The sequence below is a fragment of the Bifidobacterium sp. LH_389 genome, from assembly GCF_056357235.1.
In genome coordinates, this window is sequence record NZ_JBKEVR010000006.1 from 57,672 (window position 1) to 146,722 (window position 89,051).

Annotated in this window: 62 protein-coding genes and 3 tRNA genes (1 of these 65 only partly in view); 49 read left to right on the plus strand and 16 right to left on the minus strand. The window is 66.6% G+C overall.

The window, feature by feature from the left end:
• From AC1AZA_RS07625 to AC1AZA_RS07640, 4 genes are all read right to left on the minus strand, one after another.
• Window positions 1-964 carry the 5' portion of a DUF58 domain-containing protein gene (locus AC1AZA_RS07625; protein WP_476514067.1) on the minus strand. It extends 305 nt beyond the left edge of the window, so 964 of the gene's 1,269 nt are visible here — the first part of the coding sequence; the start codon lies at window positions 962-964; the stop codon falls past the left edge of the window.
• A 104-nt stretch (window positions 965-1,068) separates the two neighbouring features.
• Complete coding sequence (locus AC1AZA_RS07630; protein ID WP_476514068.1) at window positions 1,069-2,568, minus strand: AAA family ATPase; 1,500 nt, start codon at window positions 2,566-2,568, stop codon at window positions 1,069-1,071.
• Window positions 2,561-8,533 carry an Ig-like domain-containing protein gene (locus AC1AZA_RS07635; protein WP_476514069.1) on the minus strand — a complete coding sequence of 1,991 codons (5,973 nt, stop codon included), beginning with the start codon at window positions 8,531-8,533 and terminating at the stop codon, window positions 2,561-2,563. The genes AC1AZA_RS07630 and AC1AZA_RS07635 overlap by 8 nt, the downstream gene beginning before the upstream one ends.
• 198 nt (window positions 8,534-8,731) lie before the next feature.
• Entirely contained in the window at window positions 8,732-9,880 is a 1,149-nt protein-coding gene (locus AC1AZA_RS07640; protein WP_476514070.1) for a serine/threonine-protein kinase, read from the minus strand.
• A gap of 170 nt (window positions 9,881-10,050) precedes the next feature.
• Here AC1AZA_RS07640 and AC1AZA_RS07645 point away from each other — a divergent pair, with 170 nt between their 5' ends.
• The 4 genes from AC1AZA_RS07645 (at window position 10,051) to AC1AZA_RS07660 (ending at window position 20,545) form a co-directional block, all read left to right on the plus strand.
• Window positions 10,051-14,355, plus strand: a complete 4,305-nt coding sequence (locus AC1AZA_RS07645) for a PD-(D/E)XK nuclease family protein (protein WP_476514071.1) — start codon at window positions 10,051-10,053, stop codon at window positions 14,353-14,355.
• Window positions 14,352-18,386, plus strand: a complete 4,035-nt coding sequence (locus tag AC1AZA_RS07650; RefSeq protein ID WP_476514072.1) for a UvrD-helicase domain-containing protein — start codon at window positions 14,352-14,354, stop codon at window positions 18,384-18,386. Before AC1AZA_RS07645 ends, AC1AZA_RS07650 begins: the two co-directional genes overlap by 4 nt.
• Before the next feature lie 108 nt (window positions 18,387-18,494).
• Entirely contained in the window at window positions 18,495-19,193 is a 699-nt protein-coding gene (locus AC1AZA_RS07655) for a GNAT family N-acetyltransferase (RefSeq protein ID WP_476514073.1), read from the plus strand.
• Window positions 19,190-20,545, plus strand: a complete 1,356-nt coding sequence (locus AC1AZA_RS07660) for an MFS transporter (RefSeq protein ID WP_476514074.1) — start codon at window positions 19,190-19,192, stop codon at window positions 20,543-20,545. Before AC1AZA_RS07655 ends, AC1AZA_RS07660 begins: the two co-directional genes overlap by 4 nt.
• A gap of 101 nt (window positions 20,546-20,646) precedes the next feature.
• Here the strand turns inward: AC1AZA_RS07660 and AC1AZA_RS07665 are convergent, their stop codons facing one another.
• Complete coding sequence (locus AC1AZA_RS07665) at window positions 20,647-22,965, minus strand: glycoside hydrolase family 2 protein (RefSeq protein ID WP_476514075.1); 2,319 nt, start codon at window positions 22,963-22,965, stop codon at window positions 20,647-20,649.
• Between the two features lie 351 nt (window positions 22,966-23,316).
• Between AC1AZA_RS07665 and AC1AZA_RS07670 the strand changes: the two genes are divergently transcribed.
• The 7 genes from AC1AZA_RS07670 to AC1AZA_RS07700 all read left to right on the plus strand — a co-directional run bounded on the left by AC1AZA_RS07670 (window position 23,317) and on the right by AC1AZA_RS07700 (window position 30,121).
• Entirely contained in the window at window positions 23,317-24,417 is a 1,101-nt protein-coding gene (locus AC1AZA_RS07670; protein WP_476514076.1) for a LacI family DNA-binding transcriptional regulator, read from the plus strand.
• Between the two features lie 8 nt (window positions 24,418-24,425).
• Entirely contained in the window at window positions 24,426-25,124 is a 699-nt protein-coding gene (locus tag AC1AZA_RS07675; protein WP_476514077.1) for a GNAT family N-acetyltransferase, read from the plus strand.
• A 494-nt stretch (window positions 25,125-25,618) separates the two neighbouring features.
• Window positions 25,619-26,587: a hypothetical protein gene (locus AC1AZA_RS07680; RefSeq protein WP_476514078.1), complete on the plus strand. Its 969-nt coding sequence runs from the start codon at window positions 25,619-25,621 to the stop codon at window positions 26,585-26,587.
• Between the two features lie 174 nt (window positions 26,588-26,761).
• Window positions 26,762-27,055: a co-chaperone GroES gene (groES, locus tag AC1AZA_RS07685; RefSeq protein ID WP_476514079.1), complete on the plus strand. Its 294-nt coding sequence runs from the start codon at window positions 26,762-26,764 to the stop codon at window positions 27,053-27,055.
• Window positions 27,056-27,323: 268 nt separating this feature from the next.
• A complete protein-coding gene (budC, locus tag AC1AZA_RS07690) occupies window positions 27,324-28,121 on the plus strand; it encodes a meso-2,3-butanediol dehydrogenase (protein ID WP_476514080.1) in 798 nt (265 codons plus the stop codon).
• Between the two features lie 282 nt (window positions 28,122-28,403).
• Complete coding sequence (locus tag AC1AZA_RS07695; RefSeq protein WP_476514081.1) at window positions 28,404-29,375, plus strand: amidohydrolase family protein; 972 nt, start codon at window positions 28,404-28,406, stop codon at window positions 29,373-29,375.
• Window positions 29,376-29,413: 38 nt separating this feature from the next.
• On the plus strand, window positions 29,414-30,121 hold the full coding sequence (locus AC1AZA_RS07700) for a hypothetical protein (RefSeq protein WP_476514082.1): 708 nt from the start codon (window positions 29,414-29,416) through the stop codon (window positions 30,119-30,121).
• 316 nt (window positions 30,122-30,437) lie between these two features.
• Here the strand turns inward: AC1AZA_RS07700 and AC1AZA_RS07705 are convergent, their stop codons facing one another.
• A complete protein-coding gene (locus AC1AZA_RS07705; RefSeq protein WP_476514083.1) occupies window positions 30,438-31,328 on the minus strand; it encodes an AraC family transcriptional regulator in 891 nt (296 codons plus the stop codon).
• A 170-nt stretch (window positions 31,329-31,498) separates the two neighbouring features.
• On the opposite strand from AC1AZA_RS07705, the gene bglB reads away from it, so the two are divergent.
• The 8 genes from bglB to AC1AZA_RS07745 all read left to right on the plus strand — a co-directional run bounded on the left by bglB (window position 31,499) and on the right by AC1AZA_RS07745 (window position 43,258).
• Window positions 31,499-32,608 (plus strand): beta-galactosidase BglB, encoded by a 1,110-nt coding sequence (gene bglB / locus AC1AZA_RS07710; protein ID WP_476514084.1) that lies wholly within the window; start codon window positions 31,499-31,501, stop codon window positions 32,606-32,608.
• Between the two features lie 114 nt (window positions 32,609-32,722).
• A complete protein-coding gene (locus AC1AZA_RS07715; protein WP_476514085.1) occupies window positions 32,723-33,529 on the plus strand; it encodes a gluconate 5-dehydrogenase in 807 nt (268 codons plus the stop codon).
• 237 nt (window positions 33,530-33,766) lie between these two features.
• Entirely contained in the window at window positions 33,767-34,402 is a 636-nt protein-coding gene (locus AC1AZA_RS07720; protein ID WP_476514086.1) for an RpiB/LacA/LacB family sugar-phosphate isomerase, read from the plus strand.
• A 205-nt stretch (window positions 34,403-34,607) separates the two neighbouring features.
• A complete protein-coding gene (locus AC1AZA_RS07725) occupies window positions 34,608-34,808 on the plus strand; it encodes a hypothetical protein (protein ID WP_476514087.1) in 201 nt (66 codons plus the stop codon).
• Window positions 34,805-35,188, plus strand: a complete 384-nt coding sequence (locus tag AC1AZA_RS07730; protein WP_476514088.1) for a type II toxin-antitoxin system HicB family antitoxin — start codon at window positions 34,805-34,807, stop codon at window positions 35,186-35,188. The genes AC1AZA_RS07725 and AC1AZA_RS07730 overlap by 4 nt, the downstream gene beginning before the upstream one ends.
• Before the next feature lie 233 nt (window positions 35,189-35,421).
• Window positions 35,422-37,674 (plus strand): leucine-rich repeat domain-containing protein, encoded by a 2,253-nt coding sequence (locus AC1AZA_RS07735; protein WP_476514089.1) that lies wholly within the window; start codon window positions 35,422-35,424, stop codon window positions 37,672-37,674.
• A gap of 170 nt (window positions 37,675-37,844) precedes the next feature.
• The gene (locus tag AC1AZA_RS07740; protein ID WP_476514090.1) at window positions 37,845-38,858 is read left to right on the plus strand and encodes an AAA family ATPase; all 1,014 of its coding nucleotides are present in this window, start codon (window positions 37,845-37,847) and stop codon (window positions 38,856-38,858) included.
• Window positions 38,859-38,860: 2 nt separating this feature from the next.
• Entirely contained in the window at window positions 38,861-43,258 is a 4,398-nt protein-coding gene (locus AC1AZA_RS07745) for a transglutaminaseTgpA domain-containing protein (protein ID WP_476514091.1), read from the plus strand.
• A 98-nt stretch (window positions 43,259-43,356) separates the two neighbouring features.
• Here AC1AZA_RS07745 and AC1AZA_RS07750 read toward each other — a convergent pair whose 3' ends face one another.
• Window positions 43,357-44,595, minus strand: coding sequence for a trans-sulfuration enzyme family protein (locus tag AC1AZA_RS07750; RefSeq protein ID WP_476514092.1), 1,239 nt, complete (start codon window positions 44,593-44,595; stop codon window positions 43,357-43,359).
• A gap of 279 nt (window positions 44,596-44,874) precedes the next feature.
• Window positions 44,875-46,032, minus strand: coding sequence for a glycoside hydrolase family 88/105 protein (locus tag AC1AZA_RS07755; protein ID WP_476514093.1), 1,158 nt, complete (start codon window positions 46,030-46,032; stop codon window positions 44,875-44,877).
• 724 nt (window positions 46,033-46,756) lie between these two features.
• Between AC1AZA_RS07755 and AC1AZA_RS07760 the strand changes: the two genes are divergently transcribed.
• From AC1AZA_RS07760 to AC1AZA_RS07855, 20 genes are all read left to right on the plus strand, one after another.
• Window positions 46,757-48,499: a rhamnogalacturonan acetylesterase gene (locus AC1AZA_RS07760; protein ID WP_476514094.1), complete on the plus strand. Its 1,743-nt coding sequence runs from the start codon at window positions 46,757-46,759 to the stop codon at window positions 48,497-48,499.
• Between the two features lie 84 nt (window positions 48,500-48,583).
• Window positions 48,584-49,927: a glycoside hydrolase family 28 protein gene (locus AC1AZA_RS07765; RefSeq protein WP_476514095.1), complete on the plus strand. Its 1,344-nt coding sequence runs from the start codon at window positions 48,584-48,586 to the stop codon at window positions 49,925-49,927.
• A 206-nt stretch (window positions 49,928-50,133) separates the two neighbouring features.
• Window positions 50,134-50,391 (plus strand): hypothetical protein, encoded by a 258-nt coding sequence (locus AC1AZA_RS07770; protein ID WP_476514096.1) that lies wholly within the window; start codon window positions 50,134-50,136, stop codon window positions 50,389-50,391.
• A gap of 111 nt (window positions 50,392-50,502) precedes the next feature.
• Window positions 50,503-50,584: transfer RNA gene (locus tag AC1AZA_RS07775), tRNA-Tyr, on the plus strand.
• 1 nt (window position 50,585) lies between these two features.
• Window positions 50,586-50,657: transfer RNA gene (locus tag AC1AZA_RS07780), tRNA-Thr, on the plus strand.
• A gap of 5 nt (window positions 50,658-50,662) precedes the next feature.
• Window positions 50,663-50,736, plus strand: a tRNA-Met gene (locus AC1AZA_RS07785).
• A 48-nt stretch (window positions 50,737-50,784) separates the two neighbouring features.
• Window positions 50,785-50,955 carry a 50S ribosomal protein L33 gene (gene rpmG, locus AC1AZA_RS07790; protein ID WP_003814458.1) on the plus strand — a complete coding sequence of 57 codons (171 nt, stop codon included), beginning with the start codon at window positions 50,785-50,787 and terminating at the stop codon, window positions 50,953-50,955.
• Between the two features lie 444 nt (window positions 50,956-51,399).
• Complete coding sequence (locus tag AC1AZA_RS07795; RefSeq protein ID WP_476514097.1) at window positions 51,400-52,620, plus strand: FAD-binding protein; 1,221 nt, start codon at window positions 51,400-51,402, stop codon at window positions 52,618-52,620.
• Between the two features lie 97 nt (window positions 52,621-52,717).
• The gene (locus AC1AZA_RS07800; RefSeq protein ID WP_476514098.1) at window positions 52,718-54,166 is read left to right on the plus strand and encodes a tagaturonate reductase; all 1,449 of its coding nucleotides are present in this window, start codon (window positions 52,718-52,720) and stop codon (window positions 54,164-54,166) included.
• A gap of 358 nt (window positions 54,167-54,524) precedes the next feature.
• Window positions 54,525-55,040, plus strand: coding sequence for an ABC transporter substrate-binding protein (locus AC1AZA_RS07805; protein ID WP_476514099.1), 516 nt, complete (start codon window positions 54,525-54,527; stop codon window positions 55,038-55,040).
• The gene (locus AC1AZA_RS07810) at window positions 54,944-55,837 is read left to right on the plus strand and encodes an ABC transporter substrate-binding protein (RefSeq protein WP_476514100.1); all 894 of its coding nucleotides are present in this window, start codon (window positions 54,944-54,946) and stop codon (window positions 55,835-55,837) included. Before AC1AZA_RS07805 ends, AC1AZA_RS07810 begins: the two co-directional genes overlap by 97 nt.
• A gap of 129 nt (window positions 55,838-55,966) precedes the next feature.
• Window positions 55,967-58,792, plus strand: coding sequence for an alpha-L-rhamnosidase-related protein (locus tag AC1AZA_RS07815; RefSeq protein WP_476514101.1), 2,826 nt, complete (start codon window positions 55,967-55,969; stop codon window positions 58,790-58,792).
• A gap of 667 nt (window positions 58,793-59,459) precedes the next feature.
• Window positions 59,460-60,314 (plus strand): ABC transporter substrate-binding protein, encoded by an 855-nt coding sequence (locus AC1AZA_RS07820; RefSeq protein WP_476514102.1) that lies wholly within the window; start codon window positions 59,460-59,462, stop codon window positions 60,312-60,314.
• 83 nt (window positions 60,315-60,397) lie between these two features.
• Window positions 60,398-60,751, plus strand: a complete 354-nt coding sequence (locus tag AC1AZA_RS07825; RefSeq protein ID WP_476514103.1) for a hypothetical protein — start codon at window positions 60,398-60,400, stop codon at window positions 60,749-60,751.
• A gap of 193 nt (window positions 60,752-60,944) precedes the next feature.
• Entirely contained in the window at window positions 60,945-62,240 is a 1,296-nt protein-coding gene (locus AC1AZA_RS07830) for a glycoside hydrolase family 28 protein (RefSeq protein WP_476514104.1), read from the plus strand.
• A 175-nt stretch (window positions 62,241-62,415) separates the two neighbouring features.
• The gene (locus AC1AZA_RS07835) at window positions 62,416-63,429 is read left to right on the plus strand and encodes a LacI family DNA-binding transcriptional regulator (protein ID WP_476514105.1); all 1,014 of its coding nucleotides are present in this window, start codon (window positions 62,416-62,418) and stop codon (window positions 63,427-63,429) included.
• Window positions 63,430-63,587: 158 nt separating this feature from the next.
• Complete coding sequence (locus tag AC1AZA_RS07840; RefSeq protein ID WP_476514106.1) at window positions 63,588-63,851, plus strand: hypothetical protein; 264 nt, start codon at window positions 63,588-63,590, stop codon at window positions 63,849-63,851.
• A gap of 31 nt (window positions 63,852-63,882) precedes the next feature.
• Window positions 63,883-64,131 (plus strand): hypothetical protein, encoded by a 249-nt coding sequence (locus AC1AZA_RS07845; RefSeq protein WP_476514107.1) that lies wholly within the window; start codon window positions 63,883-63,885, stop codon window positions 64,129-64,131.
• A gap of 629 nt (window positions 64,132-64,760) precedes the next feature.
• Window positions 64,761-65,330 (plus strand): LemA family protein, encoded by a 570-nt coding sequence (locus AC1AZA_RS07850; protein ID WP_476514108.1) that lies wholly within the window; start codon window positions 64,761-64,763, stop codon window positions 65,328-65,330.
• Between the two features lie 72 nt (window positions 65,331-65,402).
• Complete coding sequence (locus AC1AZA_RS07855; protein WP_476514109.1) at window positions 65,403-67,637, plus strand: DUF2207 family protein; 2,235 nt, start codon at window positions 65,403-65,405, stop codon at window positions 67,635-67,637.
• A 91-nt stretch (window positions 67,638-67,728) separates the two neighbouring features.
• On the opposite strand, the gene nrdF is transcribed toward AC1AZA_RS07855, so the two are convergent.
• The 4 genes from nrdF to AC1AZA_RS07875 all read right to left on the minus strand — a co-directional run bounded on the left by nrdF (window position 67,729) and on the right by AC1AZA_RS07875 (window position 71,872).
• The gene (gene nrdF / locus AC1AZA_RS07860; protein ID WP_476514110.1) at window positions 67,729-68,721 is read right to left on the minus strand and encodes a class 1b ribonucleoside-diphosphate reductase subunit beta; all 993 of its coding nucleotides are present in this window, start codon (window positions 68,719-68,721) and stop codon (window positions 67,729-67,731) included.
• A 148-nt stretch (window positions 68,722-68,869) separates the two neighbouring features.
• On the minus strand, window positions 68,870-71,065 hold the full coding sequence (nrdE, locus tag AC1AZA_RS07865) for a class 1b ribonucleoside-diphosphate reductase subunit alpha (RefSeq protein WP_476514111.1): 2,196 nt from the start codon (window positions 71,063-71,065) through the stop codon (window positions 68,870-68,872).
• Between the two features lie 79 nt (window positions 71,066-71,144).
• Window positions 71,145-71,630 carry a class Ib ribonucleoside-diphosphate reductase assembly flavoprotein NrdI gene (gene nrdI / locus AC1AZA_RS07870; protein WP_476514112.1) on the minus strand — a complete coding sequence of 162 codons (486 nt, stop codon included), beginning with the start codon at window positions 71,628-71,630 and terminating at the stop codon, window positions 71,145-71,147.
• On the minus strand, window positions 71,627-71,872 hold the full coding sequence (locus AC1AZA_RS07875; RefSeq protein WP_476514113.1) for a glutaredoxin domain-containing protein: 246 nt from the start codon (window positions 71,870-71,872) through the stop codon (window positions 71,627-71,629). Before AC1AZA_RS07875 ends, nrdI begins: the two co-directional genes overlap by 4 nt.
• A 237-nt stretch (window positions 71,873-72,109) precedes the next feature.
• Here AC1AZA_RS07875 and AC1AZA_RS07880 point away from each other — a divergent pair, with 237 nt between their 5' ends.
• The gene (locus tag AC1AZA_RS07880; protein WP_476514128.1) at window positions 72,110-72,976 is read left to right on the plus strand and encodes an aldo/keto reductase; all 867 of its coding nucleotides are present in this window, start codon (window positions 72,110-72,112) and stop codon (window positions 72,974-72,976) included.
• Between the two features lie 18 nt (window positions 72,977-72,994).
• On the opposite strand, the gene AC1AZA_RS07885 is transcribed toward AC1AZA_RS07880, so the two are convergent.
• Window positions 72,995-74,476, minus strand: coding sequence for an aminotransferase-like domain-containing protein (locus AC1AZA_RS07885; protein WP_476514114.1), 1,482 nt, complete (start codon window positions 74,474-74,476; stop codon window positions 72,995-72,997).
• Between the two features lie 247 nt (window positions 74,477-74,723).
• Between AC1AZA_RS07885 and AC1AZA_RS07890 the strand changes: the two genes are divergently transcribed.
• Window positions 74,724-75,359, plus strand: coding sequence for a LysE/ArgO family amino acid transporter (locus AC1AZA_RS07890; RefSeq protein WP_476514115.1), 636 nt, complete (start codon window positions 74,724-74,726; stop codon window positions 75,357-75,359).
• Window positions 75,360-75,491: 132 nt separating this feature from the next.
• Here the strand turns inward: AC1AZA_RS07890 and AC1AZA_RS07895 are convergent, their stop codons facing one another.
• From AC1AZA_RS07895 to AC1AZA_RS07905, 3 genes are read right to left on the minus strand one after another with little or no spacing between them, the layout of a single operon-like run.
• Window positions 75,492-76,310: a hypothetical protein gene (locus AC1AZA_RS07895; RefSeq protein WP_476514116.1), complete on the minus strand. Its 819-nt coding sequence runs from the start codon at window positions 76,308-76,310 to the stop codon at window positions 75,492-75,494.
• Between the two features lie 14 nt (window positions 76,311-76,324).
• Window positions 76,325-77,083: an ABC transporter gene (locus AC1AZA_RS07900; protein WP_476514117.1), complete on the minus strand. Its 759-nt coding sequence runs from the start codon at window positions 77,081-77,083 to the stop codon at window positions 76,325-76,327.
• A complete protein-coding gene (locus tag AC1AZA_RS07905) occupies window positions 77,080-77,976 on the minus strand; it encodes an ABC transporter ATP-binding protein (RefSeq protein WP_476514118.1) in 897 nt (298 codons plus the stop codon). The genes AC1AZA_RS07900 and AC1AZA_RS07905 overlap by 4 nt, the downstream gene beginning before the upstream one ends.
• 371 nt (window positions 77,977-78,347) lie before the next feature.
• Here AC1AZA_RS07905 and AC1AZA_RS07910 point away from each other — a divergent pair, with 371 nt between their 5' ends.
• The 8 genes from AC1AZA_RS07910 (at window position 78,348) to AC1AZA_RS07945 (ending at window position 88,249) form a co-directional block, all read left to right on the plus strand.
• The gene (locus AC1AZA_RS07910; RefSeq protein ID WP_476514119.1) at window positions 78,348-79,907 is read left to right on the plus strand and encodes a peptidase U32 family protein; all 1,560 of its coding nucleotides are present in this window, start codon (window positions 78,348-78,350) and stop codon (window positions 79,905-79,907) included.
• A 28-nt stretch (window positions 79,908-79,935) separates the two neighbouring features.
• On the plus strand, window positions 79,936-80,904 hold the full coding sequence (locus AC1AZA_RS07915; RefSeq protein WP_476514120.1) for a purine nucleoside phosphorylase YfiH/LACC1 family protein: 969 nt from the start codon (window positions 79,936-79,938) through the stop codon (window positions 80,902-80,904).
• Between the two features lie 26 nt (window positions 80,905-80,930).
• Window positions 80,931-81,749: an IspD/TarI family cytidylyltransferase gene (locus tag AC1AZA_RS07920; RefSeq protein WP_476514121.1), complete on the plus strand. Its 819-nt coding sequence runs from the start codon at window positions 80,931-80,933 to the stop codon at window positions 81,747-81,749.
• Between the two features lie 10 nt (window positions 81,750-81,759).
• Window positions 81,760-82,440: a pyroglutamyl-peptidase I gene (locus AC1AZA_RS07925; protein WP_476514122.1), complete on the plus strand. Its 681-nt coding sequence runs from the start codon at window positions 81,760-81,762 to the stop codon at window positions 82,438-82,440.
• 158 nt (window positions 82,441-82,598) lie between these two features.
• Complete coding sequence (locus AC1AZA_RS07930; RefSeq protein WP_476514123.1) at window positions 82,599-84,065, plus strand: coiled-coil domain-containing protein; 1,467 nt, start codon at window positions 82,599-82,601, stop codon at window positions 84,063-84,065.
• A gap of 176 nt (window positions 84,066-84,241) precedes the next feature.
• On the plus strand, window positions 84,242-85,576 hold the full coding sequence (locus AC1AZA_RS07935; protein WP_476514124.1) for a C1 family peptidase: 1,335 nt from the start codon (window positions 84,242-84,244) through the stop codon (window positions 85,574-85,576).
• A gap of 276 nt (window positions 85,577-85,852) precedes the next feature.
• A complete protein-coding gene (locus AC1AZA_RS07940; RefSeq protein ID WP_476514125.1) occupies window positions 85,853-86,986 on the plus strand; it encodes a 3-deoxy-7-phosphoheptulonate synthase in 1,134 nt (377 codons plus the stop codon).
• A 48-nt stretch (window positions 86,987-87,034) separates the two neighbouring features.
• Window positions 87,035-88,249 (plus strand): 3-deoxy-7-phosphoheptulonate synthase, encoded by a 1,215-nt coding sequence (locus AC1AZA_RS07945; protein WP_476514126.1) that lies wholly within the window; start codon window positions 87,035-87,037, stop codon window positions 88,247-88,249.
• The last annotated feature ends 802 nt before the right edge of the window (window positions 88,250-89,051 follow it).

Below are 89,051 nucleotides of genomic sequence, written 5' to 3' on the forward strand. Positions count from 1 at the left end.
GCGTCCAGCCCCATGCCAGAAGCGGCGACCGCCCAGCCATCCACGTCGCGGCGTCGGCATCCGCCTGCGCGGGCAATGCCTTCCACGGCGGCAGCACGCTGCACAGATCCAGCAGCCGTGCGACGCTGTCCGGCTTGGCGCTCCATGGTCCGCAGCGTAGCGTGACCGTACCGGCGTGACCGAGCGCATATATGCCGATCGAGGCGAACGTCGCCACGGCATGCTCGAACTCGCCGGCATCGGCGTAATGCGCCGGGTCGGCATCCAGCAGCAGGCACGGGGCATCCTGCCGCGTCACCTCATGCTCGCGCACCATCGGCACGCCCGCCTTCGCGCTGGACGCCCAATGGATGCGCCTCGGATCATCACCGGGAACATACTCGCGCAGTCCGCGGAACGCCCATCCCTCGTCCGTACGGCCACCGGACGGCAAACCGTCCATGTCGAACGGGCCGTTCGCCCGCCGCTGCGGCAACGGTACGGCTCGCGGATGCACCATGACCGTCTCCGCCGGAGCGAGCGAACGTTCATCCCGTGCCAGTTCCAACGGATCGCCGCGGTACACGGTCAGCGGTCCGATGACGGCCACCCCGCGCGCCACGGCTGCGAACGGCAGCGTGACCGTCGCGTCCTGATCTGCATCCAATGCCGGCACCGCGAAGGGCAGGGCATCCGCGCCTACGAGCAGACTGCCTCGCAGGCCAGTCACACGCCTGCGGCCCGGATTGGTGAACCGCATGACGATGCGCGAGGAAGCGCCGGCCTGCAGACGGGATGCCTCGACGGACAGGTTCGCCTCGCATCCCATACGGCCGAAGGTCATCGCCATGGCGAGTGCGAGCATCATGCCGGACACCGCGGCGATCGCCAGACACTCGTGCCAGCCGAACAATGCGAATCCGAGTGTGCCGAAGCCCGTCATGGCGGCGCAGAGCCGGCCCGGGCCGGTAAGGCGACGAGCCATTGCCGCGGCGGAACGCCGTATGCGTGCCGTGTACGCCGTGCATGCCGTGCGCGTCAGGTCTGCCCATCGGCTCCGGGATGGGCCGGTGTCTGCTGCGGCGCCTGTCATGACGTCTCCCCATCCGGTGCGGGAACTTCGCCGAGAATGGCTGCAATGACTTCGCCCGCATGCCGTCCTTCAAAGGTTGCCGCGGCGCTGAGCGTAATGCGATGGGCGAGCGCTGGACCTGCCAACGCGGTTACGTCGCTGGGCGTGACGTACGCTCGCCCCTCGCTCGCCGCCAGTGCGCGTGCCGCGCGCAGCAACGCCAGTGCGCCGCGGATGGACGAGCCCGCTGCAATGGTCTGCCGGTGCCGTGTCGCCTCCGTCAGGCGCACCATGTACTCCAGAATGCGGTCATCGCAGTGCACCCGTGCCGCTATGCCGCGCATGGCCTCCAACTGCGCGGCGTCCAGCACGGGGCCGGGTGCGGAGGCGTGGCGCTGGTTCGGTCCTGTGGCCGTCTCGGGGACTGCGGTCATGCGTCGCAGAATGTCCACGCCGGTGGCGCGGTCGGGGTGTCCGATCGACGTGGCGATCAGGAACCGGTCCAGCTGGGCTTCCGGCAGCCGGTAGGTCCCCAGCTGATCGCTGGGGTTCTGCGTGGCGATCACCATGAACGGTGACGGCACCGCATGGGCCGTGCCGTCCACGGTGACGTGCCCCTCCTCCATCACCTCCAGCAGCGCCGACTGCGTTTTGGGCGACGCCCGGTTGATCTCATCCGCGAGCACGATCGATGCGAACACCGGGCCTTCACGGAACGAGAAGGTGCCGGTATCCCGGTCGAGCACGCTCATGCCGGTCACGTCGCCCGGCAGCAGGTCAGGCGTGAACTGGATGCGCCGGAAGGAAACATCGATCGCACGTGCCAACGTTCGCGCCAGCAGCGTCTTGCCGGTGCCCGGAACGTCTTCGAGCAGCAGATGGCCTCCTGCGATCAGGGCGATGACGCACTCGCGGACCGGATGTTCCTTGCCGACGATCACTGCGGCTACGGCGTCCGTCAACCGGCTGAATGCCTGACGGAACGCGTGCAGTTCCGCGTCCGTGGGCGGGCAGACGGCCCGTGCGGCGGTCGGTGAGACCGTGGAAGGGCTGCCGGAGCCGGTTGGGTGTGCGGCGGTTGGTTCCGCGGCGGTTGATGGCATGACGGCGATCGGTATGGCGCCGATCGGTATCGCACGACGCGTGATCCGTGTGGCATCGTCCACTACGGTGGCATCGTTCGGATCGCCGGACGCGCCGATTCCGGTGACGACGGACGCGTCGACGCTGGCACCACGGATCGCGGCGGCGTCCGGTGGTGCCGCAGGCGAGGCACGCCGGGCATGGCGCATGCGTGCACGGGGACAGGCGGGGGCGACGCCGATCCGCGTGGCGTCTTCTTCTTCGATCCCGGCGGGCCCTGCCTCTGGCCCTGTTACTTGTTCTGTCACGATGCCGGTTCCGCCGCCGGTCACGGTTCCGATGGCGGCGATTCTGGTGCGGTCGTCGTCCTCGCAGGACATGGCCTGCAATCGCGTCAGCGCGGAGGGGCGCATGGCATGGCGGCTGTCATTCATCGTTGGCTCCTTGCCTGTCGTGGTTGGCGTTGCGCGGCATACCGCCGGCGTATGGCGTCAGAACGCGGGTCGGATCGTCCTCCCGCCCTGGGGGATCTTCGAACGGCTTGCCGTCTGGCTGCGTACCGGAATCCGGCGGGCGAATTCCGGTGACGGGCTGCGGTTTGCCGCTACTCGCGGACAGCGCAGGATCCTCGCCGATCACGCTCAGTGTCCACGTGCATGCCGGCGCGGGGCCAGGCCCGGCGGCATCCGTGCAGGGGCCGCCGCCATCCTGTCCGTCATCGGGTCTGCCGCCTCCGTTGTCCCCATCGCTCCCGTTCAGCCGGACCGTACGTTGGCCGGGCTTCCATGACACGGGTCTGCCGTCCACGGTGAGCACCGTCTGCGCGCGTTGCCCGTACAAATTGACTGTGCCGTGCGAGACGTGGATGAGGTTGCGGTCGTTCGCATCCCACCGCAACGCCATGGATCGGTCAATGGACGCCGGCACCTTGCGCACGTATGCGCTGGCTCCGGTTGCGCCGGGACCCGTCGTCCCGTTGAGTGTCTGAGCCACGGTGACGTTGCCGCACCGCTGCCACGGTGCCAGCGGCAGCGAAACCGAATCGGCGGACTGCCCGACGACGATCGGCTTGCGGCCTGCCGCCGTCACGCGGAACCCGTCGTGCAGGCCGTCCGGCTGCCAGCGGACCGTGCACCGGTCGCCCTCGCCGTGCACCGTCACCGTACGCGGGGCGGTCAGGGCGTAGGAAGGGGTCAGCGTGGCCGAACCCGTGGCCTGTGCGGCACCCGGCTTCGCCGCAGTGAGCGTGGCCGTGACGGTCAACGGTTTGCCCAGTTCGCGCTTGTCCAACGTGAACCGTCCCGTCGGCCGCGCACAGTCCAAGGTGCGCACGGCATCGGGCCGTTCCGCGGCGCCACCCAGCATGATGGCCGAACACCCGGCGTTACGCAGTTCCGCAACGCTCACCGTCACGACGACGGATGTCGCATCGTTGCCCTGCCGCAGCTCCACCGCCGGCGGCGACGGATCCGCCCACGGCAGCGCAGGTTCGCTGGGCCGGCTCGTCTCGCCCCGCCCGGCACGGTTGCGTGCCATGACGGTAGCGGTGAACGACGTACCGTCGGCGATCGTCGCGTCCGGCACCGTGACGCGCACCGGCGGGGACGCCGCTTCGACCGACACCGCAAAGCCGTTGCCTGAGTGTACGTTCACTTCGTATCCCTCCGGCCGCGTACCCTCATAGTCCGGCATGGTCCAATCCACGCTGACCTCGCGGTACCCGGCCGTGACGGTTACGCCGGTCGGAGCCTCCGGCACCCGGTCCGGCCTGCCGTCCACCGCATTCGACGGAGGCGACCAGCCGACCTCGTTGCGCGCCTTGACAATGAACCGGTAGCTGCGTCCGTTCTCCAGTCCAGTGACGCGGCACACGGTCCGCAGGGCGCATGGAAAGGTGTCCCCGTCATACTCGACCTCGTATTGCGTGATCGGACTGCCGTTCTCCGCCCCGGGCGTCCACCGCAGTTCCACCGCACCGTCCTGACCGTCCTGTGCGATCGGGGCGAGCATCGGCGCATCCGGCACGGCGGAAACCTGCACCGTGATCGTTCCCGTAACACGACGTTCGGCGGCATGTGTGCCGTCCTCGGCGGTGACGGTGACCATCCCCGTGCCGGCCTGCTTGCCTGCTGTCACGTGCAACAGACCGTCGCCGCCGAGTTCGGCCCGCAGCCCTTCCGGCCCCTGCGCGCGCACGTCCACAAGCCGTAACGGTGCGTCCGGGAACGGATTGAACGCCTCCGCCAGCGGATCGACGGCAGTGGTCCGTTCGGCGGCCAGGCTGACCGTGCGATCGGACAATCGCGCCAACGGGCGTGTGGAGGAGACCACGCGGACGGCGAATCCGGCATGCACCACCCCCGACGGATACGCGATGTCGATCGGAATCGATGTCACCGTTCCTGCCTTGGCATCCATGGCCGCCGCCACCGACAGCCTGCCGGAGGCCGTCACCGTGGCACTGATCGGCCCCGATGCGCCGGACGGCGCGGATGACGTGTACGTGTACCGCGTCTCGTCCTCCCATGCGCCCTGCGGGGCATGGGTCAGCGCGGTCAGGTCGACGACGGTGGGTCGATCTCCTGCTTCGATATCCATGGTGGCCGAGGAAAACGTGGGCGCCGGCACGTTGCGTCCCACTACGGTGACGGGCAGCGTGATCACGGCGGTGCGACGCGCCTGCCCTGCGGGACCGTCCGCCGCGGTGAACGTGATCGATGCCGGGCCGGCATAGTCGGCCGCCGCCGTGAACCGCAGGGTGTGCTCGTCCGCGATCTGCGCGCCGCCGGCCTTTGTGGCCGTCACGGGCTGCGAGGCGTCTACGGTTGCGGTTTTTCCCGCACCTACGCGCACATGGTCCGCGATGGGGATGCTGATCGTCTCTCGTGCGTTCACCGTCAATTCTGGTGCCTTGGGACGGGGCACGGGCGGGAATGCGCCGTATGCCGGAACATGGACGAATGCCACCGTCGTCAGACCATACGCGGTGTTGGTGGCCGTGTAGGCAATGGCCCGCGCCCGTTCGGTCAGCGCGATGCGCAGCACGGTTCCCCCGACCGGCCGGGCGTATGCCGCAGCCGATTCATGCACGCCGACCGCCAGCTCATCCACGCTGCCCGAGGGGTTGGCGATCCATGGGGACACGTCCACATCAATGCTGCGCCGGTCGATGGTGGCGGCGGGCGGCACCCGGTAGTCGTAGGCGCGGGGTGGCTCGACCGTGGCGCTCGGATCGACGTGCACGGTCAGTGTGGCTGTACTCGCCAAACCCGCCGCATTGCGCACCGTGTAGGCGAGGTGCGCGTTGCCGGACTCGCGCGGCGCGGTCAGGCACAGGGACAGTCCGCAAACGCGGCCGTCCACGCCCTGCCCCTGCACCGTGGCATCGAGGGTCAGCGGTTCGTCGTCGCCGGCGATGTCGTTGATCGTGACGGCAATGCTGGCGGTGGCGCCCGGCCGCAGCGTGATCTCGTCGTCACGGGCGTGCACGCCGGCGTCGCCGCCCGCGCCGATCACCCCGACCCGGATGGTGGCCTGCGCCCGCTGGCCCGTCCAATCCTCCACGGCGTAGCTGAACGTGTCCGTGCCCGCGGCATCCGGATAGGCCTCGTAGATCAGGGCGTCGGCTTGCGTCTCCACAATGCGGCCGAGTTTGGGCGCGGCGTTGCCGAGCCCCAGCAGTGTCACGTCGTCACCGTCTGCATCGATGCCGGACAGTTCGATGGGAATGCGCGTGCTCCGGCCGGCCGTGGCCTGCGCCTCGACGTTCTGCGGCCGTGCCGGGGCCTTGTGCGCGGCGTCGGCGGCATGAACGTCGAACGTGATCGTGCCGGACGCCGTACGGCCGTGCTCGTCGGCAACGGTGTACGTCGCCTCGTGGGTTCCGGGCTCGGACGGCGCCTGATAGCGCACCACGTCCTCGGCCACGAACGCCAGGCCCTGGAACCCGTCCGCCGTGCGCAGGTCTCCAACGAGCCGAATCCCGTCATCCGTCCCGGAGACGTGGTCCTCTACTGCCGCCTCCACGATGCCGTTCGTCCTCACGCTCACGCGGAAGTCTCCGGCCTGCGGAGCCTGTCCCGTTGCGCCTGCGCCGGGCGGCAGCACCACAATCGTCCCCTGCGCGCTCGCCCGGGCATTCGCGGCGGTGTAGGCCACCGTAAGCGGAACCTCGGGCGTACTGCGGGCGGTCACGATCACGCGACGGCCGACTGTGGCCACGTCAAGCCCCTCGCCGCCGGTCCCTTCGGCGTGTGCCTGCACCAATGCCAGCACGCCGCCGCCCGGATCGCGATCGTTCGTCAGCGGTTCCACCACGGCGCCGCGTCGCTCGTCGAGCACGGCAACGTCGTTGACGGCGACCGGTGGATCGTCGTTCTGCGCCGGAGCCGTGACTTCCACACGCACCGTGCCCCGCGTTTCGTCGTCGCCGTGGGCGACGGCGTACGGCACGTCGTAGGTGCCCGGTGCCGGGACGCGAACCGTGAGCGTCAGCGTTTCACCACCCATCGTCACCGTCATGCCGTCCGGGGCGGTCGCGTCGCGCAGCGTCAGCGGCCTTGCGGATACGGCATGGACATATGGGGCAAGCGCCACGGTCGTCTCCCTGTCAGCGGGGATCGCGACCAGTGCCGGGTCGACGACAGGTGGCAGCGAATCGGACGGATGTACGGTGAAATGCAGTATGCCGCTGCCGGTGCGTTTCCCGTCCGACACCGTCACCTGTACGCTCAGACGTCCGGCTGCAGCGGCTCCCGTGCGCACGGTCAACTGTCCGTCGGGCCGTGACGACACGACCGCTTTCGCCCCGTCGGCCATCCGTGCGGCGACCAACGCCATGGCATCGCCCTCGGCGTCAACGAACCCGTCCAATGCGTTCACCGTCCGGGCTGCGCCGCGTTCCACCTCGTACTCCGCGGGCGGATCCACCTGCTGCGGGGGTGTATCGCCGTCGTCGCGCAGATGTAGCGTCACCGTGGCGGATGCCGTCTGCCCGTGCCCGTCGTCGATCACGTACGAGAACCGCGCCTCGCCCGCGGAGGCCTGCGAGGCATCCAATTGCAGGAGCCGCCCGTCCAACGCCGGCGTGACGGTCAGATCGTCGCGATCCGGCGGCCCTACGGACGCCACGCGCAGCACGGCGCAATCGGTCTGCTCGTCGTTGCGCAGCACATCCAGCAGCAGACGGGAGCCGGGCCGTGCGCCGAAGGCATCGTCCACCGCGCGGATCCGCCCGGATTGCGCGGAACAGGAGTCGTCGAACGCGTGCCGGTACCGTGCCGTTCGCCCGTCGCCGCGCGTGCTGCCGTCATCGTCCTCCTGCTCGGTTGGCATCGACTGCCAGGCGACGGTCAGCGCATCCTCGGAGGATTGCGGCCGCCATGCCTTGCCCGCCATAACGTCGTTGAGCAGCACCAGCCGATGATTGACGCGAAAGACCAGCCGATCCGCGGCCTCCACGTTGCGCAGCGATCCCACGTCCGCATCATCGCCGGGGGCGGACAGCGCCAGATAGTTCCGGGATGGCTGCGCCCATGCCAGATGCACCGTGCCCTGCACCGATACCGGCGTTGCCGGCCATCCCGCGCCTCCGGTTGCAACGAACCGTACGGACGAGCGTGCGAAATCCACCACGTACGCGCCGCCCGGTCCGCCGACGGCCGCCCAACCCCGCTGCTCGCCGTCCACGGGAGGCATCTGCAACACGCAGGTTCCTCCGCTGCAGTCCGGGCCGTTGCCGATCGTCGCCCGTCCGCCGGACCACAGCACGTCTTCGCCGGCAACGATCACGGGCGTGCCCGCCACCACCGAGAATCCGTCCGCGACGCGGCGCGATCCGCCGGTGAGCGACCCCAGCTCCTTCGTCGATGCGTCCGATTCATCCGTCCCGTCCCCGGTGTGTGGCTCGTATGCCAGCACCATGCCGTCAGCAGGACGGTAGCCGTACACCGTGCCGGAATGGTCCACGGCGATGCGGCCCCCGCGGCCCAGTGCCATGCGCACGGGCGCTGAACGGGCATCCATCCCGGCAAGATCCTCGGCCTCCGTCGCCCGCACCTCGCCGGAAGCCTCATCCAGCACGGCTGCAGTCCCGCCGCCGAGTGCCAGTGCGCCGTCGCGGGGTGCCGGCACCGTTGCCGCGTCGTCCACCGTGGCGGCGTGAATCGACCGGATTTCATCTCCGGCTTCGATGAGCGTGACGCCGCCCTGCTGCAGCACATCGAATCGTGCCGCATCCACGGCCACGGATGCGTCGGCCTGCCCGGCACGCACATTGAACCGCGCCGCCCTGCGGTCCGCCAGAGACGTGACCCAGACGGTGCCGTCGTCCAGCTGCACCTGCTGGCGGGTGACCGCGGTGACGATCGCCGACGTCACAAGCACTGCGGCAAGCAGCATCAGGGCCACGATCGGCGCCCATCGGCACGGTCGGCGGCGCGGAGCCGTGCCACGACGGGATGACGGACGGGACAGGGAAAAACGGCATGAGGGAACCATGACAATCAACCTCGATGTTCTGTTGTATCCCTCGCCAGCCAACCTATCGGCAGGCCTGTACGGCGGTCCGGCGTGCCGCAACGGGGAAACCGACGCCTGCTACTCGTCGGCACGTTCGTTCGGCGTGTCCCCGTTCACAATCTCCCCGTTCGGCATACCGGCCCCCTGTGAGGGGACTTCCAACGGCAGCGAAGGTGCGGACGGGCGGACGCTCGGCCCCGGCACCTGCACCGTGCGTTCCGTCGGCACCGAGTCGGCGCCGCGCCACACGGTCAGCGCAACGGCACCCATTGCGAGTGCGGTCAGCGCCACGGCGCAGGCGACACCTCGGGCCCACCCTCGCGGATGCGTGCCGGCATGCGCGCGTCCGGCATCGCGTCCGGCGTCGATCCCGGACGGTTGCGGGGGGAAGGGCGGCTCGCCTTCGGCCGTGAGCGGCGTGACGGTGCCGAACGCCTGCCATTGCGCCGATTGCAGGCTGCGTGCGAACTCGAGCGCGGAATACGGCCGGGCAGACGGTTCCTCGCTCAGCGCCCGGTCCAGCGCCCGGCGCAGGGCGTCCGGCACGTCGGACGGCATTGCGGTTGCGTCAGACGTGCCGATCGCGCTCGCCGTGCGCGGTGCATGCCCGGACATCATGGCCCGGATCATCGCCGCCAACGCGTACAGATCCGCCGCCTCGCTGCCGCCCGAGCGGCCGTCCAGCACTTCCGGGGCCGCCCATCGCTCTGAGAACCCGGTGACCGTCGTGGCATCGTACACACTGGCGGCGATGCCGAAATCGGCGAGCATGGGCGTGCCGTCGGCGGCGAACAGGATGTTGGACGGCTTGATGTCCCGGTGCGTGACCCCTGCCCGATGCGCGGCGACCAGCGCTCCGGCGAGCCGTACGCCTAGGTCCGCCGCCTCCCGCGGCGTGAGCGCGCGCACTGCCATGAGATCCTTGCCGGTGCCCCGCGGCGCATATTCGAGCGCCACATACGGCCGACCGTCCGCGGTTTCGCCCGAGCCGAGCACCGGGAGGATGTTCGGATGCGCGGACAGCCGGGCAAGGAACGCCGCCTCGTTCCGGAATCGTTGCGCCTGCCGCGGATCCGCCCGTCGCAACCCCACCTTGACGGCGACGGGAAGCCCGGAATCGCACCGTCTGCAGAGCCATACCTCCGCGGTCGCGCCGCATCCCAGACGGCGGATCGTCTCGTGGCCGTCGATCGCAGGCGTCATCTCGTTTCGCAACTCCACAGCCATGTCCCCTCCCTGTTGACGGACGTTGACGGATACGTGCGGCCCACTGTGCCGTCGCGCATTGGACATCGAAGGGGAACGCATGCAAACGGGCGGTGCGTCGGTCACGCCGCCCATGCCTGCGGCAGACCGTTCCCCTTCGTGATCCGGGGGATCGGCCTAGGCTTGTGACCATGACGAACGCGGATGGTAACGCAGAACGGGCCGGGACGCTGCTGGCGGTGGGAGCGCCGAACGCCGGCAAGACGCAGTATGCGCTGCGGACGCTGCTCGAAGGCATCCGGCGCTACGGGGCGGAGCGGGCGCTCATGGCCGTCTCCGGGCGCAAGGCGGCGGACGCGCTGGCCGACCGCGTGATCCGCGAGATCGGCGCCTCGAGCGAAGTGCGTCCGGTCACCACGCTGCCCGCCATCGCCTTCCGCCTGATCGCCGCGGTGCGGCGCCGCGCCGGACAGTCCGCCCCCAGACTGCTCAACGGCGCCGAACAGGACGCCCTGCTACGGCGCGTCACGGCCGTGCACGTGCGGCATGCGGCGGCGGGGGAGATGGGCGACTGCGCCACATGCGCCCTACTGGCCGCATACTTCGCCTCCGAACGCTGGAACGATCTGGTGCTGCGCCCGGATGCGGACGCAGGCGCATCCTCCACGGACCGGCTGTTCGAACGCGGCATCGGCGACGCATTCATCGACCAGCTGCGCGACATGTTGGCCCGCATGAACGAACTCGGCGCCTCAGGCTTCCAGGAGGAGCGGATCATCGCCGCGCTCGCGGCCGATGTTCCTCCGGCCGATCCGGTATCCGGCTTCTCCCCCTCGACGGCGCCGACGTCCGTGCTGCGCCGCGACCGGCTGGCCGTGCAGTGGCGGCTCGCGTTCGCCCTGCGCCGCGAATACGTGCGGGCCATCGGCGCCGACTATCCGGGCGAGTACCGTCTGGACTCCTCGCGCCTGCTCGTGGAGGGCACCGACGCCGTGCGGCTGGCCCATCCGGACGATCTGCCGCGGCTCGTGGCGGTGGATGACGTGCAGGACCTGACGCTTGCCGGATTAGCCTTTCTGGAGGCGTTGCGAGACGCCGGCTGTGCACTGACGCTCACCGGCAATCCGGACGAATCGGTGCAGTCGTTCCGCGGCTCGTACCCCGAATACGTGCTGGCGCGCATCCGCGGCTGGCAGGGGCTTCGGGAGATCAGGCTGGATGGCGGGCGCCCGGCGACCGGCACTGCGGCGGACGGCGGCAAGGCGGACGGACGGACGGGGGAACCGCAATCCGTCGCCCCACGCTACCTCGATCTGGTGGCCGCCCGCGCGAGCCTGTCGATTCTGTCCGAGGAGAACGATCCGCTGCCTCTGGTCCGGCGCCCCGGCAAGCTGCCGGCATGGTCGGGCGCGCTGCCGATCGCCCCGCAACAATCCCCGTCCCCGGACGACGGCAGCCTGACCGCAGGGCTGTATCGCAGCCCCCGCGAGGAGGCCGACGACGTGATCTGGCGGATCCGCCGCGAGCATCTGGAATCCGGACGTGCATGGAACGACATGGCCGTCATCGCGCACGACAACGCCACCGTGCGGGCCATCGGCGAACGGCTGCGGCGTGAGGGCGTGCCGGTCACGTATTCCTCGGTCACGCGTCCGCTCAAGGACGAGCCGTTCGTGGCGGGGCTGTTCGCGATCGTGGAACTTGCGCGGTTCGGCAGGGAAGGGCTGGCGGAGACCGGCATGAGTCTGCGCGCCGCGGCCGGGTATGTGCGTTCGCGCGTGGCGGCGGTCATGAACAGTCCGCTCGTCGCCGTCGGCGCATCCGACCGCAGCGAGGGGTATCCGGCGCGGTTGTCCGTGGCGGAGTCTGCGATGGATAGCCTGCAGTCGCTGGCCGGCGTGATTGCGGGCGGCGCGTCGGTGTCGGAGAGTTTGGCGGAAGCGGCGGATGCCAAGGATGCTGCGGATGCCGGTGGCGATCTGGCGCGATTGGTGGCTCGGTGGCAGGTCCTGCGCGACGCTCTTCTGGCCGAGCGCCGTCGCATCCGTGCCGAACGGGCCGAGGCAACGGCCATCGAGCACGGCGGCGGTGCGGATGCGGACGAACCGCTGGAATTCGGCCGCGATGCACTGTACCTCATGCTCGCCTGCGGCAGCGGGAACGGGAAAGACGCCGGCGAGGGCGATGGCCACGCGGCCGCCGTACTGCAGGCTATCGGCGCGGTGTGCGGCGGCGGTCCGGGAGGACCGAACGGCCACGCGGAGGCTTTCGGGCGCGTGTGGCGCATCGTGGACGCCACCGCGCGCGGCATGGACCGCCTGACGGACGGCAGGGGACACGGAGAGGCGCAGTACGTGCTGTCCGCGGCATGGCAGGCGTGCGGCGTGGACCGGCGCTGGCAGCGGCTCGCTCTGGCGAACGACGAGGCCGGCCGCGCGGCCAATGATCGGCTCGACGTGGCCATGCGTCTGTTCCAGTTCGCCGCGGACGCCACGGCCGAGCGCGATGTTGCCGGGTTCATGGCACAGGTGCGCGCCATGCAGGTGGAGGCCGATTCCCTGGCGCGCGTGGCACCGGTCGAGCAGGCGGTCACGCTCACCACGCCGGCGGGCGCGGCCGGACGCCACTGGGATCTGGTGTGGATTCCCGCCGTGCAGCAGGACGTGTGGCCGAACCTCGCCTCGCGCAACACCATGTTCGGCGGGGAGGATCTGGCGGACATCATGCTGCGCGGCCGACTCGTGGACGCGGGCACGATCCCCGGCGCCGGCGTACGCAGTCCCCGGCTCGCCGCAGTGCTGTATGCGGAGACGCGCAGCCTGCTCGTGGCGCTCACCCGTGCGCGCAGCGCGGTCTATGTGAGTGCGGTGCGCAACGACGAGCTCGCCCCTTCGGACTTCCTGTACGAACTCATGCCGGAACGCTACCCGCGTGGCGACGACCCGTACTATACGCCGGTCGGCGGCGGCAGCGCCTACGCCGGTCTGGAGAATGATCCGCGCGGGCTGGTGGCCGTGGCACGCATGACGCTCGCCCGGGCGGCCATGGACGGGACGCTGGACGGCGGGCGCGCACGGGATGCGGCCCGGGCGCTGGCATGGCTGGCCTCGCACGGAGTGATGGCCGCGGACCCCGACCGCTGGGCGTTCGTGCCGCGTGGCGATCAATCGCGGCAGGAGCATGCGCCTGACGCATCCGAGATGCCGGAAACGGCAGGGACTTGCGCAAAGGCGGCATCCGAACCGGACGGGACTGTCGGGGCGGCTCGCGCAACTCCCCCGCGTCTCATATCCCTGTCCCCCTCCGCGGTGGACGGCCTGTGGGCGTGCCCCGTGTGCTGGCTGCTGGAGAACCGGTTCGCCGGACCCCGGCGCGGGGGAGCGGCGGCGGGCTTCGGTACGGTCATGCACGCCGTGGCCGAACAGGCCAGCCGGGAGGGTCTGGACTTGCCGGACCGCGGGCTCGCCGCGGAGGCCATCGCCGCGCGCATGGAGGAGATCTACGCGGGGCTGCGGCCGGACACGGATGCGATCGACGACGTGCGCGAACGGTACGTCGCCTCCCGCCGAGACGCCGAAGCGACGGGCATGATCGCCAACATCGCCGCATACTTCGCCGATTCCAACGGCACCGACTATCCGCCCAAAAACGCGGGCAACATCGCCGTGGGCCGTCTCTCCCACGCCGACTGCGAGCTCGAATTCGCCGCACGGTTCGGCTTCGACGACATCCTCGCCGCCTACAATGCCATCGACGGCATGACTCCCATCGACCGGCCCACGCTCACGGCGATCATGGGATCGCTGGTCGACGGCTGGCCCGAGGCGATCGGAGGAGCGGGCGCGGATCCATCCGCCGCCGACCTCACCGTCCGCCTGTCCGGACGCATCGACCGCGCCGAAACCCGCATCCTGCCCGACGGCACCGAACGGCTGCGCCTCATCGACTACAAGACCGGCGGCAAGCCCGGCACGCCGCAGCTCTTCAGCGACCTGCAACTCGTGTGCTACCAGCTCGGCGTCACCTTCCCGGAAGGCGGTCCCCGCGGCCTTGACGCACTGCGCCGCGCGCCCGTCATCGCGCAGTCCGAGCTGTTCCATGTGGCGGACGGCCCCTACCCGGCCGCCAGCTACGGGGCGGAAAGCGCCTACCAGCCGCCGCTGTTCGCGCGCGGCTCGCTCAATGCCGAACCGTTCGCGCCGCGCTACTGGTTCAAGAGCCCGCAGCGGCTGTTCGATGCGTCCGACGTGCTGGCAGGCGCACCCCCGCAGGGCGTTGCCCCGGACGATTGGGAGCGGTTCGTCGGTCTGCGCGGCACCCAGGCCGTCTGGGCGCTGACCATGATCGCCCGCGTGTTCTGCGCCGCGGCCGCCAGCGTTTCCGCGCGCATCACGGCACACCCGCAGCCGGACCATGTGAAGCATTGCCGATGCCTGGGCGTATGCCCGGCATGCTCGGGGCAGATCGACACCGTATTCGAAACGAGGCAGGCATGAGCAGCACCACCGCAACCAAGGCAACGGCGTTCGTTCCCTCGCCCGAACAGGCCGCCGTGCTCGACGCCCCCACCGACGCGGACGTGCTCGTGGTGGCCGGCGCCGGCTCCGGCAAGACATTCACCATGACGCAGCGCATCATCCGGCTCATCGAACGCGGGGTGGCCCCCGAACGCATTCTCGGCCTCACGTTCACGCGCAAGGCCGCCTCCGAACTGCTATCCCGCGTCTCGGCCGCCGTGTCCGGGTCGGTGCTCAAGCCGGAGGTGAGCACGTACGACGCGTTCTTCCAATCGATCGTGCGCCAATACGGGCTGCTCGTGGGCTTCGACCGCAACACGCAGCTGCTGAGCGAGGCCGGCGCGTTCCAGCTCGCCAGCGAAGTGATAGGCGAACGGTTCGATCTGGTGCGCGCCGCCCGCGCCGAAGGACTGGACATGGGCGCGTTCCCCTCGCTCGTGGGCGACGTGCTCGCCCTGAGCGATGCGATCGGCGGGGCGATGATCGGCAACGGATGCACCACCGTGGAACAGGCCATCGGACGCGTGCGCGACTGGGACCGGGCGTTCCTGGACCGGCTCGACCGGGCGATCGGCGGCGAACCCGTGCCCGAGGAACGGCCCAAGCTCCCCACCCGCCCCCGAGGCAAGAAGGACCTCGACCGCAGGCTCGCCCAATGGCGGGAGGACTGCCTCGCCGCGTTGCACCTCACCTGCGTGTACACCGCCGACCAGCTGCGGTGCACCGTGCGCAGGCGCGAAGTGCTCCTGAGCCTCGCCGAAGCCTACCGCGAGGCCAAACGCCGGCGCAACATGGCCGAATTCAGCGACTTCACCATCGCCGCGTTCCAGCTCGTCACGCGTTTCCCGTCCATAGGCGAGGAATGCCGCCGCCGCTACACGCACGTGCTGCTCGACGAATACCAGGACACCTCCACCACGCAGGCCATGCTGCTCGCCGCGCTCTTCCACCGCGGCACGGCCATGGGGGAGCGGTCCGCGGTGAGCGCCGTGGGCGACCCGTTCCAGTCGATCTACGCGTGGCGCGGCGCCAGCCCCGGCGCGTTCCGCATGTTCCAGCGCGACTTCGGCATGGACGCTGCCGCATCGGCCCCCTCGCAGCCGTATGCGCTGAGCGTCACGCGGCGCAATGCGCGCATTGTGCTCGACGCCGCCAACGCCCTCACCCTGCCCCTGCGCCGCGTGCCCCGCCGCCCCGGCAGCTCGCTCATGCGCGAAGTGGACGTGCCGCCACTGTCCGCCTTGGAAGGCAAGCCGAACGGCACGCTCGGCCTGCTCGGCTACCAGACGCTCGGCCAGGAGATTGACGGCGTCACGCGGTTCGTCAAGGCCGCGGCATCCACCTGGCGCGCCGCCGCCGAACGCGAGGCTGCCGCCAAGGGCGCCACGGCAAGCCCCGCGCCCCGCGTGGCCGTGCTGTTCCGTTCCAAAACCGGCATGCCCGCCTTCCGTGACGCCTTGGAGGCAGCCGGTCTGCGCGTGCTCACCGTCGGCCATTCGGCGCTGCTGGAACGCCCCGACGTGCGCGATCTGCTGGCGATGCTGCACGTGGCCGGGGACCACACCGATGCGGCCTCGCTCATGCGCCTGCTCGCCACGCCGCGCTACGCCCTGTCCGCGGGAGACCTGACCGCGCTCGCCGATCTGGCCGAGCAGCTCAACGTGGAATACCGGTACCGTGCGCTGGTCCAGGCCGGGCTGGCCGATCCGGACGCGCCCCGGCGCACGTGGGCCTCCACGGTACGGGAGCGCAGGAACGAGGTGGCGAACGCGGTGTTTCTGCCCGACCTGCTGCTGCGCGACGATCTGGCGGATCTCCTTGCCCGTAGCGCAAGCGTGTCGGCGTCCGGCTCCGACGCCGTGCTGCGCGCCTCGGAGGCGTTGCGCCGGGTGCGCCGGGCCGTTGGCAGGCCGCTGACGGACGTGGTGCGCACCGCGGCCGAGGCGCTGGGTCTGGATGTGGACACCGTGCTCGCGCAGGCCGTCATGCGCCCCGGATCCACGGTCCTGCCCGCTCAGGCCCACGCCCCATTCGAGCAGGTCATCGCCCTCGTGGACACCTACGCGCAGGAGATCGTAGGCGACGGCGTGCCCTCGCTGCCCGGCTTCATGGCGTGGGTGGATTCGCTGCGTGCCGTGCCCGAGGAATCGCAGGGCATGCCGGACGAGCCTGCGGACGTGGTGCTCATGACCATCCACCAGTCCAAAGGCCTCGAATGGGATGCCGTGGCCGTGGTGGGCATGGGGCGCGGCTCGTTCCCCAGCAGTCAGGGCGATCACCTGCGCATCGACCCGGACCCCGACCACCCCGGGCACGCGGGATCCGGCGACGATCCGGCCGACAGCGGGTACGAACCGCCCGAATATCGCGAATCCGCGCGCACCTGGCTCATGAACCCGGCCGCCGTACCCGTGCCCATGCGCGTGGACGCCGGCATTCTGCCCCGATTCCCCCATGATGCCGCCTCGGGGCCCGATGCCGATCCGCTCGCCGCGCTGGACGCTCTGGACGACGCGGAGACCGTTGATGACGAGGCGTTCGGCTCCATGCGTGCTGTGGCCGGCCTGGGCGGTGACGGGGAGGATGCTGCCGACCGGGATGCGTGGTACCTCACGCAAAGCGAGGAGTATGGGCGCCGGTTGCATGCGGACGAACGCCGGCTCGCCTACGTGGCCCTGACACGTGCGCGCACGGATGCGCTGCTCACGTTCTCCGCCTCCGGGTCCCTGAGCCGCGATCCCGATGCGGGCGGTCCGTCCAAACCGCTTGACGCGGACGCCAAGGCCTCCAACTTCTGGCTGGAAACCCGCGACGCGCTGGCCGGACGCAGCGACCGGGTGAATGCGGGGGCGTCGCTGGGTGGCGATGCGGAAGCCGGTGCCGATGCGGATGCCGGAGCGGACGGTGACGCGGCCGGCGTCGAACGCCCCGACCTGCCGGCGGGCTTCTTCGTCGGCGATGCCGCGCGCGCCTACGAGGAGTGCGTGGTGGGCGCCGCCTGGCGGGAACCCGTGGGCGGACCGTCGGGCGTGGCGGCATTGCCATGGCCCGGTTCGCTCAGCGAACGGATGGGCGGCATCCTGCGTTCCGGCGCCGACCTCGTGCGCGCGACCATGGCGCAGGAATCGTCGTTCCGCCCGTCCGAAAGCGATGGCGGGACAGACGAGGCCGGCGCGGACGCTCAGGGCGGCGCAGACGACTCGCTGTTCGAACTCGCCCGCACCCTGTGCGACGACCGAGACCTCATGGGCGACCTTCTGGCGGCCGGCGCCCCCGCCGCCGAACTCGACGCGGCGGTGAAGGCCAAGGCGACCCGTATCACGGCGTCCGGCCGCCGCAGCGTCACCGCCATGCAGGCGCTGGGCGGGCATCTGAGCGAACGCGAGGCGCGGGACTACTGGCGCGGCATCGTCCGACCCATTCCGCGCGTCGCCTCGCCCAATGCGGCGGCCGGCACGGTGTTCCACGCGTGGGCGGAACGGTTCCTGAACGCCCGGCTGAACCCGGACCGTCCGGACGTTCCCGCGCCGGCACCGCAGGATGCGCAGCTCGGCGTGTGGCAGCGGCGGCTGATGGATTCGCCGTGGGCGCGGCGCATGCCGGTGTGGGCAGAACGGCAGATCGTGGTGAGTGTGCCCGAACTCGACGGCGCGATCATCAACGGCAAGCTGGACGCCGTGTTCGCCGGCGGGCTGAACGAGGTCGCGTTACACGGTGACCGCCACGGCGACGGCGCCCCGGCCCCCGCGCGCTACACGGTGATCGACTGGAAGACCGGCCGCCGCCCGCGCACCGCCGAGGACACCGCCCGCAAGCTCGCCCAGCTCGACCTATACCGGCTGCTGCTCGCCCGCATGGAGGGTCTGCCGGTCGAAGCGATCGATGCCGCGCTGTACTACGTGAGCGAGGCCGACCCCGCCCGCCGGCTCATTGCCGCAGAGCCCAAGTCGCTCGGGGAAATCCTCGACCGTTTGCGCGTGTCCGTGCCGGAAGACTCCGACACGGACTGACACGGATCCGGTGACGTCGGAGCCCGCAGGTGCCATGGTCTACGCCCGTCTGCTACCATCGTGTGGTCCTCCCACAGGGCCGCACGATTAGTCAAAGGAGCGAACATCATGTGCGCCGCAGTCGCCGCATCGTCGGCTGGCATCTCGCAGGTACGGTACCGTCCCGTCGTCTGGAACGACATCGACAGGATCGTCGACGCCTTCGACGACACCTGGGGCAGTTGGGGGGTGACCGGCGGCAAACCGGAATCGAAGTTGCTGTCGCGGCATTTCGTGCTGCATTATCTGGAACCCGCCACCTGCGGGGACGTGGCCGAAACCGAGGACGGCCGCTTCCTGGGCGTCACCCTGTCCAGAACGATCGGCGCGCCGGTCCTCTTCCCCGAAGCCCCCGCCGAGCTGGCGCGCGTCAACGCCGAGCTCAACGCCACGGCCGCAGGCGCGCGCGGGCTGGCGGATACGCTCAACTGGCACCGCATCGAAACCGACATGGAGCAGGCGATCGGCATCAACGAATCCACGCAGGCGGAGCTCGAACTGTTCCTCGTCTCCCAGGATGCGCGCGGCTGCGGCGTTGGAGGCACCCTGTGGCGCCGGCTCATGGCGCACTTCGCCGAGCAGGGCGTATCCCGCTACTACCTGCACACCGATTCAAGCTGCGACGTGGGCTTCTACCGCCACAAGGGGCTTGACTGCCTGGCCGAGCGCTACGCCAAGGACCATCCGGAAGACAACCGCCTCGGCGAGGAACCGATGGACGACATCTTCATCTATGCGGGCCGCGTCCCCGCGGAGGCCGCCCGATGAGCGGCGCCGCGACCTCCGCGCACGTCTCCCCGTACGCGCGCCTGTTCCGCCTGCCCGGCGCGAAGGCGTTCTGCGTCTCCGCCGCCGTGGCGCGCCTGCCCATCTCCATGATGGGTCTGGGCATCGTGCTCGCGCTCAACCACCTGTACGACAACTGGACCGTGGCCGGCACGATGAGCGCGTCCTACATCTTCTGCGCCGCCATCGTCACACCGGTCTACGCCCGCCTGTTCGACCGGTTCGGCCAGCGGCGCGTGGGCACGGTAGCACTCGGCGTCCAGACCGTGGTGATGCTCGGCTTCGCGTGCGGGGCGGCCATGCGCATCCCCATTCCCGCACTGTTCGCGCTGGCCATAGCCGCGGGCCTGTCCCAATTTGCGTTCGGCGCGCTGGTGCGCACCCGCTGGGCCTATGCGCTGCGCGGCAACAAGGACGAGGATTCTCTGCTCAACACCGCCTACGCGCTGGAATCCGCGATCGACGAGATCGTGTTTATCGTCGGGCCCATCCTCGCCGCGTTCCTTGCTACGTCGGTCCACCCGGTCGCGCAGCTGTTCGTGCCCGCCATCGCCGCGGCCACGGGCGGCACGGTGTTCTTCTCGCTGACGGGCACGCAGCCGCCGGTCATGACCCCGGTCGAGGTGGCCGCCGCGCCTTCCGGTTCCGGCGCGCAGAACGGCTTGGGCAACGGCTCGGGCGGAGGGCGCACGACCGGCGTCCGCGGTCCGCGCATCAACGCGCTGCTGACCCGCAACCGCCGCGCCGCCGGCACGCGCGTCAGAAGCGCGCTGCTCTACCCGGGCGTGTGGATCGTGGTGGTGGTGTTCGTGGTGTTCAACATGAGCTTCACCGCGTTCGACGTCTCCGTCACCGCCAGCATGAAGGCCATGGGCGTGGAGCAGTTCGTGGGCCTGCAGCTCGCCATGTTCGCGGTCGGCTCCTGCGTGGGCGCCATCGTGTTCGGCTCGGTCAGATTCCCCGGCTCGCACTGGAAGCTCATGGTGCTGTTCCTGGCCATCCTCACGGGCGGATTCGTGCTCTTCCGCCTCGCCATGAACCATCTGGTCCTACTGGGCGCTCTGGAGGTCCTCGCCGGACTGGTGGTCTCGCCCATGTTCGCCACCGGCAACCTCATCGTCAAGGAATCCGTGCCGGCCCGCTCGCTCACGGAAGGTCTGGCGTGGGTGACCACCGGCGGTTCGGTGGGCGCCTCGCTCGGCTCCTCGGTGGCCGGCGTGGTACTGGATGCGGGAGGGCCGGCCATGGGACTCATGCTGCCGGCCCTGTTCACGGGCTGCGCGGTGCCGCTCGCGTTCCTCGGCTGGCTCATGGCCCGCCGTCGCGCCGCCTGACCCCGCACTCATTTCAACAAATTTGCGATGTTGCGCATCTGAGAGGTCTCGGCGGGCCTGTCAGATGCGCAACATCGCAAATTTGTGAGAATGCGGTTCGGTTACTTCGCGATCTTCTGCAGCTCGGCGTTGGCGTACGCCATGCGCCTCTTGATCTCCTCCGGGGCGATCGGCTTGCCGGACATGCCGCTCATCTTGTCGAACAGCTCCGCCACGGTGGACGTGCCCATCATGGCGAACATGCTGGCCTTGAGTCGCATGCCCGTCATGCCGGACGCCACGTTCGCCAGCACCCGCGAGGCCTCACGGTTGGCGAGCAGGTCGTTGATTACGTCGTTCACGGAGAACTTCGACGGGTCGACCGGCGCGTCCTCGTCCACGACGTCCATGTTCGCGTCGTCGAACCAGTTGGCCACGCCCGCGCCGCCGTCCGGGTCCACGAACGTGTACGGGGCGTACGGCTCGGCCACCTTCTCGAAGACGGCCGAATCGACGAGCTGCGTGCCGTCCGCGCCCACCGCGCGCGCTTCGACCGTCGTCGCGCCCTCGTGCAGCGGCACGTCGCGGAACTCGAAGACGCGGTGCGCGGTGAGGGACCCGAACGGCTCGCCGTCCACGAGCAGCTCCACCGAGTCGGCGTTGGAGTACACCTTGACGGCGATGGTGTCCGTGGCGCGCCTGGCGAAGCGCTTGGAGGCGATGTGGATCATCGGCTCGGCGGACCAGTAGGCCTGATAGACGTAGAACGAGTCCTTGCGGATGCGCCGGTCGATGGTGACCAGTCCCTTGTTGTTGCGGCCCTTGACGCCGCCCTCGTCGCGCGCGTCGCAGCCGAAGTCGAACATGTTCCACACGTGGGTGGCCCACAGCCACGGGCGCTCCTCGATGATCCTCGCCATGTGCTCGTGGTAGAGCGCCTGGTATTCCTCCGTGTAGTCGCCGCACTTCGGATCGTCGCTGTGGTAGCTGATGATGCCCTCGCACCCGTACTCGGAGATGCCGGTCGCGCGGTCCGGGTGCATGGCGTGGAACTCGTCGAGCCATGCCTCGTTGTCCTCCAGAACGCCGCCGTACCAGCCGAAGTAGTGGTTGTAGCTGAGGATGTCGGTGATCTGGTTGTGCACGGAGTCCTTGGGCGTGTTGGACACCTGCGCCATGGTGGTCACGCGGGTCGGGTCGAGCCTGTGGACGAGCTCGTTGAGGTCCCTGAGGTTGGCCACCAGCTGCTCGCTGTCGCCGCCGATCATGATCTCGTTGGAGATGCCCCATGTCACGATCGAGGCGTGGTTGAAGCTCTGCACGATGAGCTCGGTCATCTGCTGGCGGCAGTCCTCGTGCGCGGCCGGATCCTCGTTCATGCGGGAGATGAACGGGATCTCCGCCCACACCACAAGGCCCAGCATGTCGCACAGATCGTAGAATTCCTGCGCCTGCTGGTAGTGGGCCAGACGCACGGTGTTTGCGCCCAGATCGCGGATCAGCGTCGCGTCCTCGATGTGGTCCTCGAGGCTCAGCGCATTGCCCTTGCCGAGACGGTCCTGATGCCGGGAGACGCCGCGCAGCGGGGTGAGGATGCCGTTGAGGAAGAAGCCCTCCTGCGGGTCCATGCGGAATTCGCGCACGCCATGGTGCACCTCTACCTCGTCGAGCACCTCGTTGTGGCGCATGAGCGTGGCCGTGACCGTGTACAGGTACGGGTCGTCCACACCCTGCCACAGGTGCGCGTCCGGCAGGTCGATCGTCACGCGCACCTTGCCGCCGTCCGCCGGGGCCGAGGCGCCCGCCACCTCGATGCCGTCCTCGTCGCTCACCTGGAAGTTCACGAAGTCGCCCTCCTCGGCGCCGGTCACCCAGGCGCGCGCGTCGATCGTGGCGTGCCCGTCGCCGTCGGGGCCGAGGTGCGGCTTGGAGGAGACGGTCACGCCCGGGCCGGCGAAATAGTCGAGGTCGAAGTGCGTGGCCGGCACGGTCACGAGCTCCACCGGGCGGTACAGGCCGCCGTAGAACGTGAAGTCGGCCATCTGCGGGTACACGTCGGAACGCTCCTCGTTGCTCACCTTCACGGCGAGCACGTTCTCGCCGGGGATGAGCGTGGACGTGATGTCCGCGCGGAACGTGGAGTAGCCGCCCTTGTGCTCGGCCACCTTCACGCCGTTCACGTACGCCTCGGCCACGTTGGCGGCGCCGTGGAACTGTATGTAGGTGAGCGTGCCGGCCGGCTGCTCGCCCGCGTCGAACTTGCGCACGTACCAGCATGCGCCGCGATAGTAGTCGGAGCCGCCGTCCTGTCCGTCGAACTTGTTCCAGGTGTGGGGAACGGTCACGGCGGTCCAGTCGGCGCCGGGGGCGTAGGCGGGTACGCCGTTCTGGGCGGCCTTGGTGAACAGCCAGCCGTCGGTCAATGGGGTGATGGTGCGCATGGAATCGTCCTTTCTGGTTCTGTCTCGATCCGTGCCGATCGCAAGCTGGGTGCGGGAACTTCGCTGTCCGCGCGCCTGTGCCTTCCACGGTACGTGGGACAGGGACGGGCCGTGGTTTGTTTCAGACGTTTTCCATGCGGGGCGGACGGCGATCGCGTCCCGGTCCGTCTCGCGTGGCCCGGTGTCCCCGTGCTCCGCCGCGCATGGTGTGTCACCGCCAGCAGCCGTCTGCCGCCCGTCCGCCGCCTGTCCGGCGTTCCGTGCCCCGTCTGCGCGGAATTCGTCCGTGATTCGCCTGCACGTCACCGTCACGTGTCCCGCCGTCCCGATCGTCCGGCTACAGTAAGGGGCATGACGAAAGTGACGATTCGCGACGTGGCGAATGCAGCCGGCGTGTCCCCGGCCACCGTGTCCCGTGCCCTGAGCCAGCCGGGGCGCGTGACTCTGGAGACCGCGGAACGCATCCGCCGCATCGCGGATGAGCTCGGCTACCGTTCTCGCGGCGTGACGGTCGATCCTCTGGACGTCGGTCTGGTGGGGGAGATGGCCGTGCTGGTGCCGGACCTGCGCTACCCGATCTTCGCCGACTACCTGCACGGCATGCAGAAGGTGTGCGACGGGCGTGGCTACGCGCTGGCGGTCAGCGTTGTCGGCCGGGAGGGCCAGCTGGAGCGCGAGCTCATCGCCCGGTGCCTCAGGCGTGCGGACGGCTTGGTGCTCATCGCCTCGCGCGTGTCGGGCACGGTGATCCGCAAGGCCGCCCAGACCAAGCCGGTCGTGGTGGTCAACCGGCTGGTGCGCGGCGTGCAGTCCGTGATCGTGGACGACCGGTCCAGCGTGGAGAAGGCCGTCATGGAACTCAAGCGGCTCGGTCATACGGCCATCACCTACGTGGACGGGCCCGTCGCCTCGTGGCAGAACGGCCTGCGCTGGCAGGGCCTGCTCACCGTCTGCCAGCGGGAGGGCATGCGGCTGCGGCGCATTGAATGCCCGTACACGGAGGCCGGCATGGACGATTCGGTGCTCGAGACGTTCCTGCAGCGCCCCACCGGGGCCATCGTGGCGTACAACGACGGCATTGCCGTGGCGTTCATGCAGCTGCTCGAGGCGCGCGGACTGTCCGTGCCGGGCGACGTTTCGGTCATCGGCTTCGACGACCTTCTGGCCGGCCGCATGGCCACGCCGCGGCTCGCCACGATCGGCGTGGATCGGGACATGGTGGGCGCTCTGGCCGCCGGCAGCCTCATGGACCGCATCCTGCACGTGGCCGGTCCCGGAACCGCGCCCGACGTGCTGCATTCGCGTTTCATTCCCGCCGCCAGCGTCGGACCTGCGGGACCGGGACTGACCGCTCTTTCCGGTTCGGCCGTTCCTTCCGGTGCGGCTGGGGTTGCTGGTCCGTCCTCGTCCAGTCCCGCAGTCTCGCCCGGTCCTGCCGAAAAGTCCGCCTGACCGTGCGGATGCCCGCATCCTGTTGGCCCGCGTGGCACAATGGGGGCGTGTCAGTATTCCAGTCGATCCGCGATATGTTCACCGTGCGCGAGGGGACGCATGCCAATGCCCTGAACGTGCCCGAGCGCATAGAGGCGCCCGCCGGCTTTGCGCGGATCAGCCTGCGCCCGGTACGTGAGGACGATCAGGAGGATTGGAACGACGTGCGTTGGAGCAACCGCGATTGGCTCATGCCGTGGGAGTCCGGCAACCCGCTGGGCGGCAGGCCTCTGTCGTTCAACGAATGGGTGCGGCGCATGCGCGACGACGAGGCCGCCGGCACGGGCGTGGTGTTCCTCATCGAATACCAGATGCAGATCGTGGGGCAGGTGTCGCTCGGCGCCATCAGCTACGGGGCCATGCGCACCGGCATGGTGGGCTACTGGGTGTCGCACCGGTACGCGGGCCGCGGCTTTGCTCCGCTCGCGGTGGCCATGCTTGCCGACTGGGCGTTCCGGGACCCGGACGGTCCCCGGCTGCACCGCATCGAGATCGCCATTCTGCCGGAGAACCACCGCTCCAAGCGCGTGGTCGCCAAGCTCGGGCTCACGGACGAAGGTCTGAGGCGTTCCTATATGTATGTGAACGGCGCGTGGCGGGACCATGAAAGCTACAGTCTCCTCGCCGACGACTGTCCCGGCAGCGTCACCGACCGGCTGCGTGCCTGACGGTCCGCGCCGCCCGCCCCGTTCCCGTGTCTTGAATCGCCGCCATCTGCGGGAAAACGGTGGCGATTTGGGACTCAGCCGGCTCCTTCCGCGTCCCGGATCGCCACCGAATCCGAAAATGGATGCGATTCGGGACAGAATGGAACTGTTTCGTGTCTCGGATCGCCTCCGTTTCCCGCTCATCGGCACGGGACCCGTCCGCAGGCGGGACGGCGTGCACAGGCGTGCGGCGACACGCTCACGAAATCGTCACCACAACATCCGCAAAGCCGTCTATGGTTAAGCCTATGGGTTACGAGTCGTTGAGCAGCATTGTGCTGGTCGCGATAGCCGTATTGCTGGTGTTCGTGTGGGCGCCTCGCAAGGCCCGCAAAGGCATGAAGGATGCCTCCGAGCACCGTGCGGACCGTTTTTCGGCCTCGATGCATCTCGTCGATGCGTCCAGCGGCACGCGGTTCAACGATACGACGCCCCCCATCATGAAAGGTTTGACGATGCAGGCAGAACAACAGCGCAAGGCGTCCCGGTACACTCCGCAGCGTATTGCCCGCGTGCGGTTGCTGCGTCGTGCCGCCATCCGGCGCCGCCGCATGCTGGTGGCCGGGTTGGCCGTCACGGCGCTCGTTCTGCTGGTGTTGGCGTTCACGCTGAAGTTCAGCCCGTTGCTCGCCCTTATTCCCGTCGCGCTCGATGCGATCGTGCTCGCGCTGGGCGTTCGCGCCTCGCGGCAGGCCCGGGCGTGGGAGGCCGAGGTGGCCGCCGTGCTCAGGGAAGGTGCCGGTACCGCGCAGGTGCTGCCGCAGACCGTCGGTCGGGCCGCCCGTCCCGTCGAATCGTCCGATCCCGCCACGGATACGCTCACGGCGGAGCAGATTCGCGAGGCCGTGGATCGCGGCCGTGCCGAACAGCTGGCCGCGAAGGCCGCTCGGGCTGCAGCCGCCGCGTCAGGGCGTTCCGACGCCGTGGCTCAGGATCCTGTCGAGGCTTCTTCCGCCGACATGGCATCCGGTCGCGTCGGTGAGCCGGTCGCGGATGCCGCCGTAGAGACCGAGACCGCCGCAGAGTCCGAGTCCGAGTCCGAGTCCGCTGCCGCGGATGCCGCCGACTCCACGTCCGCCGCCGAGTCCGAGGCCGTTGCCGCCCGTGCCGTCGACGAGCCGAGCGACGCCACCAACGAGCTGGAGCGCGTCAACCCGTCCCATGCGCTCGATGCCTTCGAGATGGCCTCCTCGCAGGACCTCATCTCCTTCTCACTGGGAGCTTCGCGCGCCGGAACGCCGGTCGCCTCCGCCGAACCGGAAAGCATGGAGATCAAGTCCACTCGTCAGGTCGCCAAGGCCGTGCCGTCCACCAATCCGGAATTCCACGACGCCGAGGTCAGGGGCGAGGTGGAGGCGCCGGCCGAATCCTCCGATTCCTTGGGCGTGGACGTGGACGCCGTCATCGCGCGTCGCGGCCGCTGAAACCGACGGTTCCTCCCATTTCTCCCACAGCGTTAGCACTCGAGTTGGCAGAGTGCTAAATTCGCGCTACAGTATGGGGTAGCGCGTGAGGGTTCCGGTCAAGTGATCGTCAGCCTCTTACCTAGGGCCTTGGCGCGGGAACTATTGGTTTTCTGTTGCATGAGGAGGCATACAGTGTCCATCGCACTTACGCCGTTGGAAGACAAGATCATCATCAAGCAGGCCGCTGCCGAGACGCAGACCGCTTCCGGCCTGTACATTCCGGACAACGCCAAGGAGAAGCCGCAGCAGGGTGAAGTGCTGGCCGTCGGCCCCGGTCGTCGTGACGATAAGGGTGAGCGCATCCCGATGGATGTCAAGGTCGGCGACAAGGTCCTGTACTCCAAGTACGGCGGCACCGAGGTCCACTACCAGGGCGAGGACTACCTGATCGTCTCCGCTCGCGACGTGCTGGCCATCCTCGGCTGATTGCCATCGTTCGACCGATCGTAAAGGGATCCCGGGCTCACGGTTTGCGTGGGCCCGGGATCCCTTGCGTTCCGGGCCTTGCCGGTGCGGTGCCGGGGCGCGTGGTCCATGTGGCCCCGCGTTGCCCTGCGCAGCGGTCCCACATGATGGGATTTGGTTTCAAATCCGCATATACTTAGGTCGCAGGGTGCGTGCACGTCCGCAGCGATGCGCGGAACGGCCCGTGCCGACCAATGGACAAAGCAGTCGAGAGGCAGGACACATCAAGATGACCGCGAACAAGTACAACTTCGAAGGCAAAGTCGTCATCGTCACCGGCGGCGGCACCGGCATCGGCCGCGCCATCACCCAGGGCTTCCTGGACAACGGCGCCATCGTCGTGGCCGTCGGCATGCGCCGCGAACCCCTCGAGGAAACCGTCAAGGGCTACCCCAACGGCCACGTCCACCAGACCGACGTCTCCAGCCACGAGCAGGTCGCCGAGCTCGTCAAGTCCGTCGCCGACCGCTTCGGCCACATCGACGTCGTCGTCTCCAACGCCGGCATCTTCGAAGGCGGCGAAATCGAAAAGGTCTCCGACGAGGTCTGGCACAAGCTCTTCTCCGTCAACCTCGACGGCCTCTTCTACCTCACCAAGGAAGCCCTTCCCTACCTCAAGGCATCCAAGGGCAACATCGTCGTCGACACCTCCGTCTCCGGCCTCTACGGTGACTGGGGCCAGACCGCCTACAACTCCACCAAGCACGCCATGAATGGCTTCGTCCGCTGCGTCGCCCTCGACTACGGCCAGTACGGTGTCCGCGTCAACGCCTTCGCCCCCGCCTTCATCGAAACCGACATCAACAAGGAAGTCTGGACCGATCCCGACCGTCTCAAGCCCTACATCGACCGCGTCGCCCTCGGGCGCACCGGCAAGCCCGAAGACTGCGCCGACCTCGCCCTCTTCCTCGCCTCCGACGGCGCCAAGTACCTCACCGGCCTCGTCGTCCCCGTCGACGGCGGCACCACCGCGGCCACGGGGCAGGGACGGAATAACTACGAAAACGACACGCGTTCCGTCCTGTGACCATCGCGATGGAGCGTCTTCGTCGTTGCGGAAGGCTCGACGTACCTTCGTACGCCTTCGCCTTCCGCGCCTAGAAGCCGCACGCATCGCGATGGCCACAGGAGCCGTTGGCGGAGCGCCTTCCGCCTTACGGCGGGCTCGACGCTGAGCCGTGAAGCAGGCGGTCCCGTGGACTGCCCGTAGGCGAAGTGAGCGGCCGCCAAGGGCGCGAAGGCCGTGCGGCGGCGCAGCATGTACGCCTTCGTCCGGCGAAACGATCGACATTGCAAAGGAGCAACAACCATGACCCTCGGTGAGGATTACCAGGAGCCGGTCAAGGGCCGGCTGTACACCATCATTCCGCAGGACAGCGAACGCGCCGCCGCGCCGCGACCCTTCATCGACACGCACGTCCACCTCATGGAAACGAGCCTGTACTCGTGGTTCAACCCATCCAAGCCGGCCACGTTCGAGGGCCCGTGGGACCCGCTGTTCACCGCCGGCGACTATCTGGCCGGCGACCTCACCGCCGAGCTCGAAGGTTCCAACGCCAGCATCGTCGGCGCCGTGCACGTGCAGGCCAACGCGGACGACCCAGTTGCCGAAGTCGCCTTCGAACAGCGTCTGAGCGAGGAAAGCGGCCTGCCCATCATGATCGTGGCCGGCGGCGACCTGTCCTCCCCGGACATCGAAGCGACGCTGGAGCGAGAGGCCGACTACGCCAACGTGCGCGGATTCCGCCAGAACCTCAACATCCACTCCCAGCCCCTGTACCATTACGTGGACCGGTCGTACATGGACGATCCCGCATGGCTGGCCGGCCTCGCGCTCCTGCCCAAATACGGCATGAGTTTCGACATGCAGCTCTACCCCACGCAGTTCGCCCGCGCGATCGAGGTGATCGACGCCCACCCGGATACGCTGTTCATCATCAACCACGCAGGCATGCTCGCCGACCGCAATCTCGCCGGCTGGCGGCTGTGGAAAAATGGTCTGGCCGAACTCGGCAAGCGGGACAATGTGGCCATCAAGATCTCCGGCCTGCCGTCCATGGACCACTACTGGACCATCGAAAGCTTCAAACCCACCGTGTTCACTGTGCTCGACGCGTTCGGCACGGACCGCACCATGTTCGCCTCCAACTTCCCGGTGGACAAGCTGCACTGCTCGCTCATCGACCTCGTGCATGCCTACGTGCGCTGCGTGGAGGACCTGAGCGCCGAGGAGCAGGACGCCCTGTTCGTGAACAACGCGAAACGCCTCTACCGGTTCTGACCGGCCCGTCCGCAATCGTCAAGAAGGAAGAACAACCCATGCCCACCGTCGAACGCGCCTCCTACCGGGCCTTCCTGTACCCCGACATCGCGGAGGACCGGAATGACACGGACGCCGTTGTCTCCCGTGCCGTCGACGCCCTCCGGAAGGACGCCGAGCAGCTGCATGCCGCCGGCCGCGTGCTCACCGTGTGCCTGACGCGCTACGGCCGTCAGCTGTACCTGTACGTGGAGCATATCATGCCGGAGCATCCCAGACGTGAGGCCATGGCACCGATCGCCGGCTTTCCGGCCGTGCGGGGCTGGTTCGACGGGCTGCTCGTCCCGTGCCCGCAGTTCGGCGGCGACGTGACATGGGCGTACATGCACCCCGTATTCTGGTTCGACGAGCCGAAGGACGTGGACTCGTTCCGCCGCTCCCTGCCCCCGGACGCCCGCTGCGGGCGCATCGCGCACTTCTGGCCGGACACGGTGATCGACTACGTGGTGCACCATCAGCTCATCGCGCGCGAGGGGCTGGCCGTGGGTGACCGTTACCAGTTCATCTCGGTGCTCGACGATGTGGCGTTCAGCTACTTCGAAACCCCGCGCGACCGCGAACGGGTCAACATCCGCCGTGAGCCGGGCGAGTCGAAGGAAATCCAACGCTGGCTTGACGTGGACCCGTTCAGCCACTTCGACCATTTCGACCCGGGCACTTTGGAGCGCGACTTCCTCGTCATCGACACGCTCGTCTCCGTCGGCTGACGCGGCGGATCGGCCGGCTGACGCGGCGGATCCGCCGGTTGACAGGGCTGTCGACGGGCCGCCCGACGGCTACGTAGTGTACTGAAAACTCGTACTTCCGATTGGTGCGGTGGTTTTTGCCCACCATGCTCGGTATCGATGGCGTCATTTCGGCCATATTCCAACAGGGTTATCGGGCCGGTCGCCGAATTTCCACCGCACAAATCGGAAATACCGTGCGGGGTGCTCCCGCAGTCTGGCATTTCAGGGGCTATGCTGTGTAGTTTTCGCAAGAGAGGCCATCTTTTGCGGTAAAACTACCGAATGTTGCACTCCGCTACATCGCGTGGGCGAACCGCACCACGTCCGGTTCGTCCACGGCCTTGAGGAAATCCTTGGGCGTCATGCGGAATTCCTGCTTGAAGCACCGCAGGAAGTGCGTGTACGACTTGAACCCGCACATGTGGTACACGCGTTTGGCATTGCCGTATTCGCGCAGCAGTTCCTTGGAGCGGATGAGCCGCTTGGTGAGCGTGTACTCGTGCAGGTTCACGCGCATGTGCTTCTTGAATTCGCGGCTCAGGTAGTACTTGTTGATGTAGAAGCGCGCGGCCAGCGCGTCGAGCGAGAGATCCTCGTCCAAGTGGTCGCCGATGTAGCCCATCACGTCGCCGATGAGCTTGGGTACGGTGGAGCTTTCCGGCGTGATGTCGCTGTCCGCCGCCATGACGGCCTTGTTGAGCATGATCATGAGCTCGATGAACCGCTGCTCGTACATGAGGTCGTCGCCGTAACCCTTGCCGGGGCTGTTGTCGAGCACGGCGATCCGTTCGGCCAGCTCGTCCGGGTCGAGGCGGATCACTCGGCTGACGGGCTTGCCGAAATGCCTGAAGCAGGCGGCCAGGTCGGTGGCGGGGGAGGAGTGCTCCCTGAGGTATTTGCCGGTCACGTACACGTAGGCGCGCTCGTAGTAGTCGGATGACTGGCGCACGATGTTGTGCAGGTCGTTGGCGTTGACGAGCGTGACGGTGCCGGGCGTGGTCTCGTATTCGTCGCCGTCAAGGTAGAATACGCCGGTGCCCTTGAGTACGCAGTTGATCTCGTAGAAGTCGTGGTAGTGCAGCGGCATGTCCGCGGCCACGTCCTGGTTGACGTGGAAGACCTCGAAGCGGTCGGTGATCATGGAGTTGACGGCCACCGCGGGGCGGGACGGCGTAGCTGACGGCATGTGATCCTCCTGCGTTACGCATCGTTGCATCGCCACTAGATTACAACAATGGATAATCATATGGCAAAAGCTGCGTATTCTGGATCGTGTGGCAGTGGATGTTCCTCCCTACAATGAGACCCGATGGCGGCGATGACGCCGCACGCAACGCTTCGCAAAGGAGGAATGCCATGGCTGCAAGCACGCCGCCGCTCGGACGCGACGAGGTCCGCACGCTCATCGACCGCATGATCGACAATCTCGTCACCATCGAGGTGACCGATGGCAAGGGCCTGTGGGTCAATCCGGACGGGACCGTCGTGGACGACAAGAGCTGGAAGGAATGGAACTGGCCGCAGGGCGTGGGCCTGTACGGCATCTGGCGCAACTACCAGATCACGGGCAATCCCAAGGCACTCAAGACCGTCACCGATTGGTTCGATCAGGCGCTCGCCAAGGGCACGCCCGCCAAGAACGTCAACTCCGTGGCGCCCATCCTCACGCTCGCCTGCCTGTATGAGCAGACCCGGGAGCCCAGCTACCTGCCGTACCTGAAGCAGTGGGGCGAGTGGATCTACCGCGACCAGACCCGCACCGAGGGCGCCGGCATCCAGCATGTCACGGCATCCGGAGAGAACCACAACCAGTTGTGGGCGGACACGCTGGTCATGACCGTGCTCGCGCTCGCCAAGCTCGGCAAGGTGCTGGACCGCCCCGAATACCTCGAGGAGGCCAAGTACCAGTTCCTCATCCACGTCAAGTTCCTCATGGACCCCGCCAACGGCCTGTGGTTCCACGGCTGGACGTTCGACGAACGCAACAACTTCTCCGCCGCCCACTGGGGCCGTGGCAACTGCTGGGCCACCATCGCCATCCCGGAGTTCCTGTCCCTGCTGGACCTGGACGAGCATGACGCCGTTCGCCGATGGCTGACGGAGGCGCTGCGCGAACAGGTGGAGACGCTCGCGAAGCTGCAGGATCCGGCCACGGGCATGTGGCACACCCTGCTCGACGACCCGGATTCGTACCTCGAGTCCTCCGCCACCGCGGGCTTTGCGTACGGCATCCTCAAGGCCGTGCACGAGCGCTACCTCGATGCCTCCTACGCCGATGTGGCGTACCGTGCCGTCAAGGGCCTCGCCGCGCGAGTCAACGAGGCCGGCGAGGTGGGGCAGGTTTCGGTCGGCACGGGCATCGGCGCGGATCTCGACTACTACCGCACCATCGAGATCACCCCCATGCCGTACGGACAATCGCTCACGGTTCTCGCTTTTACGCAAATGCTGGTATCGTATTGCTAGGAGCTTGTGAAACCGGTTTCACGCCTCGGACAACGGTGTGCAACAGGATTGACTAAGCGGATAATTGAAGATTGAATGGAATCGTCATCGACGACACAAGAAAGGAAGTCCATCATGGCCTTCGATATGAACAAGTTCTCGCTTGAGGGCAAGGTTGCGCTGGTCACCGGCGCCTCCTACGGCATCGGTTTCGCCATCGCCACCGCCTTCGCGGCCGCCGGCGCCAAGATCGCCTTCAACGACCGCAGCCAGGAAGCCGTCGACCGCGGCCTCGCCTCCTACAAGGAGGCCGGCATCGAGGCCCACGGCTACGTCGCGGACGTCACCGACGAAGACGCCGTCGCCCAGCTCGTCAAGGACATCGAGCGCGACCTCGGCACCATCGACATCCTCGTCAACAACGCCGGCATCATCAAGCGCATCCCCATGCTCGAGATGTCCGCCAAGGACTTCCGCCAGGTCATCGACGTCGACCTCAACGGCCCCTTCATCGTCTCCAAGGCCGTCCTTCCCGGCATGATCAAGAAGGGCCACGGCAAGATCATCAACATCTGCTCCATGATGTCCGAACTCGGCCGTGAGACCGTCTCCGCCTACGCCGCCGCCAAGGGTGGCCTCAAGATGCTGACCCGCAACATCTGCTCCGAGTACGGCGAAGCCAACATCCAGTGCAACGCCATCGGACCCGGCTACATCGCCACCCCGCAGACCGCCCCGCTGCGCGAGCGTCAGCCCGACGGCTCCCGCCACCCCTTCGACGCCTTCATCGTCGCCAAGACCCCCGCCGCCCGCTGGGGCACCCCCGAGGATCTTCAGGGCCCCGCCGTCTTCCTCGCCTCCGACGCCTCCGACTTCGTCAACGGCCTCGTCCTGTACGTGGACGGCGGCATTCTGGCCTACATCGGCAAGCAGCCCCAGTGATCTGACCGCACGATGACAGAGCGTCCGCGGCGTTGCTCCTCGGGCGGCGCTGAGCCGTAAAGCGGACAGTCCGATGGACTGTCCGTAGGCGAAGTGAGCGGCCGCCAAGGACGCGAAGGCTGTGCGCCGGCACAGCGCGTACGCCTTCGCCCGGTGCGCCTTGCGGACGCACGCGTCATCGTGCGTTCAACGGACCGAAGAATTACGCAACAACTTACGAAAGGATCGACGACACCCATGCGTATCGCACTGATCAATGAAAACTCCCAGGCCGCCAAGAACGGCCTCATCTACGGCGCCCTGAAGAAGGTCGCTGACGAGAAGGGCTTCGACGTCGACAACTACGGCATGTACGCCGCCGACGACGAAGCGCAGCTCACCTACGTGCAGAACGGCATCCTCGCCGCTGCGCTGCTCAACACCAAGGCCGCCGACTTCGTTGTCACCGGCTGCGGCACCGGCGAAGGCGCCATGCTCGCCCTGAACTCCTTCCCGGGCGTCATCTGCGGTCACGTCGAGGACCCGCTCGACGCGTACACCTTCGCGCAGATCAACGACGGCAACGCCATGGCCATCCCGTTCGCCCTCAAGAACGGCTGGGGCCAGGAGCTGCAGCTCAAGTACATCTTCGAGCAGATGTGGCTCGAGGAGCCGGGTTCCGGCTACCCGAAGGAGCGCGTCGTGCCCGAGCAGCGCAACAAGAAGATCCTCGACGGCGTTCGTGAAGCCGCTTACAAGCCGCTCGTCGAGATCTACAAGGCCCTCGACCCGGAGCTCGTGAAGGGCGCCTTCGCCGGCGAGCACTTCAAGGAGCTGTTCACCGCCCACGCCCAGGACGGCGAGATCAAGGACTACGTCCTCTCGCTCATCTGACGGCCGCGGGGACCCTCCCGCCGTGAGGGTCCTTCCTCCCCATCGTTCCTGATTATTTCCTTCATGCGAACGGGCCGACCGGTTCATGCCGGTCGGCCCGTTCGTTGGTTGTGGGATCGAGTCTGGCTGCGTGGTCTGTGCGCACGCATCCAAGACAAAAAATAAGTCCATATCTACTGACTTGATCAGTAAATAGGTGTAGACTATGCTTGTGAAAAGGAAAGATCTGGAACAGCGTATCCATCGGCTTGCTCGAAGCAACGGGTTGGAGGATGTTTGGGAGGAAGGCGGCAATCACAGTAAGGTTACCGTCGGCAAGGCGCACACCACCGTTCCTCGGCACGGGGAGATCAATGAGCTTACCGCCAAGGGCATTTTGCGCTACATTGAAAGGAGCATGAAATGAGCCACAGTCAGCCTATCGACGTTACGGCCGTCTGCACGCGCTGCGACGGCTGGTGGGCCGTGGAGGTCCCTGAAATCCCCGGTCTGTTCACTCAGGCGCGTCGCCTTGATCAGGTTGCAGGGCAGGTGCGGGACGCTGCCGGCATGCTTGATGTGCGGGTCGGTGAGGTTAGACTCGACCCGCAGCTCGACGAGGCCACGCAGCGCATGGTGGACGATTTATTTGCCAAACGTCATGCCGCACGCCTTGCGCAGGACGAAGCCTCGCAGTTGGCGCGCAGCACCGTGGCTGCATTGCGCAACGAGGGGTTGACCGTACGTGACGTCGCAATGGTTACCGGCGTCAGTCCGCAGCGTGTCAGCGCATTGCAGCAGGCATAGCAGGAGTTCTTGCATGGATGGACTCATTGACGGGCCGATCGGTTCATGTCGGTCGGCCCGTTCGCATGTTCTCAGTATTTGCAGGGAGCGGCTCCGGGCGTGCGAAATTTGACGGGGGGGGGGTAACGGCTCCTAGTGTTGGAGGGGACGGATTCAACAAGTGAGTTGTCTGGGGGATCCGCACGGAATCATTCACAATGAAGAGAACACTGAGAAAGAGAGGGATGCCGCTTATGAAGCAGACGTCACTCAGTAAACGCGTGTCGGCCATCGTGGCCGCGGCGGCCACCATACTCACCGTCGGCGTTGGCGTACAGGCCGCGAACGCCGACGATACCGCGGAGCTCAAGCCCGTGGCGATCAACGCCGCCAACTTCCCTGACGAAAACCTGCGCAAGGCCGTGGCTGAGCACGATTACAACCACAACAACGTGCTGGACGTATCCGAGGTCGAATATTACCTCGGCATTGTGGTTTACGACGTTCAGGTCACAAGCACCAAGGGCTTGGAGCTGTTGCCGACGTTGCAGTCTCTCGATCTGCTCAACACCGGATTGACCAGCCTCGATGTCAGCAAAAACCCGGAGCTCACTCATCTTAACGTATCCAACTACGCGAGTTCCTCGGGCCCCCGCAATGCCTTCACCGGCATTGATCTGTCGAAGAACCCCAAGTTGACGTCCTTCATCGCTTGGAACAACAAGTTCGCTGCAGTGGATGTCAGCAAGAATCCGGAATTGGATCAGCTTGAGCTGCCCGACAATGCCCTGACGAGCGTCGATGTGTCCAAGAACGCCAAGCTCGAACATTTGGATGTCAGCGGCAACAAGCTCACCGCTCTGGATGTGTCGAAGAACGCCCAGCTCAAGCAACTGGATGCATCCGCGAATAAGCTCGCCTCTCTGGATGTGACCAAGAATCCGGAGCTGACTGAGCTTGACGCGTATACCAATGCTCTGACCGGCATCGATGTGTCCAAGAACGCCAAGCTTGAGAGCCTGAATGTGCCTAGCAATAAGATTGCCTCTCTGGATGTGTCGAAGAACGCCAAGCTTGAGTATCTGAGTGTGGCATCCAATGCTCTGACCGGCATTGCACTGCCGAGCAATGACAAGCTCACCACTGTGAATGTATCCCAGAATAAGCTCACTTCTTTGGATGTATCCAACAATTCGAAGCTCAAACTCCTGATTCTGGACAGCAACCCGCTTGTTGCGCTGAACCTGCCCAAGGCACTGCAGGGTTCGGACTCGTCTGTGTACACCAACGGCAATCTCACGCTGAAGCTGCCGTACACGGGTTCCAGCGTGGATCTTGCCAAGGTGGCGTCCATCTTTGACGGCGCCAAGGTGCAGGGGCTTTCCGGCGCCAAGCTCAACGGCACCACGCTGACCGGTCTGACCGACGGCTCCGTGGTCTACTACCAGTACGATCTGGGCGGCGACAAGAAGCTGCCCGTGCAGATCACCTTCAGCACCGCCACCAAGACGCCGACCGCCGGCGACTACGTGCCGACCAAGTGGATCTACTTCACCGAGAACCCGACCCTGAGCCTGGACAAGGACGGCAAGCCGGTGGCCGGCAACATCAAGGTCGAGCTGTACACCGACGGTGAGGGCGCCAAGGCCCTGACCGCCGCCGACTACGAAGTGACGATCACTGCCGATAAGTACGGCTACACGCTGACGGTGATCTACAAGGCCGACAAGTCCCTGACCGCCACCCGCTACTTCGAAAAGAAGGACGTCAAGCCGGGCGACAACGGCCAGCAGCCCGAGCAGCCGAACCAGCCCGGCAACAATGGGAACAACAACACCCAGCAGCCCGGCAACAACGGTGGTAACAACACCCAGCAGCCGGGCGGCAACGGCAACAACAACACCGAGCAGCCGGGAGCCAATGGCAACAACGGTTCCACCAACGGCAACGGGGTTCTGCCGTTCGACGGGCTTACGGGCGCGAACCGCGGTCGCGTGACCGTGACGAACGCCACCGCCACCGCCGGTTCGTCCTACCGCGTCTACCTGCCGGCTGACTCCGCGTGCGCGACTGCCGTCGCTGCGGGCAACGAGTGCCGTGTGTCCGCATACCTGTACTCGGATCCGGTGCGTCTGGCTGCCTCCGACGGTGCGGATACGGCCGCGGTCGTCAAGAACGGCGACCAGTACTATGCGGAGTTCCGCATTCCGACCGACGTGGTGCTGGGCGATCACCGCATTGCCGTGTACGGCGCGGACAACGCGCTGATCGGCTGGACTCCGGTGACCGTGGCTTCCGCGCAGACCGAACCGTCCGACAACAACGGCAAGGATACCGCCAAGACGGATGATGCCAAGAACGCGGCCGCGAAGGTCGAGGCTCCGAAGGCCAAGAAGGCGCTGGCCTCCACCGGTGCCAGCGTGACCGTCTTCGTGCTGATCGCGCTTGCGCTCATCGCTCTCGGCGCCGGTCTGGTCGCCGCCCGCAAGCGTTCGGCCCGCCGCTGAACCGATAGGCGATAGTCCACTCGAAACAGGCTCTTCCCCGTCGCAGGGAGGGGCCTGTTCGCGTATGGGCGTGCCAACAATGAAGGATTGCGCCCACAACGAGACATCCAGCGGATTCCCAGCCCCGTCCGATACGATCGAAACACCATGACCGCAGGGGGAGGACGACGATGCCCGAGCACAGCCAATACAGCCAACAGGACCAGCGATCCGCGCCCGTCGCCGTATCGCGCGCCGAGGCGTCGGCCACCGTCAACGCCGTCATGGACGCACTGTCCGGCGTGCTCTCCTGCGGGCGCGCACCCATCGAACTGGCCGTCACCACGCTGGTTGCCGGCGGGCACCTGCTGCTCGAGGACGTTCCCGGCGTGGGCAAGACCACGCTCGCTCGCGCGCTCGGCACTGTCATTCAGGGTTCCGTACGCCGTGTCCAGTTCACCCCGGACATGCTGCCCAGCGACCTGACGGGCGTGAGCATCTACGACCAGTCCACGCAGCGCTTCAACTTCCATCCCGGTCCGCTGTTCGCCAACATCGTCGTGGCGGACGAGATCAACCGCGCCAACCCCAAAACCCAGTCCGCCATGCTCGAGGCCATGGCCGAACGGCAGATCAGCGTGGACGGCGTCACCTACCGGCTGCCCGACCCGTACTTCGTGGTCGCCACGCAGAACCCCATCGAGCTCGAAGGTACGTTCCCCCTGCCCGAAGCCCAGCTGGACCGTTTCATGACCTGCGCTTCGCTCGGTTACCCGAGCGTTGCGGCGGAGGTCGCCACCCTGACGAGCGCCTACTCGAAGCGCCCTCTCGACCAGCTCACCCCCGTGTGCGGCGTGGGCGACGTGGCCGCCGTGCAGGTCGCCGCCGATCGTGTGCACCTGAGCGAGTCGGTCGCCGGCTACATCGTCGCCGTTACGGACGCCACCCGACACCGTGACGACGTGCGCTTCGGCGCCTCACCGCGTTCCAGTCTGCTTCTGGCCGCCATGGCCAAGGCCCATGCGCTCGTGGCCGACCGCGACTTCGTCCTCGCCGACGACGTGCGCGCACTGGCCGTACCGGTGCTCGCCCACCGTCTGGTGCTGCCCGACGCGGCCTTCGGCACCGGCGCAGGAGCCGCGAGCCGGACGATCATCGAGGACATTCTGGCGCACACGCCTGCACCGCACGCGGAACGGCGCTGACCGTGAACGCGCAGGCCAGCACCCGCCGCCACGACCGGCATGCGCCGCGTCCGCACCGCAGGGGCATTATCCGTCCCACGGTGCTCGGCGGCGTCATGCTTGCGCTCGGCGGCATATGCTGCTTCCTTGCCCTCCTGCTTGACGACCGCATTCTCGCCGCGGCTACGCTTGCCCTCTGGCTTGCGCCACTCGCCTCGCTGGCCATGGCCGTACTGCAACGCCGCATGCTCACCGTGCCCCTGGCCCGCGAAGCCATGGCCTCCGGCCGCGCTCCCGGCAACGGATGGCGTCGCTTCCTGCTGCCCGGCAACGTCACGGTGACGCCACAGTGGGAACGGCTCGACCAGCACGGCACCGTGATCCTTCAAGGCGCCGGGCCCATCCCGCAGGAACGCGGTCTCTACCGGCATCTGGCGCTCGCCGCCTCATGGGCCGACCCGTTCGGCCTCATCTTCCAGCGCCGCATGCTGCCGGACGACGGCGAAACCCTCATGCTGCCCGCGCAGGGCGACGAGCGCGATCGGGCCGGCCTCGCCTCCGACTCGCGCATGCAGGACCAGTCCGCCGGCGACATGGCCAGCAGCGTGCGTCAGTATGCCCCCGGAGACTCGCCGCGCCTCATCTCATGGCGGCACACCGCACACCGCGGCGAACTCATGACCCGCGAATCCGACCGGGACGTGCAGGTCATGACGCTCCTCGTGGTGGACACCGGCTCCGGCCTTGCGGACGAGCCGGAAACCGATCTCGACGCCGCAGCCGCCTTCGCATTGGCCCAATTGCGGGACGTGCGCGGGGGAGGGGCCGCCGTGGCCGTGTCCGACGGGCGCACGGTGCACGCGGGCAAGGCTGCCGCCGTTCGCTTCCTCGCCGCCATGCGGCCGGAACGGCTGCCGGCCGGACAATCCCGGACGCAGATCGTGAAGCCGGATGACGCTTCGAAGCCGGACGACGCTGCGAAGCCGGGCGATTCCGTGAAGACGGACTCTGCGCAGGCAACGGCAACGCAGCCGTCCTCCGTCCCGTCGGAGCGCAGGGCGGCACTGGTGGCGGCGTTCGTGGCCGCCCAGCATCAGCCGATGCGCATCCTGCTCGTCACCGCCGACCGCCGTTCGCCGCTTGCCGCCGCCTTCGCCGCCTCCCCGCTCGACGGCAAGGTGACCGTTCACGCCGTCGGCGTGGCGGCACCGGACTCCCGCGGCGCGGCCTCGGACGCTCAGGCGCCCATGCCGTGCGTCTCCGCTTCCGCCTCCACCTCCGAGACCGGAGCGCAGACGGGCTCGGCGGGCTCGGCGGGCGCTGCCCCGTCCGCCGTGGACGACCGTCGCCGCCGCGCCCGTCAGGGCCTGCTGGGACGTGCCGTGGCCGCCGCATCGCTCATCGTGCTGCATGCCGTCACGCTCGGCTCCCTCGGCGGGCTTGTCGAGCTCAAGGGACTGTGGGTGCCGTTCGCCGGCGTCGGCCTGCTGGCCGTCACGCTTGAGGCCGTCGTGCTGCCCCCGCGCACCGCATGGCGTTCCGCCCGCCGCGTGGTGGTTTCCGCCGCGATCATTGCTGTGGCCGCGTTGGCGCTCATCGTCCTGCGCATTCAGGGCATCACCGGCCAGTGGGTGTTCGCGCGCAGTGTGGTGGAGAACGCCGAATCCGGGCCGGTTGCCGTCTGGAACTTCCGCCTGCTGCCGGGCATGCTGTCCGAAGGCGCGTGGAACCTGTACATCCAGCTGCCGCCGCTCACCGTCTCCGCGGCATCGGACCTGTTCCTCGTCGCCGTGGCGGCCGCGGTCCTCGTACTGCTGCGCTGCCTGTTGGCGGTGCCGTACGCCTCGGCGGCGGTCCCGCTCATTGCCGTCACGGTCATGGCCGTCGGATTCGCGTTCGTGGGACAGGTGCCGTCCTACCTCATGATCGGCGTGACCGTCTTCGCCTCCGTCCTGCTGCTGTGGGCCGTGCACCCCATGCGCGCCCCTGCGCCCGTTCCCGTCGTCGCTTCCGCACTCGTCACGGCACTGACGCTCGCGCTCACCCCGTCCGCCACGAGCTTCGCCATCGGCGTGCCGCTCGCCGTGGGCACGCCCGGCGGCCTGTTCTCCACCAGCACCGTCAACCCGCTGGTGGACCTCAAGCGCGGGCTTGCGCAAGGCTCCAACAACGTGGTGCTCCATTACAGCACGTATGACGGCAGTCCGTACTACTTCCGCCTCGCCACGTTGGATGATTTCAACGGCGATACCTGGCGCTACGACCCCCAGCTTGCCTCCGAGGGCGGCCTGTACGGCGGCCGGCCGAACTTCGGGGCGAGCCCCCAGTCCGATCCGCTCGGCGTGCGCGGGTGGTCCGACGGCGAAGCGGACTACATCAGGAGCCTCTCGCCGCTCATGCGCACGCTGGTGGCGGTCAACAACGGCACCTACGCCGGCACGTTCTCCGCGTCGGACATCGCTCTGGCCAACCGGTTCGTGGCGCAAAGCGACGTGACCATAGACTCGCTCGCCTCCCGGTTCCTGCCGGTGATCGGCGATGCGCGGAACATCTCCGGCCTGTCCGACGAGGAACAGCGGTCGTGGTATCAGGCGGACGACGGCACCGTGTTCAGTCCCGAGGCGCTCACCGGTCAGGGACTCACCTACGCGGTGAGCGGCACATACCTGACGCCCATCGGTTCCAAGGCGCAGTTCGCGCAGATCGAATCCGTGGACCGGCTGCGCAAGGCATACCTTGACCGGCTGAACGGCGTATCCACGTCGTCGAACCGGCCGTCCGTCTCCTCGCCCGAGGAACGTGCAGCCCTCCGCCGTTCCCTGGCCGCGAACCACTACGGCCGGGTGGACGGCGACTACCTCATCGTCAACGTGCACGTCAAATCCATCGCCGGCGCGGTGGCCGGGCTGCTCGTGGATGCGGACGGCACCGCGGTGGACGATGATCCCCATTCCATCGCCTCGCTGCGCAGCGGCAATCTGGCCATGCAGCTCGGCGAGGAATTCCGCAGCAAACTCGCCGTCAACCCCGGGGAGTCCTTCGCGGTGATTCCCGGCGGCGTCCCCGACGAGAGCGGGGAAAAGGCGGAATTGTCGCTCATCGTGAGGCTCGACGGACGCACCGCGCGCGAAGGCTCCTCACGGTGGGAGGACTTTCAGGCCATGGCGTCCGGATACGCCTCCGCAGTCAACGCCTCGGGCCTTGCGATCTCCACCGTCACCGTCGGCTCCGAGCGGCGCCAGAATCAGGACCGCGGTCCCACCATCACCGCGCAGCAGCTCAACGACGACGGCTCCGGTCTGGCGCGCCGGGCCCGGTACGGCGGTCTGCCCGCCGAACTGCCCGAACACGTTCAGGCGGTGGTCGACGAGGCCAAGGCCGCCGGCGTTCCCTCCGACGGGGCCAACGAGACCAATCAGGTGGCGGCCATGCGCTGGCTCGTGGACTACCTGACCGGGCCGGAATTCACCTACTCGCTCAATCAGCCGGACGGCAATGGGCGAAGCAACCTCGACGTGATCGACGACTTCCTCGTCTCACGCTCGGGCTACTGCACCCACTATGCCTCCGCGCTCGCCGTGCTCGGCCGCGCCATGGGACTGTCCACCAGAATCGTGCTTGGCTACAATGCGTCCGGTGCCGCGAGCGAGGATGGCTCCCGCACCACGTACGAGGTACAGGCCAGACAACTGCATTCCTGGACCGAAGTGTACATCGACAACATCGGTTGGGTGCCGTTCGACGTGACTCCGGCAGCCGGTGGCGGTAACGCTCCGGCCTCCTCTCAGGACGACGCCACGGACACGACCATGCCCAGCGCCTCCGCCTCCTCCTCAAGCGTCTCCGCCTCCGCATCGGTCTCCGCCAACGAATCCACGTCGGACGAGGAAACCGACCCCACCACCAGCGACGACCCTTCCTCCTCCGTCTCCGATGCCACGGATGCGACGGTCTCCGCCGCCGGACCGCAACTGCCCGGCTGGGCGGTGCGCGTGCTGTGGACGTTCTTCGGGCTCGTTGCCTCCGCGGCGCTGTTGCTCGCCCCGGGCGGCATCCGCGAACGCCGCCGTCGGCGTCGGCTGCGGCTCATCGATCAGGCCATCGCCGTGGGAGACGACGGCACCCTGAACCGCAACGCATGGCGCGCCGCATGGGGCGAACTGCTCGACTGTGCGCGGGACACGGGACTGCGCTGGCCTGCGACGGTTACCGACGGCGAGATTGCCGACATGCTGTGTGAGCGGTTCCCCGAGGAGACCACCGGCATCCGGACCATTGCCGAGCAAGTTGCCACGGTCGCTTATGGCAGCCCCGATGCGGCCGTCGAACCGCCGGACGCCGCCGTGACGGGCACGTTGAACGCCATGCGGGCGCATGCGTCACGGTTCCGGAGGCTGGCCCCGCGCTCGCTGGTGCGCTGACGCGCCGAGTCGCGCCTATGCGGAAGATCGCTGTGCTGGGGCCGTTGGGCAGACTGTCGGGCCCGGACAGGCCGCTGGAGCCGGGCAGACCATTGGGGCTAGAATCCCGCCTGTGCGAGCGCGTGGTCGATGTCTCGGATCAGATCGTCAGTGTCCTCGAGCCCCACGGCCAGACGGAAGAACCCGCGGTGGAACTCGGGCGGGTACAGGTACTGGCGTTCGTCGTCCTCGCCGAGGAACACGATCAGGCTTTCGTCGTGGCCTAGCGAAACGGCCGAAGTGATCACGTTGAGCTTGGAGACGAACCGGTTGTGCCCGTCGTGGTCGGTGTCGAGGCCGAAGGCGAGCACGCCGCCGAATCCGGCGTCCGGGCGGGCCAGCTGCGAGGCGGCCACCGCGTGCCCGGGATGGGACTCCAGACCCGGGTAGCTCACGAACCGTACGGCCGGCAGCGATTCGAGGTGTCTGGCGATCGCCAGTGCGGATGCGTTGTGCTGGCGCATGCGCAACGGCAGCGTGACCGACCCGCGGTTGATGAGCCACGCGTTGAACGGAGCGATGATGCCGCCGTAGTTCACCTGTGCGGTGAAGCGGATCCGGTCCGTGCGCGCCTTGGTGGTGGCGATCGCGCCGCCCAGCGCGTCGCCGTGGCCGTTGATGTACTTGGTGAGCGATTCGATCACGATGTCCGCGCCGAGGTCCAGCGGGCGCACGTTGAACGGTGAGTTGAACGTGTTGTCCACGGAGACGAGCGTTTCGGTGCCGGTCCGCCGCCCGTGCTCATGGACCAGCTCGGCGATGGCGGCGATGTCCGACACCTTGAGCGTCGGGTTCGCGGGCGTCTCGATGTGCACCAGCTTGGTGTTCGACTTCAGCGCCGCCGCCACATTGGCGGGATCGGATGTGTCCACGATGCTGGTCTCGATGCCGTACTTCTCCGGCAGGATCTGATTGAGCAGGCGGTATGCGGCGATGTACGTGGTATCCGAGAAGATCGCGTGGTCGCCGCGGTTGAGGAACGTGGTGAACGTGGCCGCCAGCGCCGCCACGCCCGAGGCGAGCACCACCGCGTCCTCGGCGCCTTCGAGGTTGGCGAGTTTCGCCTCGAGGTAGCGCTGGTTCGGGTGGCCGTTGCGCGTGTACAGGTTCACGTCCGAGCTTGACCAGTTGATGTCGCTCGGGTCGTAGGGCAGGGCGTAGGCGTTGGCGAGGGTGATCGGGCGGCGGATCGCGCCGGTCTCGGCGTCCACCCCGTTGCCGAGGTGGATCGCCTTGGTGGCGAAGCCCAGGGGCTTGCCGTCGAATGATTGTCCGGAATGTACAAGATCTGAAGTCATGGTTTTACTCAAGCATGAGGCCCGCCGCCGCGCAATCCGGGTGGAATGCGGGAGATCGGCGGAATTTCGGGACTTGAGAGCCATGCATAAGACATTGGTATAGGCGGCTTGGTTCATGGTTCGGTTCACAAGATGGATTGCGAAAAATTTCGTGAACCGGAGAACGCACAGAATCGAACACGGAATCCTTGAAATTTTGCCGATCCTGATGTTCTCTTCCGTGCGATTTCCGGTTCACAAGTCACTCTCCAAAAAATCTCGTGAACCGAAAATCGCCTCTCAGAGTCTGTCCCGGACCTTCTGGGCCTCGGCGGCCATGAGGAGGAACGCGCCCACGCCGTGCAGGTCGTTCGCGCTGGTGGGGCGGGCGCAGTAGAAGCCGTAGTCGCCCACTCCGGTGCCGATGCACACGCCGTCCACGATGAGGTCCTCCGTCCCGTCCAAGCGCGTCTCGCGCCCGAGATGCTCGATCACGGCGTCATAGCCGCGCCGCGCGGCCCCGAGGACGGATTCGTCCAGAATGCCCGTGCGCACGGCCTTGCACAGGGCCGCCGTGAACAGGCACGTGCACGACGTCTCCGGCCAGTTGCCCTCGGCGCCGGGCTTGTCGACCACCTGCCACCAGCGGCCGTCCGGACCCTGATATCTGAGCACGGCCGCGAGCAGGTCGCGCACCATGGCCTCCAGAAGCGGGCGCTGCGGGTGGTCGGCGGGGATGAAGTCGAGGTCGTCGAGCACCGCGACCGGCACCCAGCCGATCGAGCGTCCCCAGTGTTCGGGCGCGAGCCCGGTGTCCGGGTCCGCCCATGCGGCGGATTTCGTCCAGTCCCAGGCGTGGCGGTACAGGCCGTTGGCGGTCTCGGTGTGCTCGCGCATGAGCAGCGCCTGCCGGGCCACGAGGTCGAAGTACTCGGGGTGGCCGAACTCGGCGGCGTACTGCGCGATGACCGGCCCGCCCATGTACAGGCCGTCCAGCCACATCTCATGCGCGCAGGAATTGACCTTGTGCCAGAAGCCGCCGTCGGGGTTGCATGGGTAGTCGCGGATGGTGTGGGCTATCCAGTCGATGGCCTTGCGGTAGCGCTCGTCGCGGGTGCGCTTGTACAGGGGGTAGAGCAGGATGCCGGGTTGCAGGTCGTCGAGCTGAGCCGGGTCCGCGCTGGGGATGGAGCCGTCCGGCGCGACGACGGCGTTGATCCAGTTGCGCATGTAATCGAAGTACCTCTCGTCGCCCGTCGCGAGGTAGGTTTGGTACACGCCGGACAGGAAGACGCCCTGATGGTAGTGGAAGTGGTTGCGGGGAGGCAGGTCGGCGGCGGCGTATTTGCGCATCATCGTCTCCACGGAGGCGATGGCATAGTCGACCGGCTGCCTGACGGCGGGCGGTGTGGCGGTGGATTGCGCCGTGGCGGATTGGTGGGCTGGCTGCATGGCCATGTGATACTCCTTCGCGTCGGATTCCGCTCTGCGATGAGCGGCTGATATGCCAAAAATGATAGGCGGGAGGGTTCGCCGGTTCACGCGATGAATCGGCCGGCAAGTTGTGAACCGGAAACAGTGCTTGGCGAGAGGGCGTCAGCAGGAGAGGATGGCGGAATTCCGCCGTTTTTGGTTGTCTGTTGGTGAGCTGGCCCGGTTCACGAGTTGAAGTCGATTTCATCGTGTGAACCGGAACTTCGAGAAGCCGTGTCGCGGAGGGGCAAGATTAGATAGTTTTTTGTCTAAAGATAACTATTGTGCAATGGCGATTTCTTGGTGGACTTGGGAGAGGGGTTTGCGAGGGGCCGGATGAGGGGCTGACCGTATGGCGGTCATTCGTGCCGACCGGAGTGTAAACCATGTGGCACCTGCGCCATGGCCGGTGACCGCGCCGTGGCCTGCGATGCCGGCGAAATGTTCGAGGGCAGTCTGCCCGCATCCGTTTGTCTATTGTCTACGTCTATTGCCCGTCCGTGCCGCGCCAAGCCCGTCGCAGCCCGGGCTTGGCGCGGCACGGAGCCTGGCGGCTGTTTCTCAGCGTCCCCCGAGCCGGCGCAAGAATCCATAGCATTCTACCAAGAATGCATCATTCTTGAATGGGTTGCTGGAGGCGTTGCGGGCATGGCTATGGGTAGATTGGCGGAAGCATCATTTCAACGGCGAACATCCGGGAGTGCATCCGATGACGGTCTATGCAATCAGCAGTGAGTACAGTCCGCAACGGGGTTTCGGGCTCATTACGGAGCAGACAAGGAGGAGCGGGGTGCTGCCGCCCGGCGCGGAGCTCAACGCCGGCTTCGAGCCGCACCCCTGGTACCGTTCCGGCGCCGCCTTCCGCAACGGACAAACCTCCGGATTCATCCCGTCATGTGTGCGCATCGACGTACCCGCCCACGGCAATTACCGCGTCGCACTCACCATCGCTCAGGACGGGCCGGACACTCGCTACGGCAACGTATCCGACGCGGGATTGGACGACCGTGACGTGCTGGTCTTCGCCGGCGACCGGCAGCTGGTCTTCAAGGGACGCATGCCGGAGAACGGCCGGTCGCTTGAAGTCCGTGCGACGGTCAACGTCTCCGACTTCGTGCCCCGCGGCTTCGAGGATCGGGGTCCGCAACCGGTCACGTTCGTGACACTTGCCGTGGTGGGGGCGCATGCCCGTCTGGTGCAGGTGATCGTGGAACCGGTGCAGACCCCCACGGTCTGGCTTGCCGGAGACTCGACCGTTACCGACGAAGGCGCCCAATACCCCTATGCCCCGTCGGACCCCTATTGCGGATGGGGTGCCGTGCTCGGCGCATGGCTGAACGACGGCGTGACCGTCTCCAACCACGCCCGTTCCGGCCTGACGAGCCTCACCTTCCGCTCGCAGCACCATTACGACCCGGTGCGCGCCGACTGGAAGCCCGGCGATTTCCTGCTCATCCAGTTCGGCCACAACGATCAGAAGCTGCCCGAACTCGGTGCCTGCGGCGGCTACAGGCGCGAACTTGACCGGTACGTCACCGAGGCGCGCGCGGCAGGCGTCCGCCCGATCCTGGTCACGTCCCTGGCGCGCAACACATGGAATCCCGACGGCTCCTACCATGATCTGCTGCGCGATTGGGCCGAAGCGGTGATCGAACTCGGCCGTGACCGCCATGTGCCGGTGCTCGACCTGCATGCCCTGAGCATGGGGCTCGTGCGCGAACTCGGCGACGAGGGCGCACGGCCGATGTACCACGCCGGCGACCGCACCCATCTGCATGACGTGGGTGCCTACCGCATGGCCGGTCTCGTTGCAGGCGAAATGCGGCGCGTATTGTCCGGCTGGCTGCCTGCGGCGGAGCAGGAAGGGGACAACGGGGTCAATGGGGGTAACGGGGGCACAGACGTCCGAGTCTGCGAAGTCGACTCGTACCGTGCCTTGGCCGCTTGCGTGACCGACGGCTTCGGTGACTGGCCGCTGCCGCCGCGCGCGTACGATGTGGACCGACCGCAGCTCGTGGTGGACCAGTACCTGAACCCCCTCTACCTCAAGTACACGGCGGAACCGTACATCACCGGCGACATCTCGCCCTTCCGCAAGGTCATGCTCCTGCTGCCGGTCGAGCAGCCGGAAGAGGATGCGACGGCCGCACGGGATTTCGCCCGGTCCGCGGCGCTCCGACGGTCTGCGCTCCGCCGGCCGCTGGACGTACTGCTCTACATCGGCCCTGCAATCGACCCGGAACCGGTCGCCGCCGCCCATCCCGAACTGTCTGCCGCGCTCGCCGCCGGCCATGCCGTGTCGCTGATTGCCTACCGCGCCGAGGAAATCGCGCAGAACCCCGTATCCCCGGTCATTCCGCCGGCAGCCGTCGCCTACCTCAGGGCCAGCGCCGACCGTTATGGCATCAGTCCCGAGCCGGTGTCCGTGGCGCTCGGCGGCGAGCTGGGGTGAGATCCGGTCTCCGGACTCCCCGTTGTCCCGTTTCCCCGTTACCGGGCTTCGTCCCATCCCTCCACCACCCCGAAAGGAAACCCCATGGATTACCCCATCACCGACTTCGGCGCCGTGGCCGACGGCGTCACCAACAACCGCGAGGCCATCCAGACCGCCGTGGACCGGGCCCACGAGGCGGGCGGCGGCCGCGTCGTAGTGCCCGCGGGCCGGTTCCTCTCCGGCGCGATCGTGCTCAAAAGCCATGTCACGCTGCATCTCGACGCCGGCGCGTGGCTCATCAGCAGCCTGAAACCCGAGGACGGCATCGACTTCGCCGCCGAATTCGACGACGACACGGAGAACGCCGGCTGGGAGGGCGGCTGCTTCCTGTTCGCCCGCCACGCCGAGGACATCGCCATCGAGGGCCGCGGCACCATCTACGGCCAGGGCGACAAGGTGTTCTACGACGACGATTCCGACAACGGCTTCCGCGAATGCCCCCTCGCCGTGAGGGGCGATCGGTGGGGCCGCCCGCGCACCACGTACTTCGAGGACGTCACGGACCTGACCGTCACCGGCATCACCTTCCGCGACGCCGCGTTCTGGACCCTGCACATGGCCGGATGCAACCGGGTGATCGTGGACGGCGTCCGCATCCTCAACGATCAGCGCGCCCCCAACAACGACGGCATCGACCCTGACACCTGCAAGGACGTGGTGATCTCCAACTGCATCGTGGTGACCGGCGACGACGCGATCGTGGTCAAGAACACCCCTCCCATGGCCAAGCGCTACGGGGCGTGCGAGAACGTGGTGATCTCCAATTGCGTGCTCGCCTCGCGCGATTCCGCGCTCAAGGTGGGCACGGAGACCGGCAGCGCGATCCGCAACGTCATCCTGTCCGACTGCGTGTTCCGCGACTGTTCGCGCGGCGTGGGCATCTGGGTGCGCGACGGCGCCACCGTGGAGGACATCCACGTTCACCACGTCTCCGGCGCGACACGCCAGTACGCCGATTCGTACCGGGACGGTCGCCGCGGCGGCTGGTGGGGCAAGGGGGAGCCGATCTTCCTGTCCGCCACGTCCCGCGCCACGCCGAGCGTGGAGCATCCGGGCACGATCCGCAACGTGACGTTCGACCACATCGCCATGACGAGCGAGTCTTGCGTGTTCATCGCGGGGGAGGCGGACGCGCCGATCGAGAACGTGAGGATTTCCGATCTGGACCTCACCCTGCGCGCGCAGGGCACCCAGCCGGCCCGATGGTTCGACGAGCAGCCCAGTGCGCGCGGCGTCTACGAGCACGAGATCCCCACCGTGTACGTGCGCAGCGCCTCGGACGTGGAGGTGAGCGGGCGCGTGCGGCGCGAGGGGGAGTACGCCGATCGGCCGATCGCGCTGACCGAGCGTGCGCAGCGCGTACGCATCGATCTGGTCGACCGCTGACCTGCCGCCGACTGCCGGGACGCGGTGGATGCCGGTCTCATGTTCCTTGCGTTCCCATACTGCCGTTGCGGTCGTCGGTCCGGTTGCCATCTCGGCGGGACCCGTGCGGGCCGTGCCGAGACATGACGCGCCGCGCGCGGGTCCGTGTCTGCCTATGCTCTGTGTCTGCCTATGCGATGGCCCGCATGCCGGCTTACACTTGAGGCATGGCATCACCGTCGCATCCGTCGCGCGCGTCGTTCACCGACGCCGAGCGTCTTCAACTCGAGGCGCTCGATGCGGTGGAGCGCGTCACGCCTTCGGGAATGATCCGGTATGCGCCGGCCTTCCGCAGACTGGCGCTCGAGGAATACGGGCGCGGCAAAAGCCCCATGCGCATCTTCGCGGATGCTGGCTTCCCTGTCGAAATCCTTGGAAACAAGCGGATTGAGAGGGCTCTGGCGCGCTGGCGAAGCAAGGCGTGAGCGGGGCTTGGCGGCGGTTCGGCGCTTCGGCGTGTCGCGGATTTGCGTAATTCGCTGGTGTGTGCCAAGATAGTCAAGTTGCCGCTCAAGGCCTAGGTCAAGTGCGGCAATGGCGGATTTCCCAAGCGGTCAAAGGGAGCTGACTGTAAATCAGCCGCTTCGTGCTTCAGTGGTTCGAATCCACTATCCGCCACGCCCCGATAGCTCAGTGGTAGAGCACTTCCTTGGTAAGGAAGAGGTCGTGAGTCCAATTCTCACTCGGGGCTCTCATGGCGGGGTAGCTCAGCTGGCTAGAGCGTGCGACTCATAATCGCAAGGTCAAGAGTTCGAGTCTCTTCCTCGCTACAAAGGCCGACGGCAGTCGGTGAACAACGAACACAGAGGTGACTAGATATGGCAAGCAAGAGCGCCGACATTCGTCCGGGCATCACGCTGGCATGCACTGAGTGCAAGGAGCGTAACTACATCACGACGAAGAACCGTCGTAACACCCCGGATCGTCTTGAGCTCAAGAAGTTCTGCCCGCGTTGCGGCAAGCAGACCGTGCACCGCGAGACCCGCTGAGCCAAGCCATACCGCAGTCTTCTGCAATGCTTCAAGAGGAGCCCGACCCGTTGAAGGTCGGGCTCCTTGCGTATTTCCACCGGGCGCGCTGATCGTTTCCGATCGTTCCTCCGCCGTTCTCGAGCGGAACCGGTTTTCTTCCATTCGGTCCAACCTGTGCGCTCAATTTCGCAGCTTGGACCGATCGCGCGAAAAAACGGTCGTTTTCGGGGCCGAAAATCGCATGATCGGTCCAAGCTGCAATAACACGGGCACAGGTTGGACCGATCATGCGAAACTTGGCCCCGCTCGCTCTGGTCATTCCGGCCGTTCCGGTCGTTCCGCGCGAAACTCGGCTCGCTCCGGTTCCGCGTGCTCTCGTCCCGTTCCCGCTCGTTCCGCTCGCTGAGGCTCCGTGTGCTCCGGGCGTGGCGCAACATCGCGCGCGACGGATAGGGTGGAGGCATGACTTCCTTCGCAGACATCACCACCATCGGCGTGGGCGGCCGCATCGCCCGATTCATCGAGCCCACCTCGCGCGTGGGCGTGATCGAGGCCGTCGAGGACGCCGACGAGCGCGGACTGCCGCTGTTCGTGATCGGCGGCGGCTCCAACACGCTCGCCTCGGACGCCGATTTCATGGGTTTCGTCGTGCGCGACGCCCGTCGGCTCATCACCGTGCCGGACGAGGCAGCGCCGGTCGAAGGCGGCGAACGGACCGTGCACGTCAATGCGGAGGCCGGCGCCAACTGGGACGATCTGGTTGAATTCTGCGTGCGCATCGGTCTCGAAGGCGTGGAGGGACTCTCCGGCATTCCCGGCACGGTGGGCGCCAGCGTGGTGCAGAACATCGGCGCGTACGGCCAGGAGGTGGGCGACGCCGTCGAATCGGTCGAGGTATGGGACCGCAAGGAGAAGAAGACCCGCGACCTCACTCACGACGAGCTCGGCTTCGGCTACCGTTCCTCCGCGCTCAAGGCCAGCATGTACCGGGCTCCCGGCGTTCCGGCCGACGTGTTCTTCCCGACTCCGCGCTACGTGGTCCTCTCGGTCACGTTCGCCCTGAAGCACAGCGCCACCGGCGCGGTGGGCCACGGGCAGCTCGCCAAGGCGTTGGGCGTCGACGTGGGGGAGTGCATGGCAACCCAAGCGATCCGCGAAGCGGTGCTCCGCGTGCGCGCTTCCAAGGGCATGCTCGAAGATCCGAACCGCTACCTTTCCCCGGACATGGCCGGCACCAAGCGCGAGGAGAACGTGGCGGCGGACCTGGCCGTGCTGCGCGAGGCGAACGACGGCAGCGACGCCAAGGACTTCGACCGCCACAGCTGCGGCAGCTTCTTCATGAACCCGATCCTGCCCGTCGGCCACCCCGCGCTCGACCGTCTGCCCGCCGACGCCCCCCGCTTCGACGCCGTTCTGCCCGACGGCACGCCCGGTGTCAAGACCTCCGCCGCATGGCTCATCGACCACGCCGGCTTCCCCAAGGGATTCGCCACCGACGGTCGCACCGCAGCCGACGCATCCGCCTCCCTGTCCACCCGGCACACGCTGGCCCTGACCAACCGCGGCAATGCCACCGCCGAGGACGTGGCGGCGCTGGCCCGCACGGTCCGGGACGGCGTGGAGGAGCGCTTCGGCATCCGACTTGTTCCCGAACCCGTGGTCATCGGGCTCGATCTGGTCTGAGCCAGTCCGGCGGATCTGCAACGCATGGCAACCGGTTGCCCTGCGCACGGCCCGTCGGCCTAGGCTGGTGATCACCGGACGAAAGGATCACACAGTCATGGAAAAGCTCAATGTCAACGTCGCCATCGAGCGCGGACTCACCACCGCCGAAGCCGCCAAGCGCCCGATCAAGCTCATCCAGTTCGGGGAGGGCAACTTCCTGCGCGCATTCGTGGACTGGATTGTCCAGCAGCTCAACGACAACGGCCTGTTCAACGGCAACGTCGCCATCGTCCAGCCGCTGCCGCAGGGCCGCGTGGCCGAACTGGACAGGCAGAACGACCTGTACACCGTCATCCTCGAAGGCTTGAAGGACGGCAAGGAGGTCCAGTCTCGCCAGCTCATCGACTCCGTGGGGCTGACCGTCGACCCGTACGCCGACTTCGATGCGTACCTCGCGCTCGCGGACGATCCGAACGTGCAGATCATCGTATCCAACACCACCGAGGCCGGCATCGCCCTGTCCGACGAGGATGTCGCGGACGCCCGTCCCGCCAAGAGCTACCCGGGCAAGCTCGTCCAGCTGCTCAAGCGCCGCTTCGACCGCGGGTTGCCGGGCTTCCTCATTGTGCCGTGCGAGCTCATTGCGGACAACGGCGTGGCCCTCAGGCACTGCCTCGAACAGACCGCCGAGAAGTTCGGCTACGGCGAGGAGTTCATCGTATGGCTGAACGAGGAGAACACGTTCGTCTCCACGCTCGTGGACCGCATCGTGCCCGGATTCCCGCGTGACAACGCCGAATCCCTGTGGGACGAGCTCGGCTACCGCGACGACAACATGGTCAAGGCCGAACCGTTCCTGCTGTGGGCCGTGGCCGGATCAAAGGAGGCGCAGGCCAAGGTCAACGAGTTGCTTCCGGCCCGTCGGCTCGGCATCGATCTGGTTACCGCGGATGCCGTGCAGCCCTACCGCGAGCGCAAGGTCTATTTGCTCAACGGTCCGCACACCACCATGGCGCAGGTCGCGCGCCTCGCCGGATTCACGACCGTGGGCGAAGTGATGGCCGATCCGACCATGCGCTCCTTCATCGTCAAGGAGATGCACGAGGACATCATCCCCGTGCTCACCCTGCCGCGCGAGGAACTCGAGGCGTTCGCTGATGCGGTGTGCGAACGCTACTCCAACCCGTTCGTCCGGCATGCGCTCGACGCGATCGGCCTCAACTCGGTCTCCAAGTTCGCCGCGCGCCTGCTGCCGCTGGTGGGTGCGAACGTCAAGGCCGGCCGCGGGCTGCCCAAGCGCATCGTGCTCGCGCTGGCCGCGCTGCTCGCCACCTATGGCGGGCTGGCTTCCGAGCCGGTCAACATCAACGATTCGGACGACGTGGTCTCCCGCATCGCCTCCGCAGCCGAGAATCGCGCCACCTTCGTGGCCGATGTGCTCGGCGATGCCTCCCTATGGGGTGCCGACCTCAACGGCATCGAGGGACTGACCGAGGCGGTCGAGGCCGACGTGGCCGCGATCGAGCAGGGCGGTATCAAGCCGCTCATCGAGGCGCTGGCGTAGCACGCCAGACCGGCCGTATGGGTCCGCGGGACTGGCTGACCGACTGGCCGGGCGGCTGACTGATCGACAAGCTTTCGCGGGGATTATTCTCTTGGATTGGCGGAATTCCGCTGCCGGGCGAGGGAAACCCCGCGAAAGTTTGCCGTCTGAAGGGCTCTTGCTTCGACGTCGGTCCGGTCCCGTCTGCTCCTGATCCGGGCTGGCTTTAGCATGTGCAACTGCGTCCCACATGTTGCACTCCATGCAAATAATGGCAACACAAATTCTTCGGAGTCTGCGGGCGGCGGACAATGATGACACGTATCAATGGTGATACGTGGCGTGTACGCCCCCGTACACAGCGTGAAGGGAAAGAACAATGAAGCATCCCCGTATCAGGAAGTCCTTGACCACCGTCACCGCCGCCGTGCTCGCCGGTGCCACGGCGCTGTCCCTTGCCGCATGCGGAGGCGGATCCGGTTCCGGCGGCGCCTCGTCGGACGGAGATGTCACCATCGGCATCTCCTTCTGGGGTCCGGACTCCCGCGTCCGCCTGACCCAGCAGGTGATCGACGGCTTTGAGAAGGAGAATCCGCACATCCACGTCGAAGAGCAGTATTCCGACTGGAGCGGCTACTGGGATAAGCTTGCCACGCAGATCGCCGGCGGCGAGGCCCCGGACGTATTGTCCATCGACGAAATGTATCTGGCGTCCTACGCATCGCAGGGCACGCTGGCCAATCTGTCGACTATGCCGACACGATCGACACCTCGCAGTTCGACCAGTCCCTCGTGGACATGGGCAAGATCGATGGCACCTGGTACGGCATCGCCAACTCCCTGCAGGCCTATGCGGTCACCGTCAACAAGGACCTGCTCGACCAGTATGGCCTGACCCTGCCGGACACCTCCACGTGGACGTGGGATGAGTTCAAGACCTTCGCCAAGCAGGTGTACGAGAAGTCCGACGGCAAGGTGATCGGTGCGTTCCCCATGCGCAATGCCTATGGCCTGCAACTGTGGGCCCGCCAGCACGGCGAGAACCTGTTCGACGGGAACAAGGTCGCCATCTCGCCCGGCCTGCTTGCGGAATTCCTCAACACGCCCGCCCAGTGGGCCAAGGAAGGTCTGTATGACTTCAACACGTGGAGCGAGGACGTGGCGGTCACGTCCGATATGAGCAAGTTCAACACCAAGCAGCAGGCCATGAACATCAGCACCTTGCTTGGCATGAACGTGCTGTCGGAGAAACTCGGCACGCAGAACCTGTCGCTCGAACTCATTCCGAACGACTCCTCCAAGAAAGTCGGCTACTACAAGCCCGGCAACTACTGGACCATCAACGCCAAGTCCAAGCACCCCAAGGAAGCCGCCATGCTCATCAATTACATGCTCAACAGCAAGGACGGCGCGAAGATCATGGGCCTCGAACGCGGCATTCCCTCCCCGAACGACGTGCGCCAATACATGGCAGAGAACACCGAAAGCCTTGACAAGCTCAACTACGAGTTCATCGATACATATAAGGAGACCGTGGGCGGCGAGGCACCGGAGGTGACTCCCAACGGCGCGAGCTCGATCGATAACCTGATCGTGCGCTACATGCAGGACATCGGCTTCAACAAGACCACCCCGGACAAGGCGGCCACCGACTTCATCGCCGAACTGCAGAAGAGCATTGACGAGGCCTGATCGGGCTTATTCCGGCCTGATCCGACAAACTATCGCGGGGTTTCTTTCAGATTTGGCGGAATTCCGCCATCGTGCAAGAAAACCCCGCGAAAGTTGGCATGCGGCACCACCATCAAGGAGACTGAACCCATGACCAAAGAACTGAACTCCGACTGGCCCACCCCGGATCCGCATGCCGTTTGCGCACTCGGCGTACCCTACGCGCTGACGGCCGACGACGTGGAAACCCCGTGGAATGCCTCCCCGAACCCCCGATTCGCGTGGATGATGGAGGCGCGCCGGCCCGGAGCCGTGCAATCCGCCTATGAGATTGCCGTCGTGGACGGAGTGACCGGCGTGCGGGTCTGGTGTTCCGGGCGTGTGAGTTCCTCCGAACAGTCGAACGTGCGCTATGCCGGTCCCACTCTGGAGCATGGCAGACCGTATGCGTGGCAGGTGCGCGTGTGGGATGGCGACGGCATGGCGAGTGCGTTCAGCGATCCGGCGTGGTTCGCCGTCGGTCTGGATGACGGCGAATGGGATGCCTCGTGGATTCAGTCGGCGCAGGCTGTGGAGACGGTTGCACGCTGGATTCCGGCCAGCGAGGACGATCGCGGGCCACATGGTTACGAGCCCGGCCGCACGGACGTCGGCAACGTGTACTGGTACGCCCGCCGTACCGTGAGCCTGAGCGCGGACGGGGGCGACGGGCTCGACGGGGCGCCGATCGCCCGCGCACTGGTGTATGTCTGCTGCGCGCAGGACTACGAGCTGTGCGTCAACGGCACGCGCATGGGCCGCGGGCAGAACTTCGAGTACCCGTCCGAATCGCGCTATCAGGCGTGGGACGTGACCGATGCGCTGGTCGGTGGTGACGATGGCGATGCCGGCGACGCCGAAACCCTGACGATCGCCCTGCTGTGCCGCTGGTACGGCGGCGGGCAGGGGCGATGCCCGGACACCAGGCCGGCGTTGCTGGCGCATGCCATTGTCTGGTACGCGGACGGCACTCGGCGCGACGTTTCCACCGACCGCGCATGGACCGTGGCGCCCGGACCATACGGCGGCGACGTGCTGCGCAACGGTGAAGGCGATTTCGTGGAGACATGGAATGCGAACGCTTCGATCGACGGATGGTTCGAGCCCTCCTACGACGACGTGCTGGACGCGCAGGCCATCGAACTCGGACGCCACCCTTGCCCCGAGTTCCCCCACGTCATTGCGGAACTCGGCCACGTGACCGACCATGCCGCCGAGCCGCCGCAGACGAGCCGGCTTGCGGACGGCACGCTCGTGGCGGACTTCGGGAGAATCATTACCGGGCGATTCTCCGTGGACTTTCCGGCCGGCTATGCCGACTGCGGCGCGGCGCGGCCGATCACGCTGTGGGTCGGCTACGAACTGGACGACACGGGCAATGTCAAGACCGGTGCATCCGATCCTGCGAATCAGGGCTCGGATCTGCGGTTCATCGTGACGCCCCCGCGTGACGGTTCGGCGTTCACCTACGATGCGTGGGATACGCTATGCTTCCGCTACATCATGATCCCGCCCGCCGGCGGCGACGCGGGACCGGGACGCCTCGCCGCCGAGCCGGTCGGCGTGCGTGCGCACATCGTGCACGCGGAGGTGCCGAACGGCGGCGAAGCGCAACTGACCACATCGAACCCCATGCTGGACAGGGTCTTCGCGCTCATGAAGCGTTCCGCCCTGCACTGCGTGACCAATCAGTTCCTCGACACCCCCACGCGCGAGCGCGGACAGTTTCTGGCCGACGCATTCAACATCAGTCGCGCCACCGTGACCGGTTGGCGGGAACGGGCCTCCACCGCCAAGGCGATCCGCCAGTTCCTCGATTCGCAGACCCGCTGGTGGTCGAGTCGGCCGCAGGATTCCGGCAAATACAACAGTGTGTACCCGAACGTGGATCTCGGCCGCGACATCCCCGATTTCAGCCTCATGGTACCGCACTGGGTGCGCCAGTACTACCTGCAGACCGGGGATCTGGAGCTGGTACGTGAGGCCATGCCCTATTTGCAGCGGACCGCAGATTATCCGCTGCGTTCCGTGCCGGCGGACGGTCCGCTGGCCGGATTGGTCGTGGACATCGACGGTGGCGGCAGCTCGCCCGAAGCCCCGTACTTCCATGGCATCGTCGACTGGCCGCGGCCGGGACGGTTCGACTATGACATGGATTGCGCGGCGCGTACGGTCATCAACGCGCTGGCCTACCGCGTACTGACCGACGTGGCATGGCTGGCCGAACGGACGGGTGACACTGCATCCGCCGAACTGCGGCGCCATCAGGCTGAATCATTGCGGCGCGCGATGAACGCGAAGCTCGTCACGGCGGACGGCCTGTATGCGGACGGACTCAAAGCCGACGGCACGCTCAGCGGTCATGCGAGCCAGCATGCATCTTCCTTCGCTTTGGCATTCGGCATAGCATCGGACGACGATGCCTCTCGTACGGCATTGCTTGCCCGTCACATCGCTTCGCTCGGCATGCGGCAGGGGCCGATGACCGCGGACGTGCTCGTCAAGGCGCTGTGCGATGCAGGCCGGCGGGACGCGGCCATTCGCCTTCTGGCCAACGCGGACGACTGGGGCTGGGCCGAACTGCTGCAGAACCACAACGCCACGTTCTGCTGGGAGCAATGGCAGTACCCGGCGGAAGGCGGCGACCAGAGCGAATCGCACGGGTGGGGTGCGGCTTCACTGCAGTACGTGATCGAACGGATTCTGGGCGTGGCCGTCACCGAACCGGGGGCGCGCATGCTGCGCATCGACCCGGCATGCGACGTGCTGGATCGCATCGACGGCACGGTGGTCACCCAGCGCGGTCCGGTGCGGGTGCGCTGGGAACGCACGGCGGGGGTACTGCACGTTGACTTGCCGGCGAATGTCACGGCCGTCGTGGCGCTGCCGGATGGCGATGTCACCGTCGGTGGCGGCTCGTACGACTTCCCGGTCTGACGGAGACCCCGCTTCCCGTTCGGTATGCTGTTGCCCCGGTCGGCCATCCAGTGGCCGGCCGGGGCTTGTTGTGGTTCGCCCGCATGCGGTTCCCTGACGGAGGGAGGCCTCGGAAGGCGGCAGCAGAGTCAGACGGCTGCGCGTTTCGGCACTATCTGCAGAGTGTGCAGCAGATTTGCGCTGCTGCGGAGGTCTATCTGCGTTCTGTGCAGCACCCGTTTTCTCTGTCACGGCCTCGGATCCCATATGTTGCGCCATTTTTCGCCGAAATCAGAGGGTTTTCCCTCTTCCGTGTGCTGCACACTATGCAGATAGGTGTCTGCACGGCGTCCGAAGTGCTGCACACTCTGCAGATGCCGTGCGGGCATCCCCTGCCGGCATGGCCATGCGCGGGTCCGGAGCGATTGCATCCGCACGAGATGATGCGCGAGATCATGCGCGCAACCATGCAACAACCATGCAACAACGCATTTCTGTGGAATTATCTATGAAAACGTTGGCAACATATCACATAATGTGATGTGCATCACATCATAATGATGTCCATCCACTTCATCTATGGTCCCCGCATCGGCGCGGGAACGTCGGACGGAACGGCATGGTGGCCGGCCGTCGCAGGATAGATGCCCAAGGAAAGGATCGGAACATGGGCGGAAGGTTATCGAGAATGACGGCGGCAGGCTGCTGCATCATCGCGTCGCTGGCCATGGCATTGGGCGGCTGCGGTACTGCGGGAGGCAGCGGCACAGCCAATGCAGAGCTGAGCGACGGGGACGTCACCCTGCGCGTCAGTTGGTGGGGCGGCGACACGCGCCTCCAGAAGACTGAGGACGTCATCGCCCGGTTCGAGAAGGAATACCCGAACATTCACGTGGAACCCGAGTATGCGGATATGCATGGCTATCTGGACAAGCTCTCCACCCAGCTGGCCGGTGGCGAGGCGCCCGACGTTGTCCAGATGGACGTGCCGCGTCTCTCCTCGTTTGCTGCTCAGGGCGTGCTGGCTGATCTGTCCGGTCTCAAACAGCTCGACCTGAGCGACATCGACGCCTCCACCGTGAGCACCGGTCAGTACGAGGGCGTGCAGTACGGCGCGCCGATCTCCACCGCTGCCATCGCCGTCGTCGTCAACATGGACATGCTGGAGCAGTACGGCGTCGCCTTGCCGGATACCTCCGCATGGACGTGGGACGAGTTCACCGCATTCCAACAGGAGCTGGTCGACAAGTCCGGCGGCAAGGTCTACGGCGCCACGCTCATCAAGAACGCATTCTGCTCAACTACTGGGCCCGTCAGCACGGCGAGGAACTGTACACGGACGGCAAGGTATCCATCGGTCCGGACACGCTGGCCGGTTATCTGGACCAGACCGCCGAATTCGTCAAGCTCGGCATTGTGGGCAACGCCGACCGTTGGTCCGAGTCGGCGGCCGCCAGCCTCGGCCAGACCGACTTCGCCACCGCCAAGTCCGCGGTCGCGTTCATTTCCTCCAATCAGATCACCGCGTACTCCGCGTCGCTGAACACCGAGAACCTCAAACTCGTCCCTGTCCCCTCGGACGCGAACAACGGCTGGGGTTACGAACCCACGTCAATGTACTGGTCCGTGACATCCAAGTCCGAGCATCCCGCCGAGGCCGCCCTGTTCATCAACTACTTCATCAACAATCAGGACGCCGGCAACGTGCTCGGCACCGAGCGCGGTGTGCCTGCCAACAAGACCATCCGCGAGGCCGTTGCCAAGACGGCAGCCGCTCCGGACAAGGCGGCGCTCGCCTTCGTGGATGCCTTCGACCCGCTGTGCGGCGACGCGCCGAAGCTCTCGCCTCCCGGCAGCAGCGACACGAGCGAGGTGCTCGGCCGCTACCAGCAGAAGGTCGTCTTCGGTGATCTGTCCTCCGCGGACGCAGCCAAGGCCATGATCGAGGAAGTGCAGGCTAATCTGGATGCGGCGAAGTAGCCGTACGTCAATCCCGCCGGCTGGCCAGTCGGCAACCGATGGCATGCCATGGGTCGTCGGATGCCGGATCTGATAGAACGTGACCGGGCCCTGTGCCATCCTTTCCGGGCCCGGTCGCCGCTTGCAAACCATCCATCCATGGCGAATCAGAAAACAAGAGCGGGCTCAACGAAGCCTGACGTGAGGGGGCACGATGTCCGGAACGTATTGCAATCCCAAGGAATTCGGTGCCGTGGGCGACGGCAGCACCTCGGACACGGCGGCGCTGCAGGCTGCCATCGACGTGGCGGCAAAGGCGCACTGCGGTGTCGAGGTACCCGCCGGCGACTACGTGACCGGCTCACTGTTCCTGCATGACGGCATGGAGTTCCGCCTTGCCGAGGGGGCCACGCTGCTTGGCAGTCTGAACGACGCCGACTATCCGATCATCGATACGCGCGTGGCCGGCGTGGAGATGCGCTGGCCCGCCGGTGTGCTCAATGCCATCGGCTGCCGAAACGTGACCATTGCAGGCCCCGGCGTCATCGACGGGCGCGGAGAGCAATGGTGGCAACGGTATTGGGACATGCGTGAACGCTATGTGGCGCAGGACCTGCGTTGGGCCGTGGACTACGACTGTAGGCGTCCGCGCAACCTGCTGGTCTACGACTGCCGGGACGTGACGATTGACGGTATCGGCAGTTGCCGTTCCGGATTCTGGAACATCCACGTGTGCTACACCGAGAACGCGGTGGTGCGCAACGTGACGGTGACGGGCAATCCGCCCCACGTCAGTCCCAGCACGGACGGCATCGACATCGATTCCTGCCGGGACGTGCTGGTGGAGGGATGCCGCGTCGACTGCAACGACGACAACATCTGCATCAAGTCCGGGCGTGACGCGGACGGGTTGCGCGTGAACCGCCCATGCGAGAACGTGGAGATCCGTGACTGCGTCATCCTGCGCGGTGAGGGCGTGACGATCGGGTCGGAGACGTCCGGCGGCATGCGCAACATCCGCATCCACGACATCGACTTCGACGGCACCAACGCCGGATTCCGCATCAAGTCCGCCACCACGCGCGGCGGGGTGATAGAGAACGTCACGGCGGAGAATCTGCGCATGCGCAACGTCGTCAATCCCATCCAGTGGAATCTCAACTGGAATCCTGCCTACAGCTATTGCACGGTTCCGCGAGACTGGGACGGGGACATTCCCGACCACTGGCTTGTGCTGGCCGAATCCGTGCCGCAGGGCAAGGGCATGCCTACCGTGCGTGATCTGCACGTGCGCCATCTCGAAGCCGTATGGGACGGCGGCTCGTCCGGGTATGACGCCGGCAACCGTCAGGTGCTTGACCCGTGCGCATTCGTTATTTCCGGGCTCGACCATGCACCGATCCGTGACGTGGAACTGACCGACATCGCCGTGCAGTCGCCGCGGTTCGGCACGATCGAAGGTGTGGAAGGCCTCGTGGCGCGTGGCCTCAACGTCGAAATCATCGGATGACGATCGGTCGACTGGCCGTGCGGCTGACTGATCGACAAACTTTCGCGGGGATTATTCTCTCGGATTGGCGGAATCTTGCCGCCGGGCGAGGGAAATCCCGCGAAAGTTTGCCGGCGATCTTTCCCTGCCGCGCGCCTGATCGGCTCCGGCGTCAATCGTTCGTACAATGAGCACTATGACCGAGGAACAGCAACGGGCCGCCGCGGAAGCCGGCGGCAAGGTGACGATCCGTGACGTGGCGAAGCTGGCGGGGGTCTCGCCGTCCACCGTTTCGCGTGCGTTCGCGAAGCCGGACCGGGTGAGCGCTGCCACCACCAAGCGCATCTTCGAGGCGGCGGACCGGCTGGGCTACCATGCCTCGCCGGTGGAAACCGTGCCGAGCCGGGGCCAGCGCGGGCTCATCGCGATCATTGTGCCGGACATCGCCAACGAGTTCTTCTCCGACATCATCCGCGGCGTGGAGCGCGAGTGCTCGGCGCACGGCATGAGCCTCATCGTCTCCGAATCACGCGAGAATGCCTCGCTGGAGCGTTCCGCGTTCGACAAGGTCGTCTCCTACGCGGACGGCGTGATTCTCACCTCGTCGCGCATGCCGGACGCGATGATCCGCAAATGCGCACAATCCCGTCCTGTGGTGGTGATCAACCGGGCCGTCCGCGGCGTGCACAGCGTGCTCATCGACAACGCGCCCGGCGTGCAGCAGGCCATCGACTACCTGCACGCGCAGGGCGTGAACGGTGTGACCTACCTTGACGGGCCCGCCACCTCCTGGTCCGTGGGTGTGCGGTGGAACACCATTGCCGCCGCCTGCAAATCCCACGGCATGGAGGTGCGCAGGCTCTGGCCCGGCTCGCCCACGTTCGAGGGTGGATTCTCGTTCGCGGACAAGTACGCGCAGCATCCCACCGAAGCGGTGATCGCGCACAACGATCTCATGGCGATCGGTTTCATGGCCGCCATGCGCCGGCGCGGCAAGGAAGCGCCGCGCGATTTCCAGATCATCGGCTTCGACGACGACATCGTAGCCCGGGTGAGCGAGCCGACACTCACGTCCATCCGCGTCTCGCTGCCCATCCTTGCCTCGCGTGCAGCCCGGCTGCTGTTCGCCCGCATTGCCGGCGAACGCGCGGACGCCGAGGTGTTCAACATTCCATCCGCCTTGGTGCTCCGCGGCAGCACCGCCCGCTGACACTCATCCCCACTGCGTGCGCGGAGCCGTGCATAACCGCGCGACCGGCGACCCCTCCCATGCGCCCGTTGTGGACAACTGCCGCGGAGAGGGTGCGCGATACACTGAAACGGTGCACAACCGGGCGTTTGCGCCCGAAGACGGGGGATGAGACGGACATGAAGCATGCCAAGCTGTGGAAAAGCGCCAGTTCGTGGATGATGGTCGTCGCGACGCTGACGGGTGCGGTGCTGCTGTTCGGCTCGCCGTGGCTGTGGTGGTGGTTCTCCAAGGGGGAGATGATGGGCATTTACCTCGGGTATGCGGTGTACTGCGCGGCGACGTATTACGTGTATGCCGGCGCGAAGGTGGCCAAGGGCGATGCGCGGCTCGCCGGCCACCGGTACGGCAGCAGCCATGGCATCTGGGATTACAAGCGGTAAGACGCGGGGAACGCGGGAAAGGGAGCGGCAGATGCGCGATCATGCTTGGTGGCGGAAACTCAGCAACCGGCTACTGGTGACGGCCGGTGTGTGGGGCGTGCTTATGCTCTCGGTCGGTATATTCCTGCTGCGGTTCGCTTCGCTGCGCATGGCGGTCAGCGTGCTGTTCGCCGTCTACCTTGTGTTCCTCGTGGTGACCTATGGCGTATACCTCCATGCCCGCAAGCTCGCGCGCAAGGCCGCCCGCCGCGCCGCCGAAAGCCTGCCGCCGCTCGACTGAGGGACGGTCGCATTTCGCTTGTACGCGGAGGTCTCCCGTCCGGGCGCATGACGAGTGACTGCATGAGCCAATCCCGAGATGATGCGCAACGGCGCATGGCGTCGTGTGGAGATTCGGCGGCCTCCCGGCCCATACGGGACGTTCCTTCCGGCTGAGCGGGCATGGCGCAGGATGCGTCGAATACTTCGGGATGCGCAGAATGGCATGAAATCGATTTCAAAAGCCTGACATGGCGGAAACTACGCCAATGGCCGCGTTCGAGGGCCGTTCGGAGAGGCCTTGCCTCCGGTATTTTCCGATTTGTGTGGTCGAAATCTGCGGCATGGCCGGATGGTCGCGTTGGAAAAACGCTGAAATGAAGGCACTGCTATCCGGGGGATGCGCGAAAAACCACCACACGAATCGGAAGTACGCGCCCTGCGGCCGCTACGTAGTCGTTCGTGAGGGCATGGAGGCGGTCATGGTTGCGGCCCCGGCGCAGAACGCGCCGAAGCCGCCGTTCGGAGCCGCAATCCAGCGCAAATCCGGAGCAACCGGTGTGATCCGTGAGACAATGGCACCATACGCAGTCCGCCATGCAGCACGGTCGGGGCCGAGTGGCGGCACTTCCCCAAGCGAAGGAGCGAAATATGGGATGGATCGTGGCGCTGGTCGTCATCGTGGTGCTGGTTCTGGCGGTGGTGCTGTGGGGCGTGTCCGCATACAACGGACTGGTGGCGTTGCGCAATCGCGTGAAGAACGGGTGGGCGCAGATCGACGTGCAGTTGAAGCAGCGCGCCGACCTGATCCCCAACCTCGTGGAGACGGTCAAGGGGTATGCCGGGCATGAGTCGCAGGTGCTCACGCAGGTGACGGCCGCCCGCACCGGCGTGATGCAGGCCGTGCAAAGCGGGGACGTGAGCAAACGCATGCAATCGGAAAACGAGCTGTCCCGCGCGCTGCTCAACCTGCAGGCCACCGCGGAGGCATACCCGCAGCTCATGGCCAACCAGAACTTCATGGATCTGCAGGGCCAGCTCAAGGATCTCGAGTCGAAGATCGCCTACGCGCGTCAGTTCTACAATGACGTGGTGCTCAAGTACAACACGAGCATCGAGACCGTGCCCACGAACATCGTGGCGGGCATGGGGCACTTCGAGCAGGCGCAGTACTTCCGCGCGGACGAGGCGGCCCGCGAGGCGCCGCAGGTGAGGTTCTGACGGCGGAACAATACAGTCGGTCAGCTACGTAGCCGCCCGGTCGGCCAACGTTCGAATGGGGGATAAGCCGTTATGGACAGGAAGCATGCCGTCAAAAGTGCCCTGCTCGCGCTCGCCGGCACGGTGGTGATCCTTGCGATCGCACTGATCTCGGCATGGGGCGTGCGGGGCGAGAGCGCGAACGCGGATCTCACCTACCGTTCGCTCGACTACGAGGTGACGGTCGGGGCGGACGGTCGGCTCGCCATCACCCAGCACATCGACATGCGCCTCGACAAGCGCACCGACTCCAACGACGACGTGCGCCCTTGGAAGCAGCTCTACCAACAGTACCGGCTCACCGCCGCCAACCTGACGGCCATTGGAGACGTGAGCGTGCGCAACGCCACCACCGGCGAAACGTACACGCAAACACAGCCGGCCAGTCCAAGCGAGGTGAGCGACCGCGCATGGAACAGCGACTACGCGAACCACTGGTACATTGCGGACGTGACCGGATCGGACGCGGACCCGCAGCCTTACGATCCCGCCGATCCCGTACCGGCCTCCGGGCGGACCGTGGAGATCGGATGGAACATTCCCGCCACCGAGAAGGCAAGCAGCCTCAAGTTTGACGTGACCATGACCTTCGTCGGCGCCGTCACCCGCTACGACGACATTGCCGGTTTCCAATGGGAGCCGATGGGCCTGTCCAATCAGATTCCCGTCGGCAAGGTCACCGGTACCGTTCGCTTTCCCGAAGGCGTGAACGCCGCCAACTCCTGGGGCTGGCTGCACTATTCCGGCACGTCCGAAACCGCTCGCGGCACGAATGGCGAACTCACGTTCGCCGCGTATGACGTGCGCCCGGGCAACCATGTGGACGTGGTGGCCGCGTTCGACGCCGATTTCGCGCAGGCCGACTCGCCGTGGATGCGCACCGGCTCGGGAAGTCGTCTCGCGGCGCTGCAGGCGGACGAGACCCGGCAGGAAACGCAGTGGCGGCAAACCCAGCGCGTCCGTGCATGGATCGACCTCGTACTGTGGACGGGCTTGGCGCTGGTCGGCATTGTGCTGTGTGCGGGCGCCCTGGTCTCCTCCGTGCGCAGCCGGCAGCGCGCGCAGTGCCGCAGCGATATCGAATACTGGCGTGAACCGCCGGACATGAGTCCTGCCTGCGCGGCCAAGATGGCCGACGTGATGGAATTCGGTGAAGGCTCGCTCGCCGACCGGCAGATGAGCGCTACGGTCCTGTCTCTTGCCTCCAAGCGGGCGATCGCCATCTACCCGGGCACCTCGGACCTGTATCGCGGCATCGACATGAGCCAGGCCGACCCGGTGGGCCTGTCCGGCATGATCGGCGGGGATTCCGGCCGTGCGTATGCCTCCCGGACGAGCAGCACGATCGTCATACTGCCCGCCGCGTTCCAACCCGATGCCGCGGACGGCCTGCACCTGAGCCCGAGCGAGGCGGCGGCGCTCACCCTGTTGATTGAGATCTCCGAACGCGTCGGCTCCCCGGTGTTCGACATGAACCAGATGAAGCTCGCCTGCAAGGGCTGGAAGACCGGCTATCGCACGCTGGAGGCGTTCCGGTCCGCATGCCGCAACGAATACGCCATGCTCGGCGCCACGCGGTCGGGCGGAACCTTGGCCGCGGCGCTCGGCGTGGCGGGAAGCGTCGTCGCGTTCCTGTCCGCGCTGGCCTTCGTGGGCGTGAGCGGCAACCTCGCCCTGTTCGCGGTGGTGAGCGTGCCCCTGATGTTCCTTTCGCAGTTCGCCTACCGGTACCGCGGTACGGTCAGCTACACCGAGGCCGGCCAACGGTATGCGGGGCAGGTGCGCGGACTGTTCCGGTACCTGACCGATTTCAGTGATTTCTCCGATCGCGGTGCCGCCGACCTCGCCCTGTGGGACCGTTACCTCGTGTACGCCACGGCGTTCGGCATCGCGGATCGGGCCCTCGCCGAACTCGCCAAGGCCTACCCGCAGGTGACGGACCCGGATTGGCTGGACGCCAACGCCTCCGATTCGCTGGTGTACTGGAGCTACCGGCCGTACCACTGGTACGGAAGCATGGATGGCCGGAGCGGATCCTACGGCACGGCCGGCACTGGTCCCATGACCGGTCCGTTCGAGGGACCGTCCGCATTCGCCGGGGACTTCGGGTCGATCGGCACCCAGCTGAGCGCCGGATTCGCGGACGTGAGCTCCACGATCGAGGCCGCTGCGCCGTCCTCGTCCTCCGGATCGGGCGGATCGTTCTCCGGCGGCGGATTCGGAGGCTCGTCGGGCGGTTCGGGCGGCGGCTCCTTCGGCGGGCGGTGATGGACGGCGAAGGAAGACGAAGGCCGGCGGCGGACGCGAAGCGCTGCCCGTCACCGGCCTTCACCGACGGTCCGCCACCGTTCGAGAGGTCTCAGAAGTCCCAGTCCTCGTCGTCGGTTTCCTCGGCCTTGCCCATCACGTAGGACGAGCCGGAGCCGGAGAAGAAGTCGTGGTTCTCGTCCGCGTTGGGGGACAGGGCCGCCAGGATCGCCGGGTTCACGTCGCACGCCTCTGCGGGGAACAGCGCCGGGTAGCCCAGGTTCATGAGCGCCTTGTTGCCGTTGTACCGCAGGAACTTCTCCACGTCGTCGGTCAGGCCCACGCGCTCGTACAGCGACTCGGTGTAGTCCACCTCGTTGTCGTACAGCTCGTTGAGCAGGTCGTACGTGTATTCGCGCATCTCCTCGCGCTCCGCCTCGCCCAGACGCTCCAGACCCTTCTGGTACTTGTAGCCGATGTAGTAGCCGTGCACGGCCTCGTCGCGGATGATCAGGCGGATCACGTCCGCCGTGTTGGTGAGCTTGGCGTGCGCGGAGAAGTACATGGGCAGGTAGAAGCCGGAGTAGAACAGGAACGATTCGAGCAGCGTGGACGCCACCTTGCGCTTGTACGGGTTGTCGCCCTCGTAGTAGTCGAGCACGATCTGCGCCTTCTTCTGCAGGAACTCGTTGTTCTCGCTCCAGTCGAACGCCGCGTCGATCTCCTTGGTGGAGCACAGCGTGGAGAAGATGGAGGAGTAGCTCTTGGCATGCACGGACTCCATGAACGCGATGTTCGTGTACACGGCCTCTTCGTGCGGGGTGAGCGCGTCCGGAATGAGGGAGACCGCGCCCACCGTGCCCTGGATGGTGTCCAGCAGGGTGAGGCCGGTGAACACGTGCATGGTGAGCACGTGCTCGTCCTCGCTCATCTTCTGCCAGCTGGGAATGTCGTTGGAGACGGGCACCTTCTCGGGCAGCCAGAAGTTGCCGGTGAGGCGGTCCCACACCTCGAGGTCCTTCTCGTCCTCGAGGCGGTTCCAGTTGATCGCCGAGACGCGGTCGATGAGTTTGAGCGGTTTGCGGGGGATGGAAATCGGGGCCACGGGAATGTTCCTTTCTTCAGTGAGTCGTACGGGGAAACCGACCCGGTGAATGTTCGGCGGCGCGTGCGGCCGCAAGGCGCACCGAGATAAGGCGTACGAAGGTACGTCGACCGAGGAGCAACGCAGCGGACGCTCCGCCGCCGAACATTCACAGCATGCAGCTTACGCAGCCGGCCACCTCGGTGCCGGCCAGCGCCTGCTGGCGGATGCGGATGTAGTACAGCGTCTTGATGCCCTTGCGCCACGCGTAGATCTGCGCCTTGTTGAGGTCGCGCGTGGTGACGGTGTCCGGGAAGAACAGCGTCAGGGACAGTCCCTGATCCACGTGCTGCGTGGCCTCGGCGTACGTGTCCACGATGGCCTTCCAGCCGATCTCGTAGGCGTCGCGGTAGTACTCGAGGTTTTCGTTGGTCATGTACGCGGCCGGGTAGTAGACGCGCCCGATCTTGCCTTCCTTGCGGATTTCGATCTTCGAGGCGATCGGGTGGATGGAGCTCGTGGAATGGTTGATGTACGAGATCGATCCGGTGGGCGGCACGGCCTGCAGGTTCTGGTTGTAGATGCCGTCGCGGATGATCTCGGCCTGCAGCGCCTTCCAGTCGTCCACGGTGGGGATGGCCACGCCGAAGCGGGCGAACAGGTCGCGCACGCGGGCGGTGCGGGGTTCGAGCGAACGGCGGCCGTCGGTGTACCTGTCGAAGTAGTTGCCTTCGCCGGCCGGCCTGGCGTAGGCGGACGTGGGGAAGCTGGCGAACGCGCGGGCCTTCTCCACGGCCAGCGCGTGCGAGGCGCGGTAGGCGTGGTAGGCGACGGTCATGAAGTACATGTCGGTGAAGTCGAGCGCCTCGTCGGAGCCGTACTGGATGCCTTCGCGGGCCAGGAAGCCGTGCAGGTTCATCTGGCCCAGACCGATCGCATGGCCTTCGTCGTTGCCGCGGCGGATGGACGGCACCGCGTCGATGTGCGTGTGCTCGGCCACGGCGGTCAGCGCGCGGATGGCGGTCTCGACGGTGGAGGCGAGCCCGGCGTCCATGGCCTTGGCGATGTTGAGCGAGCCGAGGTTGCAGGACACGTCGCGGCCCACGTGGCTGTAGGTGAGATCCTCGTTGTAGGTGCTCGCCTCCTGCACCTGCAGGATCTCGGAGCACAGGTTGGACATGGTCACGCGGCCCTCGATGGGGTTGGCGCGGTTGACCGTGTCCTCGAACACGATGTACGGGTAGCCGGATTCGAACTGGATCTGCGCGAGCGTGGTGAAGAATTCGCGCGCGTCGATGTACGTCTTCTTGATGCGCTCGTCCGCCACCATCTCGTCGTAATGCTCGGTCACGGAGATGTCCGCGAACGGCTTGCCGTACACGCGTTCCACGTCGTACGGGCTGAACAGGGCCATGGGGGCCTTGTTCTTGGCCAGTTCGAAGGTCACGTCCGGGATCACCACGCCGAGGGCCAGCGACTTGATGCGGATCTTCTCGTCCGCGTTCTCGCGCTTGGTGTCGAGGAACCGCAGGATGTCCGGGTGATGCGCGTTGAGGTACACCGCGCCGGCCCCCTGGCGCGCGCCCAGCTGGTTGGCGTAGGAGAACGAGTCCTCGAGCAGCTTCATCACCGGGATCACGCCGCTCGACTGGTTTTCGATGTGCTTGATCGGCGCGCCGAGCTCCCTGAGGTTGCTCAGCAGCAGGGCCACGCCGCCGCCGCGCTTGGACAGCTGCAGCGCCGCGTTGATGCCGCGGGAGATGGACTCCATGTTGTCCTCGATGCGCACCAGGAAGCAGCTGACCGGCTCGCCGCGCTGCGCCTTGCCGAGGTTGAGGAACGTGGGCGTGGCCGGCTGGAACTCGCCGGACAGCATGGCGTCTAGGAAGCGCACGGCTTCGTCCTCGTCGCCGGAGGCGAGCTCCAGCGCCACGGCGGCGCAGCGCTGGGGGAAGTCCTCGAGGTAGCGCTTGCCGTCGAACGTCTTGAGCGCGTAGGACGTGTAGAACTTGAAGGCGCCAAGGAACGTGCCGAACTCGAAGCCGCTTGCCTCCGCATGCGCGTAGAAGCGGTCCAGGAACTCGGCAGTGTACTGCGCGAACACGGCGGGGTCGTAATACTTGCCGTCGATGAGGTGCCTGAGGCGGTCGGCCGTGGAGTCGAAGCGCACGGTGTTGGCGGCCACGTGGCCGGTCACGTATTCGCGCTCGGCGGCCTTGTCCTTGTCGAACTGGATGCGGCCGTCCGCGTCGTACAGGTTGAGCATGGCGTTGAGCGCGTGGTAGTCGTGCGCCGGGTCGTACTGTTCGGCCGCGGTGTCGGCGGTGTTGTCGAGCGGCAGTGCGGTCGCGTCGAAGTCGGACATGCGATGGTTCCCTTTCCCTAGGAGGTTCTCGATGAGGAGGTTCTCGATGGTCGGAAGCGTTCGATGGTTGGATTGCGGTCTACCGGGCGCGTGCATCGTCCCGGAAGAAGCGGACCACGCCCTCGCGCACCTTGCGCGTGTCCTCCGGGGTGCCCATGAGCTCGAAGCGGTAGAGGTACGGCACATGGCACTTGGCGGCGATGATGTCCCCGGCCGCGCCGAACGCCTCGCCGAAGTTCGTGTTGCCGGAGGCGATCACCCCGCGGATCCAGGCGCGATTGTCCGGATCGTTGAGGAACCGCTTGACCTGCACCGGCACGGCCTTCTTCACCACGCCGCCGCCGTAGGTGGGCACCATGAGAATGAACGGCCGGCGCACCTCGAGCGGCGGGTCCGTGGGTCTGAGCGGAATGCGGCGCACGTCTATGCCTTCGTCCTCCAGACGGCAGCTCGCCACGAACCGCGCGGTGTTTTCCGAAACGGAGGAGAAGTAGACCAACGTGCCGAGCGGTTCCGCCGTCTCGGGCGTTTCGGGCGCGCCCGCCGCCGTGGATGCCTCGCTCACGCGGCGACGGGCGCCGTCTGCTTGGCCAGCGCGCGGATGAGGTCGGGGCGGTAGCCGGTCCAGGAGGCGTCCGGCGTGATCACCACAGGTGCCTGACGGAAGCCGGCCGCCTGCAGCTGGGCGAGGGTCTCCGGGTTGCTCTCGAGATCCACGGTCTCGAACTCGAGCCCGAGCTTGGTGAGCTGGCGCTTGGTGGCATCGCACTGCGGGCAGTGATGCTTGGTGAACACGGTGATGGTCATAACGCTCCCTTCGCTGAAGTCTGGATATAGATTACATGCGTGTGATTTGCCGTCAAGAACACTAACTGTCGTGTCGCATGGCTTTGGGTGGCACTAGATGTAGTGATTCCTTGAACTCATGCGGTTTGCGGGGCGTGGCAGGGCCAAAATGTGGCGCTGGTCACACTGCGGGTCGTCGGCGCGTCGGTCTCCCGCGGAACAATGGAGGGGTATTCGCATGTGAAGGAGATCCGAACCATGACCCTCTACCGCAACATCGGACCGTTCGCCACCACCGCCGTGGGGCTGGGCGAGATGGGACTGACCATCGAAGGCTACCCGAGTCACGCGCAGGCGCTCGAAACCATCCATGTCGGGCTCGACGCCGGCTGCCGCATGATCGACACCGCCTGGGCCTACTATGCGCCCGGCGAGGAGGAGCAGACCGGGGAGAAGCTCGTGCGCGAGGCGCTCGACGGCTGGCGCGGCCCGAAGGACGAGGTGCTCGTGGCCACCAAGATCGGTCTGCGCCGCGACTTCGACGCGGACGGCAAGCCCATCTGGCCGCGCGACGGCAAGCCCGAACACCTCATCGCCTACGGCAAGCAGTCCGCGCAGGCGCTCGGCGTGGACGCCATCGACCTGCTGTACATGCACCGCCACGACCCCGAGGTGCCCTACGGCGAGTCCATCGAGGCGATCCGCGAACTGCTCGACCAAGGCGTGGCGCGCTATGCCGGCGTGTCCAACGTGACCGTCGAGCAGCTCGACGTGGCGCGCGGCATCCTCGGCGATCGGCTGATCGCCGTGCAGAACCAGTTCTCCCCGGTCCACCTCGACACGCGCGACGTGCTGGACTACTGCGCGCGTCTCGGTCTCGCGTTCGTGTGCTGGAGCCCGCTCGGCGGCTTCCGCCATCCGTACGACGACCGTCTGTTCGACCCGTTCCGCGAGGTGGCCGCAGCCCACGGCGTGAGCTACCAGCAGGTCACGCTCGCATGGGAGCTCGCGCAGGGCGACCACATGTTCGTGATCCCCGGGTGCCACCGCCCCGCCACGTTCCTCGATTCGTTCAGGGCCGGCGATCTTGCGCTCACCGGCGAGGAGCTCGCCCGGCTCGGCTGAACCGCCAGGCGTGCACGCTCATCCCAGCGCGCGCACCACGCCCGCCAGACGCTCGGCGGCGGCCTCGAACTCCCCGGGCGTGGTGTACGCGTAGCTCAGGCGCAGCGAGTTGTCCGCCTCGAAATCGTAGATGTCCCCCGGGTTGAGCAGCACGCCGGCCTCGGCGGCCTTGACGAACAGGCGACCCATCGGCATGGGCCTGTCGAACGTGAGCCACACGTAGAAGCCGCCGCCGGGCACGTTCCAGTGCGCACTCTGGCCGAACAGCCGCCCGAGCGTGTCCAACGCGGCGTCCCGGCGGCGCCGCAGCTCGCCGCGCAGTCCGTCGAGGAAGTGGTCGTACATCCCGCTGGTCAGGAACCGTGCGAACACCCACTGCGAAAGCCGACTCGCCCCGTAGTCCATCTGCATCTTTACGTCCGACAGCCGGTGCACGATCGGCTTCGGCGCCACGATCCATCCGATGCGCAGTCCCGGCGCCAGCGCCTTGGACGCACTGCCCAGATAGATGACCATGCCGGTCTCGTCCATCGACTTCAGCGGCGCGGGGGAGGCTGCGGCGTCGAAGACGAGATCCTGGTAGGCGCCGTCCTCGATGATCGGCAGCCGCTGCTCCACGCAGCAGGCGAGCAGCTCCCCGCGCCGGGCCGCATCCATGGTGACGCCGGTGGGATTGTGGTTCGTCGGGATCGTGTACAGCACGGATTCGCCGCCGCGCCGGTGCCCCGCTCGCCCCGCGATCGCCTTGCGCAGGGCGTCCACGTCAATGCCGTTCCCGTCCATGCGTATGCCCTCGAGGCGCATGCCGGCCGACTGGAACACCTGCAGCGACTTGATGTAGCTCGGCGCCTCGCAGAACACGGTCGAACCGGCGCTCAGCAGGCTCACCGAAATGATCTGCAGCGCCTGCAGCGCGCCCGACGTCACGAGCACTTGCCCGGGGTCCGTCTCGACGCCCAGTGTGCGCATGTGGGCTGCGATCGCCTCGCGCAGCTCCGGAATGCCTTCGGGCTCGGGGTAGCCCATCGACTCGATCTCCTCCGCGGCTTGCGTGAGCACCGTACGCCACATGTCGCGCGGGAACAGCCGCGGGTCCAGCTCGCCCGTGCCCAGACGTGCCTTCGACGGGTCGAACTCCAGACGGTTGATGGCTTGGATCGTCTCGTTGTTCGCCTTGAAGAATCCGGACGACACGTAGTCCGCCCAGTCGGGCGAGCCGGGCAGCATCAGCGACCATGTGTTGCTCACGATGCGCGTGCCGGCGCCGTGCAGTCCCTCGACGATGCCGTAGTCGGCCAGCTCGGTGATCGCCGCGATAATTGTGGAGCGGTTCACGCCGAATGCCTCGGCCAGCGCCCGCTGTGACGGCAGACGGGAGCCGATGGGCCAGACGCCGCCGGAAACCTGCCGGCACATGTACTGCACGATCTGTTCGGGGATGGGCGTTGCCGAGCCGCGGTCCGGCTTCCAATCGATGGTGATCGGCGTGGGGCGTGCCATAGGCGTGCTTTCCTTCCCTGATTGACTCCCTGTGTGCGAGATGCCGGTTTGGTTGACCGGTACCGCGCGTTTTTGGCTGGTTGCTGATTGTCAGTGTACTCCTAGACTGGTGAGGCAAGTACGGAAAGAATGCAGTTATAGCAACGAATGAAGCTAAGTGTGGCCATTGGTTTGGCTTGTTTTGGTTGGTCTGTGCAAGCCAACCAAAGTCGTCTTGGCTGATTGGGAAGCGTATGGAGGAAACGTCATGGGATTCTATCTGCAAGGGCTCACGGTCGGGCTGGCGTATATCGCGCCGATCGGCATGCAGAATCTGTTCGTCATCAATTCGGCCATGACCAAGACGCGTCGACGCGCGCTGACGACCGCGTTCTTTGTCATCGTGTTCGACGTGGCGCTGTCGCTGTCCTGCTTCTTCGGCATCGGAACGCTCATGCAGCGCTATGAGTGGCTGCAGCTGGCCGTGCTCGCGCTCGGCGGTCTGGTGGTGATCCGCATCGGCGCCGGTCTGCTGCGCGCCAAGCCGGAAGGAGCTGGCAGCGGCGTCGCTCGCGCGGGGCATGGCACGAGCAATGCGGACGATCTGGGCAAGACCATCTCAACGGCCTGCGTGGTCACTTGGTGCAATCCGCAGGCGATCATCGACGGCACACTGATGCTCGGCGCATTCAGCGCCACCCTCACCGCCGCCCAGTCCACGCCGTTCATCGTGGGCGTGGAGACCGCGTCCGTCTGCTGGTTCATCGGCCTGACGCTCATCATCTCCGCCTTCCGCGACCGGTTCAGCGCCAAAGCGCTGAACGTGCTGAACAAGGTGTGCGGCGTGGTGATCATCGCCTACGGCGTCAAGCTGCTGGTCGAATTCGCCATGGCGGTGCTGTAGCGGCCGGCGTTTGAAGCGGCATTGCGGAACGTTTGGTTCGCCGCCGAGTCTTTGGCCTCCGTGATGCGCGGTCTGCGGTAGGGGGCGCGGCCCCGCCAGCGGCCAGACGCTCGGGCGTAGGGTCCGGGCCGGCTACAGCGCGGTCACGTTGCCATGGCGTCGGGCCATCACCCGACATGATCGCCACAGCAGCGCGGCCGCGACGGCCCACGCCGCGCCGACGGTCAACCCCGCGGCCATAGCGGTGCCGGCGTCCCATCTCGCTCCCGCGGCCAGTGCGCGGGCCGCATCGGTCATCCAGGAGACCGGCAGCACGCGGGTTGCGGCGGCGATCGGCCCGGGGAACACTCCGACCGGGGCCACCGCGCCGCCCAGCAACGGCAGTGCATACCCCACCAGATTGGCCGGCAGCAACTCGTCGGTGCACATCAGGCTCACCGCCGCGGTCGCCAGTCCCAAACCCAGCGACGCGATCAGCGACGCTGGCAGCAGAAGCGCCATGAACGGCCAGGTCCCGACTCCGGGCGTCGTGCCGCCCGCCATGAGCGACGCCGTCAGCGCGCAGCAGGCGCTGGCGGACGACACCACGAGCTGCGCGGTGATCCTGCCGGCCCATAGGGGAATCTGCGAGCCCGCCCCGACCGCCAGATACGGCAGCACGCCCTCGAACCGGTCCTGCGCGAGCAAGGATGCCATGGCGACGCTCGCCTGCACGCAACAGGTGCCGGTCGCGGCCGCAAGAGCCGAAGCCAACGTGTCGGTCGCGCCCGCATCGCCCATTGCGGAACCCGATGCGGCGAACATGAGGTAGAGCAGCGCCGTGAACGCCGGGGAGACCGTCATCTGCACGGCGACCGCCCCGGGGGAGCCGCAGTCGGGCATCGTGCGCAATGCCACACGGAAGGCGGTGCGGAAGGCAGACGGAGCCCGGCCGGTCGTACGATTCGCCATATCGATCGATCCCCTCACGCCAAATCCAAGGTGCCGTCGACGGTGGCCCGTCCGAGCGCATGCCGCAAACCTACGCCCGCGCAACCCAGCAGTGCCGTGCACAACAGTAAACACCACAGTGTAGCGGCCGTCGCCGGACCATCCAATCGGTGGCAGCCGGCCACCCATACCGCGGCCGTCAGCGGATGGATGAACGCGGCCGCACGCGCTGCTGCGGGAAACCGGTCCACGGGCAGCACGATGCCGCTCATCAGCCATACGGGCGTGAGCACCAGCGGCTCGAACGCGATCGCCCGGCGTGACAGCACGAACAGGGCGGACAACGCAGCGGCCGAGGCCACACAGGACAGGGCGGCCAGCGTCAGTCCGACGATCCGCGTCGCATCCGGGACGATGGGCCGTCCGGCGAACAGCGAAGCCGTCGTCCACGCGACCGGCACGCCCGCCACACCGATCAGCGCCGAAGCCGCCACTGGCGGCAAGAACACCGTCCATGCGGGTTTGACGCTCATCGCCTGATACTGCAACACCCCTTGGAACCGCTGGTACCCGATGATGCCTACGGCCGTGGTGGTTGTGGCCCACAGCCCGCTCACCGAGGCGTCGAACCACAGACCCGGGGTAATCTGCCATCTCGCGGCGATCAGTCGAAACATCGAGAATGTGAACGGCGTGAGCAGCGCGGTTTGCAGGAAGAACGGTGTGGCCCACAACGCGCGCATGTGGAACCAGATGCCGGCGAGAAGATCGAGCGCGTCGTCTCGGGCGGTCATCGCGCGGCCTCCCCGTCGTCGTGGACCCGGTCGCGTTCCTGGCCGCGTTCCCGGTCCAGCAGCGCGAGATAGACGTCCTCCAGTGACCCTGGTGTCGGGGTCCGCCCGTCCGGGGTCTCCCTGTCGCATACCGCCTGCCCGGCCGTCATCGTGCGGGTCAGCTCCTCCTTCGTCCCGGACGCCACGATCCGGCCGTCCACGATCATGTCGATCCGATCGGCCAGCGCCTCGGCCTCGGCCATGGCGTGCGTGGTGAGCAGGATCGCTGCGCCCTCGTCCCTGAGCGACTCCACCAGCGCGCGCACGTCCCGCGCATGCTCCGGATCCAGCCCGTTCGTCGGTTCGTCGAGCAGCAGCAGGGGCGCGTGGTTCAGCATGGCGCGGGCAATGTGCAGACGCTGCGTCATGCCGCGCGAAAACGTCTCCACACGCTCGTCCGCCCGGTCGGCAAGACCCACGCTCCCCAGCGTCTCGGCGATCCGCGTCTCGCGTAGCCGACGCGGTACGCCGGCCACGGAAGCGAAGTAGCGCAGGTTGTCGATCGCGCTGACCCGCGAATAGAATCCCCGATCGCCTCCCAGCAGCAGCGACAGATGGCGCCGCGCCTCGCGGGGTCTGGCCACCGCGTCCACGCCTCGGATGCGGATCGTGCCCGCGTCCGGCCTGAGCAGCGTGGCGATCATCTTCATCGTGGTGGTCTTGCCTGCACCGTTCGGGCCAAGCAGGCCGACGATCTGCCCTGGGGCGATGTCCAGCGTCACGTCGCGCACGGCCCATCGCCGGCCGTCACCGTGTCCGCGCGGGCAGAAGGAACGGGCGACGTGTTCAAGCCGCAGTACGGGGTCGCCGTCAATATGGCCGGTATGAATATGAATGAATTCGGTGGAATGCACCGCAGATGCCTTTCATGTCAAGGCGGCGGGCTGCGCATGCCATGCGCGGACGCTCCACGCCGCCGATTGAAAGGACCGTGAACCGCAGTCGGGCACGCTTACGCCGACCCGGTGCGCGTTTCGCGCATACCGGCGACTGCGAGTGACTGTGCCGTGAAATTCTTGGAAATCCGCCCGAACGGCGGTTACCGATCCTCGCCTTCCTGAGTTGAGATGCTGTTGACTGCGGTCATTGTTACGCCTCCGATAGAGCGGTTGTGATGCGGCCAGCATAGCACGCGTCCCGGTGCCCGGGCCCCTCATGCCCGTCAGACCCTGCGCAGCCCCGCTGTACCCCTGCTACTACACTAGTTGGGATGATGAGGGAGCATATGACGATCACAACCAGACGAAGGCCCGAGGTGCTTGCGCCCGCCGGCAACCTCAGGGGACTCAAGACCGCCGTGGACTACGGCGCCGATGCCGTGTACTGCGGCGGCAAGGCGTTCGGCATGCGCTCCGCCCCGCGCAACCTGAGCCTCGAGGACTTCGAGGAGGGCTCCCGCTACGCCCATGCGCGCGGCGCCCGCGTATACGTGACGCTCAACGTACTGCCGCGCAACAACGAGGTGGAGGCGATCCGCGAGTACATCGGCCAGCTGAAGGACACGGGCGTGGATGCGCTCATCGTCACGGACATCGGCGTGATGATGACCGCCCATGCCGTGGCTCCGGAACTGGAACTGCACGTCTCCACGCAGGCCGGCGTGACCAACTACGGCGCCGCTAACGCCCTGTACGAGCTCGGCGCCCGTCGCGTGGTGCTGGCCCGGGAGATGGACCTTCAGGCCGTGCGCGACATCCGCGCCCGCATCCCGGAGGACATGGACGTCGAATGCTTCGTCCACGGCGCCATGTGCATGGCGTTCTCCGGCCGCTGCCTGTTCTCCAACTACCTGACCGGCCGCGACGGCAATCACGGCGAATGCGCGCAGCCATGCCGCTGGAAGTACTCGATCGTGGAGGAGAAACGCCCCGGCGAATACTTCCCGATCGAACAGACCGAGGAGGGCGCCTACCTGTTCAACTCGCAGGACATGTGCATGATGCCCCACATCGACGATCTCATCGATTCGGGCGCCACGAGCCTCAAGATCGAGGGGCGTTCCAAGAGTGCCTACTACATCGCCGCCATGACCAACGCCTACAAGACCGCGGTGAACGAGTACATGGTGCAGCGCGGATTCGAGGACCGCGACGGCAGTGTGCTCAAGCCGTTCCACGACCGGGTGATCCGCCCGTCCGACCCGGATTTCGAGGCGTTTGCGAAGGTTGCCGAACGCGATCCCGATGCCGACGCCGTCATGGCCCACGCGGACGGGGCGTTCGCCGGCGTGCCGGGCGAGACTCCGGGCGCCGCGGCCGCGGAGCCGGACGACCTGAGCTACCACGCCCGCTCCACCCGCCGCAAGTCCAACACGGCTGCGGAAATCCTGCCCGAAGGCTGGCATCACGCCCCCGTGCGCCCGGCCCCGCCCGTGACGCTGCCCGACTGGCTGCTCGACGAGCCGGACAAGGTGGCCCACCGCGACTATTCGACCGGCTTCTACTACCCGGAGCGCAAGGTCACGCAGAATACCAACCGTTCCGCCTATTTCCGAGCCTGGCTCGTGGTGGGCGAGGTGCTCGGTTGGAGCGCGGAGGACGGCGGCCGCGTCACCATCATGAGCCGTAACAAGATCGAACCCGGCCAGCACGTGGAGTTCCTGCTGCCCGGCCGAGCCCCGCTCGCCTATGAGATTCCGGCGGACGGTCTGCGAGACGCGGACGGCAACTGGGTGCCGGCCATCAACAATCCCGCGCACGTGTTCTCGTTCCCCTGCCCGCACCGGGTGCCGGTGAACGCGGCGATCCGTTCGCGCACCAAGCGTCCCACGCTCAAGGCCGAATAGCCCGAACAGACAAGACAAGGAACCATCCATGACCGACTTTGGCAGCGAAATCCTCAACAGCAACGAGATCAACCCCACGGACGCCGAGGGGCGCCCCATCCCGGTGACCATTCCCATCGCGCTCGCCCCCGGCGTGACCGTCGTGTACACGACCCGTCTGGGCGGGGCCAGCACGGGCGACTTCGCGCATCTCAACCTCGGCGGCAAGATGGGCGACGACCCGGCTGCCGTGGCCGCCAACCGCGAGGCGCTCGCCCGTGCGATCGGCGCGCCGATCAGCCTCGTGAGTCAGGTGCATTCCGGCGTGGCCGTGGACGTGGACGAGGCCGCGGACCGTTCCGGCACCAGGGACGCGGACGGTGTCGCGACCGGCCCGGTGCTCGAGGCGGACGGTCAGGTGACGTCCCGTCCCGGTCTGGCGCTCGGCATGTTCGCCGCCGACTGCCTGCCCGTGCTCATGGCCGATCCGCAGGCCGGCGTGATCGGCGCCGCGCATTGCGGCAGACGCGGTCTGGAACGCGGTGTGATCGGCGCGACCGTGGAGCTCATGCGACTCAAGGGGGCCGATCCGGCGCGCATCGTCGCTACGCTCGGCCCGGCCATCTGCGGCGACTGCTACGAGGTGGGCGACGAGATAGCCGACGCGTTCGATGCGCGGTTCCCCGGCACGTTCACGCTTTCCCGGTTCGGCAAGCCCGGCATCGACATCAACCGCGCGGCGCTGCTCGAACTCGCGGCGGCCGGCATTCCGCAGGACAACGTCGTCTCCTCCCGGCCGCGCACGGACGCCGCCACGCAGTATCTGGAACAGGACGCCGAACTCGCCGGCCTGTGCGCCGCGGACGACGAAGGACCCGCGTCGCTTCCGGAGCGCATTGGAGCCGTCCGCCACAGCCTGTGCACGCTGGAGAACCCATTGTGGTTCTCGCATCGCCGTGCTGCGCTCGCCGGCAAGGCGCACGAGGGCCGCATGCTCGCACTGATCGTGCGCGCGTGACCGGCTATGGCGCTACGGTGGTGCGTATGACTGATTCTCAATCCCGAACCGTGCCCGTGGTGGCGGTGGTGCTCGCCGCCGGTTTTGGCACCCGTTTCGACCCGGACAACCCCAAGCAGCTGGTTTCGGTGGGCGGCAAGGCGATCGTCGCCTGGTCCATCGAGGCGTTCGAGTCCGATCCGCGCGTCAGCGACATCGTCGTCGTGGTCAATCCGCGCGTGCGTTCGGCCGTCGAGGCGCTGGTGGACGAGGCCGGCTACCCGAAGGTGCGGCTCATCATCGACGGGGGTGCGGAACGCGTGGACAGCACGATGGCCGCGCTCGATGCGCTCGCCGCGAACGGCATCCCCGGGGATGCCAAGGTGCTCATCCACGACGCCGTCCGCCCGTTCGTGCTGCGTTCGTCCATCGACGGGTGCATCGACGCGCTGGACGAATACCACGCGGCGACCGTGGCCGTGGCCTCCACCGACACGGTGCTGCTGACCCGTGACCTCGGGGATCGCAAGGTGGTCGCCTCCGTGCCGGAGAGGCCGGACACGTTCCGCGCCCAGACCCCGCAGGCGTTCCGGTTCGCCACGATCCGCTTCGCCTACGAGAAGGCCTCCGCGGACCCGGATTTCCATCCGACCGACGACACGCGCGTGGTGGTCGACTACCTGCCCGACGAACCGGTGGCCATCGTGGCCGGCAGCGAGACGAATCTCAAGGTCACCACGTTGGCCGACCTGCCGATCGCCGAACGCATCGCGCAGGACGCCGCCAAGACGCGCGCCAAGGAGCGCATGCACGCCGTGCTCGCCGAGGCCGCGGGCCGCATGCGCTCCGGCGATGGGAGCCGTTAGACTGGGAGCCATGGAACGGTTCAATGTGGTGGTGTGCGGGTTCGACCATTACGACGGCGTGAAGGTCAACCCCTCCTACGAGGTGCCCCGCGCGATCGCCGAGCGGGGGCTGGGCGTCCCCGCGGACGCGGATGACCCGTTGGCGGGCGTTCGGGTGACGGTGAACGCGGTGTCCATGCCGGTGAGTTTTACCAAGTCGTGGCCCGTGCTGCACGAGGCGATCGAAGCCACGGCTCCGCAGATCGTGGTGGCCATGGGCCTCAAGCGCGCGGCGCGCGGCATCGCACTGGAGCGTTGCGCCACCAATCGCGTGAGTGACGACCGGCCGGACGTGGACAACATGCTTCCCCGGCAGGACGTGATCAATCCGGACGGGCCGGCCGCGTACTGGACGCGTCTGCCGTTGCGTGCGATCCTCGCCGATTTCACGGCCGACGGCATTCCCTCCACGCTCAGTTCGGATGCCGGCACGTACGTGTGCAACTCGCTGTTCTACCAGCTGCTCGACTGGGCGGCCGCACAGGAGCGCGTGGTGGCCGGGTTCGTGAGCCTGCCGCAGGTCAACGAATCGGGGGACCGGGCCATGCCTGGGCTGCCGCTCGATCAGCAGGTCAGGGCCGGTCAGGAGGTCATCCGCGAGGCCGTGCGCTACTGGCTCCAGCCGTCGAGCGCGGAGATTCTCATCGCCTGAATCTGCCCGCTCGCCCGGCGTGCCCATGGCGACGCGCCGCGCGTCGAACAACTTGTGTCCAAGCCGCGAAATCTGTGTGTGCCGACGGGGTTTTGCACGGAGCGATGCGCTACAGTATCCCTAGCCAATTGGGGTTATCAGGGCAAGGAGTTACAGCGATGGCTGAACAGTTCTCGGTGGTGTTGCGCGGCTACGACAAGGAGCAGGTGGATGCGGCGTTCGCCGAATCCCGCGAGAATCTGGCCCGTCTGCGCGAACAGATCCGTTCCTACGACGATCGCGTGCTGCAGCTGGAGGCCGAGCTGCAGGAGGAACGCCAGCGCAAGGCCCCGCAGTCCAAGGATTCCTTCGCTTCCCTGGGCGCCAACGCCCAGCAGCTGCTTGCCTCCGCGGAGCAGACCAGCACCGAGCTGCTCAACCGCGCCAAGCAGGACGCCGCCACCACGCTGGAAAGCGCAAACAAGCAGGCGGAGACCACCAAGAACAACGCCGGCATCGAGGCCGATCGCATCGTCGCACAGGCGGAGGCCAAGGCGAAGTCCATCATCGACACGGCCAACACCACGGCCCGCACCATCACCACGAACGCCAAGGAGCAGTCCGACCAGCTCAAGAGCCAGACCGCCAAGGCCGTGGCCGACCAGCGTCAGGCCATCGATCTGGAGCTGCAGAATTCCCGTGAGGAGCATGCCAAGCGTCTGGCCGCCGAGAAGGCCTCGCAGGAGCGTGCCATCGCCGAGCTCAAGGCACAGGCCACCAAGCAGATCAGCGATCAGCGCAACGCCGCGGATCAGGAGCTCACCAAGCGTCGCAGCGACGCCAACGACCAGATTCAGCAGGCCATCGCGGAGGCGAACAAGAAGCTCGCCGACGTGCGTGATCAGGCGTCCAAGCTGCTCAACGAGGCGAACCGCAAGGCCGGCGAGATCACCGAGACGGCCCGTTCCAAGGCTCGTCAGATCACCGACGAGGCGGCCATCAAGCGCGACGACATGATGAGCCAGCTCAAGGCCGAGGTCGAACAGATCCGCAAGGACATCTCCGCCCAGCAGGACGAGGCCACTGCGAAGGTCAACGAGCTGCTCGCCGCGCTCGAGGAGCGTCGCAAGGAGGCGCAGAAGGAGTCTGACGAGCTGCTGTCCCAGGCCAAGGCCACGCGCGAGGCCGCCGACGAGTATGCCGCCGTCAAGCGCGAGGAAAGCGAACAGCAGGCTGCTGCCATCGTGCGCAAGGCCGGTGAGGACGCGGACGCGCAGATCGAACAGCGCCGTCAGGCGGCCAAGGAGGAGATCGACGGACTCCAGCAGCAGATCGCCCAGCTGCAGCAGCGCGAGTCGGCCATCACCGCCCGCGTCTCCGAACTCAAGTCCATCTTTGCCAAGTCGTTCGGTTCCCTCGCCGGTTTCGGCAATCTCGACAAGGCTGACGGTACGGACGAGGCCCAGCCGAAGGCCGGGGCGCCCAGCGTGCCGGTGAACGCTCCGGTGCCGGATGCCGCTCCGGATGCGGCCGAGAACGAGACCGACGAACCCGAGACGGAACCGACGGACGCCGGCGAACAGGATACGGCCGCTGTCGCGGAAGACGCCGCGGAAGGTGAGGAATCCAAGTCCGACGCGCAGTGACGGCAAGGCACTGACAATCCCCGGAGCAATCCCCGGCCGGCTGCGCATGACGCGCAGACGGCCGGGGATTGCCGTATGCGCAGGAGTATGATCGATAGGCGTTGCCGCCGCGTTCGCATGCACGCGGTGCGCATACGAATGCCACAAGCACTACGAGACACCATCGAGGAGGATTCATGGCCATCGAACCGCTGAGCCAGGAAGCGCTGACCGGTCTGCGTCAGGATTTCGAAAACAAGGAGACCAACCGTCTGGCGATGAACGCCGTCACCGCCGCGGGTATCGAGAAGGTCGCCCGCAACTATGATCGCGCCCGTCTGCTGCAGCGCCGCTTCTCCGTGACCGTCGACAACGGCGAGGTCACCTCCCAGGAGCGCTCCGGCCGCTGCTGGCTGTTCAGCTCGCTGAACGTGGCCCGCTTCGTGGCCAAGAGGAACCTGAACCTCAAGGAGTTCGAGTTCTCCCAGAACTACGCCATGTACTTCGACAAGCTTGAGCGCGTCAACTATTTCCTGCAGGACGTGGCCGCGCTGGTGCGCGCCGGCGAGCCGAACGATTCCCGTCTCATCCAGCATCTGCTGGCGGACGTGATGGGCGACGGTGGCCAGTGGACCATGGCCATGAATGTGTACAAGAAGTACGGCGCCGTGCCGAAGGACCTGTTCCCGGAGACCGTGTCCTCCTCCAACACGGGGGCGATGAACAAGCAGCTGCGCGCCCTGCTGCACACCGCCGTGGCGCACATGTACGCCGATCGGTCCGCCATCGATGCGATCGTCGCCGAGACGCGCGCCGCCGGCCACCGCATCCTCACCATCCATTTGGGCGAGCCTCCGGTCAGCTTCGACTGGGAGTGGACCGACAAGGACGGCGAGTTTCACCGCGACGGCGAGATCACCCCGCAGGAGTTCTGGAAGAAGTACGTGGGCAGCGCCGATCTTGAGGACTACGTGTGCCTGGTGGACGATCCGCGCCGCGAGCACCCGAAGGGCAGGAAGATCGCCATCGAGCATCTGGGCAACGTGGCCGGCGGCGACGCGACCGAGTACCTCAACGTGCCGGTGCAGTTCATGAAGGACTGCGTGCGCGAGATCCTGTCCGAGCAGGGCATTCCGGTGTGGTTCGGCGCAGATTGCCATCCCATGATGGACCGCGAGAACGGTGCCTGGGCCACCGATCTGTTCGAGTACGGCCGCGTGTACGGTGTGGATTTCGATCTGGACAAGGAGGAACGTGTGCGCTTCGGCGAGTCCGCCATGAACCACGCCATGGCCTTCGTGGGCGTGGATGTGGCCGATGACGGCACCACCACCCGTCGCTGGCGCGTGGAGAACTCCTGGGGTGCCAAGATTGCGGACAAGGGCTACTTCACCATGTCCGACGACTGGTTCTCCGAGTACGTGTACGAGGTTGCCGTCCCCAAGGCGATGCTCCCCGCCGAATATCAGGCCGCCCTCGCCGAGCCCGCCATCTCCCTGCCCGCATGGGATCCGATGGGCGCGCTCGCCTGAAAGGCGGGCGCGCCTGAGGCGACAGGCCGTGAAAGGCGAAGCCCGGTGGGCTTCGCCTAGGTCTGGCGGGCGGCTGGCAAGCCGCCCGGTACGCCGAAGGTTGGATTGGGTCTCGCCGGTAGGCGAGTCCGTATTTGCGGGGTCCGGAGGACATTGGCCAATTCGCCGCGCCTTGCCCACTATGCAGTCGCGCTGCATCGCTCCGATCGCGCACCCACTACACTGAACCCGGTCATCGTATACCTGCACGCAGCGGAACAAGAGGAGAGATAGACCATGGCAGACCTTCGCGGCCCGGACAGCTCTGTGGATGAACAGCGTCGTCTCGGGGAGCAGGGCGTGTTTCCGGAGACGGTGGATGTCAACATCCGCCAGCTCGACCCGATTCCGGCTCCGCGTGCCTTCATCAGGGAGTTGCCGCTGAGCCAGAAGCAGATCGATCTGGTGCTGCGCTCCCGTCAGGAGATCCGCGATGTGCTCAACGGCCGTGACGACCGTCTGCTCGTCATCGTCGGTCCCTGCTCCATCCACGATCCGGCCGCCGCGCGCGACTATGCCCGTCGGCTTGCCGAGGTGAGCGCCGAACTGTACGACCGCTTGGTGATCGTGATGCGCGTGTACTTCGAGAAGCCGCGTACCACCATCGGTTGGAAGGGCCTGATCAACGACCCGGATCTGGACGGCACGTTCAACATCCGCAAGGGCATGTGGATGGCCCGCAAGGTGCTGTCCGACGTGCTCAACGAGGGCGTTCCGATTGCCACCGAATGGCTGGACCCCATCACCCCGCAGTACATCTGCGATGCGATCAGCTGGGGTGCCATCGGCGCGCGCAACACCGAGTCGCAGGTGCACCGCGAGCTCGCCAGCGGCCTGTCCATGCCGGTCGGCTTCAAGAACGCCACCGACGGCTCCATCAAGCCTGCCGCCGATTCCTGCTACGCCGCAGGCTTCGAACATCACTTCCTGTCCATCAACCTCGACGGCCGCGTGATTGCCGCGGAGACCAAGGGCAACCCGGACTGTCATCTCGTGCTGCGCGGCTCCTCCCACGGTCCGAACTACGACGCCGCATCCGTGCGCGAGGCGCTGGAGGCCCTGAAGGCGTCCAAGGCCACCGGCCCCAGCGAGTACGGTCTGGTGATCGACGCCGCGCACGGCAACTGCGGCAAGAATGAGGTGCGTGAGGCCGAGGTGGTCGAAGAGATAGCCGAACGGCTGGCACACGGCGAGCAGGGCATCACCGGCATCATGATGGAAAGCTTCATCGAAGCCGGCAACCAGAAGCCCGCGCCGCTCGACCAGCTGGTCTACGGCAAGTCGATCACCGACGCCTGCGTGCCGTGGGACCGCACCGACGAACTCCTGCACACGCTGGCCCGCGCCATCGACCGCCGTCGTGCGCTGTAGCCCGTGGCCCCTATCCTTGGGGAAGATCGTGACTCAAGGAGAAGTGCCATGCAGCAGCAGAACGCCAATGTGCCGTCGGGACCGAAGCCGCTCAATACGCCGGAGGAGCTGCGTGCCATTCGGCAGGCGATGGACGAGGGCAAGAATCCGCTGACCGCCACCGACGTGCCGCGCTGGGAGGATCAGGTGGGCGTCAGTCGCATTGTCAACCGGCGCATTCTGGAGCTCGAGCCGCTGCCTACGCCGGCGCAGGTGCTGGCCGAACTGCCGCTCGACGCCTCCGCGCAGGAGATCGTGGCCTATTCGCGCGACGAGATTCGCGCGTGCCTGTACGGCCAGGACGATCGCCTGCTCGTGATCGTTGGCCCTTGTTCCGTGCATGATCCGGCCGCCGCGCTCGACTACGCGCATCGTCTGGCCAAGGTGATGAAGGAGGTCGAGGGCGAGCTGCTCATCGTGATGCGCGTATACTTCGAGAAGCCGCGCACCACCGTGGGTTGGAAGGGCCTCATCAACGATCCGGACATCGACGGTTCGCACAACATTCGCAAGGGTCTGCTGCTGGCGCGCAAGACGCTGCTCGGCGTGCTCGGCGAGGGACTGGCCGCTGCCACCGAGTTTCTGGAGCCCACCAGTCCGCAGTTCATCGCAGACGCGGTGAGCTGGGGAGCGATCGGCGCGCGCAACACCGAGTCGCAGGTCCACCGTCAGCTGGCCAGCGGCATGTCTATGCCGATCGGCTTCAAGAACGCCACCGACGGGTCCGTGAAGGCGGCGGTCAACGGATGCTACGCCTCCGCCCAGCAGCACACGTTCTTCGGCATCGACCATATGGGACGCGCCTGCGCGGTGGAGACTCTGGGCAATCCGGACTGCCACGTGGTGCTGCGCGGTTCGATTCACGGCCCGAACTACGATGCGGCATCCGTCGCCAAGGCCATGGAGGACGTGCGCGCCATGATGCCCGCCGATTCCGCCGCCGCGCACGGGCTCATCGTGGATTGCTCGCACGGCAACTCCGGCAAGGACGAGCACCGGCAAGCCGAAGTGGTGTGCAACATCGCGGGGCGCATCGCCAGGGGGGAGCGGGGTATCACCGGCGTGATGATGGAGAGCTTCATCGAAGGTGGCAACCAGCCGGCCGCGCCGCTCGACCGGCTGGTGTACGGCAAGTCGATCACGGACAAGTGCATCGGCTGGAACGAGACCGAGCGGTTGCTGCACGTACTTGCGGACGCCGTGAGCACGCGCCGCTGGCTGTGAGGGGATCGCCTCGTTTGCGGGCCGCCGCAATCCGGGCCGGCATCCATGCGACATGGGTGCTGGCCCGCTTCGTTGCGCGTACTGCAGGGTTTGTCCGGCGCTGGCTCCTGACGGCGGTAGTTCCTGACGGTGGTTGGCCGGAGACGCTTCGTATGGCTGGGGACGCTGTGCCCATGTTGTGCCCATGTTGTGCCCATGTTGTGCCCACGCTGTCGCCGGCATCGCAGAACGGTTTTTCCGCCGGCAATGAAGCCAGGCGGGCGTGCTTGGTATGTGGGAAGCGGCGCGGCCGTTCGGTTGTTTGAGTGAATGTGGGGTGAATTGTTGGGTGCTGATTGGGGAATGGTTCGGTAATGACGGGTTTTTCGGGATGCGGCAGGTTCGAGCGGCGCTACACTGATGCTGTAGGGTGTGTTTGGCCCATGTTGCGACACGCCGTAGGACCCTTGTGATTTCAAGGGTTTATGGGTTTAGTCTGTTTGCCGGCTTGCGCTGGTGGCCGTGCTTGTGTATATTTACTTCTTGCTGCCTGACGGCGACGGTGGTTCTTTTGGATTGTTGGAGCTGTCAGTGTGTGGTGGTTTGAGAACTCAAGAGTGTGTTTGTACTGCTTTTTTTGCAAGTCTTTTGATTGCCAGTCCGATGCCCGCCCGTGGGTTGTCCGGTTTCGTCCGGGTTGCTTGTGGGTCCGTTAGTCGCGGTGTGAGGGGTGTCGGGGTTTTTGTGCGTGCTTCTTTTCCTTATTAAGAAGCCGCGTCTTTTTCTTTATTTTTGAGAGTCATCTGTCGATGTCTTTCCATGA

Bases quoted from the DNA above. Each gene is read 5' to 3' on its own strand.
- AC1AZA_RS07630 (WP_476514068.1), bottom strand. From the start codon at position 2,568: ATGAATGACAGCCGCCATGCCATGCGCCCCTCCGCGCTGACGCGATTG.
- AC1AZA_RS07635 (WP_476514069.1), bottom strand. From the start codon at position 8,533: ATGCTGCTTGCCGCAGTGCTTGTGACGTCGGCGATCGTCACCGCGGTC.
- AC1AZA_RS07640 (WP_476514070.1), bottom strand. From the start codon at position 9,880: ATGGCTGTGGAGTTGCGAAACGAGATGACGCCTGCGATCGACGGCCAC.
- AC1AZA_RS07645 (WP_476514071.1), top strand. From the start codon at position 10,051: ATGACGAACGCGGATGGTAACGCAGAACGGGCCGGGACGCTGCTGGCG.
- AC1AZA_RS07650 (WP_476514072.1), top strand. From the start codon at position 14,352: ATGAGCAGCACCACCGCAACCAAGGCAACGGCGTTCGTTCCCTCGCCC.
- AC1AZA_RS07655 (WP_476514073.1), top strand. From the start codon at position 18,495: ATGTGCGCCGCAGTCGCCGCATCGTCGGCTGGCATCTCGCAGGTACGG.
- AC1AZA_RS07660 (WP_476514074.1), top strand. From the start codon at position 19,190: ATGAGCGGCGCCGCGACCTCCGCGCACGTCTCCCCGTACGCGCGCCTG.
- AC1AZA_RS07665 (WP_476514075.1), bottom strand. From the start codon at position 22,965: ATGCGCACCATCACCCCATTGACCGACGGCTGGCTGTTCACCAAGGCC.
- AC1AZA_RS07670 (WP_476514076.1), top strand. From the start codon at position 23,317: ATGACGAAAGTGACGATTCGCGACGTGGCGAATGCAGCCGGCGTGTCC.
- AC1AZA_RS07675 (WP_476514077.1), top strand. From the start codon at position 24,426: ATGCCCGCATCCTGTTGGCCCGCGTGGCACAATGGGGGCGTGTCAGTA.
- AC1AZA_RS07680 (WP_476514078.1), top strand. From the start codon at position 25,619: ATGCAGGCAGAACAACAGCGCAAGGCGTCCCGGTACACTCCGCAGCGT.
- budC (WP_476514080.1), top strand. From the start codon at position 27,324: ATGACCGCGAACAAGTACAACTTCGAAGGCAAAGTCGTCATCGTCACC.
- AC1AZA_RS07695 (WP_476514081.1), top strand. From the start codon at position 28,404: ATGACCCTCGGTGAGGATTACCAGGAGCCGGTCAAGGGCCGGCTGTAC.
- AC1AZA_RS07700 (WP_476514082.1), top strand. From the start codon at position 29,414: ATGCCCACCGTCGAACGCGCCTCCTACCGGGCCTTCCTGTACCCCGAC.
- AC1AZA_RS07705 (WP_476514083.1), bottom strand. From the start codon at position 31,328: ATGCCGTCAGCTACGCCGTCCCGCCCCGCGGTGGCCGTCAACTCCATG.
- bglB (WP_476514084.1), top strand. From the start codon at position 31,499: ATGGCTGCAAGCACGCCGCCGCTCGGACGCGACGAGGTCCGCACGCTC.
- AC1AZA_RS07715 (WP_476514085.1), top strand. From the start codon at position 32,723: ATGGCCTTCGATATGAACAAGTTCTCGCTTGAGGGCAAGGTTGCGCTG.
- AC1AZA_RS07720 (WP_476514086.1), top strand. From the start codon at position 33,767: ATGCGTATCGCACTGATCAATGAAAACTCCCAGGCCGCCAAGAACGGC.
- AC1AZA_RS07725 (WP_476514087.1), top strand. From the start codon at position 34,608: ATGCTTGTGAAAAGGAAAGATCTGGAACAGCGTATCCATCGGCTTGCT.
- AC1AZA_RS07730 (WP_476514088.1), top strand. From the start codon at position 34,805: ATGAGCCACAGTCAGCCTATCGACGTTACGGCCGTCTGCACGCGCTGC.
- AC1AZA_RS07735 (WP_476514089.1), top strand. From the start codon at position 35,422: ATGAAGCAGACGTCACTCAGTAAACGCGTGTCGGCCATCGTGGCCGCG.
- AC1AZA_RS07740 (WP_476514090.1), top strand. From the start codon at position 37,845: ATGCCCGAGCACAGCCAATACAGCCAACAGGACCAGCGATCCGCGCCC.
- AC1AZA_RS07750 (WP_476514092.1), bottom strand. From the start codon at position 44,595: ATGACTTCAGATCTTGTACATTCCGGACAATCATTCGACGGCAAGCCC.
- AC1AZA_RS07755 (WP_476514093.1), bottom strand. From the start codon at position 46,032: ATGGCCATGCAGCCAGCCCACCAATCCGCCACGGCGCAATCCACCGCC.
- AC1AZA_RS07760 (WP_476514094.1), top strand. From the start codon at position 46,757: ATGACGGTCTATGCAATCAGCAGTGAGTACAGTCCGCAACGGGGTTTC.
- AC1AZA_RS07765 (WP_476514095.1), top strand. From the start codon at position 48,584: ATGGATTACCCCATCACCGACTTCGGCGCCGTGGCCGACGGCGTCACC.
- AC1AZA_RS07770 (WP_476514096.1), top strand. From the start codon at position 50,134: ATGGCATCACCGTCGCATCCGTCGCGCGCGTCGTTCACCGACGCCGAG.
- rpmG (WP_003814458.1), top strand. From the start codon at position 50,785: ATGGCAAGCAAGAGCGCCGACATTCGTCCGGGCATCACGCTGGCATGC.
- AC1AZA_RS07795 (WP_476514097.1), top strand. From the start codon at position 51,400: ATGACTTCCTTCGCAGACATCACCACCATCGGCGTGGGCGGCCGCATC.
- AC1AZA_RS07800 (WP_476514098.1), top strand. From the start codon at position 52,718: ATGGAAAAGCTCAATGTCAACGTCGCCATCGAGCGCGGACTCACCACC.
- AC1AZA_RS07805 (WP_476514099.1), top strand. From the start codon at position 54,525: ATGAAGCATCCCCGTATCAGGAAGTCCTTGACCACCGTCACCGCCGCC.
- AC1AZA_RS07810 (WP_476514100.1), top strand. From the start codon at position 54,944: ATGGGCAAGATCGATGGCACCTGGTACGGCATCGCCAACTCCCTGCAG.
- AC1AZA_RS07815 (WP_476514101.1), top strand. From the start codon at position 55,967: ATGACCAAAGAACTGAACTCCGACTGGCCCACCCCGGATCCGCATGCC.
- AC1AZA_RS07820 (WP_476514102.1), top strand. From the start codon at position 59,460: ATGACGGCGGCAGGCTGCTGCATCATCGCGTCGCTGGCCATGGCATTG.
- AC1AZA_RS07830 (WP_476514104.1), top strand. From the start codon at position 60,945: ATGTCCGGAACGTATTGCAATCCCAAGGAATTCGGTGCCGTGGGCGAC.
- AC1AZA_RS07835 (WP_476514105.1), top strand. From the start codon at position 62,416: ATGACCGAGGAACAGCAACGGGCCGCCGCGGAAGCCGGCGGCAAGGTG.
- AC1AZA_RS07840 (WP_476514106.1), top strand. From the start codon at position 63,588: ATGAAGCATGCCAAGCTGTGGAAAAGCGCCAGTTCGTGGATGATGGTC.
- AC1AZA_RS07845 (WP_476514107.1), top strand. From the start codon at position 63,883: ATGCGCGATCATGCTTGGTGGCGGAAACTCAGCAACCGGCTACTGGTG.
- AC1AZA_RS07850 (WP_476514108.1), top strand. From the start codon at position 64,761: ATGGGATGGATCGTGGCGCTGGTCGTCATCGTGGTGCTGGTTCTGGCG.
- AC1AZA_RS07855 (WP_476514109.1), top strand. From the start codon at position 65,403: ATGGACAGGAAGCATGCCGTCAAAAGTGCCCTGCTCGCGCTCGCCGGC.
- nrdE (WP_476514111.1), bottom strand. From the start codon at position 71,065: ATGTCCGACTTCGACGCGACCGCACTGCCGCTCGACAACACCGCCGAC.
- AC1AZA_RS07875 (WP_476514113.1), bottom strand. From the start codon at position 71,872: ATGACCATCACCGTGTTCACCAAGCATCACTGCCCGCAGTGCGATGCC.
- AC1AZA_RS07880 (WP_476514128.1), top strand. From the start codon at position 72,110: ATGACCCTCTACCGCAACATCGGACCGTTCGCCACCACCGCCGTGGGG.
- AC1AZA_RS07885 (WP_476514114.1), bottom strand. From the start codon at position 74,476: ATGGCACGCCCCACGCCGATCACCATCGATTGGAAGCCGGACCGCGGC.
- AC1AZA_RS07890 (WP_476514115.1), top strand. From the start codon at position 74,724: ATGGGATTCTATCTGCAAGGGCTCACGGTCGGGCTGGCGTATATCGCG.
- AC1AZA_RS07895 (WP_476514116.1), bottom strand. From the start codon at position 76,310: ATGGCGAATCGTACGACCGGCCGGGCTCCGTCTGCCTTCCGCACCGCC.
- AC1AZA_RS07900 (WP_476514117.1), bottom strand. From the start codon at position 77,083: ATGACCGCCCGAGACGACGCGCTCGATCTTCTCGCCGGCATCTGGTTC.
- AC1AZA_RS07910 (WP_476514119.1), top strand. From the start codon at position 78,348: ATGACGATCACAACCAGACGAAGGCCCGAGGTGCTTGCGCCCGCCGGC.
- AC1AZA_RS07915 (WP_476514120.1), top strand. From the start codon at position 79,936: ATGACCGACTTTGGCAGCGAAATCCTCAACAGCAACGAGATCAACCCC.
- AC1AZA_RS07920 (WP_476514121.1), top strand. From the start codon at position 80,931: ATGACTGATTCTCAATCCCGAACCGTGCCCGTGGTGGCGGTGGTGCTC.
- AC1AZA_RS07925 (WP_476514122.1), top strand. From the start codon at position 81,760: ATGGAACGGTTCAATGTGGTGGTGTGCGGGTTCGACCATTACGACGGC.
- AC1AZA_RS07930 (WP_476514123.1), top strand. From the start codon at position 82,599: ATGGCTGAACAGTTCTCGGTGGTGTTGCGCGGCTACGACAAGGAGCAG.
- AC1AZA_RS07935 (WP_476514124.1), top strand. From the start codon at position 84,242: ATGGCCATCGAACCGCTGAGCCAGGAAGCGCTGACCGGTCTGCGTCAG.
- AC1AZA_RS07940 (WP_476514125.1), top strand. From the start codon at position 85,853: ATGGCAGACCTTCGCGGCCCGGACAGCTCTGTGGATGAACAGCGTCGT.
- AC1AZA_RS07945 (WP_476514126.1), top strand. From the start codon at position 87,035: ATGCAGCAGCAGAACGCCAATGTGCCGTCGGGACCGAAGCCGCTCAAT.